We start from the raw sequence: 113,316 nt of genomic DNA on the forward strand, positions 1-113,316 counted from the left end.
GAGCAGTTCGGAGACGAGCGCCTGCAGCGGGTGGCTCTGCAGCGGCAGGTCGATGCCGGCCATCGCGGCGACCACCGAGGTGTGGCCGGCGGCCGACAGCGCCACCCTGCCGGCCGCTATCCGGCCGCGCGTCGTCTGTACCCCGGTGATTTTGCCGTCGGTGATGTCGAGGCCGGTCACCTCGCAGTGCTGGATCAGGTCCACGCCCAGCGCGTCGGCGGCCCGGGCGAAGCCCCAGGCGACGTAGTCGTGCTTGGCGATGCCGGCGCGCGGCTGGTACGTGCCGCCGAGCACCGGGTAGCGCACGTCGGGGGAGGTGTTGACGATCGGGCAGACCTCTTTGACCTGCTGCGGGTCGAGCCACTGGGCGTCGACGCCGTTGAGCCGGTTGGCCTCCACCCGGCGTACGCTGTCGCGCACGTCCTGGAGGCTGTGCGCGAGGTTGAGCACGCCGCGCTGGCTGAACAGGATCGGGTAGTCGAGATCCTCCTCGAGCCCCTCCCACAGCTTGAGCGCGTGCTCGTAGATGCCGGCGCTCTCGTCCCACAGGTAGTTCGACCGGATGATCGTGGTGTTGCGGGCCATGTTGCCGCCGGCCAGCCAGCCGCGTTCGAGCACGGCCACGTTGGTGATGCCGTGGTTCTTCGCGAGGTAGTAGGCGGTCGCCAGGCCGTGGCCGCCGCCGCCGACGATGACGACGTCGTAGCTGCGCCTCGGTTCGGGATTACGCCAGAGGTAGTCCGGGTGGTCGGGCAGATCGCTACCGGGTCCGGCCATCGGCGTCCTTCCGTCTCCGTTGTTTCTGTTGCGTATTCAGAGACACGGTTCGAAACTTCTACGTCTCGAGACTTCTATGTCTCTGAATACGCAACAGCTATCGCTATTCGCAACTAGCCTGCGCTGGCGGTTGCCCCGTGTCAAGGTCCGATTTCGCCGCGTCGTAGGCGCCATCCCACCCATCGGGCGAGGTGGGCGCGGAGCGCCGTCACGCGGTCCGCGGCGCCCGGCGCGCTGACCGGAAAGCACGGGTGCCGGGCAGGTCCGGCCGACTACGAAGCCCTCGCGCGGGTAGTCCACCCCCTTCGGCACGCCGTTCGCGGTGATCGGGAGGGGCTCATGGCGATCGCGAGCCTGGACGACCTGTTCGTCTACGAGCTGGCCGGCATGCGCGACGAGGAGACGGGGAGCGCCCTGTTGCTGGCGGACATGGCCGATCAGATCCGGGATGTCAACCTGCAGCAGGTCCTGAGGGTCGAGCACCGGGAGTGCCAGCGGCGGATCGAGAATCTGGAGCTGTGCTTCCACGCGCTGGGCACCCGGCCGAGGGGCGGCCCCAGCGTGGTGGTCGACGGGTTGCACGCGGATTACCAGCGGTTCCTGAGCCAGGACCCGTCACCGGTGACGGTGGACATGTACACGTTCGGCTGTGCGCTGAAGCTGTCCCACTTCGGCATCGGCAGTTACAGGGCACTGCTCGACACGTCGGTACTGAGGGGCCCGGCCGCGTGTACCCAGGCTCTCCGGACCAACCTGGTCATGAACGCGGAGAGCGCCGGCCGGATGGAGCGCCTCAGCCACGGGATAAGCCGGCGGATCATGGCCACCGCCTAGGTGGCCATGATCCGCGAGGGGCGCGCGGACCGTGCGCGCGCCCTCGCGGCTACCGTCAGCCCTTGGGCAGCCAGGCCTTGACCTTGTCCTTGTTGGCCTCCACCCACTTCTTCGCGGCGGCGTCCGGGGACATCTTGTCCTGGGCGATGTACTTGGCCACCGTGTTCTGGTCGGCGTTGGTCCAGGCGAAGTTCTTGACCAGCTGGTACGCCGGGCTGCCCGAGTCGGCGAACTTCTTGCTCACGAGCTTGTTCAGGTCGTACTTCGGGTAGTCGCAGGCGATCTTCTCCGCGTCCGCGTCGCAGCCCGCGGTGTACTCGGGCAGGTTCACCTTGACCAGCTTGACCTCGCTCATGAACCACTGCGGGTCGTAGAAGTACCCGATCAGCGGCGTCTTCTTCGCCTCCGCCTGGCGGAACGCCTGGATCAGTGCGGGCTCGCTGCCGGCGTAGACCACCTTGTAGTTCAGGTTGAGGTTCTTGACCAGCGCCTCGTCGTTGGTGACGAAGGACGGGTCGCCGTCGAGGATCTGGCCCTTGCCGCCGGACTCCGACGTCTTGAACAGGTCGGCGTACTTGTTGAGGTTCTTCCAGTCGGTGATGTCCGGGTACTGCTTGGCCATCCACGGCGGCACGTACCAGCCGATGACGCCGTTGACCCCGGTCGAGCCGGCGTCGACCGCGGTCTTCTGGTCGTCGATGTACTTCTTCTTGAGGTCGTCGTGGCCCCAGTTCTCCACGATGGCGTCGACCTCACCGGTACCGAAGCCCTGCCAGGCGACCTCCTCCTTGAGGTCCTTCTTGGTCACCTTGCACTTGAGCTCGGTCTCGGCGACGTACGCGATGACGGCCGCGTTCGCCTCGTACCCGACCCAGGGGTTGATGGCGATGTTGAAGTTGCCGCACTTGCCGCCGGAACCCGACCCGGCGCCGGCCGTGTCGCCGACCTTGGCGCCACCGCAGCCGGTGACGGCGAGGGCCACCGCGGTGGCGAACGCGACGCCGGCGAGTTTCCCGGCCTTACTGATGGTAGGTCTCATACTCTGGTCCTCCGGGGGAGACGGGTCCTCTGTGGGGATGGTCGGGCTGAAGCAATGTCGAGCCGAAACAGGTCACCTGGGCCCACCCGACCGCTCCGCCGCGGCGCGAGCGATCCGGTCGAGCATGATGCCGAGCAGCACGATCGCCAAGCCGGCCGCCAGCCCCTTGCCGTACAGCTGGGACTGGGAGAAGCCGGCGACCACGTCGTAGCCGAGCGCGCCGCCGCCGACGAGGCCGCCGACGACCACCATGGACAGTACGTAGATGAGCCCCTGGTTGGCCGCGAGGGTCAGCGACCGCCGCGACATCGGCAGCTGGACCTTGGTGATCAGTTGCCAGGTGTTGGAGCCGGCCGCCGTCGCGGCCTCCACGGTCGTCGCGGAGACGCCCCGTACGCCGTCGGCGACGATCTTGGTTGAGACCGGCGCCGCGAACACCACCGCCGCCAGGATCGCCGTGAACCGGCCGCTGGAGAACAGGGCCAGGAACGGCAGCAGGTAGACGAAGGCCGGCATCGTCTGGGCGCCGTCCAGGACCGGGCGGATCACCCGGTCCGCCCGGTCGCTGCGCCCCATCCAGACCCCGAGCACAATTCCGAGCGCCATCACCAGCAGCGTCGCGACGATCGTCATGGCGAGGGTGATCATGCTGTCCTGCCAGAGCCCGGTGCCGACGAGCAGGCCCAGGCAGACTGCGGTGGTGACGGCGGCGCGGACGCTGCCGAGCAGCACGGCCAGCGCCACGGCCACCGTCGCCACCAGCCACCACGGCGACTCGGTCATGAACGTCTGCAACGGGTTGAGCAGCCCGACCGTGACGCCGTCCTTGATCGCTCCGGTGACGCCAGCGACGTCGCCCTGCGCCCAGTCGGTGAACGCGGAGGCGGCCCGGGCCACGTAGCTGCCGACGTCGCCCCTGAGCGAGAACTCGGCCGCCCACACGTACGTGTACGACAGGTACGCGCAGGCCAGCGCGAGTACACCGAAGCCGGCCAGCAGCGGGCGGCGCAACCGCTCGGCGCGGCCGCCGGAGTGCCGGCGGCCCTCCTCGGCCCGGGCGCTCGCCGCCGTGGTGACCCGGTCCAGCACGATGGCCATGACCACGATCGCGAGCCCCGCGTTGAAGGCGGTGCCGACGTCGAGGGTCTGCAGCGCCTTGACGACCGTCTTGCCCAGGCCCGGCGCGTCGATGAGGGCCGCGATCGTCACCATCGACAGCGCGGCCATGATGGTCTGGTTGACGCCCAGGACGATCGTGCGCTTCGACAGCGGCAACAGGACCTTCGTCAGCGTCTGCCAGCGGGTCGCGCCGAGCGATTCGGTGGCCTCGAGCGGGGTCTCGGGCACCGACCGGATGCCGTGCGCGGTGAGGCGGATCGTCGGCGGCGCCGCGTAGATCAGGGTCGCGATCGTGGCCGAGGCCGGCCCGATCGAGAACAGCAGGGCGAGCGGGGCGAGGTAGACGAAGGTCGGCATCGTCTGCATGAAGTCCAGCACCGGCGTGACCAGCCGGTGGAACCGGTCGGACAGGCCGGCCAGGATCCCCAGCGGGATGCCGAACAGCAGCGACACGAGGACCGCCGACAGGGTCAGGGCGAGAGTGTCCATGCTCTCCTGCCACAGCCCCTGCAGTCCGAAGAAGACGAGCCCGCCCGCGGCGAGCAGCGCGACCCGCCAGTTGCCGACGGCCCAGGCGGCGTACGCGACGAGCGCGACCACGCCGAGCCAGCCCAGGACCGGCAACGGCCGGTCGAACGAGGGCTGCGCGATCAGACCCTGGATGAAGTGGACCAGGGTGTCGATGGCGAGCCGGATCTCATTGAAGAAGTACAGGAAGAGCGGGCTGGAGTTGCGGCTCGCACCCACGCTGTCGTTGACCTGGTTGATCCAGCGGTGCAGCGGCGTCAGCGAGGCGCCGGACAGGTGCAGGGTGTCCCGCCCGCGCAGCACCAGCCAGGCGAGGACCCAGGCCGCGAGGACGCCGGCCACGGCCAGGGGCCGGTTGAGCGGCCGGCGTGGGCGGCTCGGCGTGACCGCGCCCGCGGACGCGGACGCGGCGGGGGTGGTTGTCGTGACGGTCATCAGGCGCCGGCCTCGCTACCGGCGGGCTCCGTGCCGGCCACGATGGCGAGGATCTCCTCGTCCCCGACGATCCCCAGCAGCTTCCCGTCGGCGACGACCTTCACCGGCTTCTCGGCGGCGAGCACCACCCGGGTGGCGTCGCGGACCACCACGTCCGGGCCCAGCTCCGGGCCGTCGAGCACGTCGTCCGGGCGCGGGGCGCGCATGATCCAGCGCAGCGTGAGGACGTGCGAGCGGGGTACGTCGCGGACGAAGTCGCGCACGTAGTCGTCGGCGGGCGCGCCGACCAGCTCGTCACCGGTACCGCACTGCACCATCCGGCCGTCCCGCATGATGAGGATCCGGTCGCCCAGCTTGAGCGCCTCGGACAGGTCGTGGGTGATGAACACCATCGTCTTGCCGACCTCGTGGTGCAGCCGGATGACCTCGTTCTGCATGTCGCGGCGGATCAGCGGGTCGAGGGCGGAGAACGGCTCGTCGAAGAAGAGCACGTCCGGGTCGCCGGCGAGCGCCCGGGCCAGCCCGACCCGCTGCTGCATGCCACCGGAGAGCTGGTCGGGGTACGAGTTCTCGTACCCGCCGAGGCCCACCAGCTCGATGACCTCCATGGCGCGGCGGATGCGCTCGGCGCGGCCGGTACCACGGATCTCCAGCCCGTACGAGACGTTGTCGACGACCCGCCGGTACGGCAGCAGCCCGAAGTGCTGGAAGACCATGGAGAACTTGTGCCGGCGCAGTTCCCGCAGCCGCTTCTTGTCGGCGTGCAGGATGTCCTCGCCCTCGAAGACCACCTCACCGGCGGTCGGCTCGACGAGCCGGGTCAGGCACCGTACCAGCGTGGACTTGCCCGAGCCGGACAGCCCCATCACGACGAACACCTCGCCGGGCGCCACGTCGAACGACACCTCGCGTACCGCGGCGGTGCACCGGGCCCGCTCCATCAGCTCGCGCCGGGACAGCGCGGCCAGCTCCGGCGAGCGGGGCACCTGGTCGGCCTTGGGGCCGAACACCTTCCACAGCTCCCGGACCGAGATGACGGGGGAGCGGCCGTCGGTCGGCTGCTGGCGCGGTGGCGCCGCCGTCTCAGTACTCATGAGGCCTCTTTTCTGCGGGCGGCTTCTGTCCGGCTCGACGGTCGCGTCCGGCACCGCTCAGCCGCGGAACCAGTGCTGGGGGCGGGGGTCGATGTTCTGCCAGATGTGCTTGGTCTCGCGGTACTCGTCCAGCCCGGTCGGGCCGAGTTCGCGGCCGATACCGGACTGCTTGAAACCGCCCCACTCCGCCTGGGGTACGTACGGGTGGTAGTCGTTGATCCAGACCGTGCCGTGGCGCAGCCGCCCCGCGACCCGCTGCGCCTTGCCGGCGTCGCTGGTCCAGACCGCCCCGGCCAGGCCGTAGTCGGTGTCGTTGCCGATGCGCACCGCGTCATCTTCGTCGATGAACGTCTCCACGGTGAGGACCGGACCGAAGGACTCGTCGCGGACCACGGTCATGCCGGCGTGACAGTTGTCGAGCACAGTCGGACGGTAATAGAAGCCGCCGGCGAGCGGGGGGTCGTCGGGGCGGCGGCCGCCGCAGCGCAGCACCGCGCCCTCGGCGACGCCGGCCGCGACGTACGCCTCCACCTTGGACCGGTGCGCCTCCGAGATCAGCGGGCCGGTCTCGGCCTCGCCGTCGAACGGGCCGCCGAGGCGGATCCGCTCGGCGCGGGCCACCACGGCATCGACGAACGCGTCGTGGATGGACTCCTCCACCACGAGCCGGGCGCCGGCCGAGCAGACCTGGCCGGAGTGCAGGAAAATCGCGGTGAGCGCGAAATCGACGGCGGTGTCGAAGTCGGCGTCGGCGAAGACGATGTTGGGGTTCTTTCCGCCGAGTTCGAGGGCGACCCGCTTCACCGTCGCGGCGGCGGCCCCCATGATGCCGCGCCCGGTGGCCAGCCCGCCGGTGAACGACACCAGGTCGACGTCCGGGTGCTCGGCCAGCGGCGCGCCGACCTCGGCGCCCGCGCCGAGGACGAGGTTGGCGGTACCGGCCGGCAGCCCGGCCTCGTCCAGCAGCCGCATCAGCAGAATCGCGGTCGACGGCGTCAGCTCGCTGGGCTTGAGGACGAAGGTGTTGCCGGCGGCGAGCGCCGGCGCGACCTTCCACGAGGTCTGGAGCAGCGGATAGTTCCAGGGTGTGATGAGCCCGCACACGCCGAGCGGCTCGTGGACCACCCGGCTGATGGCGTCGGCGCGGCCGGTGTCGATGACCCGCCCGCTGTCGGTACCGGCGATGCCCGCGTAGTACCTGAAACAGGCGGCCACGTCGGCCATGTCGTATTCGCTCTCGACCAGGCGCTTGCCGGTGTCGAGCGACTCCGCGCGGGCGAGCTCGTCCTTGTCGCGTTCGATCAGCTCGGCGACGCGGTACAGCAGCGCGCCGCGCTCACGCGCCGGGGTCGCCGGCCACGGCCCTTCGTCGAACGCGCGCCGGGCCGCGGCGATCGCGGCCACGGTGTCCTCGCGGGTGGCCTCGGCGACGGTGGCGACGAGGCTGCCGTCGGCGGGGCAGCGGATGTCCCGCTGGCCGCCGTTCACCGGCTCGCGCCACTCTCCTCCGACGAACAGTTGCTTCACAGAAAGGCTCCAAGTTGCGTTATGCGCATCGCCCCGCTCGATGAGAAACATCACCCTCCCCTGTCGGGCGGAGCGGCGTCAAGGGTGGGCCCATATTTCGCCCGGTCAGCGACCCCGTCCGTGGCGATAGAACTGGACGGACGACGGCGCCAGCGGGGTGTTGCCGAGGATCAGGTCGGCGGCCTTCTCTGCCACCATCATCACCGGGGCGTAGATGTTGCCGTTCGTGACGTACGGCATCACCGAGGCGTCGACCACCCGCAGCCCTTCCAGGCCGTGGACCCGCATGCTCGTCGGGTCCACCACGGACAGCTCGTCGGTGCCCATCTTCGCGGTACAGGACGGGTGCAGCGCCGTCTCGCCCTCCCTCGCCACCCAGTCGAGGACCTCCTCGTCGGTCGCGACCGACGGGCCGGGCGAGATCTCGCCGCCGTTGAAGGCGTCCAGCGCGGGCTGGTTGAGGATGGCGCGGGAGACCCGGATCGCCTCCACCCACTCCCGACGGTCCTGCTCGGTGGAGAGGTAGTTGAAGCGCAGTGCCGGGTGTACCCGCGGGTCCCGGCTCTTGATCTTCACCGAGCCGCGGGCGTCGGAGTACATCGGACCCACGTGGACCTGGTACCCGTGCCCGCCGGACGGGGCCGACCCGTCGTAGCGGACCGCGATCGGCAGGAAGTGGAACATCAGGTTCGGGTACGCCACGTCGTCGTTGCTGCGCGCGAAGCCGCCCGCCTCGAAGTGGTTGGTGGCCCCGGGCCCCTTGCGCAGGAACAGCCACTGCGCGCCGATCCACGGGGCGCGCCACTTCGCCAGGTACGGCTGCATCGACACCGGCTGGGTGCAGGCGTACTGGACGTACACCTCCAGGTGGTCCTGCAGGTTCTCGCCGACGCCGGGGAGGTGGTGCACCGGGTCGATGTCCAGCGCGCGCAGCTCGGCGGCGTTGCCCACCCCGGACAGCTGCAGGATCTGCGGCGTGTTGATGGCGCCGCCGCAGAGGATGACCTCGCCCGCGTACACCCGGCGGGGCGTGCGGGAGCCGCCCTTGGTGTACTCGACGCCGGTCGCGCGCCGGCCCTCGAAGAGCACCCGGCTGACGAAGGACCGGGTACGCACCTCCAGGTTGGGCCGCTTCATCGCCGGGTGCAGGTACGCCCGGGCCGCCGACAGCCGCCGCCCGTTGCGGACGTTGCGGTCGAACGGGGCGAAGCCCTCCTGCTGCTCGCCGTTGACGTCCGTGGTCAGCGGGTACCCGGCCTGCTTCGCGGCCTCCATCATGGCGCCGAACAGCGGGTTGGTGGCGGGGCCGCGCTCCAGTACCAGCGGGCCGTCGTGGCCGCGGAACGGATCGTCCGGGTCGGCCGCGAGGCAGTTCTCCATCTTGTTGAAGTACGGCAGGCAGTGGGCGTAGTCCCAGGTCTGCATGCCCGGGTCGGCGCCCCACCGCTCGAAGTCCATCGGGTTGCCCCGCTGGAAGATCATCCCGTTGATGCTGCTCGAACCGCCGAGTACCTTGCCCCGGGCGTGGTAGATGCGCCGGTTGTGCATGTACGGCTCGGGCTCGGACTCGTACTTCCAGTCGTAGAACCGGCTGCCGATGGGGAACGTCAGCGCCGCCGGCATGTGGATGAAGACGTCCCACGGGTAGTCGGCGCGCCCCGCCTCCAGTACCAGGACCCGGTTGGACGGGTCGGCCGACAGCCGGTTGGCCAGCGCGCTACCGGCGGAGCCGCCGCCGACGATGATGAAGTCGTACCGCTGTGACGTCATGTGAACCTCATTTCGCCCCGTCAGTGAGGGCACTGTCGGCGACGGCCGGGCCGGGTGGGAGATTGGGCGCCTCGGTGGACAGGGTCACGTGGACGACCCCGTCGACCACCTCGACCGCGTGCGTGCGTACCGGCCTCTTCGCCGGCGGCGCGTCCACCCGCCCGGTACGAAGGTCGAACTTCGAGGCGTGCAGGGGGCACTCGACCTCGCACCCCTCCAGCCAGCCGTCCGCCAGCGACGCGTCCTGGTGGGTACAGGTGTCGTCGATCGCGAACACCTGGCCGTCCTCCGTGTGGAAGATCGCCACCGGCGGCTCGACCGCCCACCGGTACGCCTCCCCGGGCGGGATGGCGGAGAGCGGGCAGACGGGGTGCGTCATGCGGAAACTCCTGGAGTCATGAGGGCCGGGGCGGCGGCAGGCACGCGCAGTTGACGGCGCCAGCGGGTGAAGAGTTTCGGTTGGTTCATGGCGAGCGCGGCCACGAATTGACCGTCGCGCTCGTACAGGGCGAGGAAGCTGCGGTCGTCGGGATGGCCCTCGATGATCCTTACCGCGTCGCCGTCCGTGCGGTGGCCCGCGAACTGGATGCGCACGCCGTACTGGTCCGACCAGAAGTACGGCGCCGGCGCGTACTCCCGGCGGGGATTGTCAACGGTGCCGCCGAGCAGCGTCGCGACGGCGGCCGCCGGCTGCTCGTGGGCGTGCGTCCAGTGTTCGGTACGGGTGACGCGCCGCGTGTACGGCGAGAACGACACCGCGCAGTCGCCGGTCGCGACGACGCCGGGCAGCTTGGTCGCGCCCGCCGCGTCGGTGACGACGCCACCGGCGAGCTCAAGGCCGGAGCCGGCCAGCCACTCCACATTGGGCTGCGCACCGACGCCCACGACCACGACGTCGGCCGGCAGCAGGGTGCCGTCGGCGAGCTCGACGGCCGTGACCCGCTCCGAGCCGAGCAGCCGGGCGACGCCGGTACCGGTCAGCAGGCGGACGCCGTGGTCGGCGTGCAGGCCGGCGCAGACCGTTCCCATCTCGACCCCGAGCGGGCCGGCGAGCGGGACGGGGAGCGCCTCGACGACCGTGACGTCGAGGCCGAGGCTGCGGGCGCTGGAGGCGACCTCCGCGCCGATGAAGCCGGCGCCGATGACGACGAGGCGCTCGGCGGCGGCCAGGTCGGCGCGCAGCGCCACCGCGTCGTCCAGGGTGCGCAGGGTGTGAACGCCGGCGAGGCCTCCCGTACCGGGCAGTTGCCGGGCGCGGGCGCCGGTCGCGAGGACGACGGCGTCGGCCCGGATCTCGGTACCGTCGGCGAGGGTGATGCCGCGGTCGTGGGCGTCGAGGCGTACGGCGGTGGCGCCCAGGCGCCAGTCGACCGCCAGGTCCTCGTCGGGGTCGCCGAGGGCGAGATCAGCCGCGGCGCACCGGCCGGTGAGGAAGTCTTTGGACAGCGGCGGCCGGTCGTACGGTTCGTGCCGCTCGGCGCCGATCGCCACGATCTCGCCGTCGTAGCCCTGCCCGCGCAGGGCGCGGACAGCGGCCAGGCCGGCCAGCGAGGCGCCGACGACCGCAATGCTGCGTAGCGCGCCGGTACCGGTCACGACACCCGCCCTCCTCCGTTGTGGAATGTGAAACAGCTCGTGAGATACGCAACAGCGTGCATGGCAGTCCGGGGCGAGTCAAGACGCGAAACAGGCTGTTTACCCGTCGGGTGATCTCGCCTTACCCGTCGGGTGATCTCGCCTTGCCCGTCGAGTGATCTCGCCGCAGTGGAGAATGTCGCTTATCGTTGCGCCATGAGCAACCCTGCTGAGGCCCGTACCGAGTCCGGCCCCGTGCTCGTCCAGTCGGTCGACCGAGCGCTGAGCATCCTCGAGATCCTGGCCCGCCGCCGGGACGTCGGCGTCACCGAGATCGGCAGGGAGTTGGGTGTCCACAAGTCGACGGCGTTCCGGCTGCTCGCGGTGCTGGAGAACCGCGGTTTCGTGGAGCAGGCGGAGGAGCGTGGGTCGTACCGGCTGGGCTTCGGGATCGTACGGCTGGCCGGCGCGATCGGGGCGCAGCTCGACCTGACCAGGCAGAGCCGGTCGGCGTGCGAGCAGCTCGCCGCCGACCTGGGGGAGACCGTCAACATCGCGATCTTCGACAACGACCGCGCCGTGAACGTCACCCAGGTCCTCGGCGCCGCCTCGATCGCCAGCCAGAACTGGGTCGGCAAGCAGACCCCGCTGCACGCCACCTCCAGCGGCAAGGTGCTGCTGGCGCACGCCCCGACCAGTGTCCGGGCGCCCATCGTGGCGGGTCCGCACGAGCGGTTCACCGAGGCGACCATCACCGACCCGGCCGAGCTCAAGGCCGAGCTGGACCGGGTACGGGAAGCCGGCTGGGGCAGCACCGCCGAGGAGTACGAGGTGGGCCTCAACGCCCTCGCGGCGCCGGTACGGGGGGCGGACGGCAGCGTCGTCGCCGCGCTCAGCATCTCCGGCCCGGCCTACCGCCTGGCGCCGGAGTCCTTCCCGGAGATCGCGGCCCGGGTCGTCGCCGCGGCCGGCGAGGTCAGCTCGCGGATGGGGTACTTCGGCTAACTCTCTCCAGCGAACTCGTTGTATCACGCGCAACGCGCGGCGTATGGTGCAACCCACGCCGCCGCGAAGGAGTCTGCCCATGGTGCCTGTCGATTCCCGCACGCTGCTCGACCTGCCGCTCGCTGAGCTCGACCCGGAGGTCGCCCAGGCCGTCGGCCAGGAACTGCGCCGCCAGCAGTCGACCCTGGAGATGATCGCCTCGGAGAACTTCGCCCCGCGCGCCGTGATGGAGGCGCAGGGCTCGGTGCTCACGAACAAGTACGCCGAGGGCTATCCGGGCCGCCGCTACTACGGCGGGTGCGAGTACGTCGACGTCACCGAGCAGCTGGCCATCGACCGGGTGAAGGCGCTGTTCGGCGCCGAGTACGCCAACGTGCAGCCGCACTCCGGCGCGCAGGCCAACGCGGCCGCCATGATGGCGCTGCTCACGCCGGGCGACACCATCCTCGGTCTGGACCTCGCCCACGGCGGGCACCTCACCCACGGCATGCGGATCAACTTCTCCGGCAAGCTGTACAACGTCGTCGCGTACCACGTCCGCGAATCCGACTGCCTGGTCGACATGGACGAGGTCGAGCGGCTCGCCCGGGAGCACCGGCCCAAGCTCATCATCGCCGGCTGGTCGGCGTACCCGCGCCAGCTGGACTTCGCGCACTTCCGGCGGATCGCCGACGAGGTCGGCGCGTACCTCATGGTGGACATGGCGCACTTCGCCGGCCTGGTCGCGACCGGCCTGCACCCCAACCCGGTACCGCACGCGCACGTGGTCACCACGACCACGCACAAGACGCTCGGCGGCCCGCGCGGCGGGGTCATCCTGAGCGGCGAGGCCGACCTGGGCAAGAAGCTAGCCTCCGCGGTCTTCCCCGGCCAGCAGGGCGGCCCGCTCGAGCACGTCATCGCGGCGAAGGCGGTCGCCTTCAAGGTGGCCGCGTCGTCCGCCTTTGCCGAACGCCAGCAGCGCACGCTCGACGGCGCCCGCATCCTCGCCGAGCGGCTGACCACCACCGACCCGGCCGCCGGGGTGAAGGTGCTGACCGGTGGCACCGACGTGCACCTGGTCCTGGTCGACCTCCGCGCCTCGGCGCTCGACGGTCAGCAGGCCGAGGACCGGCTGCACCACATCGGCATCACGGTCAACCGCAACGCCGTACCCTTCGACCCGCGACCCCCGATGGTCACCTCCGGCCTGCGCATCGGCACCCCCGCGCTGGCCACCCGGGGCTTCGCCGCCGACGACTTCCGCGAGGTGGCCGACATCATCGCGACCGCGCTGGAGCCGGGGTACGACGACGCGCTCGGAGAGAAGCTGCGCGGGCGCGTCACCGACCTGGCCGGCCGGCACCCCCTGTACCCGGAGCTGTGACCCATGAATGACCACGTACGCGACTACATCCTTACCTTGACCTGCCCGGACCGGCCGGGCATCGTCCACTCGGTCACCGGGTTCCTGGTCGCGAACGACTGCAACATCGTGGAGAACCAGCAGTTCGGCGACCAGGACTCCGGCCTCTTCTTCATGCGGGTGAACTTCCAGCGCCCCGGCGCCGACCTCGACGTCGCCGCGCTGCGGGCGCGGTTCGCCGCGACCACGGCCCGCCCCGACATGGAGTGGGGGCTGTACGCCTCCGACGACCGGCCGCGGCTGCTGCTGATGGTCTCCAAGCTGGGGCACTGCCTCAACGACCTGCTGTTCCGGTGGAGCATCGGCTCGCTGAACGCCGAGGTCGTCGGCATCGTCTCCAACCACCCGGACTTCGCCGAGCTGGCCGCCTCGTACAAGCTGCCGTACCACCACGTGCCGGTGACCCCGCAGACGAAGCCGGAGGCGGAGGCGCGCCTGCTGGAGGTCGTCGAGGAGCACCAGGTCGACCTGGTCGTGCTGGCCCGGTACATGCAGGTCCTGTCGGCGGGGCTGTGTGAGAAGCTCGCCGGCCGGGCCGTGAACATCCATCACTCGTTCCTGCCCAGCTTCGCCGGTGCGAGGCCCTACCATCAGGCGTACGAGCGGGGCGTGAAGCTCATCGGAGCCACGGCCCACTTCGTGACGCCGGACCTCGACGAGGGGCCGATCATCGAGCAGGAGGTGGCGCGGGTCGATCACACCCGTACCCCCGCCCAGCTCACCGCGATCGGCCGTGAGGTGGAATGTCTGGCGCTGGCCCACGCGGTGCAGGCGATCGTCGAGCGCCGGGTCCTGCTCAACGGCAACCGCACGATCGTCTTCCGCTAACGGATCTACAGGAGAGCACATGGCACACGAGGTACGTGGAGTCGTCGCCCGCGGCAAGGGCGCGCCGGTATCGGTGGAGACGATCATCGTTCCGGACCCCGGCCCGGGGGAGGCCCTGGTGAAGGTGCAGGCGTGCGGCGTCTGCCACACCGACCTGCACTACCGCGAGGGCGGCATCAACGACGAGTTCCCGTTCCTGCTCGGCCACGAGGCGGCCGGCGTCGTGGAGGCCGTCGGTGAGGGCGTTACCGAGGTGGCCCCCGGCGACTTCGTCGTCCTCAACTGGCGCGCGGTCTGCGGCCAGTGCCGGGCCTGCCTGCGCGGCCGGCCGTGGTACTGCTTCAACACCCACAACGCCAAGCAGAAGATGACCCTGGCCGACGGTACCGAGCTGTCGCCGGCCCTGGGCATCGGCGCGTTCGTGGAGAAGACCCTGGTCGCCGCCGGCCAGTGCACCAAGGTGGACCCGAGCGCGTCGCCGGCCGCCGTCGGCCTGCTCGGCTGTGGCGTCATGGCCGGTCTCGGCGCCGCCATCAACACCGGCGCGGTGGGTCGCGGTGACAGCGTCGCCGTCATCGGCTGCGGCGGCGTCGGCAACGCGGCGATCGCCGGCGCCCGGCTGGCCGGCGCGGCGAAGATCATCGGTGTCGACCTGGACGCACGTAAGCTCGAGTGGGCGAAGAACCTGGGCGCGACCGACGTCGTCAACGCCAAGGACGGCGACCCGGTCGAGGCGATCCGGGCGCTCACCGGTGGCAACGGCGCCGACGTCGTCATCGACGCGGTCGGCCGCCCGGAGACGTACAAGCAGGCGTTCTACGCCCGCGACCTGGCCGGCACCGTCGTGCTCGTCGGCGTACCGACCCCGGAGATGAAGCTCGAACTGCCGCTGCTGGACGTCTTCGGCCGCGGTGGTTCGCTCAAGTCCTCCTGGTACGGCGACTGCCTGCCGTCGCGCGACTTCCCGATGCTGGTCGACCTGTACCAGCAGGGCCGTCTCGACCTCGACGCGTTCGTCTCCGAGAAGATCGCGCTCGACGACGTGGAGAAGGCGTTCGAGAAGATGCACCACGGCGACGTGCTGCGCTCGGTGGTCATCTTCTGATGACGGCCCGCATCGAACACCTCGTCACCTCCGGCACCTTCAGCCTGGACGGCGGCACCTGGGACGTCGACAACAACGTCTGGCTGGTGGGCGACGACAACGAGGTCATCGTCATCGACGCGCCGCACGACGCGTCCGCGATCGCTTCGGCGGTCGCCGGTCGGCGGGTGGTCGCGATCGCCTGCACGCACGCCCATGACGACCACGTACGGGTGGCGCCCGAACTGGCGGAGGCCACCGGGGCGCCGGTCCTGCTGCACCCGGGCGACCGGGTCGTGTGGGACCTGACCCACCCGGAGCGGGCGCCCGACGGCGAGCTGGCCGACGGGCAGCGGTTCGCGGTGGCCGGCATCGAGCTGGAGGTGCGGCACACGCCCGGGCACGCGCCCGGGGCGGTGTGTTTCTACGCCCCCGACCTGGGCGTGGTCTTCACCGGGGACACCCTGTTCAAGGGCGGGCCCGGTGCGACCGGCCGGTCGTACAGCGACTTCCCGACCATTGTGGACTCGATCCGCAAGCGCCTGCTCGTGCTGCCGCCGGAGACGGTGGTGCACACGGGCCACGGCGACAGCACGACGATCGGGGCCGAGGCCGGGGACGTGGAGGAGTGGCTGGCTCGGGGTCACTGAGCGAGCAGGTCGGGTCGGCCGTCGTCCGCGGTGGTGACTGCGGGCGGCGGCCGAACGGCTACGTCCGCGCGGACTGGTAAGCCGCGGTCGACTCGACGGCCGGTGCCGCTGGCTGAACGGGAACCCCGCGCGCGACGGCCGGCCCGGTGCGATCCCACGTCGTGAGCGCATACCAGCCGAGCAGGCCGAGCGGGTACGCGAAGTAGCCCCACCGGGTCGCGGGCGCGAGGGTGAAGATCACGGCGTAGATCCCTGCGAGGTAGCGCACCGCTGCCGCCAGTCCGGCCGGCGGCCGGAGCACCACCAGGATGCACGTACCCACGATCGCGGCGGCCAGCAGGCCGATGGAGACCCAGTGGCCGGCGCTACCCGTACCGGCGAGGAGGTGGCCCGGCAGTGAGCTTGCCGCCGTCGTCTTCCGCTGGGTGAGCCCGAGCGGGAACAGCACCGTGTTGCGGAAGAGATCGGACGGTGCGGCCAGGGCGGCCGGGGCAGTGGCCACGAACGACCCGGCGGCGGTTACCGCGACCGCCACGGTGAACCGAAGTGCTGGCCGTATGCCGTTGCGCACCAGCAGCATCGCGACCAGTACCGGCACGGCCGGCCAGGCCGTTGCTTTCATCGCGCACGCCACGCCCAGGGCCAGCCCGGCCAGAACCACCCGCGACGGCACGATGAGCAGCGCCAGGGACAGGAACAGCAGCGCCATGACCGGGATGTCGGTCCCGCCGAGGGTCAACGGCTGTGCCAGCAGCGGTGCGGCGAACGCGATGGCGGTGCAGCCCAAGGCGTCGGAGACACCGGCTCGACGGAAAGCCGCCCACAGCAGGAGCACACCACTGGCCCCGAACCACAGTCGGGGGTTTCCCGCCCAGCCGGGCAGCCCCAACGCATGGGGCAACCCGAAGACGGCCAGCGCGGAGCCGTACGGGTTGTAGGACTCCGGATCGTACAGCCGGGTGCCGTCCAGGTAGGGCGTTCCGTGGTGGAGCAGCAGCTCCCCGGCCCGCGACACCACGGTCAGGGCGCCTTCGCCCACCCTGGGCAGGTCGCGGCCACCCGTGGCGCGCCACAGCAGCGGTCCGCCCAGCGCGCCGGTGAGCGCGAGGACGACCGCGGCCTGCCGTCCGTACGAGCGCCAGAGCGTCGCGGACGCCGTTGCCGCCAGGTAGCCGCCCGCGGCCCACGTCCCCCACGACCGCTGCACCGGCTGGTCGGAGAAGCAGGCCACCGCCGCCGCGAAGGCGGCGCACGCCGCGTACCAGCCGATTGTCCTTCCGCGATCCACGCGCGTCGCCGCCCTCAACGGCCTGCGGTCCCCGATCAATCGGACTCGCTTCGAGGTCGTCGCATGAACGTCCTTCCCCCGTGTGTGTTCCCAAGCTCCGAGCAGCCTTGTGGAAGCGAGAGGACATGTCAATCCGTTTAAATCTATCGATGTCAGGCGCCGGGCGGGCCGGATGGAAGGCTCGGTCGGACCAGTTCGACAATGTTCACCGGCGAGGCGGTAGCAACGCTCGCGGGCGCGATCGTCGGACCCGCCATCGCGCAGGCACTTTCGATGACCTGGGCCGCCTGCGCCGCCGGGACGTTGACTCTCCTGAGTGGAGTTGCTGCCGTGCTGCTGCTGCCGAGGAACGCGCCGCGGCTCGACCAGCAGTCGGAGGCCGATTCTCAGGCGGCGAGCTGAACCGCTGCCGGGTCTGGACCCTGTACCGGCCTCCGGAGCTGGAACCGCTCAAGCGGGTCGACGAGGCCCGCTACCGTCTCGGCCTGCCGAACACCTTCGACCTCGGATAAGTCATTGGTCGAGGAACGCGAGGGTGGCCGTGGCGAACAGCGGCGAGCTGACGATGTTGTAGTGGGTCACCCCGGGCAGGATCGCGAGTGCGTGTCCGCCCTTCGGTCGGCCCTCGTTCATCCAGCCGCCGTCGCGCAAGCCCCCGTCGAGCAGGTTGAAGACCTCGACGAAGTGGCTCGGCGGCGCCATGTCGGCATCGGCGGCGACGATGAGTGTCGGCACCTGGAGACCGCGGACCTCCTCGGTGAGGTCGAAGTCCTGCGCCATCGCCTCGCCGATCTTGTCCAGCAGTCGGGGGAAGTCTTCGGGGCGCGGCGCGACCCGCTGGTAGAGCTCGTACATCGGGGTGTCCTTCATGAACTCGGCGGCGGCCGCGTTCACCTGGCCCTGCTGCGCGAGTATCTCCGGATACACGGCGTCGCGCCGGAGGAAAATCGAGGCCGCGACGAGCCGGCCGACCTTGGCCGGGTACCTCGCCGCGATGCGTAGCGCCACCCCGCCGCCGAGCGAGTAGCCCACGACGTCCGGCTTGTCCAACCCGAGGTGGTCGATGAGCGCCGCGATGTCGTCGGCCATGAACCACAGGTCGATCGGGCGGTCGATGTCGGCGGTCCGGCCGTGCCCCTGCAGGTCGACGGTGATGACCTGATGGTGCTCGGCCAGCGCGGGAAGCGCCGGCCCGAACATCTCGCCGGAGCCGAGCCCGCCGTGCAGCAGGATCAGCGGCCGCCCGGCCCCGTGCGTCTGGAAGTACAGGTTGATGCCGTTGACGTCCGCGTACTGGCCGGTGCCCCTGGCGTCGGTGGCCCGATCGGTGTCGGTCACGGTGCTACTCCTTGCGTCGTTGCTGGTGGAGTGCTGCCTACGTCCGGCAACGACTCTAAGGTCGCGCCGACGTGCGTGGGGGACGACCGCCGCAATCAGGTCTGCAACCGTGGCCTGCCACCCCGATCGAACGACAGATGTACCTATTGACTGGCCGATCCCCTTGCCGCATGCTGTTGCGTATTCCACACATCGTTGCGCTTTAAGGAACACCGTGTGAGTGCGCAGCGGGGGTGGAGCACCGGTCGGGCACCGACCAGACGCGTGGAAAGGACCGCTCCCATGACCAAGCCCCCTCGCGTAGTCGTCATCGGCGCCGGCGTCGTCGGCAGCGCGCTGGCCGACGAGTTGACCGAGCGTGGCTGGACCGACGTCACCGTGGTCGACCAGGGTCCGCTCTTCGCCACCGGCGGCTCCAGTTCACACGCGCCCGGCCTGGTGTTCCAGACGAACCCGTCCAAGACGATGACCGAGCTCGCCAGGTACACGGTCCAGAAGCTGAGCGCCCTCACCCTCGACGGCGAGTGGTGCTTCCAGCAACTCGGCGGCATCGAGGTCGCCACCACCGAGGCGCGCTGGGCGGACCTGAAGCGCAAGTACGGTTGGGCCACCTCGTGGGGGGTGGAGGGCAGCCTGCTCAGCCCGGAGGAGTGCGCGAAGCTGCACCCCATGCTCGACCCGAGCAGGATCCTCGGCGGCTTCCACGTCCCGAGCGACGGCCTGGCCAAGCCGACCCGCGCCGTCGAGGCGCAGGCGCGCCGGGCCATCGAGCGCGGCGCCACCTTCCGGGGTGAGACGACGGTGACCGGCATCGGCCAGGAGAACGGGCGGGTCACCGGTGTCGAGACCGACCAGGGCTTCATCGCCGCCGACATCGTGGTCTGCGCGGCCGGCTTCTGGGGACCCAGGATCGGCCGGATGGTCGGCCTCACGATCCCGCTGCTGCCACTGGCGCACCAGTACGCGAAGACCGGCCCGGTGGCTTCCCTGAAAGGAAACGACCCCGTCGCCGAGGCGAGCCTGCCGATCCTGCGCCACCAGGACCAGGACCTGTACTACCGCGAGCACGGTGACCGCATCGGCATCGGCTACTACGGCCACCGCCCGATGCCGGTCGGCGTCGACGAGATCCTGTCACCGAACGAGGCGCCCACCATGCCGAGCGTCCTGGAGTTCACCCCGGAGGACTTCGAGACGGCGTGGCAGGAGACCGTGAAGCTGCTGCCGGAGCTCGCCGAGACCAAGGTGGAGGAGGGCTTCAACGGCATCTTCTCCTTCACCCCGGACGGCGGTCCCCTCATGGGCGAGCACCGGGAACTGTCCGGCTTCTGGGTCGCCGAGGCGGTCTGGGTGACCCACTCGGCCGGCGTGGCCCGCGCCATGGCCGAGTGGCTGGTGGACGGCCAGCCGAGCGTCGACGTGCACGAGTGCGACCTGCACCGCTTCGAGGAGGTCCAGCTCGCGCCGGACTACATCTCCGAGCGCGGCAAGCAGAACTTCATCGAGGTGTACGACATCATCCACCCGCTCCAGCCGATGGAGCGGCCGCGGCCGCTGCGTACCAGCCCGTTCTACGCCCGCCAGCAGGAGCTCGGCGCGTACTTCCTGGAGGGCGCCGGCTGGGAGCGGCCGTACTGGTACGAGTCCAACGCCGGCCTGCTCGACACGGTGAACGTGCCGGAACGCGACGACTGGTCGGCGCGGTACTGGTCGCCCGTCGCCGCCGCCGAGGCGAAGGTGACCCGCGAGCGGGTCGCGATGTATGACATGACCCCGCTCAAGCGCCTCGAGGTCAGCGGTCCCGGCGCCCTGGACTTCCTGCAACGGCTGACCACCAACAACCTCGCCAAGTCGGTCGGCTCGGTCACGTACACGCTCATGCTCGGCCACGACGGCGGCGTCCGCAGCGACCTGACCGTGGCCCGACTGGGCGAGAACGTCTTCCAGGTCGGCGCGAACGGGCCGCTGGACGAGGACTGGATGCGCCAGCACCTGCCGGCCGACGGCTCGGTGCAGGTCCGCGACATCACCGGCGGCACCTGCTGCATCGGCGTCTGGGGGCCGGCCGCCCGCGACCTCGTGCAGCCGCTGACCCGTGAGGACTTCTCCAACGCCAACTTCAAGTACTTCCGGGCCAAGCGGGCCTACATCGGGGAGGTCCCGGTCACCGCGATGCGGCTGTCCTATGTGGGCGAACTCGGCTGGGAGATCTACGCGTCCGCCGACACCGGCCTGAAACTGTGGGACACGCTGTGGGCCGCGGGCCAGGAGTACGGCGTGATCGCCGCCGGCCGCAGCGCCTTCAACAGCCTGCGGCTGGAGAAGGGGTACCGCTCCTGGGGTACCGACATGACGACCGAGCACGACCCGTACTCCGCCGGCCTCGGCTTCGCGGTACGGATGGACTCCGGTGACTTCATCGGCCGCGCCGCGATCGAGGGCCGCTCGGAGGAGACCTCGCCGAGGCGGCTCACCTGCCTGACCCTGGACGAGCCGGCCGCGGTGGTTCTGGGCAAGGAGCCGGTGTACGTGAACGGTGCGCCCGCCGGCTACGTCACCAGCGCCTCCTACGGGTACACGATCGGGCGTACCGTCGCCTACGCCTGGCTACCCGCCGCGGCGACGACCCCCGGCACGGCGGTCGAGATCGAGTACTTCGGTACCCGGCTGCCGGCCACCGTCGCCGCTGAGCCCCTGTTCGACGCGCAGATGGAGCGCATCCGCCGATGACGCTCGCCCACCCAGCCCGCCAACTAACCGCTCCGACCTGGCGATGCGGTTCCGCGTCGCCCGAAGTCCTCCTCGAGGTGTCACCGTGACCGCAACCAGCCTGCCCTCCAGCCTCATCCCGACGCTGCCCGGACACCACTACACCGATCCGGTCATCTTCGGACTGGAGCAGTCACGCATCTTCGAGAACATGTGGTTCTGCGCCGTGCGCTCGGCCGACCTGCCCAACCCGGGCAGCTTCCAGTCGGTGCAGATCGGCCGGGAGAGCGTCCTCGTGGTACGCGGACGCGACGGCCAGCTGCGCGCCTTCCTCAACATCTGCCGCCACCGGGGCGCGAAGCTGTGCACCGAGGACACCGGCGAGGTCAAGCGCGCCTTCCAGTGCCCGTACCACGCCTGGACGTACGGGCTGGACGGCAAGCTCGTCGCGGCGCCCAACCTGACGAAGATGCCCGACATCGACCGTACCGAGTACGGACTGGTCAACGTGCACCTGCGGGAGTGGCTCGGGTACGCCTGGGTGTGCCTGGCAGACGAGCCACCATCCTTTGAGGACGATGTGCTCGGCGCGGTGACGGAGCGGCTCGGCACGCTGGAGGCGATCGACTCGTACGAGATCGAGGACCTCGCGGTCGGCAAGCGGATCCGGTACGACGTGAAGGCCAACTGGAAGCTCATCGTCGAGAACTTCATGGAGTGCTACCACTGCGCGACGATCCACCCGGAGCTGACCGAGGTGCTGCCGGAGTTCGCCGACGGCTACGCCGCGCAGTACTACGTGGGCCACGGCGCCGAGTTCGGCGACGAGATCAAGGGCTTCACGGTCGACGGCAGCGAGGGCTTCGACAAGCTGCCCGGCGTGAGTGACGACCAGGACCGGCGCTACTACGCCATCACCATCAAGCCGCAGGTTTTCATCAACCTGGTGCCCGACCACATCATCTTCCACCGGATGTACCCGCTCGCTTCAGACCGCACGATCGTGGAGTGCGACTGGCTGTACTCCAAGGAGGTCGTCGCGTCGGGTAAGGACGTGTCCCGTTCGGTCGAGCTGTTCCACCGGGTCAACGTCCAGGACTTCGACGCGTGTGAGCGCTGCCAGCCGGCGATGAACTCCCGGGCGTACACCAGGGGCGGAGTCCTGGTGCCGTCGGAGCACCACATCGGGGCGTTCCACGACTGGGTCACCGCCAAGATCGGCAACTGATGAGCCGGGGCACCTCATGAGTCTCAGCGTCTTCGACCTGTTCTCGATCGGGATCGGACCGTCCAGTTCGCACACGGTCGGCCCGATGCGGGCGGCGGCCACCTTCGCGCAGGCGCTTCTAGACGGTGGCGTCCTCGCTGCCACCGCGACCGTCGAGGCCGAGTTGTTCGGCTCCCTCGGCGCCACCGGGCACGGCCACGGCACGCCGAAGGCCGTCCTGCTCGGGCTGGAGGGGCACCGGCCGGAGTCGGTCGACCCGGACGCCGCCGAGCACCGGCTGGCCGAGATCCGCGAGGCCGGGCAGCTTCGGCTGCTGGGCCGGCACCCGATCGCGTTCACCGAAGACGCGCACCTGACGCTGCACCGGCGGAGGTCGCTGCCGTACCACTCCAACGGCATGCGGTTCTGCGCCCTTGACGCGGGCGGCGCGGTCCTGTCGCAGCGCACGTACTACTCGGTCGGCGGCGGCTTCGTCGTCGACGAGTCGGCGGCCGGTGCGGACCGCATCAAGCCGGACACCACGCCGCTGCGGTACCCGTTCACCACCGGCGCCCAGTTGCTGCGGCACTGCGCCGAGTCCGGCCTGTCCATCAGCGACGTCATGCTGGCCAACGAGAAGGCCTGGCGTACCGAAGCGGAGATCCGGGCCGGGCTGCTCGGCATCTGGAAGGTCATGGGGGAGTGCGTCGAGGCCGGCTGCGGCCGGGAGGGCGTACTCCCGGGCGGCCTGAAGGTCCGCCGCCGGGCGGCCGCCCTGCGCCGGTCCCTGGAGGAGGGCGCCGGTGACGACGGCGGGCTGCGCGCGATGGACTGGGTCGCCCTGTACGCCCTGGCGGTGAACGAGGAGAACGCCGCCGGGGGCAGGATCGTGACCGCCCCGACCAACGGCGCGGCCGGGATCATCCCGGCCGTCCTGCACTACTACACGCGGTTCGTACCCGGAGCCGACGACGACGGCGTGGTCCGGTTCCTGCTCGCCGCCGGCGCGGTGGGCGTGCTGTTCAAGGAGAACGCGTCGATCTCCGGCGCAGAGGTCGGCTGCCAGGGCGAGGTCGGCTCCGCCTGCTCGATGGCCGCGGCAGGCCTGGCCGAGGTGCTCGGCGGTACGCCGGCGCAGGTGGAGAACGCCGCCGAGATCGGCATGGAGCACAACCTGGGCCTGACCTGCGACCCGGTCGGCGGCCTGGTCCAGATCCCGTGCATCGAGCGGAACGCCGTCGCGGCGATCAAGGCGATCACCGGGGCGCGGATCGCGCTGCGCGGGGACGGCCAGCACCACGTCTCCCTCGACAAGGTCATCAAGACCATGCGGGAGACCGGCGCCGACATGAAGACCAAGTACAAGGAGACCGCGCGCGGCGGCCTCGCCGTCAATGTGATCGAGTGTTGAGCCCCGCGTCTGTCGAGCCCTGAGTTCAGGCGTCCTCGCGGTGGGGGTTCTCCAGTCGGAAGAAGTTGCTCTGCCGGCCGTCGGCCAGCTGCTGCTGGAAGATGAAGTTCAGTTCGCGGCGATCGAAAGTGTCGAACCAGTCGTCCCAGCTCACGTGCCTGAGCCGCTCATTGTCGCCGATCGGCGGGAAGTCGAAGGTCAACACGCCGAGGGTCCCGGTCTCCGGGTGCTCGGTGCCGGCCACGGTGGCGGGCACCGCGCCGCGCTCCTCCGCCCACCGTCTGATGACGTCGTGGTTGGTGGTGACGTACACCTTCCCCGGCTCGGCCCGCAGCTCGTCCGGCGAGTTGACCACCTCGGCGTACATCAGCGACCTCGACGTGGCCTTGCCGGTGCGCACGCCCGGAGTTCGGCCGGCCCTCCGCTGGGTCATGGCGACCCTCCTCGTGTCGCGGCTACGTGTGTGGCCTCTACCCGCCACCAGCCACCGAAACCTGCCCGCCGTCCGCCAGCAGCTGGAACGGCGACGGTGGACCTTCCGGAACCTGCCCCGGACAACGCGCTGCTCGGCCTGGTGCGCCTGCACGTCGACCGTCGTGACCTGGTGGCCAACCGGGCCAAGCCGGTCACACGCGCCATCACCGACGAGCACGAGGCGTGGGCGGCCACGGCCGACGACCGCCGCAAGAAGTGACCCCGGGCCTCGCTGTTGAACGAGGAACCTCACTTCCTGCTCGACGGCTCGCGGACCTGCTCGCTGCGCAAGCACCCCGTCCCGCCGCGCGGGGCCGGCTGACCGCGGATCAGTCGATTCGCTGGGCCAAGTTCACGAGGACCCCCTCGGGTCCGCGCACGGACGCCATGCGCCAGATGCCCTCGTACTGACCGACGCCGCCGACCAGGTGGTAGCCGTCCGCGGCGAGCCGGTCGACGATCGCCTGAAGGTCGTCCACTTCGAACGTCACGTTGCGCAGCCCCAGTTCGTTCGGCATGGGGTCGGGCGAACCCGGTTCGTGGTCAGGGCGGATGAAGCTCGACAGTTCCAGCCCGGTTCCTCCGCCGGGCGGCCGCAGCATGACGATCTCGGTACGGGAGTCAGGGATGCCGATGACGGTGTCCAGGAACTCGCCCTCCAGAACCGTCCGGCCCTCGGCCTCGAAGCCCAGCCCGACGAAGAAGTCCGTCACCGTGTCGAGATCTCTGACGGTGATGCCGACGTGATCGAAGCGCCGGATAGGCGACATGGGGTACGTCCTCCTGCGTTCGTCCGTCAGGTCAGGTTCTCACTGGTGCGCTCGTCCGCGCGCCGCAGGTCCGGCGCGTGCGTGGGTCCGGCGCCTGCCTGGAGCGTCGCCCACTTCGCCGCCCGGCTGTCGTTCGAGACCGACGTCAGCGACGTGCGGCGGTCAGCTGCGACTGCTGACGGGGGTACGCAGCCCGGCGAACACGATGCCAAGCGTGCGCTCGCGCAGGTCTTCGTCCCAGCCGCGCTGCAGCGCGCCCTGACACAGGCTCTCCAACAGCGCCATCACCTCGTCGAGCCGGACGTCGGCGCGGATCGCGCCGGCCCGCTGTCCGCGCGCCAGTAGTTCCCGGACGGCGTCGGTGAGCGAGGTGACCGGTCCGGCGATGGGCACGTCGAGCCCTTCGGCGCCGAGCAGGCTCACCACGGTCCGGTTCGCGGCGGTCCGCCGTACCAGCTGAGCGAAGAACTCGAACAGCGCCGTCGCCGTATCTCCGTGGGCGAGAAGGGCCGCCGCGTCGGCGGTGACCTGCTCAAGCAGTTGCTTCATCAGCGCGCGCAGCAGGTCGGTCTTGGTCGGGAAGTGCCGGAACACGGTGCCGATGGCGACGCCGGCCCGCCGTGCGACCTCCTCTGTGGACGCGCGCGGGCCGCCGTCGGCGAACACCTCCTCCGCCGCGGCCAGGATCCGGGCGCGGTTGCGCTGCGCGTCCGCGCGCACCGGCCGGCTCTGCGCGTCCGCGCGCACGGGTAGGACCGCTCCACTGGACAAGATGAGTCTCCACTCATTATCGTCAGTTTCCTGAGTCGACACTCATCTTAGGAGGGTGGTCCCATGGGTGCCGCGGCGCGTGAGGTGTTCGATCGGATGCGACAACAGTGGTTCGGCCGTCCCGGTCCTCTCACCGGTGACGACCTCGCTGACGATGTGATCATCGAAGCGCCGTTCGCCGCACCGGGTCGGCCGACCAGAATCGAGGGCAGACAGCGATTTCTCGAATTCGCCAACCCGCAGCGGGCCACGCTGCCGGTCCACCTCGACGACTGCCGCACCGTCGCGATCCACGACACGACGGACCCGGACACGATCATCGTCGAGTACGAGTTGACCGGCACGTCCACCAGGACGAACGAGCAGTCCACGGTCGCCTTCATCGCCGTACTGACGGTCCGCAACGGCAAGGTCGCGCTCTGGCGGGAGTATCAGAACACCCTGGCCATGCTGCAGGCACTGGGTTAGGCCGCCCGCTCGGTCGGGCGGGCGGCCCGGTGCGGAGTCGGCTCCGTATGAATCGGCTCCATATGAAATCGGCTCGGCGTGGAGATGCGGGCCATCTCGGCCGGTGCCGTCTCAGTCGGCGCCGGCCCGGTTGGTGCGGTCTCAGTCGGCGCCGACGAGGGCGGCGTCGTCGCTGGGGGCTGCCGGCAGCCCGAGCATGACGTCGACACCGAGGACGCGGAGGATGCGCGCGGCGAACGCGCTGACGGCGGTCAGCCGTAGCCGTACGCCTATCTGTTGGCTGATGCGCTGGGCAACGACGAGGGTGCCGATGCCCGTCGAATCGATGAATCCAAGGCCACGGAGATCGAGACCGATGGCGGTGATGTCACCGCGATTGAGGAGTGCGGTGATCGCGGACCGAAGTTGGTCGGCGGTCGCGCAGTCGAGCTCGCCGCGTACCACCACGACGACCTCGCCACGACCGACAGACTCGACTCCGATCCGCAGCTTCGACTGCTCTGGGGGGACTGCGGTGTCCATAGTTTGGTCATCCTAGTCACACAGTGGGCGGTAGCGTGAGAGTCGGCGGCGTGCCAATACGGCATCGATCGGAGTCGGTGCTCACCCTATTGGTGGCCGCCGATATCCGATCATCCGAAGTGCCGCTTGCCCGTGGCCCGATGCCCGCGTGCGGGGCCGGGTCGACCGCTGCGAGAACCTTCCCGAGCCGGCCGGGCTGGTGTCCGACCGCTAGGGCGCGACGTCGGACCGCAGGTGCACGTGGTGGCGCCGGGCGTTGGCGAGCACGGTCTGAACCTGGCTGGTCAGTTCCTCGGGCGAGACCGGTTTGCGCAGCAGGCGCGCGATCCTGGGTAGCTCGGTCGCGTCGATCTCGGTCCAGCCGCCGGTCACCGCGATGATGGGAAGGTCCGCGACGGCGGGATCGGCCCTGATCGCGGCGGCCAGTTCCAGACCGGTCATGCCCGGGGTCATGGTGACGTCGGTGAGCAGGAGATCCGGACGTTGCTGGTGTACCTCGGCCAGGGCGGAGTCGGCGTCCTTGCAGGGCACGACGGAGTGCCCGGCGCGCGTGAGGATGTGCGTGTACGACTCGAGGAGGTCGCTGTCGCCTTCCGCGATCACCACGCTCGCCATGAACTCTCCCTCGGTCGTTCGGGGGATGGTATCGAAGAAATGACCAGGGCGCCCGCCCGGTAATCCGTTACCGAAAGTTTTCGACCGTGTCAGTCGGCCGGCGACCTTTGCGGGTCAGGATCGATCCTCCATAGGAGACCGCACGCTTGACCTTCGGTGAAGGCATTGACTACCTTCGTTCCAAAGGTTTTCGGAAAGTTTCGGATCGAGCAACCCCGTGGAGATTCCGAAATGAGAAGGTCCGTCTCCGTCCTCGCCGACGCCCCGGCCCCCGCGTACCCGGGCCGGCCCACGACGACGCTCCGGCGGCTGCTGCTTCCGTTGGTGGCCGTGGCCGCCGCCGCACCCGCCGTCGCCGTGATCCCGGCGCAGGCGGCAGCGCCGGCCCAGCCGGCCGTGTCCTCCGGCGACCTCGGGCACGACCCGGGGGCGTACATCTCCACGGTCGCCGCGCCCCTGAGCTTCCCGCTCGTGGCGGCCGGGCGGGCCACGCCGCTCGTGGTCAGCGGGCGCGACCACCCGGGCGTGGTACGGGTCGTGGGCGACCTGCGCGCCGACCTCAAGCGGGTCACGGGCGTCGAACCCGCCGTCTCCGCGGACCGGATCCCGGCGGGCAGTAGCGACGTCGTGCTCGTCGGCACCATCGGCGCCAGCCCGCTCGTCGACGACCTCGTGAAGGCCGGGAGACTCGACGTGACCGGCATCGCGGGGAAGTGGGAGACGACGCTGGAGCAGGTCGTGCACAACCCGTGGCCGGGCGTACGCCGCGCGTTCGTGATCGCCGGCAGCGACCAGCGTGGCACGATCTACGGCGCCTACGACGTCTCCAGGCAGATCGGGGTCTCGCCGTGGTACTGGTGGGACGACGTACCGGCGCGCCACCAGGACGCGCTCTACGTGCTGCCCGGCCGCCACAGCCAGGGCACGCCGGCGGTCAAGTACCGGGGCTTCTTCATCAACGACGAGAACCCTGCACTGGGCACCTGGGCGCCCGGCTACTTCGGTCCCGGCAAGGCGCCCGGCTACCCGGGTGGGTTCAACAAGGACTTCTTCGCCAAGGTCTTCGAGACGATGCTGCGGCTCAAGGCCAACTACCTGTGGCCGGCGGTGTGGGGCCGGGCGTTCGCCGAGGACGACCCCGAGAACCACGCGACCGCCAAGGCGTACGGCGTGGTGATGGGTACCTCGCACGAGGCGCCGATGATGCGGGGCATCGAGGAGTGGAACCGGCACGCCGTACCCGCGGTCCGCGACGGCGACGGGAACATCACCAAGCCGGGCAGCGACCCGTACGGCGGAACCGGCGAGTGGAGCTTCCGCCGTAACGGTGAGGCCATCAAGCAGTACTGGACCGACGGCGCCGAACGCATGAGGGAACAGGACTTCGAGGGCGTGATAACCCTCGGCATGCGCGGCAACGGCGACGTCGGCCTGCCCGACGGTGACGGCATCGATCTGATGCACAACATCATCAGCAGCGAGCGCCAGATCCTTGCCGAGACCGGGCTGATCGGGGCCCCGCAGGTGCAGACCTTGTACAAGGAGGTCCAGCGGTACTGGGACTCCGGCTACCGGCCACCGGACGACGTCACGGTCGTGTTCTGCGACGACAACTGGGGCAACATGCGCAAGCTGCCGGATGCCAGCCTTCCCGAGCGCAGCGGCGGCTACGGCATGTACTACCACTTCGACTACGTCGGTGGCGGCCGCAACTACAAGTGGGTCGACACCGTCAACCTGGCCAACACCTGGGAGCAGTTGAACACGACGTACCGCCACGGCGTCGACCGGCTCTGGGTGGTCAACGTGGGCGACATGAAGAACGAGGAGCTTCCGCTCCAGTTCTTCCTCGACTACGCCTGGGACCCGAGCCGCTGGCCGATCGAGCGGCTGGGGGAGTGGGAGCGGCGGTACGCGGCGCAGAACTTCGGGCCGCGGTACGCCACCGAGATCGCCGACGTGCTCCACGCGTACGGCAGGTTGCAGGCGCGCCGCAAGCCGGAGCTGCTCAACCGGCACATCAGCGTGGACCCCACCAAGGACCTCGCCACCGACTCCTCGGCGGTGGTCTACGACGACCAGGGCAACCCGTTCAGCCTGACCGACTACCGGGAGATGAGCCGGGTCACCGAGGAGTGGCGGCGGCTGGCAGATCGGGCCGACCGGATCGGGCGGTCGCTGCCGCCGGCGTACCAGGACGCCTACTACCAGCTGGTGCTCTACCAGACGAAGGCCACCGCCAACCTGTACGCGCTGCGCGAGGCGGAGTTCACCAACATCCTGTACGCCAAGCAGGGGCGCGCGGCCACCAATGACTTCGCCGCCGTCACCGAGGCCCGGTTCGCCGACGACCAGGCGATGTCGGACTACTACAACGACACGCTCGCCGGCGGGAAGTGGCGCGGCTTCCAGACCCAGCCGAAGATCGACTACGGCGACGTGGCCCGGTACGGGCCGAACGCGCCCTGGCAGCAGCCCGAGCTGAACAACGTGGCCCTGCCCGACGTCATCTTCCCGGCGGTCCAGCGGATCCAGGTCCCGGCCGGCGCCGAGCTGGGCGTGGCGATCGACGGCTCCGACAAGTGGTGGCCGGCGCAGCCGGCGGCAGCAGCGGAGCCGGCCGCGCAGGAGCCGCCGGTCCTGCCGACGTTCAGCCCGTACCAGAGCCAGCCGGCGCAGTACCTCGAGGTGTTCAACCGGGGCTCGGCCCCGTTCGACTACACCGTCACGCCGGCGGTGCCGTGGCTGACCGCCGACCACGCTCGCGGTCGGGTCGACAAGCAGGTCCGGGTCACCCTCCGGGTGGACTGGAAGCGGGCGCCGAAGGGGACGACGACCGTACCCGTCGTGGTCTCCGGGCCGAACGGGCGCAGCGTCACGGTCCGGGCCGTCGTGGACAACCCGGCCGGCGCGGCGCCGCGCGGATTCGTCGAGGCCAACGGGTACGTCTCGATCGAGGCCGAGCACTACACGCGTGCCGTGAACGGCGGCGGGGTCTCCTGGAAGCGCATCCCGGACATCGGCCGGACCGCGTCCGGCATGCAGTCGTCGCCGGTCACCGCGCCGAGCCGGACGCCGGGCGGCGACAGTCCGCGGCTGGAGTACGCGATGACCCTGACCACGACCGGGCCGGTCACGGTCTGGGCGTACCTGTCGCCCCGTAACAACGTGCATCCGACGGAGGGGCTGCGGTACGCGGTGTCGATCGACGGCGGGGCGCCGCAGATCGTCAACGTCACCACCACCACCGGCGCCGACGACACCCGGATGAACCGGCAGTGGGAGCGGAACACCTCCGACAACGTCAACCGCACGGCCACCACGCACCTGATCGGTACGCCGGGGGTGCACACCCTGAAGTTGTGGATGGTCGACCCGACCGTGGTGGTACAGAAGCTCGTCGTGGACACCGGCGGCCTGAAGCCCAGCTACCTCGGTCCGCCGGAGAGCCTGCGGCGGTGACTCCGTTGACGCCCCTCCCCGTGATCACGGGGAGGGGCGTCAACGCAGCAGCTCCACGCCGGACGGGAGGGTGCCGCGCTGCCGGCTCTCCTCCAGGTACGCGAAGAGCGCGTCGCGCAGCGCCTGGGCGGCGTGCGACAGCGGGGCCTCGCGCCGGTGGGCCAGGGCGATCGTGCGCGGGATGCCCGGCGGCGCGAGGGGCGTGGAGACCAGCGACGGCCGGCCGGCGAGGACGATGCCGGGGACCACGGCGGCGCCGAGTCCGGCCTCGACGAGGCTGAGGACGGCGTCCATCTCGCCGCCCTCGACGGTGAACGACGGGGTGAAGCCGGCCCGGCGGCAGGCTTCGAGGGTGGTGTCGCGCAGGTCGTAGCCGGCGCGGAACATCACCAGCGGCTGGTCGCGCAGGTCGGTGACGCGCAGCGCGCCGTCCGGGGTGGGCAGCGAGGTGGTGGAGGCGACGACGAGGCTCTCCCGTACCAGCGGCTCGGTCAGCAGGGCGGGGTCGGCACCGTCGGTGGGCTGCACGATCAGGGCCAGGTCCAGCCCGCCCTGGCCCAGGTTGCGGACCAGGTCCTGCGAGCCGCCCTCCTCGATGTACAGCTCGATCTCGGGGAACTCGGAGTGGAAGCGGCGCAGCAGCCTCGGTACCAGCGACACGCACAGGCTGGGTGTGGCCCCGAGCCGCACCCGGCCCCGGCGCAGCCCGACGAGGTTTCCGACCTCCCGGCGGGCGGTGTCGACGTCGGCGAGGATCCGGATGGCGAGCGGGAGCAGGGTTTCCCCGGCGGCGGTCAGGACCACGTTTCCCCGCCCGCGCTCGAACAGCGGCGCGCCGAGGTCCGCCTCGAGGCTGTGAATCTGCTTACTCAGAGAAGGCTGCGCGACCCCGACCTTTTCGGCGGCTTGAGTGAAATGTCGGGTTTTTGCCACTGCGACGAAGTATCGGAGCTGCTGTAGCTGCACCCATATAGCCTACGGCTATTGACTCTGTGTGTGTCATGCATTGGACGAATCATGAACCAGCTCCTACCGTCGCGTACATGGCGATCGCGACCGCGCCACGGGTGAAAGCACCACTCCGCACCACCGTCGGACAGAAGGTTCTGATGGCGGTGACCGGTGTTCTGCTGGTGCTGTTCCTCGTCGTGCACATGCTGGGCAACTTGAAGATCTTCGTGGGCGCGGCGGCGTTCGACCACTACGCGCACTGGCTGCGTGACCTCGGCAGCCCGCTGCTGCCGCACACCTGGTACCTGTGGATCCAGCGCGCCGTGCTGACCTTCGCGGTGGTCGGCCACATCTGGGCCGCCACCTCGCTCGCGCTGCGCGCGAAGGCCGCCCGGCCGGTCAAGTACGCCCACCGAGCCAAGGTCCAGGGCAGCTACGCGGCGCGCACGATGCGCTGGGGCGGTGTGATCATCCTGCTCTTCGTGATCTACCACATCCTCGACCTGACCACGGGCAACCTCAACCCGGTCGCGGACAAGGCGCACCCGTACGCGAACGTCGTCGCCGACTTCGCGCCCGGTCGCTGGTACGTCACGCTCTTCTACACGCTGGCGATCCTCTCGATCGGCTTCCACCTGCGCCACGGCATCTTCAGCGCGCTGCGCACGCTGGGCCAGCAGACCGAGAAGGGCCAGCGGCGGAACCGGGCCATCGCGCTCGGCGTCGCGGTGGTGCTCTGCGCCGGCTACCTGTCCGTGCCGTTCGCCGTACTCACGGGATTGGTGAGCTGAATTGAGCCTGTACACCGAGGGTGAGCCGATCCGGGACACCAAGGCCCCGGACGGCCCCATCGAGACCCGCTGGGAGCGGCGCCGCTTCTCCGCGAAGCTCGTCAACCCCGCCAACAAGCGCAAGATGACCGTGATCGTGGTCGGCACCGGCCTGGCCGGTGGCTCGGCCGCCGCCACGCTCGGCGAGCTCGGCTACCACGTCAAGTCGTACTGCTACCAGGACAGCCCCCGCCGGGCGCACTCGATCGCCGCGCAGGGCGGCATCAATGCGGCCAAGAACTACCGCAACGACGGCGACTCGGTCTACCGGCTGTTCTACGACACCGTGAAGGGCGGCGACTTCCGCGCCCGCGAGTCGAACGTCCACCGGCTCGCCGAGGTATCGGTCAACATCATCGACCAGGCCGTGGCCCAGGGGGTGCCGTTCGCCCGCGAGTACGGCGGCCTGCTCGACACCCGGTCGTTCGGCGGTACCCAGGTATCCCGGACCTTCTACGCCCGTGGCCAGACAGGCCAGCAGCTGCTGCTGGGCGCGTACCAGGCCCTGGAGCGCCAGATCGCGGCCGGCAACGTCGAGATGAACGCCCGGCACGAGATGCTGGAGCTGATCATCGTCGACGGCCGGGCCCGCGGCATCGTGGTCCGCGACCTGGTGACCGGTGAGATCACGACCGAGTTCGCGGACGCCGTGGTGCTCGCCTCCGGCGGGTACGGCAACGTGTTCTTCCTGTCGACCAACGCCAAGGGCTGCAACGTCACGGCGACGTGGCGGGCGCACCGCAAGGGCGCGCTCTTCGCCAACCCGTGCTACACGCAGATCCACCCGACCTGCATCCCGCAGTCCGGCGACCACCAGTCGAAGCTCACGCTGATGAGCGAGTCGCTGCGTAACGACGGCCGGGTGTGGGTGCCGAAGCGGGCCGAGGACTGCGGCAAGCCGGCCGCGGACATCCCGGAGGACGACCGCGACTACTACCTGGAGCGCATCTACCCGGCGTTCGGCAACCTGGTCCCGCGCGACATCGCCTCCCGGGCCGCGAAGAACGTCTGCGACGAGGGTCGCGGCGTCGGTCCCGGCGGGCTCGGCGTGTACCTGGACTTCGCGGACGCCATCAAGCGGCTGGGCCGCCCGGCCGTCGAGGCGAAGTACGGCAACCTCTTCGAGATGTACGAGCGGATCACCGGCGAGGACCCGTACCAGGTGCCGATGCGCATCTACCCGGCCGTCCACTACACGATGGGTGGCCTGTGGGTCGACTACGACCTGCAGTCGACCATCCCCGGCCTGTTCGTGATCGGTGAGGCCAACTTCTCCGACCATGGTGCGAACCGCCTCGGCGCCTCGGCCCTGATGCAGGGCCTGGCCGACGGCTACTTCGTGCTCCCGAACACGATCGGCGACTACCTGGCCACCGGCTCGTTCGAGAAGGTCGACGCCGGCCACCCGGCAGCGATCGAGGCGCGCCAGCAGGTCGAGGGCCGGATCGCCAAGCTGCTGTCGATCAAGGGCGACCGGACCGTCGACTCGTTCCACCGCGAACTCGGCCACATCATGTGGGAGTACTGCGGCATGGAGCGCACCGAGGCCGGGCTGACCAAGGCCATCGAGCTGATCCGCAACCTGCGCGACGAGTTCTGGCAGCGGGTGCGGGTGCTCGGCGACGGCGAGGGCCTCAACCAGGCCCTGGAGCGGGCCGGCCGGGTGGCCGACTTCTTCGAGCTCGCCGAGCTGATGTGCATCGACGCGCTGCACCGCGAGGAGTCCTGCGGCGGCCACTTCCGGGCCGAGAGCCAGACCCCCGACGGTGAGGCCCAGCGTGACGACGAGCGCTTCAGCTACGTCGCCGCCTGGGAGTACGCCGGTACCGGCGAACCGCCGGTGCTGCGCAAGGAAGACCTGAATTTCGAGTACGTCCACCCGAGCCAGCGGAGCTACAAGTGAACCTGACCCTGCGCGTTTGGCGCCAGAAGGGCCCGCAGGACAAGGGCCGGATGGTGAGCTACCAGGTGACCGACGTGTCGCCGGACATGTCCTTCCTGGAGATGCTCGACATGCTCAACGAGCGGCTGACCCTCGAGGGCGAGGAGCCGGTCGCGTTCGACCACGACTGCCGCGAGGGCATCTGCGGCGCGTGCAGCATGGTCATCAACGGCACGGCGCACGGCCCGCAGAAGCTGACCACCACGTGCCAGCTGCACATGCGGACCTTCTCCGACGGCGACACGATCGACATCGAGCCGTGGCGGGCGAAGGCGTTCCCGGTCATCAAGGACCTGGTCGTCAACCGCGGCGCGTTCGACAAGATCATCCAGGCGGGTGGCTTCATCTCGGCGCCGACCGGTTCCGCGCCCGAGGCGCACTCGACGCCGGTACCCAAGGCCGACGCCGACGAGGCGTTCGACGCGGCGACCTGCATCGCCTGCGGTGCCTGCGTGGCGGCCTGCCCGAACGGCTCCGGCATGCTGTTCACCGCCGCGAAGATCACCCACCTGGGCCTGCTGCCCCAGGGCCAGCCCGAGCGGGACTCCCGCGTGGTGAACATGCTCGCCGCGCACGACGAGGCCGGCTTCGGCGGCTGCACCAACGCCGGTGAGTGCACGGCGGTGTGCCCGAAGGGCATCCCGCTGACCACGATCGGCCGGCTCAACCGCGACTTCATCAAGGCCAGCGGCAAGCGGTAGCAGCAACCGGTCTTGGCCGGGGCGGCGGGTAGCTGTGATCGGTGGCCGGGCAGGTGCCAAGCTCCTGCCCGGCCACCGACCCTGAGGCGGTTCTGGCGCGACAGCTATTGCGGCGCGAGATGGTCAGGCGATCCTTCGGACCGCTGGCGCCGGCGGGCGAGCCGCTGCCACCACCTGGTCGGTCCGGACGAGGGGTTGTCCGTCGTGGGCGCGGTAGGCGCCACGCCAGCCGTGGCGGCTTCCCGCTCGGCGCGCCATTGCCGCACGATGCTGTCCGCGTTCGCCGGCCGGACGGTCCACGGGCCCGATGGCGCCCGCAGCCAGTCTGCGACCTGCCGGTTGAGTTCGGCCACGACCTCGCGTACGGCCTGCTCTGAGCGCAGGCCGCGGACCGTGTCGGGTAGCTGCTCGATCTGTCTGCGTAGCCGCAGCGGCGTGGGCAACAGCGCGTCGGTGGACACGCCCTCCCGGCGCAGGTAGTTCTTCACCCACCACAACTCGTCATCCGGCGCTCCCTGCTCGGGCAGGGGCTTGCCGGCGCCGGGCAGGTCGTCGAACGCGCCGCGATCCGCCGCCTCACGGATCTGTCTGTCGACCCAGGTCTCGAAGTCGATGCCCGGTGGCTTGCGCTCGGCCATGGTGCGATTATCCCCGACGCTTCGCGGCGGCGGCCGGTCGCGATGCGGTTCGGGTCAGGCGAGAGCCGTCGCCAGGGTGACCACGGAGGCCGCGATCAGCCCGCCGAGGACGATGAGGCGGAACCGGGCGACGCTGACCAGCGCGAAGATCTTGTTGCCCAGGTACCACCCGGCGAGCACGGCCGGCACCCCGACCAGCGCGACGGTGCCCACGCTCCGGTTGACGTGGCCGGTAACGGCGAACCCGAGCACTCCGATCGTCCCGCAGCCGGCGAAGACCGCGGCGAGGGTCGCCCGGAAGGGGCGCGGTGGGAACTCCATGGCCTGGAACGCGGCGACCAGCGGCGGGCCGTTCACCCCGATCGACGTGGTCAGCGCACCGCAGACCAGCCCGACGACCGCCGTCGTGGCGACCCCGCCGGGCACCCGGAACCCACGCCAGGTCATCAGCGTGAAGACGAGTACCACGAGTGCGATGCCCACGGTCAGGACGCGCGCCGGCAGGGCCGTCAGCGCCAGCAGCCCGAGCGGCATGCCGACGACCGCCGCGACGAGAACGCGTGCGACCGTACGCCACCGGACGAAGCCCCGGTCGTGCAGCGCGGTCACGCTGGTGAGCAGGACGGCCACCATCGACGACCCGACGACGGCGGCGCGCGGACCCGAGACCAGGGCCAGCAGCGGGACCGCGACGAGGGAGAACCCGAACCCGCTCACCGCCTGGGCGAACGCGGCGACCAGCAGGATTGCGAACGCGGCGGCGATCTGTGCGAGCTCCACGTGCTTCGGGCAACCAATCGGCGAGATCCACGGCGTCCGACCGGACGCCGTGGATCACCCTACCGACGGGCGGTCCGGTTGCGGACGGTCGCTACGACGGTCGCGGTCGCCATGCCGATGAGGGCGACCAGCCCGATCCACGGTAGGGCCGCCAGCACCGGGTTCGAGCGGGCCTGGACGGCGCCGCCGGTCGTCGACAGCGCCGGCAGGGCCCGGCCCGCGCACGCGGCCGGGGCGGCCGGTGGCTGGCCCGACGGCAGGACCTGGAAGTAGTACCGGCTCTGCTGCGGATCCCCGTCCGCGGCCACGGTGGAGTACGACACGGCGTACGTGCCCGGTTGCCGCAGCTCGGCGACGGACAGGCAGAGCGTGGCTCCGTTCACCAGCAGCGGCCGGCCGACGGCGACCGGCTTGTCTCCCGGGCCGGCGACGCTGACCCGGTGCGGGCCGGCGCCGCGCAGCGGGGCGAACGTCAGGCCGATCACGCGGGCACCGGGGGCGACCTTGTCACCAGGGCCGGGTGACGCGCTGACCAGGGCACTGTGCGCCGACGCCGGCGCCGGGACGGCGAGCGCCCCCGCGACCAGCGCCAGGATGATCAGAAGTCGGCGCATGCCAGCCGGTTGTCCATCGCGTCCATGGGGTGGACCACCAGCGCGCGGGCGCCGTCGCCGACCTTGCGGTCGTTGTGTACGGTCGCCGTCCCCGCACCCGCGGCGTCGGCGGTGAAGCCCAGGTGAACCTCGTTGGGGGGCGTGGCCGGGCCGGCCGGGTCGAACATGAAGTGCGGGCCGCCGTTGCCCTTGGCGCAGGCCTGGGCGTGCAGGTGGGCCATGTACTCCTGGCCGGGTGTGAGCCCGGTCATCCTGACCGTGACCGTCGTACCCGTACCGTCCTGCGCCAGCCAAGCGGTGCCTGCCGCGGCGTCGGTACCGGGCGGCCGGGTGTCCAGCAGCGTGAAGGCGGACTTCTTGGCGCCGTCGATCCGGTCCGCCGGGGTGGCGGACGGGTCGGACATCGGCATCCGGGACGCCGTGGGGCCCGATGACATGGTCGAGTGATCGTTATCCGAGCCGTGCGTCGTCGCGCCGCAGCCACCAGCGAGGGCCGCGGCGGCCAGCAGCCCGGCGGCCACGGCGGCCGCCCGTACCGGTCGGCGGGTGCGCGTTACTGAAGAGAAACTCACGTCAGGTAGTCGTCCGGTGGGCCGGAAAGGTTCCGGTACGTCAGGAGTCGGTCATGAGCTGCCTCGTGACGTCGGCGCAGACGCCGGCACCGTACGACAGCCCGCGTGACCCGTCGTACCGGGTGAGGACGGAAAGGACCCACCGGTCCTGGACGGCCAGGCAGGCGACGTGCCAGCTGCCGTCGGCGTTGATCAGCGTCCAGCCGTTCTTGATCGCGGTGGTCGCGGCGGTGCTGGCGGGCAGGGCGTCGACGACGCCGAACCGGCCCTCGCCGCGTACCTGACGCATCTGGGTGAGGATCCAGGGCGTCCAGGTACGGCCGGCGGCGCGCCCGTCCGCGACGCACAGGCCGAGCCGGGCGGCGTCGTCCGCGGTGACCTGGGTCCTGCTCCACCAGCCGTTGACCGCGGTGGTGCCGGTCAGGCCGCAGGTCGAGATCATGCGGCTGACCACGGCGTTGCCGCCGTCGAGCCGGTAGATGTCCTCGGCGGCCAGGTCGTCGCTGTCACGGATCATGGTGGTCAGCTCGGCCAGGCGTTGCTGGGTGGGGGTCCCGCCGCCGGCGGCCTGCTGTCGCAGGTAGTCCGCCGCGATCCAGACCTTGATCATCGACTCGGTACTGCTGGTGGCGTCGGCGTGGTTGGCCGAGCCGGAGATGGCGCCGGTCCGGCGGTCCAGCAGCGACCAGGACAGGAAGCCGTCGACGCTCACGTCCACGGTCCGGGGCGTCAGCACGGGAGCGCCGGCGGCAGCGGTACTCGCGGCCGATCCGGCCGGTACACCGCCGCGTCCGGCGTGGGCGGCGGCGGACAGCCGGTGGCCGGCGACGACGACCCCGGCGGTGCCGACGCAGGCCAGCAGGACCGCCACCAGAGCCAGCCGGCCGGGCAGGCGCCGCCGGCGCTGGGGCGTACGGGTGCTGGGCGTCGCGGCGGCCGCGGAGCGGTAGACCGTGCCGCGCGGTCGCTGCGGGGAGGTCGGGCGCGGCGGCCCGTCCCACCTCGGGTTGTTCACTAGTTGCGCTCTCTCTTACCGGTACCGGGGCGAGGGACGTCCCCAGGGTCAGCGGCCGCGATGTGGCGGGCGTCAGGACGACGTTCGAGAAGTGTGAAGATCACCCAGGCCCCGCCGCTGCGGCACGCTTACACGACCTTTACGTGGGCTTTGCCGGATGCCAGCAGCCGGTGGGCAATCTGTAGCGGGTATCACCCCGACTCTGAGGAGCACGAACCGATGAGACTGACTCGCAAGGTATTCGTCGTCGGCGCGGTCACGGCCGGCCTGCTGGGCGCGGGCGCCACCGCCGCCGTGGCCGCCACCCCGACGGCGGACAACGGCGCCGGTCGCCGGCCGGTCGCCGACGTCCAGCACCGGATCGACCAGCGCCTGGACAGGGTCACCGCGCGCACGGCCGAGGCCCGCAAGCGCGTCGACGCCAACCAGAAGCTGACCGCCGCGGAGAAGGCCAAGCTCAACGCCGACCTCGACAAGCTGGTCGCCGACGCGGCCACCGCCCGGAAGCAGGTCGACGCAGCCACCGACCGCGCCGGGCTGAAGGCCGCCAAGCCGGCACTGCAGGCGGTGAAGGCCGACGTCCAGCAGTTGCGTACCGATCGGAAGGCCGTCCGGGACGCCCACCGGACGCCCACCCCGGCCAAGTGATCGCGGACGGACCGCCCCGGCGTTCGGGCGCCGGGGTGGCACCGTCAACCGGCCGTGCCGCCGGGGCGGCACCGTCAACCGGCCGTGCCGCCGCGGCGGCACCGTCAACCGGCCGTGCCGCCGGGGCGGCACCGACGGCGCGTTGGGCCGGGGCGTCGAGGCCACCGGGGCAGCCGGCATGATGGGCGGCGTGACCGAGCGAGCGACGGGCAGGGGAGCCGAGCAGACCGCGGGCAAGGGGCTCGTCCTCGTCGTGGAGGACGAGCGGCCCATCGCCGACCTGGTCCGGCTGTACCTGGCCCGCGACGGCTTCGGGGTACACGTCGAGCACGACGGGGCCGCGGGGCTCGCCGCGGCGCGCCGGCTGCGGCCGGTCGCCTGCATCCTCGACATCGCCCTGCCGGGCCTGGACGGTACCGACGTGTGCCGGCGGCTGCGGGAGGCCGGCGACTGGACGCCTGTCATCTTCCTCACCGCCCGTGACGACGAGATCGACCGGATCGTCGGCCTCGAACTGGGCGCCGACGACTACGTCACCAAGCCGTTCAGTCCACGCGAGCTGGTCGCCCGGGTCAAGGCGCTGCTGCGGCGCGCGGCCGGACCGCAGGGGGAGGATCCGGTACGCCGGCTCGGGCCGATCACGGTCGACCCCGGCCGGCGCCTCGTCGACGTCGGCGGCACCCCGGTCACGCTGACGCCGACCGAGTTCGACCTGCTCGGGCACCTCGTCAGCCGGCCGGGCAGGGTCTTCACCCGCGAGGAGCTGCTCGCCTCGGTCTGGGGGTACGCCGCGCACGCCGGTACCCGTACCGTCGACGTCCACGTCGCACAGCTGCGCGGCAAGCTCGGTGACGCCGCCGCCCTGATCCACACGGTGCGCGGGGTCGGTTACACCGCCGACGACCGCCGATGATCCGTACCTTCTCCGCCCGGGCGATCCTGGTCACCTGCCTGACCGCGGTGGTCTCCGTGATGGTGACCACGGCGGTGGCGCTGCCGGTCGCGGTCGCCTCGGCCAATCGCCAGGCCAGGCAGGGGCTCGACGAGAAGGCCACCCTGGTGGGTGACGTACTGGTGAGCGCCCGGCCGGCCGAGCGGGAAAATCTGGTACGCGGCCTGCGCCAGCAGAGGATCCAGGTGTACCTGGTCCGCCGGGGCGTGGTCGACAGGCCCGGCCTGCCGCCGCGGGTCGTGAAGGCGGTCGCGGCCGGGCTGCCGGTGGACCAGCGGGCCACGATCGACGGGCAGCAGATGCTCGTCGCGGGGCGGCCCCTCGCGGCCAAGGGCAACAGCACAGCCGACGGCAATGGCGTCGTGCTGACCCGGCAGGCGGTCACCGGTACCGCCGGTCTGGTCCTGGGCAATCTCTGGCTCGCGCTCGTGGCCGGCCTGGTCGCGGGGTTGGCCGCCGGTGTCCTGCTGGCACGGCTGGTGACGACGCCGATCCGGGAGGCCGCCGCGGCGGCCGGGCGGCTGCGCTCCGGTGACCACACGGTACGGCTGGCGGTCCGGTCGCCGGCCGAGGTGGCCGACCTGGCCGAGTCGTTCAACCAGCTCGCGGCGGCCCTGGCCACCAGCGAGGGACGCCAGCGCGACTTCCTGCTGTCGGTCTCCCACGAACTGCGGACCCCGCTGACGACCATTCGCGGGTACGCGGAGGCCCTCGCCGACGGCGTCGTCGGCCCCGACGGGGCGCCGAAGGCCGGCCACACCATGCTCGACGAGGCCGACCGGCTCGACCGGCTCATCTCCGACCTGCTCGTGCTGGCCCGGCTGGAGGCGGCCGACCTGCCGGTCGAGCCGATCCCGGTCGACCTGGTCGAGCTGATCGGGGCGGCGGCCGAGGCGTGGGGTGGTCGCTGCGCCCCGGTCGGCGTGGTGCTGGGTACCGAACTGCCCGACGCCCCCGTCGTGGTGCGCACCGACCCCGGGCGGATCCGGCAGGTCGTGGACGGCCTCTGCGAGAACGCGCTGCGGGTCGTACCGGCCGGTGCGCCGCTGGTACTCGCGGTACGGCCCGGCCCGGACTCGGGCGTGGTGGAGGTACGCGACGGCGGCCCCGGCTTCACCGACGACGACCTGGCCGTGGCGTTCGAGCGGGGTGCCCTGTACCAGCGGTACCGCGGCGTCCGGAAAGTCGGCAGCGGGCTGGGGCTGGCCCTGGCCGCGCGACTGGTGCGCCGGCTGGGCGGCGCGATCGAGGCCGGTCACGCACCGGAGGGCGGCGCCAGGTTCACCGTGACGCTCCCGTACGCGCGCTAGGCGAGCAGGCCGTCGATCCGGCCGGACCAGCCGCCCAGGACCTTCCCCGGATCGGTGTGCAGGACACCGTCGAGCAGGCTGGCGTACGCGTCGCGGAAGTCGGTGGTGAACTTCAGGTCGCCGTCGTCGAGGTCGGTCAGGCTCGGCTGCCGACCGTAGAACCCGCCGCGTACCGGGGAGCCGAGCACGAACAGGTCGGACGCGGTGCCGTGGTCGGTGCCGTCGGAGGCGTTGGCCCGCACCCGCCGGCCGAACTCCGAGTAGACCGCGACCACCACCTTGCGGCCGGCGTCGGTACGGGCCATCCGGTCGGCGAACGCCGTCACCGCGCTGTCCAGTTCGGACAGTTGCCGGCGCTGGGCGATCTTCTCGTCGGCGTGGGTGTCGAACCCGCCGAGCGAGACCGAGAAGGCCCGGGTGGCGACGTTCGCCTCGACACAGCGGGCGACCAGGTCGAGCTGGGCGGACAGGGCGGTGCGGCCACCGGTACCGGTGGCCTTGGGTTGGTTGTCGTCGGTGGCCGCACCGGACGACGGTGCGGGAGCCGCCGCCAGCTTGCCGACCATCGCGTCCACGGAGACCAGATCGGCGTACGCGCGGGCGGCGCGCGCCTGCAGCGGCGGCTCACCCGGCGCGGCCGTGCCGAAGCCGGCCAGCGTGGCGGGGGCCGGGCCCCGCGCCGGCACGCCGGCGCCGGAGACACCGCCCTCGCGCAGTGCGACGGCCGCGCCGGCGGTCGTCGCACCGGCGAGCACCGGCGGGAGCACCGGCTCGAAGGAGACCGCGTGGCGCGGGTCGCCGCCGGTCGCGTCCAGCCAACGACCCAGCCAGCCGGTGTTGCCGGGGCGGTCGGGCTGGCCGGTCTGCCAGATGTCCATGGATCGGAAGTGGCTGTGGTCCGGCTTGGGGTACCCGATACCCCGTACGATCGCCAGCCGGCCGGCGTCGAAGAGTCGCTTGAAGCCCGTCATGCCGGGGTTGAGGCCCAGGCTCTTGTCGAGGTGCAGCACCTCCTCGGGCCGGTACGCGAGATCGGGCCGGGCATCGTGGTAAGCCGGGTCCGCGTACGGGATGACCGTGTTGAGGCCGTCGTTGCCGCCGTAGAGGGTCACCAGGACCAGGGTCCGCGCGTCCGACGGCCGGTCGCCGGCGGTCTCGAGGATGTGGCTGAGCCGGTACCCGACCGCCCCGGTGGCGAGCGTGGCGGCGCCCACGACACCGCTGGCGACGAGGAACCTGCGGCGGGTCAGCATGTCCATTCGGCGTCTCCTCACATCACCGTGTACTCGGGGCTGGCCAGGCCCAGGGCGATCAGCCGGCGGACGTCGCCGGCGGCCGGGGCCAGGACCGTCCGGGTACGTTCGGTGAACGCGTCGACCACCAGCAGGCGGGCCAGCGCGTCGGATCGTTGCGCGACCGGTACGGCGGTGAGCCTGCCGGCCACACCCGGGTCGGCGTGGCCGGCGAGCAGGTCGGCCACGCGCAGCCGTACCTGTACGGCCGACGTGGACAGCCACGCGGTGCCGGCCGGCCAGCCGCCGACGCTCGGCGGTTTGAACGGGACCTGACCCAGCTGGTCCAGCCCCTGCAACAGCTGGCGTTGCTGCGCAGCGGGGAGCGCGCCGGGGCGGATGCCCAGCTGCCGCATGGCGCCGACGGCCCACTCCACCGGCTGCTTGACCAGCTGCCCTCGCGTAGAACCGAAGGCGGGGTCGGCCAGCACGGCCCGCAGCAGGGCGCCGACGTCACGGCCGGCCCGGTACGCGGTGACGAGACGATTGCCGGCGTCGGCCGGTACGGGGTCGCCGGACGCGTACCGCGACCACAGCCTCGCGGCCAGGAACTCGGCGTTGGCCGCCTGGGCGAGCAGGACGTCGGCGAGCCCGTCGGCGTCGAAGGCGCCGGTGGCGCCCAGGATCGTCTTCTGCCCGCCGTCGTGGCGCTTCGGGTCGAACACCGCCGTGCGCTGCGGCTGGTCGATCCGCCAGCCGGTGAGCGCCCGAGCGGCCTGCCGCACGTCGGCCTCGCCGTACCGGCCGATACCGAGGGTGAACAGCTCCATCAGCTCGCGGGCCAGGTTCTCGTTCGGCGCCCGTACCGTGTTCTTCTGCCCGTCCAGCCAGACGATCAGCGCCGGGTCCCGCAGCATCGCCTTGACCAGCACGCCGAAGTCGCCGGCACCGTACCGGTACAGCGTCTGCTGCTGAGTGAGCATCAGGTGGGCGTCGCGGACCTTCTCCACGGAGGTGGCCCAGTGGCCGTGCCAGTAGAAGGTCAGCTTCTCGCGCAGTTGGTGGTCGGCCTGGACCATCCGGTCCAGCCACCACAGCGTCACCGTCGTGACCTGCTGGCGCTGCTGCTCGCGCGCCTTCTGCCGGGCGGCGGCGTCGGCCTTCGGGCCGGGTACCGCGACCGGTTCGAGCGCGGGCACGGGGGTACGGGCGGCGCCGGCGTCCTCGCCGGCCGGGGTGAACAGCGCGGTGACGGTCGCGTCGAGGCCGGCCCGCTCGGCGGCGTCGACGTCGTCGGCCCGAGGGCCGAAGGTGGCGCGGCGCAGCAGGTGCGCGAGCTCCGTGCGGGTGGCCATGGCCGGACTCTAGGGCGGGGATGTTCGGGTTCGGTAAGGCCCGGGTGCGGGCCGGGTCAGGCGGAGCTGTCGCGCTGGCTGGTGACGAGCCGGTTGCGGCCGGCCTCCTTCGCGGCGTACAGGGCCCGGTCCGCGGTCAGGGTGAGATCGTCTGTCGTCAATACGTGGCCGGGGAGGATCGAGGCGCCGATGGAGACCGTGACCGTGATCAGGGTCTCACCGTCCACGGCGATGGGCGCGGTGGCCATGCCGCGGCGGATCCGCTCGCCGATCGCGACGATATCGGCGTCGCCGGCGTGCGGGAGCAGGACGGCGAACTCCTCCCCGCCGTAGCGGGCGACGACGTCTCCGGGGCGTACCAGGCTGCGCAGCCGGTGGGCGATCTCGCACAGGACGCGGTCGCCACCGTGGTGGCCGTAGGTGTCGTTGACCCGCTTGAAGTGGTCCACGTCGATGAGGAGCAGGCCGACCGAGAAGTCGGCGCGGTGGGTACGGGCGGCCTCGCTACGCAGCGCCTGCTGGAGGAAACGGCGGGTACGCAGGCCGGTGAGCGCGTCGGTGATGGCCATCTGGCGCTGTACCCGCACCATGGCCGCCATGCGGGCGATGACCAGGAGGAACATGGCCATGCAGGAGGCGGTGGCGAGCGGTACGTGCATGGGGGCGTGGCGCAGGTACTGCCCGAGCAGGGTCGCGGGTGCCAGCAGCGCGGCGACCGCGAGGACGGTCAGCCGCCCGGCGGTGGCGTCCGGGCCGGCGGCGGGGGAGTGCTCGGTCAACCGGGGCATGGACGGGTGCAGCGCGGCGGCGCCCAGCAGCGCGCCGACGAACATCCAGCCGGCGTCGAGGTAGTTGCCGTCCTCGTAGACGCCCAGCACCTGCTGCACGCCGTACACGGCGTCCACCACCAGCAGGAGGACCAGACCGCCCGACAGCAGGCGGAACGCCGGCGGACGGACCCCGGCGCCCAGCATCAACCGGGAGGCGACGGCGAGCAGCAGCAGGTCCATCACCGGGTAGGTGACCATGACCGCCCGGGCGAGCGGCGACAGGTCGTCGGCGTGCGCGGACGGGCTGATGAGGAACACCCACGACAGGAGTCCCGCGCTGATGGCGATGATCGCGGCGTCGATCATGCTGGGGGCGTTCCACCCGGGCGTGCGGTACCGCACCAGCAGGAGCAGGCCGGCGGCGTACAGGGGGTACGCGGCCAGGTAGAGCGGGTCGGCGGGGGTGACGTCGGCGGTGGTCTCCAGCAGGAAGTGGTAGACGTCGAACATGAGGTCGGCGCTCGCGGTGACCAACTGACCGGCCGCCAGCAACAGCCACGGGCCCTTCCTGGTCGGTCGGTTGCGGTACACGCCGACCAGCAACGCCCCGACGCTGGACCAGATCACGATCGCGTAGGTGACCGTCTGCGCAGCCGGTCCGACCGATCCGAGCAGGGGTACGAGGTAGTAGAGCCCGGCCACGGCGGCCACGACTGCGAGGTAACCGACCCACAATGGCGGTCGGCGTCGTCGGGACGGCATCGGGACCTGAGCGGTGTTCGCCACGGTACGAGCATGATCTACCGCGGGTGCCGGACGGTTGCAGGCGTGTGGCGGTGCGGTCCCCGTCAGTTCGCCGGCCGGGCCGACGCGGAAGGCGCCGGCGCGGGAGGCGCGGACGCGGGCGCCGGCGTCGGCAGTACGGCGGCCGGTGACAGGGCGCTTCCGGCGAGCCACTCGGCCCAGCTCAGGTTCCAGTCGCCGAGCCCGTCGGTCGGGTCGAGCGCGATACCGGTGTTGCGGACCTCGACGATGTCGCCGGGGCCGACGTTGTTGTAGAACCAGATCGCGTTCTCGGTACTGACGTTCAGGCAGCCGTGCGAGACGTCGCGGACGCCCTGGTCGGCCACGCTCCACGGGGCCGCGTGCACATACTCGCCCGCGTACGACAGGTGGGTGGTCCACTCGATCTGCCGGTCGTAGGCGTCCGGCCCGCTGGTGAGCCCGAAGCTCGCCGACGTCATCCGGGTGAGCGGTTCGTTGCCGAGCACCACGTGCACGCCGCTGCGGGTACGGAAGTCGATGCGCTCGCCCTGCGCGCCGACGGTGGAGTCGTTCCGGCCCATCGAGGTCGGGATGTCGCGGACCGGCCGGCCGTCGACCGACACCAGGATGCGATGGGTCGCGGCGTCGGCGACCGCGACCTTCGCCGGGCCGACGGTGAACGAGGCGGAGGCGTTGTCCTGACCGTAGAGGCCGCGCCCCAGGTGCGCGCCGTACAGGTTGGCGTTGACGGTCACCCTGGTACCGGGCGGATAGTACGTCGGCGGTCGCCAGTGCAGCTCCTGGTCGCTGAACCAGTGCCAGGCGCCGTCCAGGCGGGGCTCGGTGACGACCTGGAGCGCCCGCTCGGCGGCGGCCCGGTCCGGGATCTTCTCGTCGAACCACACGACGACCGGCTGGCCGACCCCGTACGTCCGCCGGTCCTCCAGCGCCCGGAGCGAGCTGGCCCGCAGGTACGCGAGCGTCAGGTTGGCCGGCTTGAGCGTGGTGAACGTGCTGGTCCGGGTCGCGCGCCGGCCGCCCGGATCGTGTACCACCGCGGTCAGCGCGTACCGCTTGTGGTAGCCCAGCCGGCCGATGGCGCGCCATCGGCGCCGGCCGGCGTCCAGCTCACCGGCCACCTTCCGGCCGTCGGGGTCGGTCAACGTGACCCGGTCAAGGGTCGCCGAGGCGGTGGTCACCGTCACCGGGTCCGTGACGGCCACGCCGTTGGTGTCGGGCCCGGGCGCGAACACCAGGTTCCCTGTCCACGCCGGGTCCCCGCCCGGGCCGAGCGACTGGGTGATGAACCGGTACGCCACCGCCACCTGGTCCGAGGCGACCGTGGCCACCAGTACGAGCGCCAGCACGCCCGCGCCGAGGCCGTACCACAGGCGCTGCCGCGGCTGGGGAGCCGGAGACGCTGACACTCCCATACCGTGACACACCAGGGCCGACCGCGCTCGGCGGGCGGAACCGTCCTACTTCAACTGGCCGGCGGTCAGACCGGACTGCACCTGGCGGTGGAAGGCGACGTACGCCAGCAGGACGGGCAGCATCGCGATCGTCATGCCCGCGAACAGTGCGCCGTAGTCGCCCCGGTACCCCTCGGTGATCGCGAGCCCGGTCAGGCCCTGCGCGAGTACCCACCGCTGCTCGGCGCCCTGGCCCTGCATGAGCACGATCGGCAGCACGTACTGGTTCCAGTGGCTGAGGAAGTTGAAGATGGCCACGCTGAGCAGGCCGGCGCGGGCCATCGGCAGCATGACCCGGAAGAACAGTCCGAAGTGGCCACACCCGTCGACGAGCGCGGCCTCGCTGATCGAGTTCGGCAGCGCGCGGAAGACGGCGGTCAGGAAGAAGACAGTGAACGGCAGCGAGTAGGCCGTGTAGACGAGCATGAGGCCGGGCAGCGTGCCGAGCAGGCCGAGGTTCTTCACCACGAAGAACAGCGGTACCAGGGCGAGGAAGACCGGGAACATCATGCCGCCCACGAACAGGAAGTACGCCACGCGGTTGCCGCGGAACCGGTAGCGGGCGAGCACGTACGCGGCCATCGAGCCGAGCAGCATGGTCAGCGTCAACGAGCCGGCCACCACGATGACGCTGTTGACGAAGTAGGTGCCGATGTGCGCGGCGTTCCAGGCGCGTACCCAGTTGCTCCACCGCAGCGCGGACGGCAGCCCCCACGGGTCCGTCAGGATCTGCTCGTCGGTCTTGAACGAGCTGACCACGGCCCACAGCAGCGGGAAAGTGGTGAGCACCGCCCAGGCGACGAGGAACACGTGGGAGAAGGCGTCGACGATGCCCGAGTCGCGGCGCGGCGGCCGGTCTCCGGTACGGTCGGCGGGCGGCCGGCTCGTGCCGACCGCGGTCGGCGGGGGAGCGTCGGTGGTGGTCAACTCCGGCCTCTCTACAACTCGACGCGGTCGCGTTTGGTCAGGCGCAGGGCCAGGACCGCGACGGACAGGGTGAGGAAGAGCATCGCGACGCCGATGGCCGAGGCGTACCCGAACTTCGCCTCGCCGAAGGCGGTGCTGTACAGCCGCAGACCGATGACGTCGGTCCGAAGGCCCGGACCGCCCTCGGTGATGATCTGGACCAGGGCGAAGCCGTCGAGCGCGACGATGGCCAGGTACACCCAGGCCACCTGCACGGTGTCCCACAGCAGCGGCAGCGTGATGCGCGCCAGCGTGGCGGCGCGCCCCGCCCCGTCCAGCAGCGCCGCCTCGTAGATGTCGCGTGGGATCGACTGCATCCCGGCGCCGAACAGCACCACGTAGAACCCGACGTTGCTCCAGACCATGACGGCCAGCACGCACCAGAAGGCGAGGTTCGGGTCACCCAGCCAGGGGTGGGCGAGCGAACCCAGGCCGACCGCGCGCAGCGCACCGTTGATCAGGCCGCTGTTCGGCGCGTACATCTCCTTCCACAGCACGCCGATGATGGCTACCGACAGCACCTGCGGGAAGAAGTACACCAGGCGGTAGACCGCCGAGCCGCGGACGCCGCGCACCCCCGCCCGGCCGCGGCGGCCCCCGACCATCAGCATGGACGCGAAGAACAGCCCGAGCACGATCGTCACCACGGGCATCACCACGAGCAGGATCGCGTTGTTGCGCAACGCGTTCCAGACGTAGTGGTCCGCGAACAACCGGCGGAGGTTGTCCACACCGACGAAGTGGGCCTCCGGCGACAGCCCGCCCCAGTCGGTCGTCGCGAGCTGGAACACCTGCACGTACGGCGACACGACGAACAGGGCGTACAGGACCAGCGGGGGGACCAGGAAGGTGGCGATGAACAGGCGCTTGCCGTGACGCATGGTTAGCTCGCGCTCCGATCAGGTGCGCTTGTACTTCTTGATGGAGCTGTCCCGCGCGATCTCGTCGGCGCCTCGCTGGCACTGCTCCACGAACTGGGCCGGGTTGATCCGCTTGGTCATCAGGTCGCCGCAGGCCGCGTCGACCAGGGTGCGCTCCAGCTTGCGGTAGTAGGAGTTGTACACCCAGTTGAAGGTCTTGTCGCCGGAGGCCTTCATCACCTTCGTCGCCGACTGCAGTCCCGGCGGCAGCGTCAGGCCCTCCTCGGCGCCCTGCACCGCGGTGAGGCTGCTGACCCGCTTGGTGAAGTCGGCGGCGCCCTTGCGCGACAGCATGACGCGCAGGTACTCCAGGCCGCCGGGTACGTTCTTCGCCTTGGACGGCACGATGAACGGCTCACCCGAGGTGCCGCGCATCGCCTCGAACGGCAGCTTGTCGCCCTTGGTCAGGCTCGGCGTCGGCGCCACGGCCATCTGGAAGCCGGCGGGGGCGACCGCCTTCTGCTCGTTCTCCAGCCAGGAGCCGCAGGAGATGAAGACCGCGTTGCCCCGGCACCACTCGGTCTGCGACTGGATGTGGTCCATGCCCTCGGAGCCGGGCAGGATGTACCCGTCGACGGCGAGCTGGTAGTACGCCTCGGCGGCGGTCTTGATCGCGTCGTGCTTCCAGGCGTTGGGCTCGAGGTTGTCGATGGCGACCAGAATGTCGGGGCCGGCCAGCTTGGCCGCCGCGGACAGGATCGGCCAGCTCATGTACCGCGGGTGCTTGCCCTGGTAGGTCCAGGGCGCCAGCCCGGCCGCCTTGATCTGCCTGCACAGCGCGATCATCTCGTCCCAGGTCTTCGGGTACTGCCAGCCGCGGTCGGCGAGTAGCTTGCCCGAGTACCAGATGCCGTACGCGGTGTAGGTGTAGTTGAGGGCCATGGTCTTGCCGTCGTACGTACCGGGCAGCAGCGCGCCGGGCAGCAGCGTCTGGCGGACCGTCTTCTTCGGGTCGTCCAGGCTCGGCGCGTCGAGCAGCGGCGCCAGGTCGCTCAGCGCTCCCTGCGAGACCAGGCCGTTGAAGTCGATCTGGTTGCCGCCCGAGTTGTTGACGACGTCCGGCGGGCTGCCGTCGACGAAGCGCGGCTGGAGCGTCTTGGAGATCTCGATGGTCGCGGAGTGCTTCACCTCCGCCTTCGGGTAGCGCTCCTTGTACATCGCCTCGTGCGCCTTGGCGTACTCCTCGCCGAAGCCGCCGTTGAAGATGACCACCTCCAGCGGTGCGCTCTCCGATACGCCGAGGGGGTTGGCGCTGTTCTTCGCGCCGCCCGCCGCCTTGTCGTTGCCACCTCCGCCGCCCATGGCGCACGCCGACAGAACCCCGCCGCCGGTGGCGGCGAGGACCCCGGCCGCCGTGGCGCGCTGGAGGAGATCGCGGCGGCTGACGGACGAATCACTGGCACTCGGTGCTGACATTCGTGCTCTCCTGGGATCCGCAGTGTGATGGCGGCTATGTCGCCGACGGCGCCCAGCCGTCGGCCTGGAACTTGTTCGTGTCGCCGCTCTCGCCGGCGAACAGTGCCCCGCCCTTGTCCCGGACCGACACCCGGTCGACGTAGACGCCGCGCCCCTGGCCGCTGCCGTCGGTGGTGTACCGCCAGCGCAGGTGCGTCGTGCCGGGGGCGAGCGCGGCCGACGCGCCCCACCAGCGCCGCCCGCCGTACCCGCTGAGCGTGCCGTCGGCGTCCCAGCGCCGGTCCGGCGCCCACAGCCGGAGGGTGACCGGTGCCCAGGTCGCGCCGCCGTCGCTGGAGGCCTCGACGTGGACCGGGTCGTAGCCGGGCTCGGTGTCGTACCACAGCAGGAACGACGCGTCGGCGCCGTCGGTCGCCGCCCGGCGCAGTGGCGCGGTGAGCGTCATGGTCGCGGCGTCGCGGTGCTCGGTCCGCCAGGCGGTACCGCCCCCGATCGGGCGTACCGGCATCGCGTCGGCGAGGTCCCGGGCGACCGCGCGGCGGGAGTTGTTGTTGCTGCCCCAGCCACGGTCGGGGTGTACCCGGTTGGTCAGCAGGATGACGAACGAGTGCGACAGCGGGTCCACCACGATCGAGGTACCGGTGAAGCCGGTGTGGCCGAACGTGACCGGCGAGGACAGCCCGTCCATGTACCAGTGCTTGTTCAGTTCGAAGCCCAGCCCGCGCCGGCTCTCGGGGTCCCGGCTCTCCAGGTGGGCGTTGTCGTTGACCAACATCGAGCGGACCGTGCTCTCGCGCAGGATCCGCCGGCCCCGGTACTCCCCGCCGTTGAGCAGCATCTGGCAGAAGATCGCCAGGTCGTCCACGGTGGAGAAGACGCCCGCGTGCCCGGCGACGCCCTCGAGTGACCAGGCGTTCTCGTCGTGCACCTGGCCCCACACCATCCCGCGGCCGGCGTACGGCTCGTACTCGGTCGCCGCGATCCGGGTGCGCTTGCCCGCGGGCGGGTTGTAGCCGGTGTCCACCATGGACAGCGGGTCGGTGATCCGGGTGCGTACCGCCTCGTCGAGCCGCTGCCCGGTCATCCGGCGCACCAGCTCGCCCAGCGTGATCAGGCCGAGGTCGGAGTACACGTACTGCTGACCCGGCGCCGCGCCCGGCATGAGCGGGGTGGCGAGCGCCGCGGCGAGCCGCGACGGCGGGTCGGGGTAGCTGCTCCACAGTGGCAGGAACGCGGGCAGCCCGCCGGTGTGCGTGAGCAGGTTGCGGACCGTCACCGCCTCCTTGCCGCCGGACGCGAACTCGGGCAGGTAGCGGGCGACCGGCGCGTCGAGGTCCACCCGGCCCCGCTCCACCTCCTGCATCACCACGACACTGGTGAACAGCTTCGACACCGACGCCAGGTCGTAGATCGTGTCCGGCCGCGCGGGGATCTGCTGGTCCGCCGGGAGTTCGACGCCGACCCGCCCGGGCGGCGGGCCGACCTCGCTGTAGCGCACAGCCTTGCCGACGCCCGCGCGCTGCACGACGACGCCGTCCTTGGCGGCCAGTACGGACGCGCCCGCGTAGGTCGGGTGGGCGGCGTGGTCGGGGGTGGGGGACAGGTACCGCTCGAGGTCGGTGCGCATCCGGCCGATCGGCTCGGCGAGCAGGCCCACCTGCGCGGGCGTACCGTTGCGCAGGGTCCGGTGCGCGAACCGGATGTCAGCCGGCGACGCGCTCGGTGGGCCGCTGTTCGATGTCGCGCCGCCGTTGGGTGCCGCATGGCCGGCCGGGGCGGCCATCGTGGTGGTGGCGACAACGGCGGCCACGGTCACCGGCAGTACGGCCCATCGACGGATCATCGCGCACCTCCACGGATGTCGATGTAAGAATGAAGGTTTCCTTCGTGGCTTTCAAGGGGCAGGAAGGTTCTTGCCACGACGGGGGTCGCGGGCTAGCTTGCCGACATGGCAGGACGGTAGGAGGAGCCATGGATCGTCGTCGCCTGTTGGCCATCACCGGGGCCGCCACCGTCGCCACCGCCGGCGGTCTGGCGGGAGACCAGTGCTGCCCGGCGAGCGCTTCGGCCAAACCCGTTGCGCTGCCCCGATTCCCCGTTCGCACGGGCCTCGACAGGCTGGTCGAGACCGGTTGGGCGGCGGTGTCGGGACAGCGGATCGGGGTGATCTCCAACCCGACGGGGGTGGACCGCGGATATCGGCACCTGGTCGATCTCATGCACGCCGACGGGCGGGTACGGGTGTCCGCGGTCTTCGGGCCGGAGCACGGCTTCCGGGGCTCCGCGCAGGCCGGTGGCAGTGAGGGCAGCGGCGTCGACCCCCGTACCGGCCTGGCCGTGTACGACGCCTACGGCGCCGGCCAGGACAAGTGGGCCGAGCTGTACGCCAGGTCCGGTGTGGAGACCGTCGTCTTCGACATCCAGGACGTCGGGGCCCGCTTCTACACGTACATCTGGACCCTGTACGACTCGATGGTCGCCGCGGCCCGTGCCGGGCTGCGCTACGTCGTGCTCGACCGTCCGAACCCGATCGGCGGCCGGGCGTACGGCCCGATGATGACCGCCGGCTTCACCTCCGGAGTCGGCAAGAAGGAGATCGTGCAGCAGCACGGCATGACCGTCGGCGAGCTGGCCCGCTTCTACAACGGCGAGTTCCTGCCGGCCGAGGCCGGCCGCGCGGTGGCGCTCGAGGTGGTGGCCTGCCGTGGCTGGTCGCCGGAGCTCATGGCCGGCGACACCGACGCGCCGTGGGTGCTGCCCAGCCCGAACATGCCCACGCCCGACACCGCGCTGGTCTACCCGGGCACCGGGATGTTCGAGGGCGTCGCGTCGATCACCGAGGGTCGCGGCACGACGCGGCCGTTCGAGCTCGTCGGCGGCCCCGACCTGGACTACCACTGGTCCGACCGGCTCAACGCGGCGGGCCTGCCCGGCGTCCGCTTCCGCGAGGCGTACTTCACGCCCACCTTCGGCAAGTTCACGGGGGCGCTGTGCGCGGGGGTGGAGGTGAAGGTGACCGACCAGCGGGCGTTCGACCCGGTCCGCACCGGGGTGGCGATGCTCGTCGAGGCCCGCAGGTACCCCTCCTTCGCCTGGCGGGCGGACTCCTGGGACCGGGTGCGACCGTACTGGATCGACAAGCTGACCGGCTCGGGCCGGCTGCGGACGATGATCGACGCCGGCGCGTCGACAGCCGACGTGGTGGGCGTGTGGAGCGCGGAGCTGGCCGCCTTCGAGGCGCGGCGACGGCAGTACCTTCTCTATCGACGTTAATCAATCACATGCGTCGCGAAGATTGACGGATCGCCCGAACCGAAGGAAACTTTTTCACATGACCTCCCACGGTGCCGATGCCACCGGCGCCGCGACCGGCGCGAGCGGGAGCACGCCGACCACGGTGAAAGCCCGCGGCCTGCTACCCTCCCTGTCCCCGGCCGAACAGCGCGTCGCGCAGGTGGTGATCGCCGAGTCGGCCGGCGTCGCCCAGTTGACGATCACCGAACTCGCCCGGCGGGCGCAGACGTCGGAGACGACGGTGATCCGCTTCTGCCGGACGATGGGGTTCGACGGCTATCCGCAGTTGCGCCTGACGCTCGCGACCGAGGCGGGACGGGCCCAGGACGGCGGCGTGTCGGGCAAGGGGATAGGCAGCGACATCAGCCCGAGCGACGACCTCACCGAGGTGGTCAAGAAGATCACGTTCGCCGACGCCCGGGCCATCGAGGAGACCGCGGCGCAGCTCGACGTCGCCGTGCTGGAGCGGGTGGTCGACGCCGTCGCGTCGGCCCGGCGGGTCGACATCTACGGCGTCGGGGCCAGCGCCTACGTCGCACAGGACTTCCAGCAGAAACTGCACCGCATCGGTCGGGTCGCGTACGCCTGGTCGGACCTGCACGTCGCGCTGACCAGCGCCGCACTGCTGGACGAGCGCGACGTCGCGTTCGGCATCTCGCACACCGGGGCCACGATGGACACCATCGAGGCGTTCGCGGAGGCCGGCCGGCGCGGCGCGCTGACCGTCGCGCTCACCAACTTCCCCAAGTCGCCGATCACCCGGGTGGCCGACCTCGTCCTCACGACGGCCGCCAGGGAGACCACCTTCCGCTCCGGCGCGATGGCCAGTCGCCTCGCCCAGTTGACCGTCGTCGACTGCGTCTTCGTGGGCGTGGCGCAGCGGACGTACCCGCAGACCCGCGCCGCACTCGAGGCCACCTACGAGGCGGTACGGTCCCGGCGGGCCCGCCCGCAGCGGGAGCGCTGGTGACCGGGGTCAGCGACGGACTGGAGTGTCCGCCGACCGAAGAGCGGAATCCGCGGACGGTCAGCATTGACCGGTTGCCCGCGCTTGACGTCCTCCGGCTGCTCAACGCCGAGGACGCCACCGTGCCCGCCGCGGTCGCGGCGACGCTCCCGTACCTGGCAGAGGCGGTCGACCTGGCGGTCGCCGCGCTCGCTTCCGGGCACCGGCTGCACTACTTCGGCGCCGGTACCTCGGGGCGCCTCGCCGTGCTGGACTGCGCCGAGCTGCGCCCGACGTTCGGGCTGGAGCCGGGCCGCGTCGTCGCCCACCTGGCCGGTGGGCCCGCCGCGCTGACCAACCCGTCCGAGGCGGCCGAGGACGACGAGGACGACGGCGCGGCGGCCGCCGGCTCCGAGGTGGAGGCGGGCGACGTCGCCGTGGGCGTGACCGCCAGCGGGCGGACCCCGTACGTGGCCGGCGCGCTGCGCGAGGCCCGGGCCCGCGGCGCCGGTACCGTGCTCGTCTCGGCCAACCCCAGGTCACCGCTCGCGCCGCTGGCCGACATCCACGTCGCCTTCGACACCGGGCCGGAGGCGATCACCGGCTCGACCCGGCTCAAGGCCGGCACCGCCCAGAAGCTGGTGCTCAACTCGCTGTCGACCGCCGTCATGATCCGGCTCGGCCGGACGTACTCGAACCTGATGACCGACATGGTCGCCAGCAACCGGAAGCTGCGGGCCCGGCAGGTCCGGATGCTGGCCCAGGCGACCGGCGCGGACTCCGACCTCTGCGCCGCCGCGCTGGCGGCCGCCGAGGGCGATCCGAAGGTCGCGCTGGTGACGCTGCTGTCATCGGCCACTGTGGATCAGGCCAGGCGAGCCCTCGCCGAGACCGGTGGCCTGGTCCACCGCGCGCTGCGCTCGGTGACGCCGCCGCCTCTCCCATGATCGCGGAAACCCTTCCGGGCGGGGGCCGGAAGGGTTTCCGCGATCATGGGAGAGTTTGGCTCAGACCGCCGGGGCCGGTGCGGCGGTACCGCTGACCGACGCCTGGCTCGGCTCGTCCGTGCGTCGCGGCATGAGGACCAGCGCGATCATGGCGACGACCGCGCAGCCCACGATGTACCAGCTGATCGCGGTGCTCGACCCGGTGCGCTGGTACAGGGCGGCCGCGATCAGCGGGGCGGGTCCACCTGCGATCACCGACGCCAGCGCGTACCCCATGCCGGCGCCGCTATAGCGGACGTTGGTGCCGAAGCTCTCCGCGATCAGCGCCGCCTGCGGTCCGTACTGGATGTCGTGCACGACCAGGGATATCACGATGGCCAGCAGCACCATCCCGGACGAGCGGGTGTTCAGCAGGTGGAAGTACGGGAAGGCGTACAGGCCGGTGCACACGATCCCGATGCCGTAGATCAGCTTGCGACCGAAGCGGTCGGACAGGTGGCCGAAGAGCGGGACGCTGATCAGGCCCAGCGCCGCGGCGACGAGGGTGTCGTTGAGCAGTACGCCGCGCGGGAGCTTGAGTTCCTGGGTGCCGTAGGTCAGCACGTACGTGATGAACAGGTAGAACGGCGCCTGCTCGGACAGCCGCACGAAGGCGGAGCTGAGGATCTCCCTCGGGTGCTCGCGGAACGCCGCCCACACCGGCTGCCGCACGACCGCCCGCTGCTGCTTGACCTCGACGAAGTCGGGGCTCTCCAGCACCCGTAGCCGCACGTACAGCCCGATCCCGATCAGGACCACGCTGAACAGGAACGGGATCCGCCACCCCCAGGTGGCGAACGCGTCGCCACTGAGGTTGCTGAACAGTCGGACCATCCCGGTGGACAACAGCAGGCCGAGCGGGACGCCGAGCTGCGGCATGCTGGCCATCAGTCCGCGGCGGGCTTTCGTGCCCCACTCCATGGAGAGCAGGACCGAGCCGCCCCACTCGCCACCGACGCCGATGCCCTGCAGCAGGCGCAGCAGGGTCAGCAGGATCGGGGCGGCCACGCCGAGCGTGGCGTACCCGGGCAGCACTCCCATCAGCGCGGTGGCGATCCCCATCAGCAGCAGGGTGGTGACCAGAGTGGCCTTGCGGCCGATCCGGTCACCGAAGTGGCCGAAGATGGCGGCGCCGACCGGCCGGGCGGCGAAGCCGACGAACAGGGTGGTGAACGACGCCAGGACGCCGGCGGTGGGTGAGCTGTGCGGGAAGAACAGCTTCGGGAACACGAGCGCGGCGACCGTTCCGTACAGGAAGAAGTCGTACCACTCGATGGTCGTGCCGACGGTGCTCGCGATGACGGCACGCCGGCGGTGGACGTGGTGCGGTTGGCTATCGGTCGACATGGCCGCCTCCCACTGGGTCGGCCAGGTGGCCGCTCCACCAGTAGATCTGGATGTTGCGGTTCCGTGTCGGGCTTGTCAAGAGATCGCGTACCGTCGATGCACCCGGACGGGTCACCCGTCCGGGTGCATCGACACAGGTCGCCGCGTTTCTACTGCACCGAAAGGTGTACGTGGTTGGTGTGGTCGCCGGACGGGGTGCCGTCACCGTTGCGGTAGGCCCGCCAGCCGGTGGACGGCAGCCAGATCTGGCGGAACCAGATGACGTACAGCACCCCGAGGCGTTGGGCGTTGGCCACGTACCAGGCAGCGAGCCGGTTGCCGTAGTCGCGGTCGGCGCCGGTGGCCACGCCGCCGAAGCCGCCAGCCGAGGCGGCCCAGTCGCAGGCCCGGCCCCGGGGGTGCTCGCCGCCGTCCTCCTGTGGCCGGTAGCAGGATACGAAGTGGTTGAAGCCGGCGGCCTTGGTCTGCTGGTACGCGTGCAGCGTGCGTGGGGTGAGGCAGCCGGAGGTCGTCGGGTCGTCGGCCGAGCAGGACTCGGGGGCCAGGGTGCCGTCCGCCCGGCGCGGTACCCCCGTCGGGACGAAGCCGCCGCCGGAGCCCGGCCCGACCACCTTCTGCCCGCCGCCGACCGGGGCGAGGGCCTTCTCGGCGGCCTGCTTGCGCTTGGCCATCTCCGCGACCTGTGCCTGCTGGACCTTGATCTCGTTGTCCAGCGCGGCCTGCTGGCGACGCTGGGTGGCCGCTGTCTCGTTCAGGCGGCGTAGCTGCGCGTCGTCGAGCCGGACCCGGGTCTCCAGGGCGGTGGCGCGCTGGAGCAGTCCGGTGGGGGATTCGCTGTCGACGAGGACGGCCAGTCCGCTGACCCGGCCGCTCTTGTAGGCGCGCGCGGCGACCTCGCCGATCTGGGCGGTGACGTCGGCCATCGCCGCGTCGGTGGCGCGCATCTGCTCGGTGAGCTGCGCCTGGCGCGCCTTGGACGTCTCCAGCCGGGCCGTGGCGTCGTTGAACCCCTTCGCGGCGGCATCGAGCTGGTCACGCAGGGACACGCCGCCGCCCTCCGGTCCGGGAGTGGCGGGCTCGGCGCGTACGGGCCCCGCCGGCAGGATTCCGACCAGGACGGCCACGGCGAGCAGGACCGCCAGGGACAGCGTCGAACGGAAACGGACGTTGGGCAGGGTCACGTACGGATTCCTTCGTCCTCACCGCCTGCTGGCGGGGCCGGAGGGCTTGAGCCGGCGGCGACCAGCCGTGGCCGATCTTCACGGCCTGGTGACGGTGGTCGGCCCTGACACTAGCCAGCCGTCGGGCAGGCCCCTAACCATCTAATTCATTGCTAAGGAAGTCAGAGGAAAGTCACTACGTAGCAGGTAAATTACGCACGCTCCGTGCTGCTCTGACTTCGCGGTGTGTCGGATGGACCGCGCTCAGCCGAGCGCGGCGACGATGCGGTCGCGGGCGTCGTCCAGCTTCGCCGCCGGTACGTTGCTGTCGGCCCGGGCGAAGTCGAAATCCTCCAGTCCCCAGGCGGGGAAGACGTGGACGTGGGCGTGCGGTACCTCGAAGCCGGCGATCACCAGACCGGCACGGGGTGCGTCGAAGGCGCGGCGGACCGCGGCGCCGATCCGGCCGCTGACGACCATGAGGTGGCCCTGCAGGTCGGGTTCGATCGTCGTCCAGTCGTCGACCTCCTGCCGCGGTACGACGAGGGTGTGCCCGGGGGTGATCGGGGCGATGGTCAGGAAGGCGACCACCCTGTCGTCGGTCCAGACGAACCGGCCCGGCAGCTCGCCGTTGATGATCTTCGTGAAGAGCGTCGGCATGGCGTGATTGTGCCGGGTGCGCGCACGCGACGCGGTCCCGGCCGACCCCGGTTGCGGCCGGGACGGCCGGCAGGCGGAAGCTGATAGGGATGCTGCGCTACTACTTCGACGTCGTGTGCCCGTACAGCTACCTCCTGATGCCCGAGGTGGAGGCCGCCGAGGACGCCGGTATCCCCGTGGAGTGGGTACCGTTCGAGCTGCGCCCCGCACCCGCCGAGTTGCCCGAGCCGCGGGGCAAGTACATCCGCGATCACTGGCGTGACCACGTGTACCCGCTCGCCCTCGCCTACGGCATCGAGATCCACGTCCCGGTGTACCAGCCGCGTTCGACGCTGTCGCTGGCCGCGTGCCTGTGGGCGCAGGACGAGGGTGCCGGCCGGGCCTGGCGGGAGGGGGTGCAGCGCGCCTTCTTCATCGAAGGTCGCGACGTCAACGACGAACGCACGCTGCGCCGCGTCGCCGTCGAGAGCGGGCTGAGCCCCGACGGCGCGATCGCCGCGGCGTGGGAGCCGGAGAGGCAGGCCCGCCTGCGGAGCCTCCGTGAGGAGGCCTCGGCGATCGGGGTGCAGGGCGTACCCTCGCTCGCCGTCGACGACAAGCTCGTGTTCTTCGGGGCTCCGCCGCCCGGGCGGGTCGCCACCGCGCTCGACGGATGGGACGGCGACGCGGCGGACCTGGCCGCCAGGCTACGGGCGGTCTGACACGCCTGCCGCCCGGCTACGGGCGGTGAGTGGGATCAGGCGGTGGCCGAGGTCGCGCCGCTGAGCCGGATCAGCTCCGGGAGGGCCACGCCGAGCGGCGCGTCCACGGTGACCGCGGCGTAGCGGTCGCCGCGGGTCGGGCCCTGGTTGACGATCGCAATCGGGATGCCGAGCTTCGCGGCCCGCAGTACGAACCGGTGCCCGGACATCACCGTCAACGACGACCCGAGTACGAGCAGCACGCGCGCGCTCTGTACCAGATCGAAGCAGGTCTGTACCCGGTCGGCCGGTACGGTCTCGCCGAAGAAGACGACGTCCGGCTTCAACATGCCGCCGCACAGTTCGCAGTCGACCGTCCGGAACCCCTCGACGTCGGAGTCCCGCAGGTCCACGTCGCCGTCCGGGTTGACGGCGGTGACCCGCGCGTCGAACTCCGGGTTCGCCTCGTGCAGCCGGCGCTCCAACTCCTCCCGGGAGAGCCTGTCGCCGCAGATGAGGCAGGTGACCCGGGCCAGGTTGCCGTGCAGTTCGACGACGTCCCGGGCGCCACCGGCCTGATGGAGGCCGTCCACGTTCTGGGTCACCACGCCGGCCAGCAGGCCGCGCCGTTGCATGTCCGCCACCGCGCGGTGTCCCGCGTTCGGGTCGGCCCGGGCGATGGTCCGCCAGCCGAGGTGGCTGCGGGCCCAGTACCGCTGCCGTGCGGCAGCGTCGCCGGTGAAGGTCTGGTACGTCATCGGGGTGTTCCGGCGCATCGACCCGCTGGGTCCCCGGTAGTCCGGGATCCCGGACTCGGTCGACAGTCCCGCCCCGCTGAGCACCATGACGCCACCGCGCGCCACGTACTCCGCCAGCTTCTCGATCACGCATCCATGCTGCCTCACCGCGGTGGGCAGCCCACGAATCCTCCAGCATGATCCTGGAAACTTTTCCGGGTTCCAACGCGGAACGTCTCCGTGATCACGGCGGCCGTTTCTAGGCGGCGTTCCGGTAGGCCGGGGGTGGAGAGGACCACGGGCCGGCGATCGGTCGCGTGGCCTGGGCCTCCTCGTCGTCACCGTGGCCGCTGATCTCCACGACGACCTCCTCGCCGGCCCACGTCACGCGTACCGCGCACGGCCAGAGCATCTCGGTCGGGTCCATCCGGAACGTGTTGCCGCCTTCTGAAGCCATGTGCCACCCATCGGCCCCCGGTGGTGGTGGCTGAGGCTTCCCGGCGATCGGGCCCGATCGGCGGATGACCGGTGGCCGGTCGGCGGACGGGTCTGCAGCCCCGCCCACCATGATCCGTTACAGGTTGCGCTCGGCGTACACCCGCATGGCGTCACGCACGAACTCCGCCGTGCCGGCACCGTGCCGGTCGTAGTTCGCCGTGAACCGCGGGTCGGCGACGTACATCTCGCCCAGCCCGATCACGTACTCCTTCGTCGGGTTCATCGTGATCGACAGCCAGTCGACGTGACGCCGGACGATCTCCTGCACCTCGTCGCCGTCAACGGCCGTACCCGCCAGGTACGCCGTGCCGTAGTCCTTCGCGATGTCGAGATGCCGCTGCTGGTACGCCTTCTTCTCGGCGTCGCTGAGCGAGCGCCACCAGCGGTCGGCCTTCTCGTACGCCTTGCGGCCCCAGCGCTCGGTCACCTCCTGCTCGTACCGGCTGTGGTCGAACCCGTCGAACACCTCCTCCGCCATCAGTTGCTCACCTCCTTCCGTCTTCCGCAGGGTCGTCTTCACCGACTCGATCTGCCGCCCGATCCGCTCGCGCTCCTGCTCCAGCAGCGCCAGATGGGTGCGCAGCGCGGCGACGGTGTCCCGCTGCCCGTCGAGCACCTCGGCGATGGCCGGCAGTCCGAGACCGAGGTCCCGCAGCAGCAGGATCCGCTGCAGCCGGACCAGGCGGTCCTGGTCGTAGTACCGATACCCGTTGCCGCCGATCCGGCTCGGTTCGAGCAGCCCGACCTGGCCGTAGTGGCGTAGCGTGCGACTGGTGGTACCGGCCAGGCGCGCGATCTCCTGGATCGACCACTCCATCGCTCACTCCCTCTCGACCGTTGGCGCCCTCGTCGGTGCTTCCAGGCTAGAAGTTGACGTGACGTCAACGTCAAGCCGCGACGGCGGGAGCCCTAGGATCGGCCTCGACCGGGAGGTGAGGACGTGTCGGTCGGCTCGGAGGCGTGGCACGCCGCCCGCGCAGCGGCGGCCGCGGCGCGGGTGGAGATCGCCGAGTTCTCCGGCCCCTCCGTGCCGATCGTCCAGGACATCGTCGACCAGGTCTGGGGGCCCGGGCAGGCACCGCACCCCAGCCTGCTGCTGGCGCTCGCCCACGCCGGTAATCCGCTGCTGGTGGCGACCCGCGACGGGCGCCCGGCCGGTCTCGCGCTCGGCTTCCTGGGCTGGAGCGGTGGCTTCCACGTCCACTCCCACATGACGGCCGTGACCGGCGGCGAGCGCTCCGGCGGCGTGGGTTACGCGCTCAAGCTGTGGCAGCGGGCCGTCTGCCTGCGGGCGGGCATCGACGAGGTGCGCTGGACCTACGACCCGCTCATCGCCCGCAACGCGCACTTCAACCTCGTGAAGCTCGGCGCCGAGGTGGTGGCGTTCCGGCCGGACTTCTACGGGGCGATGGACGACACCGTCAACGCCGGCGACCGCAGCGACCGGTTCGAGGTGTCGTGGCGGCTGCGCTCGGAGCGGGTACTGGAGGCGGTCGCCGGGCGGCGGCGGCCGTTGGACCACGCCGCCGGGTCACTCGACATTCCCGTCGACTACGAGCAGCTGCGGCGTACCGCGCCGGACGAGGCCGCCGCGACCCGGCTGCGGGTACGCGAGGCCCTGGAGCGGGCCTGGTCGGCGGGGCTGGGCGTGGACTGGTCGCAGGGCCGGTACGTCTTCGTCGACCGCGAGGCCGCGCGGTGAGTCCCGGCGCCGTCGGCGGCATCGCAATAGCAGGATGTCCCCGATCCGGGGATAGGCGCCGACGCTCCCGGCGCGGAATCATTGCCCTCGCTGCGGCTACGAAAGGTGATCGTACGGCGACTGACCGGCGCATTGTTTTGCCTGAATGGGTAATCGGGCGAGGCGGCGGGCGTTGACCGGCTGTGCCGCGTATGTACGGTACCGGCTGGTTGTCGGTTCTTGCATGTCGCCATTTGTAGCTAATCGATCAACGCATTGTCATAATCTTGATCGTCGTAGCGTTCGCGGTGACGACGGCAACACTCCGCCATCGGGCGTGCTCCGCTGCCGGAACCCGGCCCTGACCTGTTGATTTCGCCCCTGCGGCGGCTTATCCGACATGACGCTTTCGTCGCTTGTGGACCTGTTATTTGCGCCGATTCGGCCGTTATGGGTGGTCAAGTGCATTGTCGGTGATATATGTCACGCCTGATTCCACAAAGGTCCCCTGTCCTCAATGCAGGCCGTCTCCCTAAGCTCCTGGTGCCCGCTGATCGGTCGTATTCTCAGCGGGCACTTTTGCTGTGCGAAAGGGGATGGCAACCGCGCGTAATCGGTATGCCGAGGCGACCTGATGATGACCGAATCGTCTATTGCGACGATTCCGATGCGGTGTCAATGTCGCAGTCTGCGGTGATCGACCGCTCGGGGTCGGGGGTTTTGACGTGCCCCCATGGGGCGACAACTGGAGGACTCGCTGATGAATCGTGCTTTCGACCCGGGTGTTCAGCCTGCCCGGGAGGGCCGATCCCCGACCGTCAGCGTCATCGTCCCCACCCTCAACGAGGAGCAGAATCTCCCGTACGTGTTCGAGCGGTTACCGGAAGGCATATCCGAGGTGATCCTGGTCGACGGCGGCTCGGTCGACCGGACCGTCGAGGTGGCCCGCGAACTGCATCCGCCGATCAAGGTCGTGCACCAGACGCGCACCGGCAAGGGCAATGCCCTGGCGTGCGGCTTCGCGGCGAGCGCCGGGGACATCCTCGTCATGATCGACGCGGACGGGTCGACGGACCCGTCCGAGATCCCTCGCTTCATCGACGCCCTGCTGGCGGGCGCGGACTACGCCAAAGGCTCCCGGTTTCGGCCGGGCGGCGGCAGCCACGACATCACCCGGCTGCGGCGGCTGGGCAACCGCGGCCTCAACGGCATCGTGAACGTGCTGTTCGGCACCAGATTCACCGACCTGTGTTACGGCTACAACGCCTTCTGGCGCAGTGCCCTGCCGTACCTCGACCTCCCCGACGTCGACCTGCCGCGGTCGGCCGACGGGCAGAAGCTGTGGGGTGACGGGTTTGAGATCGAAACCCTGATCACGGTACGGGCGGCGCGGCACAAGCTGCGCATCCAGGAAGTCGCGAGCGTCGAGTTCCCCCGGCTGCACGGGGTCAGCAACCTCAACGCGGTCAGCGACGGCATCCGGGTGCTGCGCACGATCTTCCGCGAGTACCGGCGGGAGAAGCCGCAGCCGTCCGTTCCCGGGCCGGTCGGCGCCGCGTCGGGCGCGGCGCCGGCGACGGAGTCTGCGGTGCCGGCGACGGAGTCCGCGGCGCCGGCGACGGAGTCGGTCGCCCGGCCGACGAACGGCCACCGCGCGGGTACCGAGCGCCACGGCGTCCCCTTGTCGCCGCTGAAGATACCGGCCCAGCGGCGGTCCGCCCCGCCGCGTCGCGAGGTCGATGTCGTGACCGCCGAGGAGTAACGAGCACCATGAACCACTCGGCGGTCAGCGTCGTGATCCCGTGCCACACCGAACGCCGCTGGCCTCAGCTGGTCCGTGCGGTCGGATCGGTCTTCGCCCAGCAGCCACGGCCGATCGAGGTCGTGGTCGCCGTCGACCACAACGAGACGCTGTACGAGCGGGCCGTCCGCGAGCTTCCCGGCGTGACCGTGCTCGCCAACCGCTTCCAGCGCGGGGTGTCGGGCAACCGCAACACCGGCGTCCGGCACACCACCACCGAGGTCGTCGCGCTGCTCGACGACGACGCGTACGCCCATCCGGGCTGGCTCGCCGGCCTGGTGGCGCCGTTCGCCGACCCGGCGGTGGTGGGTACCGGGGGAGCGATCCGGCCGGACTGGGAACGCCCCCGCCCGGCGTGGTTCCCGGACGAGTTCCTGTGGGTGGTCGGCGGTTCGTACACCGGCATGCCCGCCGAGACCGCGCCCATCCGGAACGTATGGTCGGCCAGCATGGCTGTGCGCCGCGACGTGTTCGACCTGGTGGACGGTTTCCGCGTCGGCTTCGGCAAGGTCGGCGACCGCAGCCGGCCCGAGGACACCGACCTGTGCATCCGGATGAGCAACGCCACCGGCGGCCGCTGGATGTACGTCCCGGGCGCGCTCATCGACCACCCGGTCGAGGCGGCGCGCACCCGGCTCCGCTTCTTTCTGCACCGCTGCTACCAGGAGGGCCGCGGCAAGGTCGAGATGGCGCGGCTCAACGACGGAGGCGAGAGCCTCGGCTCGGAGCGCAGCTATCTCACCCGTACCCTGCCGCGCGCCGTCGGTCGCGGACTGGCCGACGCCGTACGGGGACGCGGCGCCGCCAACGCGGCGAAGGCCGGCGCGGTGCTGGCCGGCGTCGCGGCGGCGGCCGTCGGCGGCGTGGCCGAACTCGTACACGGGCAGCGGCCGGAGCGGGTCAGGCCCGCCGTGGCAGTGAACGCCGGCGCGGAGGCTCGCCAATGACTCAGGCCGGGACGACCGGGGACCGCCGACTGCCCGCGCTCGTGTCCGAGGTGGACATCGTGCGACCGGTACCGGCGTTCCCCGCCGTCGACCGGGACGGCCGTCGGGTGGAGCGGGTCTGGTTACTGGTACGGGTCTTCGACGAGCCGGTCGGCTCGGTGACCGTCGACGTCCCCGATGGGGGCTTGTCCGCCACCGACGTCGCCTCCGCGGTCGACGCCGCCCACGGCCCGGCCGTACGGTCCCGGCTGGCCGCGGCCGGCGCGGTGGTCGGACCGGAGCTACCGGTCGAGGGCGTGCCGGTCGCCGGCGCCCCGGCCTTCCTCGCCCGCCGCGAGGAGGTGCTGCGCACGGCACCACCGATCACCGTCGTGGTGTGTACCCGTGAGCGCCCCGGGCCGCTGGCGCGCTGCCTGGACAGCCTGCTCGCCCAGGCCTACCCGCGGTTCCGGGTCCTGGTCGTGGACAACGCCCCGGTCACCGACGCGACCGAGCGGGTCGTCAAGGAGGCCTCCAACCGCGGCCCGGTGGAGTACCTGCGCGCGCCGCTGCCCGGCCTGTCGTACGCCCGGAACGCGGCCGTGACGGCGGCCGGCGGCGAGATCCTCGCCTGGCTCGACGACGACGAGGTGGCCGACCGGCACTGGCTGGCCGAGGTGGCCCGCGCGCTCGCCGACCATCCGGGCGCGGACGTGGTGTCGGGCGTGATCGTGCCGGCCGAGCTGGAGACCCGGGCCCAGATCTGGTTCGAGCAGTTCGGCGGGCACAGCAAGGGTCGCGGCTTCACCCCGGCGGTGTTCTCCCCGGCCACCGCTCACCTGCAGAGCCCGCTGTACCCGCTGCCGCCGTTCGGTACCGGGGCGAACATGACGTTCCGGCCCGGGGTCATCGAGGGCATCGGCGGGTTCGACGCGGCGCTCGGTGCCGGTACGCCGGCCATGGGGTCGGAGGACACCCTCGCGTTCACGCGCGTCCTGCTGGGCGGCGGCACGATCGTCTACCAGCCGACCGCGCTGACCTGGCACTACCACCGGCGTGACCTGGACGGGCTGCGCCGGCAGATGATCGGGTACGGCGCCGGCCTCACCGCCGCGTACACCAGCCTCATCCTGAGCGATCCGCGGGTCCTGGTCGGGCTGGCCCGGCTCGTCCCGACCGCGCTGCGTGACCTCACCTCCGATGACAGCCTGCGCTCGGCAGGTCTGGAAGCGGACTTCCCGCGCGAGCTGATGGGCGCCAACCGGCGCGGCATGCTCACCGGCCCGTTCCGCTACCTCGCCGGTCGGCGGCGCAACCGGCGGCTGCGGGCGGGGTCGGGTGGGACGTGACCGGCCGACAGCCCGACCGGCGCGACCCGTACGCGCCCGCGGATCCGGCCGACGCGGCCGTGTTCCGGGCGATGGGTCCGCCGCGGCAGCCCGGTGTGCCGCATCAGCCCGGTGTGCCGTATCAGCCCGGTGTGCCGCGGCAGCCGGGTCCGGTACAGCAGCCGGGACCGTCGCCGCGACAAGCTCAGCAGTCCAGACGGGACGGTGAGCCGGACCGCGGGCCGGCGCCGCACCCGCGCGATCCGCGAGCACAGCGGGACCCGCGAGCGCAGCGGGATCCGCGGGGGCAGGGCGACCCGCGGGGGCAGGGCGACCCGCGGGGGCAGGGCGACCCACGAGCCCGACGCGACGCCCCGGCCGCTCCGCCGGACGACGCGACCGCCTTGCTGCCCAGGGTGCCGAGCCCCAGGGTTCCGCCGCCGCAGCGTCCAAGGGTTCCGCCGCCGAGCGACAGTACGGTCGTCATCCCGAAGGTGCCGGCTGCGCCGCCCGTACCACGGCCGATCCCCACGCAGCGCCGACCGCAGCCGCCCGGCGGGCCGGGCCACACGCGGGGCAGAAGGCCCGGCAGCGCGCCGCGCCGCCCACGTGCGGTCCGGCTCCCGGTCCTCGGCCTCGCCCCCCAGCTGCTGGCGCTGTCGGCGGCCGGGGTGCTGCTCGTGGCCTTCGCGTACGCCGGTGGCCGAACCGGCGCCGCCTGGGCCAGCACGGCGTACTGGGTCGGCCAGGTGGTCGTCTACACCCCGATCGTGTTCCGGCTGCTGTCGCGCCGGCTGACCGGGGTGACCGAGTCGTTCCTGCTCGCCATGGGGCTGGCGGTCAACCAGTACATGCTCAAGTGGATGTTCAGTCCGGATCAGTTCCGGTTCCCCGACGAGCTTCAGCACTGGCTGTCGACCACGATCGTGCTCGAGACCGGCCGGCTGTTCCAGCCCAACAGCGCGCTGCCGGTCGCGGCGCACTTCCCGGGGCTGGAGGAGATGGGCTCGGCGCTGGTCTCACTGACCGGCCTGTCGGTGACCGACGCGGGCCTGCTCACGGCCGGCGTACTGCGGCTGGTCTTCGTCGGCGCGCTGTTCATGATGGTCCGCCGCGCCGGGGGCTCCCCGTCGTTGGCCGGCGCCACCTGCGCCATCTACGCGACGGCCCTGCACTACCTGTTCTTCAACGCCATGTACATCTACCAGACGGCGGCCCTGCCGTTCCTGATGCTGGCGATCTGGGCGACCCGGTCCTGGCGGTCCAGAGAGCCCGGGTACGTGCCGTACGCGGTGGTCGGCGTCGCGTCGGTGGCGGTGGTCGCCGTCTCCCACCACATCACGGCGATGGCGATGGTCGGCACGCTCGGCCTGCTGGCCCTCTGTGACCTGGTCTTCCCGGCGACCCACAAGCGGCGCAGCGCGCTCGCCCTCGCCGTCACGGCGGTCGTGGTCGTCGTGGCGTGGGTTCTGCTCGTCGCCAACGAGATCATCGACTATCTCGGCGCGCCGCTGCAGTCGATGCTGGCGTCGCTGACGCAGATCTTCGCGGGCGGCGGATCGAAGGTGTCCGTCGCGCCGGGCAACCCGCTGTGGCAGCTCGGTATCCAGGCGGCGGCCCTGCTCAGCCTGCTTGTCCTGCTCGCGCGCGCCAGCTGGGTCGCGCTCCGCAAGCGTGAGCGCGACGCCTGGCAGTGGGCCGTCCTGGTCGGCTCGGTCGCGTTCTTCGCCACCAGCGGACTGCGGTTCGTGGGCGCGCAGGGCCCGGAGCTGGCCGGACGCGCGTCCACCTTCACCTACGTACCCATGTCGATGCTGGCCGCCGCGACCATCGTGGACTGGCGACGGGGGCTGCGCCCGCACACCTGGCCCGGTCCGCTGGGCCGGCTGACGGTGAACGCGCGATGGGCCCGGCCGGCGCCGCTGGGCGCGGCGATGGCCACGCTGCTGATGCTGGCCGCGCGGGCCGGCGGCTGGCCCCCGTACTGGGAGCACCTGCCGGGCAAGTACCTGGTGTCCGGGTTCGAGCGCTCGGTCGTCGGGGAGAACGTGACCGCCGCCTGGTGGACGGGGGAGGCGCTGGGGTGGCGCAACCGGTTCGCGGCCGACCTGAGCGGGGCGACGCTGGTCTCCACCTACGGCCGTCAGGACCCGGTCGGTGAGGCGGCGGACCTGTACTACGATCCCGTCTGGGGCCTGCGGGACCAGCAGATCCTCCAGTCGCTGCAGATCGACTACCTGTGGGTCGACGTGCGGATGTCGCAGCAGCTTCCCGCGTCCGGGGTCTACTTCGTCGTCGACCCGAAGGCTCAGCGGCACGTGACCCCGGTGCCACTGGAGAACCTGGTCAAGTTCGACCACATCCCGGGGGTCAACCTCGTCTACGACAGCGGGAACATCCGGATCTACGACGTGAGGGGCGCATGAGACCGGCCGCTCTCCACCGCGACGCCGTGCCCGTCCTGGCCGCCGTCCTCGCGGTGGTCGCGGCGGCGGCGCAGTGGGTGCCCCTGCCGGCCGTGCGGGTACCCACCGGGCTGCTGCTCGTCTTCGTGCTCCCCGGGCTGGCCCTGGCCGCGGCGCTGTTCCCGGGCCGGGTGCTGTCGATCGTGGAACGCCTGGTGCTTCCGCCCGCCCTCAGCCTCGCCGTGCTCGTCCTCGGCGGGCTGGGCATGTTCGCGGCCGGCATCCCGCTGGGCCGCGCGTCCTGGACCGCGCTCACCACGTCGGTCACGGTCGCGGCCGCCGTCGTGGCCCGGCTGCGCCGGGACACGGCCGGCACCGGATCGGCCGCCGAGACCGCGATGTTCGGCCGGGTGCTGGCCGTCGACCGGGAGAAGATGACCGTCGGCGCGGCGGTCTGGCGGTTGGCGCCGCTGGCGCTGGCGGTACTGCTCATCGCCGGCGCCGGGGTGCTCGCGATGCGCAGCGCCGGGACCGGCGGCGAGCCGTTCACCGGATTGTCGCTGGTACCGTCCCCGGCCCCGGACGGACAGCAGCAGGCGCCCCCGCAGACCCCGCGGACGGTGCAGGTGGCGATCCGGTGCGAGGAGGGCGAGGCCACCCGGTACTCCCTGCGGATCGCCGACCCCAACGGGTTCGAGCGCACCTTCGACGTCGCGCTGGAGCCCGGCGGCAGATGGTCGCAGACGCTGGAGGTACCGGCGAGCGGCACGGTGACCGCCGACCTGTTCAAGAACGGCGGGCAGGCGCCGTACCGCAGTGCGCACCTGGCCGGTGTCCGATGACGTTCTACCAGAGCGGCAGCGCCACCGGCGGCGAGGATCCGCTGCTCCAGGCGCTGCGCTGGCGCACCGTGTACGAGAGCCAGAACGCCGCCACCCCGCGCAACCGGCTCAAGCGGGCGGTGCGCCGCAACGGTGACCTGCTCAGCAACTCCGGCTCGCTGATGGCGACCAGCGTGCTCACCTCGGCGGTAGGCTTCGCGTACTGGTGGGTGGCGGCGCGCGAGTTCCCGGCGAGCGCGGTCGGCTCGGTCTCGGCCGCCGTCTCGGCGATGACGCTGGTCGGGGTCCTGGGCATGTTCGGGATGGGCACCCTGCTGCTGGCCGAACTGCCCCGGATGGCAGAGCGGCGGTGGAACCTCATCACGACCTGCCTGCTGGTCTCCGGTACGGTCGCCGCGGTCGGCGGCGTGGTCTACGAGGGACTGGCCTACTTCCTCAACTCGGGGCTGCGCGAGTCCCTGGGCTCACCCCTGACGGCGGTCCTGCTGCTCATCGGCATGTCGGTCAACGCCGCGACGCTGGTCCTCGACGAGGGCCTCGTCGGCCTGCTCAGGGGGCGGTTGCAGCTCATCCGCAACGCGTACTTCGCGGTCGGCAAACTGGTCCTGCTCGGTGTCCTCGCGCTGCTCCCGATCACGGTGACCGGCACCGACATCCTGTTCACCTGGGTCGCCGGCATTTTCCTGTCGGTGGGGCTACTCGCGCTGCACCGGCGGAGCCGCATCGGGGCCGTGGCGGTGCGGCCGGACCTGTCGATGCTGCGCGGCCTGGGGCGCCATGCCCTCGACCACAACCTGCTCAACCTGGCGCTGTTCCTGCCGCGCACCATGCTGCCCCTGGTGGTCACCGCGGTGCTGTCCACCAGGGCCACCGCCGCCTTCTACACCGCCTGGATGGTGATCTCGGTACTGGCGATGATCCCCGGCAACGTCGCCACCACGCTGCTGGCGGTCGCCAGCGGGGACGGCGCGGCGCTGCGCTCGAAGGTGCGGATGGCGCTGCTGGTCTCGATGGGCATCGGCCTGCCGGTCTCCACGCTGGTCGCCGTGCTGGCGCACCCCATCATGGCGACGTTCGGCGACAGCTACGCCGCGGCGGCGGCCGGCGCGCTCTCCATCCTCGCGCTGACGTTCGGGGCGACCGTCATCCGGCAGCTCTTCGTCGCGCTGTCGCGGTTGCAGGGGCGTACCCGCCGGGCCAGCATGTACGCGCTGCTCGCCGGGGTCGGGGAGATCCTCGCCGCCTGGTACGGCGCCGCGCACGGCGGGCTGACCAGCCTCGCGATGTGGCTCGCCGGAGTGTTCGTGCTCCAAGGGGTGTTCATGGCGCCGGCGGTGCTGCGGGTGGCGCTCGGCAAGCCGGTGCGGACCCCGGCGGCGGAGCCGTCCCAGCCCGAAGCCACCCGGCCCGAAGCTGCTCAGCCCGCACCGGCTCAGCCCGCACCGGCCCAGCCCGCACCGTCGGCTTCGACCCCGCGGCCCGCCCACGCAGACGCGCCGACCGTGCAGTTCCGGCTCGACGACGGGTACACCTGGTCGGGGGAGGCGAGGTGAGCCCGCCACTGCCGTCGGTGTCGGTCGTCATCCCGACCTACCGCCGGGTGGCCGGCCTGGCGGGCGTCGTGGCGGCGATCGGCGCCGACCGGCACGTGTCCGAGATCGTCGTCGTGGACGGCTGCCGTGACGGCTCGTACGAGCTGCTGAAGGAGCTGGCCGAGACCGACCCGCGGGTGCGCCCGGTGTGGCAGGAGAACTGCGGTGACGCGGCGGCCCGGCAGACCGGCGTCGAGTACGCCTCCGAAGAGGTCGTGCTGTTCCTCGACGACGACGTCCTGGCCGGACCGGGGCTGGCCGAGGCGCACGCGCGGGTACACGCCGGCCGCGACGGCCTCGTGCTCGTCGGGTACATGCCGGTGGACCGGCCGGCGGTGCGCCGGGCCGGCGACTTCAGCACCCTGCTGTACGCCGACGAGTACGAGCGGATGTGCGCCCGGTACGAGCGGGACCCGTCGTCGATCCTGTCCCAGCTGTGGATGGGCAACCTGTCGCTGCGCCGGAGCGACGCGCTGCGGATCGGGTTCGTCGGCCCGCGCCTGCTGCGCTACCACGGCGACCAGGAGTTCGGCCTGCGCTGCCGGCGGGCCGGTCTGGTGGGGCGGTTCGACCGGGCCCTGCTGGCGATCCACGCGCACCGCCGGGACCTGGAGACCTTCGCCGGCCAGGCGTGGCTGCGCGGGGCGGATCGGCGCGACCTGCTCGAGGCCTTCCCGGACCTGCTCTCGCCCGCGGAGCTGTTCGACCCGCTGCCGCCAGTGGCGAGGGCAGCCGTCGGGCTCGCGTCGGCGCCGCTGCTGCACCGGCTGGCGGTACCGGTGCTGCGCGGGGCCGTCGCCGGGGCCGGCCGGGTACGCGCGTGGTCCGCGGAGACCGCGCTGGCGCGGCTGCTGCGCCAGGTCGAGCTGCGCCGCGGGTACCACGGCCGACGGTAGAGCGGTTCAGGCCGGGGTGTTGATCAACCCGACCGGGTCCTCACAGATCAGGTCGATGGCGCGCCGCACCGGGGCCGGGTCGAAGACGGCACGGTCGAAGCTGACGTTCATGTAGAGCGCGCCACCCAGCTCCGAGAAGGACATGGTGAGCGCCTCCGGGCCGCCCGTCGTCGGTACGCTCATGTTCCGCCACTCCTCGGGCGGGCCGGCCCAGGGCAGGTCGACGTACTCGCTGATCCGGCCGATGTGGGTCAGGGTGAGCTCCGGGCGCGGGTCCGCGGCTACCGGCCGCAGCGCCGGGGGCTCGTGGCGGGTCCGGGACAGCGCGAGGCGGGCGGTGCGCAGCGCGAGCATCGCCAGCGGCCGGCCGCTGGCGAACTCCTCGGCGAGGGACTCGTGGACGGCGCGCGGATCGGTGAGGTCGGCCGGCAACAGGTACTGGCCCCACGCGAAATTGCCGTCCACTGTAGAGCCAGCCGGAAGGTAGCGGCGCGCGTCGAAGAGGACGACCAGGCCCGGCCACTTCGGGGTCAGGCCGCAGTGGATCAGCGCGGCCGAGGCGCCGGCGAACAGCACGGCCGCCGCGGAGACTCCCGGTGCGTGGCGGTCGCGCCAGGTCCGTGCCCGCGCCGGTGCGGTGGCGGACCGGGCGGTGCCGTACGCGATGTCGGGCCGCCACGGCGCCGGGGCCTCGGTGCCGGCGTCCGCGTCGGCGGGCGACGCCGGCGGGCGAAGGATCTTCGCGGCGCTCAGCAGCCGTGAGGGGTTGCGGCCGAAGTGGTGCAGCGCCGCGCGTACCACCGGCAGCCGGACCGGCGTCGGGAACGGTAGGCGGGGGGCCCGGCCCCGTGCCGCGGCGCGCATCAGCTCCGGGAAGAGGGTGTTGACGATCCGCCCGTCGCCGAGGGCGTGCGACATCTTCGCGCCGACGTAGCCGCCGCCGACGGCGAGCAGCAGCGGGCGGTCGCCCAACGGCTCGTCGACGAGCCAGCGGGTCACCGCGTCGGCCGGGTGGACGGTACCCGTACCGTCGACCCGTACCGCCAGGCTCCGGCTGAACGCGGCGAAGCCGGAGCGCGACAGCGGTATCCAGCGGGCCGCCTCGCGGTCCATCCGGCACACTGCCTGGTGGGTCGGGTGCGCCTCGTGCAGGCGTACCAGTGCCGCCCGGAGCCCCTCGGCGGTGACGCCGTGCAGGGGCCCGATCGTGCGCAGGTTGTCGACCGACAGCCAGCCGCGGTCCCGCGCGGACATCCGCCGGGCCGCCGCGGGTGGCGCGGTGCCGGCGGCGCGACCGGGCCGGACGGAGGTCATCCGGCGAACCTGGGGTCGTGGGCCAGCTTCCGGTACGCCGCCAGCGACGCGGGCGTGCTGTCGATGCGCCAGTCCTTGCCGTTGCCGTGGTCGTTGTCGGTGTCGAACCAGACCAGCGCGCCGATCGCCGGGCGCGCGACGATGTAGGCGGCGAGTTGGTCGATCCAGTCGGCCTTCACCGTGCCGCCCTTCTCCAGCGCGCCGGTCTCCGCGATCATGATCGGCTTGCGCCCGGCGTAGTTGCGCACGACCGGACCGAACAGGTAATCGGGCGTCTCCCGGCTGGCGAAGTACCCGGAGACGGCCACCCAGTCGACGTACGCGTCGCCGGGGTAGTACCGGGTCATGTCGTTCCAGGACTGATCGGGTACGGAGTAGCAGTTGGGGCCCCACACCCAGGCGACGTTGGTGGCGCGGCGGGCGGTGAAGATGTCGTGGATGCGCCGCCACGCCGTGACGAAACCGCTGGCGTCGTTGCCGTTCCTGGCCCCACCCCAGGTGTACCAGTTGCCGTTCATCTCCCACGCCCAGCGCAGGAAGACCGGGTGGCCGTAGGCGGCCAGCGCGTCGGCGGCGCTGGCGATCAGCGCGTCCTGCGACCCGTTGTTGATCGTGTTGTACGGCACGCCGTCCCACGAGACCAGGAGGATGGCGTTCTCGGGCAGGTCCGGCATCGTCCGGGGCAGCGGGTCCTTCCAGGCGTAGTACCGGTGCACGATGCGCGGGTCGCGGCCGAGCTGCTCGCGCCGCAGCGCCGTGCTCTGCTTCTGGTCCATGCCGGCGATGTCCAGATAGGACCCCACCATCACCTTGCCCGGTACCGGTTGCGGCGCCCGCACATTCGCCGTGCCGCGACCCGGCGTGGGCGTCGCCACCCGTGCCGGCTGCGACGACCCTGGCGGCTCGGTCCAGGCCGCGCCGGGCCCGGCCGGCCGGGCACAACCGGCGAGCGCCACGACGGCGAGGCCGACCGCGACCAGGGAACGCAGCGGCGAGCGGCGGGGCGCCGTCCGCTTGCGCAGTGCCGTCCGCTTGTGCAGTGCCGTCCGCTTGCCCAGTGCCGCCCGCCGGCGCGGCCGGCCGGATCGCGGGCCTGTCGGATCTGCGGTCACGGGTACCCTGCCTTCACGGGTCATGTCAGCTTCACCCCGAACAGGCGCCCGGCCAGCAGGCGAGCCACCCGCCAGGCCGGCTGGGCGGTCCGCTTGATCCGGGGTACGAGCTGGGGGCCGCCGTCCGCGACCAGCCGCACCAGGTCGGCGCCCGAGTGGTCGGGGGTCGGCTGGAGCCGGGGGATCGCCAGCGGATGGTCGCTCGCCGTGTACAGCCTGCGCCCGACCTCGCACGCGTTGTCGTGGCCGGCGCGCGCCACCGCCGCGCGCACCGCCCGGCCGTTGTAGCCGTGCGGGTAGGCGAACGATCGGATCGGTCGCTGCACCTCGTCGGCGAGCCGGTCGCGGCTGTCGATGACCTCGCGCTGCAGGGCGGCCGGCGGCAGCACGTCGAGGGGGTGGTGCAGGAGGCTGTGGCTGCCGATCTCGATCCCCGCCGCCGCCACCTCCCGCAGTTGGCCCAAGGTCAGCAGCGGGCCGAAGGCCGGTGCGTGCGGGCCGAGCCAGGACGCGGGTTCGCCGGCGTGACCGACCGACATGTACAGCGTGGCGGAGGCGCCCAGGTCGGTCAGGACGGGCAGGCCGGCATCGAGGAAGTCGAGATACCCGTCGTCGAAGGTCAGCGCGACGACCTTCTCGACGCTCCCGGCCGCGCGCAGGTCGACGGCCTCGGACAGGCCGGTGAGGCGGTACCCGGCCGCCGTGAGCGCGGTGAGCTGTGCGCGGAGCAGTTCGGGCGGTACCGCGAGGGAGCGCAGCGGCGGCTCCGGTACTGATGACACGGAGTGATACATCAGCACGGCGAGTGGTGCCGGGGCCGGCGATGTCGGTACTGCCACGGTGCGCGATCCTCCAGGTCGTCCCAATGATCGTCACAACTTCCGAGTGTCGTGGTGTCGGCGGGTGCGAGGCCACGACGTCCCGGGAATCGTGACGATCATGGTTCGTGGCCCGCCTCGACCACGGTCGCGACGGCAAAAGTATCGCGTGCGCCCGCAACCACGGAACTGTCGTCCGTTTGGAGTCGACCCATGACCGCTCGGTCACATTCTTTGGCCGGGGCCTATGTCCTAAATGGTCCCGCTGTTGCCGATTCACAACGAAGTACGTCGATGGGTGGTTTCACCATATCGGACCCTACAATGTCCGTTTCGATCCATCAGCATCATTGCTCAAACCCGCATTGCCAGGCTTTGTCGCGGCTCCGTTCCTGTATGGTGATCCCGCTCCGACCCGAGGTCAGAGGTGAGGGGCCGCACCGCGCACGCGAAATCCGGGGCCGCCGGAGCCGACGCGCGTCGACTCGCGACACGCCCCGAAGTACCGGCGTACGCACCGTTGATACATAGAGGTGGGTGAGGATGCTCGCGGTTACCAAGGTCGCTACGCCGCGCATCGTCGGAGTCGGCACGGCCAACCCCAAGTCGGGTTACTCGCAGGACGACATCCTCGAGCGGTACGGCATCTCCGACGAGCGGATCAGATCTCTGTTCCGCAACAGCCACATCGACCAGCGCTACCTGCACCTGCCGGCGATCGAGCCCGGCGGGGGCCCCACCGACGAGACCCAGGGCCAGCTGCTGGAGAAGCACCGGTCCGAGGGGATCGAGATGGCCACCAGGGCGCTGCGGTCCTGCCTGGAGCGCGCCGGCGCCGACCCGTCCGAGATCCGCTACCTGTGCTGCGTCTCCTCGACCGGCTTCCTGACCCCCGGCTTCAGCGCGCTGCTCATCAGCGAGCTGGGCCTGCGGCGCGACTGCGGTCGTAGCGACATCGTCGGCATGGGCTGCAACGCCGGCCTGAACGGGCTCAACCCGGTCGCCGCGTGGGCGGCGGCCAACCCCGGCCAGCTCGCTGTGATGATCTGCATCGAGGTCTGCTCGGCCGCGTACGTGTACGACGGGACCATGCGGACCGCCGTCGTCAACAGCCTGTTCGGCGACGGGGCTGCCGCGGTCGCGGTGCGCGCCGGTGCCGAACCCGAGCCGGGCGCCGGCGACGGTGGTGCGACGATCCTGAAGTTCGCCAGCCGGCTCATCCCCGAGGCGATCAGCGCCATGCGGTTCGACTGGGACGACGAGCAGCACAAGAACAGCTTCTTCCTGGACCGGGACATCCCGTACGTGGTCGGCGCCAACGCCGAGGCGGTCCTGGAGTCCCTGCTGGCCGATACCGGCGTGCGGCGCGACGAGATCGTTCACTGGATCGCGCACTCCGGCGGCAAGAAGGTCATCGACTCCGTGAAGATCAATCTTGGCCTGACCACGTACGACCTCCGCCACACCGTCTCGGTGCTGCGCAACTACGGCAACCTCTCCAGCGGGTCGTTCCTGTTCTCCTACGAACGCCTGATGGAGGAGGGGCGGGTGGCGCGCGGCGACCACGGCGTGCTGATGACGATGGGGCCGGGTTCGACGATCGAGATGGCGCTGATCCGGTGGTAGGCACGCAACCTGACAGCGGGGGTACTGAGGTGACGGAACTGTCACGGCTGACCGACTTCTACCTCGAGCTGAACGGTGCGGCCGTGCTCTCGGCCGAGCTGGTGGAGTCCGTCGACGCGGTCTGCCGACAGGTCGGCGACGGCAAGAAGGACGCCAGTCTGCTGGTACGGATCGTCGGCGCGGCCGACGGCGGCGGTTCCGTCGGCGCGGCCGACGGCGGCGGTTCCGTCGGCGCGGCCGACGGCGGCGGCCACGTCGGCGCGGCCGACGGCGCCGGCCACCTCGGTGGCACCAGCGACCAACCGTGGCCGTACGACGTCAGCGTGCACACCGTCAACCAGTGGGAGCGCGCGTTGCGCCGGTTGGAGCGCCTTCCCGCGCTCACCGTGACCGTGGTCGACGGCGCCTGCCGGGGCCCGGCGCTGGACGTCCTGCTCACCACCGACTACCGCATCGCGAGCCGGTACGCCCGGCTCGGGGTCTCCTCGGTCGGGCGCAACACGTGGCCCGGCATGGCGCTGCACCGGCTGGCCAACCAGGTCGGCGTGGCGCGGGCGCGGTCCGCGGCGCTGTTCGGTACCGAGATCGACGCGGCGCGTGCCCGCGAGTGGGGCCTGCTCGACGAGGTCGTCGACGACGCCGCGTCGAGGTGCCGGGAGGTGCTCAACACGTTCGCCGGCCTCAGCGGCAAGGAGCTGTCCATCCGCCGCCAGCTGCTGTTCGAGGCGTCCTCGACGTCCTTCGAGGACGCGCTCGGCGCGCACCTGGCCGCCTGTGACCGCGCGCTGCGGCTGGCCAGTACCGGCCCGGACGCGGCGTCTGGCATGCCGGGCGCCGCCGGATAGCGGCTTACCTGCTCAGCAGGTGGTCCCGGACGGCGGCGCCGTACGGCGTCGCCGTGCCGTCGTAGTTGGTGATCAGCGCCGGCCCACTGCGGCAGTCCCAGGTGTTCCAGGTCCAGGCCAGGTAGCCGGCCGTGTGCGCGTCCAGCCACGGCATAAGGTTCGACACGTAGGCGCCCGTACAGTCGTGCTCGCCGATCTCGGTGGCGACCACCGGTACCTGCGCGGCCACCGGCGCGATCTGGCGGTCCCAGCACTCGGCCTGGTTGCACGAGTTGCGGTCGTACGAGTGCCAGGACGCCCCGAGGTTGCCGGTCGGGTCCGTGGGCCGGTGCGCCAGCCACCCGGTCAGGTCGCCGGCCCAGCTGTTGCCGCCGGCGAGGACCACGTTGGACGAGCCGGTGCGGCGGACCGCGTCGACCAGGTCCTGCATCCCGGCGGCCCGGTAGCTCAGCCCCGGGCAGGCCGAGTTGCCGTGCAGCCAGCACTGCCAGGACTGCTGGCGCGACATGATGCCGAGGTCGGCCGGGTACGGCTCGTTGAAGAGGTCGAAGATCGGCGTGGCGTCCGCGCGGAACGTGTCGGCCACCGACGCCCAGAAGGCGGGCGAGTGCTCCGCGTCGGGCACCGGCTTCTGGCAGGTGGCCCTGGTGTCGGTGCACTGGCTCTCCCGGCCGGTCCATGTGCCGGCGGTCCAGTGCAGGTCCAGGATCGGCACGATGCCCCGCGCCTCCAGCGTGGTGACCAGGGACGTGACCGCCTGCCGGTAGCTCGCGCCGGAGTACGGCGCCGGCGACTGGTTGGTCGCGAGCCAGCAGTCCGCGTTGAGCGGGATGCGGACGGCCCGTACGTGCCAGGTGGCGATGCTGGCGATGGCGCCGTCGTCGACCGGGCCGTCCCAGAAGCCGCCGCCGTGTACGCACATGAACTCGCCGCCGGAGCGATTCACGCCGACGAGCGGGACCGGGTTCCCGTCCGCGTCGACGAGCCTGTTGCCGGCGACGCGCAACGTCGGCGCCGTAGCCGGTCCCGGCCTCGACGCCGCCTCCGTCTGCCGGTCGGCGCTGCTGGTGCAGCCGACGCCGTTCAGGGTGAACCCGGTGGGCACCGCGCCCGGATCCCCGGTGGCGTTGAAGCCGGCGGTCACCGACGCGCCCTCACCCAGCGGGGCGTGGCCGGTGGCGGTGACGCGCGTGCCGGCCTGCGACCAGGTGGCGTTCCAACCCTGGGAGACCCGCTGGTCGGCGGCGGGGAAGTCGTACGCCACGGCCCAGCTCTTCAGCCCGGTACCGGTGTTGGTGACGGTGACGTCGGCGGTGAAGCCGGTGGGCTGGGGGCGGACGACGTACCTGATCTGGCAGTCACCCGGGCTGGGAGACGACGCCGGGTTCCCGGCCGACCTGGCGGTGCACCCCGCCGGCGCGGCTGTGACCATGACGACCGCGACCAGCATGACGCCCCGTACGGCTCCGCGTTGTCGCACCCGAGGTCCTTCCGTGTCCGCGAAGCCGTTGCTGCGCTGGGTGTCGGTGAAAGCTGCGTGTCGGTGAAAGTGCGTGCCTGCGGTTCGCTGTACCCGCGGGCGCGCTGTGCCCGAGGTTACCTGCGCCCGGCACAGCGCCCCCCGCTAGGCGTCCTATGTCACCCGCTGACCCGCCAACCGAGTGCCCGCGCGGTTGCGGCGAGTTTCTTCCAGTCCTCGTAGTCGACGTACTGTCCGGCCGGGCAGGGCAGGCCGACGGCGGCGGGCACGCTCCAGCGTGGCGCGGTGAGGTCCGGTGCCTTGCTGAAGTCGAGCGCCTCGGCCAGGTTGCGGGCGGCGGCGTCGCGCGCGGTCAGCGCGGGCAGGCGCCACCGCCACTCGATCATCTTGAGGACCGAGGTGTGGTCGTACACGTTGTGCGTCCAGGAACGACACCGCCGGCAGCGTCCCGGCCTGCGCGTCGGCGAGGAACTGCGGGTACGTGCGCGCGATCGACAGGTACTTCGTGCCGTACAGGGCCAGGAACGGCACGTCGTAGTAGTAGTACGCGCGGGACACACCCGCGTCGGCGAGCCGGTCCCAGATCGTCGGCATGGTGGCCTGGTCCGTCGAGTTGTGGATCCGGTCGGTCTGCGCCGAGTGCTGGTAGAACCGGTTCGGGTAGGTCTCAGCCATGGTGGCGGAGAAGTACCGGTCGAACGCCGTCCAGTACCGCGCGGCCTTGCCGTAGAACGCGAGGTCCGCGTCGGTGTAGTAGCCGATCGCGAACTCGTCGTTCTGTCCGGAACGCAGCCAGCCGTCGCAGCGCCCGCCGTTGTACTGCACCCGACCACCCTCGTACGAGTGGTCCGGGTCGGGGTGGTCGCAGCCCTGGTAGTCGGTGAGGTGGTGGGTCGCGTGGCGTACGTCGGCCCGGTCAAGATAGGACAGTCCGCCCTGCCTGCCGTCGGCGCCGGGCAGCCAGCCCAGGTAGTGGTCGAACGACCGGTTCTCCATCATGACGACCACGATGTGGTCGATGCCGGAGGCGGCTGGCGTGGGCAGCGCCGCAGTGGCCGACTCGGCCCGGGGCGGCGGCAGCGCCGCGGTACCGGCGAGGCCGGCGGCGGCGCCGATGAGGGTACGGCGGGTGAGCTTGCTCAACGGGCACTCCAGACGTCGGAACCGAAGCCGCTGACGGTGCTCGCGTAGCCCAGCGGTGCCAGGCCGAACGCGTTCTCGATGGTGCGCAGCAGCCCGTAGTGGTTGTACGGCGTGTTGTTCCACGATCCCGGCGTCACGAAGGGGGAGACCACGACGGCGCCGATCCGCCCGCCGCCCATGCCGTAGCCGCCGGGCGCCGGGGTGTTCGGTCCCGGTCCCTCGCCGCAGCAGGCGGCCGCCGAGTCCGGGGACTGGTTGTCCGCCTCGTCGAACGTCACGATCAGCAGTCCGTCCTGTTTGAACGCCGGTGAGTTCAGGATGCGTGGTACCCAGGTGCCCAGCCAGGCATCGGCCGACACCAATCCGCCCGGCTCGCCGTTCGCGCAGGGCGCGTCGTGGCCGTCGTCGCAGAGGTTCGGCGTGAGGTACGACAGGTTCGGCGTCGTGGCGATCGATGCCAGGTCGGTCGTCAGCCGGTCCAGCGGCACGTCGTTGGCGGCACAGGCCGGGGAGTCGATGATCGAGTGGAAGTACACGAACGGGTTGTGGCGCGTCGCGTACTGGTCGTTCGGCTTCGCCTTCTGGGTGTCGTCCGGGGCGCCGACCGCCGGGTGCCGGCACGGCGTACCCATGTCCTCCATGTACCCCTTCCAGGTCAAACCCTTGGCCTGGAGCTGGTCGGCCACGGTCTTGACCGAGGACGGGTAGACGCAGCCGGTGCCGACGGCCTGATCGGGCGCGACCGTGCCGGCGGCGACGAAGTCGGAGTAGACCTGGCAGTCGCCCTGGGTCTGCGGGTTCGGCCCCTGTCCGCTGACCTGGGCGAGATAGTTGGGCAGGCTGTTGTGCGCGGTCCCGTGGTACTGCGTCATCAGCTGGCCCCGGGCGCGCAGGTCGCGGCTGAGGTACGCGGCGGGTGACGCGACATCGGCGGTACCTCCTGGCGGGAACAACGCCAGCGAGGCTGCCTCGGTCACGTGAACATATGGTGACCGGTACCTATGGAACAGGCGAAAAGGGTTACGCTACGGCGTCGGGACCATCCCCTCGGCGCCCGACAACAGCCAGGAGACCGCGTGGTTCACGACGTGCCCGGGTACCTCGTGGCCGCCGTCGAACTCGTCGTACACGACCGGGTACGCCATGGCCTCCAACCGCGGGACGAGCCGCCGGCTGCACGCGTCGACGGGCAGGACCGTGTCGGCGACGCCGTGCGAGATGAACACCCGCGGCTGCCCGTGCAGGACCAGTGGGGCGGCGAACCCGGGGGAGAACGCGAGTACGGCGCTGAACAGGTCACCGTTGGTGAGCCCCAGCGAGAGCGCGTACGACGCCCCGTCGGAGAAGCCGCCCACGACGACGTCCTGGACCGGGTACGCGTCGAAGGTCTCCTCGAGCATCCGGTCGATCCGGCGCACGTCCTTGCCGAAGCCGTCGACGATGACGTCCCAGGTGGCCAGCGTGGACTTGGGCGCCAGGAGCAGGAACCGGTGCTCGTCGGCGACGGGCAGCAGCAGGTCCAGGCCGTGTCGCGGCGAGCCGCCGGCCCCGTGCAGGAGCAGCGCCAGACGGTACCCGGCACCGTCGCACGGCGCGGGCACATATGCGAGACCCAGCAGGTCGCCGGCCGGGCCCTCGAACGACAGCAGGCCGGTCCTGGCGGAGGCGGACACCGGCCGGGCGGGGCGGGCGGTGAGGCGTCCGTGCTGGGCGTTCTCCTCGATCTGCGGGTGGGGTGGCGCCGGTTCGGTGATGGAGGACATGCGCCCCCACCTACCCATGATCGCGCCAACTCTTCCGGGTTCCCCGCCGGAAACTCTCCGCGACGATCGGTACGCTGGGCCGCTGTGACGGCGACTGACTTCCTGGACGGTTACGTTCCGCGCACCGCCACCGAGGCCGCCGACCTCGAACGGGTCCACGCGCTGCTGGCGGCCGGTGACCCCTGGTCGCGCTCGATCTCTCTGCACGTCACCGCGTCGGCGCTGATCGTCCACCCGCCCACCCGACGGGTGCTGCTGCGCTGGCACGCCCGGCAGCAAACGTGGCTCCAGACCGGTGGGCACGCCGATCCGGGGGAGACCGACCCGCTCGCCATCGCGCTGCGTGAGGGGCGCGAGGAGACCGGGCTCGACGACCTCGTGCCCTGGCCCGACGGCGCCGTCGTGCACGTCGTCGTCGTACCGGTCTCCGCCGGCGGCGGTGAGCCGGCGCACGAGCACGCGGACGTGCGGTTCGTACTGGCCACGGACCGCCCCGAGGCGGTCCGTCCGGAGAACCCGGCGGCGGAGCTGCGGTGGCTGTCCGTACCCGAGGCGCAGGCCCTGACCACCTCGGCGAGCCTGCGGGAGGCCCTGGCCCGGGTGGGCCGGATGTTCGGTGATGCTTAGCGCCTCCGGCGAGGTGATGCTTGGCGCCTCCGGCGAGGTGATGCTTGGCGCCTCCGGCATTTCGTACCTGGCGGATCGTCCGTGGATTACGGCGAAGAGCCGGGACGCCGTGGACAAGATCACCGGTTCGGTATGGTCCGGCCGCGACGCGACAACCGGCTAATTCTTAGCAGTTGATCAGCCATCATCGACAAACTAATTGTCGCTGCGGGCATATTCCATCCGGTCGACAAGTATTAGGCTGCTCGGGTCAATTCCCGCGAGGGAGGTTGAGAATGTCCGAGACATATCCGCCCGCGCCGGGCTCCGGATGGACACCTCCAGCGGCAGGCCGACCGGGTCACGGTCGGCCCGGCGGCTACCCCGGTTACGGTGGTCAGCCCGGTTATGGCCCCCCGCCCGGTTACGGTGGTCAGCCCGCTTATCGCCCCCCGCCCGGTTACCGTGGGCAGCCCGACGCGCACCCGGGTCACGGTGCCCGCCGCGGGCATCCGGGGCGGCCGCCCCACCCGTCGGGCTCCGGGCCGGCGCCGCCGCCACCGACCGGGAAGAAGCGCACCGTCGGAAAGGTCGTACTGGGCGTTCTCGGTGCTCTGGTGCTGGTCTGCGCGATCGGCGGCCTGGCCCTGGTGCAGCCGATCATCAAGGAGTACCCCTCGACCCTCGACAACCCCGACCAGGTCGCCGGCCTGTCGAAGCTCGAGGACCCGCAGTTGCGGCGGCTCATCGACCAGCTGAGCGCGCAGCTCAGGTCGAGCGTCGGCACGACCGACACCGTCGCCGCGGTGTACGCCCCGACCGGCGACCCGACACGGATGGTGATGCTGTTCGCCGGTACGAAGCTCGTGCTCGACCCCGGCAAGGTGCTCGACTCCGCGTTCCAGGGGTTCGCCAAGGGTGCCGGACCCTCACTGTCCGATGTGCACGACGTACCGCCCGGCCCGCTCGGCGGTCTGACCAGGTGCGGTTCCAGCACGCTGGTCGCCGGCGGTACGACCCTGCCGCTCGCCGGGTGTGCCTGGGCCGATCACGGCAGTTTCGGGATGGTGCTCTTCTTCAACCGCCCGGCCGCCGAGAGCGAGAAGTTGTTCGGCCAGGTCCGTGCCGCGGTGCTGCGCCGCGGATGATCCGCTCCTCCGCGCCGGGGCAGAACGGCCATGACCCCCGCTTGGATTGCCGTAAACCACGTACAACGGCACCCTTGCCTACTGCGGAGTAATGAGCTAGCGGCGCGGACGTCATCCCGGGAATCGTGTCGGGGAATTGTCTATTTCGAGCCAGTGCATGCTTATGCGCGGCTATTTTGTTTCGCCATTGGGCTCATGTAATCCGCGTCCTCCGATGGCATGTTTCGAGTCGATGTCAGATATTGGAGAGAGACCAAACAACCGCGGTAATGCGTCGCCCGACTTGGCCAGTCGCTGTTGTTGGGCTGTGCCTCGACGGGGAAGTTCGGGCACACACGGAGACCAGACAGGGGGACGTTTGATCCAAATCCTGCTCGGACGGGAAGGAAGGGTGTGGCGGGAAGCGCTCGCCACCGTGCTGTCTCAGGAAGAAGACCTGGAGGTGGTCGCCGAAGTTGATCAGACCGACGAGGTGTCGGTCGTCGCGGCGCGCAAGCAGCCCGAGGCGGTCGTGCTCGACCATGGGCTACCCGGTTCACTCACCGTGCCGGACCTGTGCGAGAAACTGGGCGCTGCCGTACCGAGGTGCGCGGTTCTGGTCCTGATGGACCGGGGCCAGGGCGCCCTGAGTACCGCCCTGGCCCGGCTGGCCCCGCGGGTCGGCGTCCTCACCGCCGACGCGGCACCCTGGCAGCTCGTCGAGAGCCTGCGCCAGCTCGTTCGCGGCGAGCCCGTACTCGACGCGAAGGTCGCCGTGGCGGCGCTGACCGCGAGAGAGAATCCCCTGACCGACCGGGAGCGCGAGGTGCTACGCCTCGCTGCGGACGGCGCGCCGGCGAAGGAGATCGCGACCGAGCTCTATCTGAGCCCCGGCACCGTCCGCAACTACCTCTCGCGGGTCATCGCGAAGACGGGGGCGCGTACCAGGATCGAGGCGATCCGCATCGCGGAGGAGGCGGGGTGGATCTGACCTGCCGACCGCTGACGGAACCCGGCCCTCGTCGGCCGCGCCCCGCCAGTGGCCGAGCAGTTCCCGGTACAGCGGTGAGTGAGCCATCAGGGCGTCGTGGTCACCGACCGCGGCGCCCACGCCGTCCAGGACCAGGACGCGGCGGGCGCGCAGGGCCGAACTCATCCGGTGTGCGATGACGATCAGGGTTCCGCCGCGCCCGGCGAACGCCTCCTCGGCCCGCCGCTCGGCGGCCGGGTCCAGGTGGCAGGTCGCCTCGTCGAGCACGGCCACCGGTGCCGGCGACAGGTACGCGCGGACCAGCCCGATGAGCTGCCGTTCACCGGCGGACAGCTCGGCCGGCGACAGCTCCGCCCGCCAGCCACCCAACCGGGTCACCAGGAGGTGGGCGCCCACCGCATAGACCGCGAGGTGGACCTCGGCCGGCGTCGCGGTCGGCCGCAGGTACGTGAGGTTGTCCCAGACCGTACCGGCGAAGACGTACGCCTCCTGCGGGATGAGCACCCGGGTGGCGACGAGCCGGTCCGCCGACAGCCGCCGTACCGGTACGCCGCCCAGCAGGACCGTTCCGGCGTCCGGGCGGGCCAGCCCGCACAGCAGGTTGGCCAGGGTCGACTTCCCGATGCCGCTGGGCCCGACCACGGCCAGGTGGTCCCGCTCCGGCACCGTCAGGTCGAGCCGGCGGAGCACCGGCGCGGCGTGCGGCCCGTACGCGAACGTCAGCGACAGCGCACGGAGCTCGTACCCGGTGGCGAGCCACCCCCCGGCGCGCCCGTTCGGTGACCGGCCGTTCGAGGCGAGTCCGGCGTGCCCGGTGGGCACGGTGACGCTGTCGGGCACGGTGACGCTGTCGGGCGCGGAGCCGCTCGCGTCCAGGATGCGGCCCAGGGTGACCACGAACCGCAGCCCGCTGCCGCCCATGCCCTGTACCACCGCGCTCAGCGCCGGTTGGAGTCCACTGAGGACGTAGGTCAGGCCGCCCACGATGGCGCCCGCGGTGAGTCCCCGGCGCAGCAGCCAGGGCCCGGCGGCCAGTACCAGGACCATCGGCAGCCAGCCACCGACGGCGAAGCAGAGGGTACGCACGGCGCCGACGCCGGCCAGCCGCCGCTCGGCGGCCGCGGACTGCCGGATCGGCCCGGTCACCATGCCGGTCGCGTGCTCCTCGCCGCCGCAGGCGACCACGTCCCGGGTACCGGCCAGCACGGTGCCCGCCGCCGTGGCGAGCCGTTCGTCGGAGCGGATGTACGCCCGCTGCGCGGCGGTGGCCAGGCCGAGGCTGGCCACGTACAGCGCGCAGCCCAGCGCGAACGGCGGCAGCACGAGCAGCAGGATGACCGGTGCCAGTGACGACAGCCCGACCACCGCGCCGACGAGCAACATCAGGAAGTTGCGCAGGACCAGGATCATGCCGCCGTACGAGTCGCGGACGATCTCCACCTGGTGGGTCAGCCGGGCGACGGCGCCGTCGTCGGGCTCGCGGGCGACCGCGCGCCGCAGTGCGCCGCCCACCACCCGGCGTACCAGGTCGTCGCGGAACGGCTCCACCAGATCGCCCAGGTGGAGATAGACCCGGCGGGCGCCGACAGCGCTGATCGCGGCGGCGGCCAGCAGCAGGGCCAGCCAGCCCAGGCCGACCAGCGGCCGGCCGGCCAGGAACCCGCGGTCGAGGGCGCGGGCGATGGCCAGCCCCGACACCATGGTCGGGAGCGTCTCCGGTACCGACCAGGCGGCGAGCGACGCGAGCGGCCGTCGCCACAGCGCCGCCACGCCGACTCCGAGTTCGCGCCTCACTGGAACACCGCCCGGTACGCCGGGTCGTCCCACAGCCGCCGGTGCGGACCGACCGCCCGGACCCGACCCTCCACCAGCCACACCACCAGATCGGCGCGGGCCGCCACGGCGGCCCGATGGGTCACCACCAGGCGGGTACGGTCGCCGTGGTGCTCCGACAGCGCCCGGCTGATCTGCATCTCGGTCACCATGTCCAAACTGGACGTCGCGTCGTCGAGTACCAGTAGCCGGCGGGCGGGCCAGGCGCGGGCCAGGCCGAGCCGCTGCGCCTCGCCACCGGACATGGGTGCGTCGACCAGCGTGGTGCGGTACCCGTCGGGCAGCCTGCTGACGAAGTCGTGCGCGCGGGTGGCGGTGGCGACGCCCAGTACCGCGACCGTGTCCACCCCGATCGCGTCGCGGCCGGCGCTGATCGCCTCGCCCACGGTGTCGCCGAGCAGTACCGGCCGTTCGAAGGCGACGCCGACGGCGGCCCGCAACGCGTCGTGGTGCAGCTCCGGCAGCGGTACGCCGTCGAGCGTGACCACGCCGGCGTCCGGGTCCATCAGCCGGGCGATGACCGCCGCGAGGACGGACTTGCCCGCGCCGGTCGGTCCGACCAGCGCGACCTCGGTACCGCCCGGCAGGGTCAGGTGGACGTCGTCCAGGACCCGCGTGTCGCCCAGGCACACCGTGACCCCGCGCAGCTCGACGGTGCCGGGGCCGTCCGGTACGGCGGACCGGCCGTAGTCCATCCCGGGCTCGGCCAGCACCTCCCCGATCCGTCGCACCCCGGCCCTGGCGCGGGCCAGCCGATTCAGCACACCGGTCAGCCCGCCGAGGCCGGCGCCGATCGCCGCGTACTGGCCGGCGGCGAAGAGCTCACCGGCGCTGATCCGCCCGGCCACCAGCGCCAGCCCCCCGGTACCGAGGACGACGACCTGGACGAGCGGCCCGACCAGCGCCGCCTGGCCGCCGGAGCGCGACAGCACCCGCCAGGTCATCGAGCCGTGCTCGTGCAGTTCCGGCAGCGGCGCCAGGATGCGCCGCTCCTCCAGGTCGGTGGTGCCGGCGGCGGCGATGGTACGGGCGCCGGCCAGGGACTCGGTCAGCCGCGTGGCGAGCCGGCCCTGGACCTGCTGATAGCGGCCGATCACGTCGGAGGTGCGCCGGGTGAACGCGGTGAGCACCAGCGCGACCAGCGCCAGTCCGGCCAGGAACGCCACGGCGATCCAGAGGTCGATGAGGGCCAGCAGGACCAGGCTGCCGACCGGTGGTACCAGGGCGGTGCCGACCGTGACGAGGCTCGGGCCGGCCTGTGCGGCGTCGGCGGCGTTTCCGGTGACCCGGCTGACCAGGTCGCCGGTGTCGAACCGGGTGGCGCCCCGGTGCCCGACCGCCAGGATCTTTCGGACCAGGCGTTCGCGCAGCCAGGCGGTGACGTCGGCGACGCAGATCGCGCCGGTGTACACGTCGACGAGGTTCACCGCGACGCTCAGCGCGATCAGCCCGGCGGTCCAGGCCAGCCAGCGTTCGCTGCCGGTACCGGCCACGATCGCGTCCACCGCGTGACCGAGGACCGTGGGGAGCGCCAGCGTGGTGGCGGTGCCGACCAGTGCCGTCACGCCGATCACCGGCAGCCAGCCGCCACCGCGGCGCGCGATGGTACCGAACGCGGCCACCTCGCTCCTTCCTGTCCGTGCTCTTTCCACATGAGTCGCCGGCCCGGTATCGTGAGTGGTCCCGGACGGGGCGAACCGTCCGGGACCACACCGCAGTGCTACTGAGCACTGTTCTGCTACTGAGCCACTGTTTTGCTACTGAGCCACTGTTTTACTGATGCCTTTGCCGGGACGATCAGTGGCAGTGGGCCGTGCTCAGCGAGCTGGCCGAGCAGATCAGCAGGCTGGCGGAGCTGTCGACGCCGCAGCCGGTGCTGCTGGCGCTGCCGCCACCGCCGCCGCCACCCGTCTGGGGGGCGACCGGCTCCATGGCCTGCAGGTCGAGAAGTGCCATTTGGTACCTCCTACAAGGTGTTGGACACCAACCCGCGCCGGGGTGACGCGGGGGACTGTGGCTGCCGCGTGCGCGCCGAGGGCGCCAGCAGCGGCAGGTGGGCGGGTTCGTCGTGGCTGGCCGTGTCGTGACAGGCAGCGGCGACCGCGAGCAGGACGCCCGCGGTGCCGGTCGCCAGGTCCATCGACAGGCGCAGCAGCGCGTCGCCGGGGAAGGCGATGCCGCCTGCGAGCGGAAGCGTGTGCCACGACAGGCGCCGCAGTTGCGCGACGACGTCCGGGTCGTCCAGCGGTCGCTCGGTACGGCCCGCGAGGTAGAGCAGCATCCCGGCGCGGCCGGCGTACACGCCCGGCTGGACGTACATTCTCGACAGCGCCGCGCCGTGGATCGCCCGGCTGGCGTCGGCGAACTGGTCGTCGTCGCGGCGGGCCAGGTACTCGTCGAGTGCGAAGCCGATGCCGACGCTGCCGACGCCGAGGTACGGCATGGTGCGCCAGCCCTCGTTGACCTCCATCACGCCGTTGTCGCGCAACAGGCAGCGGCGCAGGTCCTGGCGCAGCGCCACCGCCGCGCGGTCGAGGAACTGCTCGTCGCCGGTCGCGTCGTACATCCGCAGGAACAGCAGCGCCGGGCCGGACGAGCCGCGGAACAGGCCCGCGTACGGGTGGTCCAGGCCGCTGGTCTCGGCGACGGACTCGACGTCGCCGAGGCGTTCGGCGACGAGCTCGACGGCCCGGTTCAACGCCTGGCGCAGCCCGGGCTCACCGGTCCGTTCGGCGAAGTGGGCGAGGCTGAGGCCGATGCCGGACAGGCCGCCGATGAGGTCCAGGCCGAGCTGCGACCAGTCGTCGTTCAGCGCCAGGTCCAGCGCGTCCAGGGCCTCCTGCCGGTACCCGAGGTGGTCGAGGGTGAAGGCCACTCCGTGCATGCCGTCGTACAGGCCGAGCAGCGTGCCGGGCGGCGGCTGCTTCGCCTGGCGCAGTAGCCACTCCTCGAGCTGCGGGTGGCGTCCGGCGCCGGCGACGTCCAGGGCGTACAGCACGCCGGCGGCGCCGTAGGCCAGGCCCAGGCCGCCGAGGCGGAACTGCTCGATGTCGCCGGGGAACAGCCGGTCGTCGCGCTCGGGGGTGGCGGTGGCGAGGATCGCCTTCGCCATCTGCTCGCGCAGGTACGGCCAGTCGTCGGTGTCCCAGCGCACCAGCTCCTGCGGCCCGGTCGTGGCGCCGAGGGCGGTGATCGTGTCGACGGCCTCGTCGAGGAACCCGTCCGGCACCGGAAAGTGCTCACGGATCACGTCAGCCAGCTGGCGGGCCTTGGGCCGCGACAGCCACACGATCGCCGTCATCGGCAGGAACAGGGCCAGGCGCAGACAGGCGAGGCCGTATCGGTCGACGTCGACGCCGGTGACGGTACGCGGGGCGGCGAAGCCCTGGTTGCCCAGCGGTGGGCGGGTGTTCTCCTCGACCGTCGACGCGACTTCGAAGTCCAGCAGCGCGACCGTGTCGTCGGAGCGGACCACCACGTTGAACATATGAAGGTCGCCGTAGACGACGCCACGCTCGTGCATGGCCAGAATGGCCGTCTCGACCTGGCGGTAGATGTCGAGCGCCCACTCGGTGTGGGCGGCGAAGTCGTCGGGCGTCGCAGCCTGGTCGATCAGCGGGTACCGGCGCACCAGCGCCTTGTTCAGCGGTACGCCGTCGACGTACTCCATGGACAGGAAGCGGTGCTCGCCGACCCAGAAGAGGTCGCCGACCTTCGGGATGCCGGGGATGCCGGCGAGGCGCTGGAGCATCTCGTACTCGCGCTCGACCCGGCTGACCGCGTCCTTGAAGGTACCGTCGAGGCCGGCGTGCGGGCGGCCCTCCTTGAGCACGACCTCGGCGCCGGACCGGGTGTCCTTGCCGCGGTAGATCCCGCCGCCGTTCGAGAAGTGCAGGACGCTCTCGATCGTGTACGGCAGGTCGGCGACGGTGACCGCGTTGCGGGCGGCCAGGTGCGGGACGAGGAAGTCGGGCAGGGTCAGCCACGGCGGCACGTGGAAGACCGGGGTGCGACGGTCGGGTACCAGCTTGCCGGTGTCGTCGGCGATCGCCAGTACGACCTGGCCGGCCTCGTCGACGCAGTGCAGGGGTGCGAACCCGCCGTACCGTACGTGCAGTGGTCCGGTGCCCCAGCGCAGGTCGCTCAGGATGTACGGGCCGGGCTCGCCGTCGAGGACCGCGCCGAGCTCGCGCAGCATCGTCTCGCAGGCGGCGTCGTCGCGCGGGTAGATCGTGACGAGCTTGCCGCTGTACCCGCGCGGGGCGTACTTGGAGCTGCGCAGCCACAGCGCGGCCTCGGAGCGCAGGAATTTGAACTCGATGCCGCGGGGTACGCAGTAGTCCCACACCGCGTCGAGCACCCGCTCGGCGTTGTCCAGGCAGGCCGAGACGTGGATCTTCCAGCCCTGCATGGGCAGGTCGAGCTCCGGCGGCGCGAACACCAGCCAGTCGTCCTGCTCCACACGGCGCCAGCCGCCCGGGAGCGGGCGGTCGGCGGTCGGGAACCAGCCGTCGGCGGTCTTCTGCGCGTGCAGGGTGTCGTAGAACAGCGGGCTGGCCATACAGAACGCCTCGTACCGCTCGTTCATCTGCCCTGCCTCTCCGATCACCGGGCCATTGACAGCAATCATGGTGGCGGTCGGGATCAGGGCATTAACAGTGTGTGACATCACCGCTTCGGAATGAGGAAGCAGGGGGCTGCCTGTGCGTTCGTCACCGCAAACTCACGCGATAAATAGGTTTGAATCGCGTCGCCGCAGCGTGCTCGCGTGGTGTGCGAGGAGTCGGGGCGACGGAATCCGTCACAGCCCAACCGGCGTCTCCCGGCACGCGGTTGACGTGCGATAACACCTGAAGTAGCGGCGTAACGGATATCGCTGCGGTAACGACCGAAGCCGTGGCGAGCCGCCCGGGCGGGGGCCCCTACGGCGCTTGTCCGCATGGCCGCCGCGAGGTCCGCGGCCTGCATGAGGCGCCGCTCGTCTCACCCGACCGACCGTCCGGCGCTCCAGCCGTGCATCGGCGGCGATGAGTGCTCCGTCCGCCCGTTAGCTTCGGCAAGGAGTACGTGCAAAGAGGGCATCACCTCGACGCCGGGCGATGCCCGTGACGAGCGTGAGCGCGCCTGGGAAAGTGGAAGGAAAGAGGTGCGGCCGTGCCGTTGCTGTCAGCGCTCGACCATAAGCACACCATCGCGCCGCCGGGGTACAGCCGCTGGCTGATCCCGCCGGCGGCGTTGTCGGTGCATCTGTGCATCGGCCAGGCCTATGCGACCAGCGTCTACAAGAACTCGCTCCTGGCGCACTTCTCCGCCAGCCAGACGGCGATCGGCGTCATCTTCAGCATCGCCATCGTGATGCTCGGCCTGTCGGCGGCGTTCGGCGGGACCTGGGTCGAAAACAACGGCCCCCGCAAGGCGATGTTCGTCTCCGCGTGCTTCTGGGCCTCGGGCTTCCTGGTCGGCGCGGTCGGCATCGCCACGAAGCAGTTGTGGCTGGTCTATGTCGGGTACGGCTTCCTCGGCGGGATCGGGCTCGGCATCGGCTACATCTCGCCGGTGTCGACGCTGATCAAGTGGTTCCCGGACCGGCCCGGCCTCGCCACCGGCCTGGCCATCATGGGCTTCGGCGGCGGTGCGCTCGTCGCCAGCCCGCTGTCGCGCCAACTGCTGTCGTTCTACGACCCCGCGTACAACCCCGCCGACGCCAAGTCGGTGGCGTCCGGTAGCGCGTTGGTCTGGCTGTTCGTGACGCTGGGCATCGGCTACTTCCTGATCATGATGTTCGGCGTCTTCAACGTCCGGGTCCCAGCGGCCGGCTGGCGCCCCGCCGGCTTCGAACCGGCGGCGGTCGCGGCCAAGCCGCTGGTGACCACGGCCAACGTGTCGGCGTCGAACGCCCTGCGGACCCGTTCCTTCTGGATGCTGTGGATCGTGCTCTTCTGCAACGTCACCGCCGGCATCGGCATCCTGGAGCAGGCGAGCCCGATGATCCAGGACTTCTTCCGCGACGGCCGGGTGTCCAGCGTGACGGTGGCGGCCGCCGGCGGCTTCGTCGGCCTGCTGTCACTGTTCAACATGACCGGGCGGTTCGTGTGGTCGTCCACGTCGGACTTCACCGGGCGCAAGCCCATCTACGTGCTCTACCTCGGTGGCGGCATGGTGCTGTACACGCTGCTGGCCTCGGTCGGCCACCTCGCGACTGCGCTGTTCGTGCTGCTGGCCGGCGTGATCCTGTCGTTCTACGGCGGCGGCTTCGCGACCGTACCGGCGTACCTGCGCGACCTGTTCGGCACCTACCAGGTCGGCGCGATCCACGGGCGGCTGCTGACCGCGTGGTCGGCGGCGGGCGTGGCGGGCCCGCTGATCATCAACGGCTTCCTGGACGCGCAGGGCAAGCCGGGCACACTCACCTGGACCGCGTACCAGCCGGCGCTGTACACCATGGTCGGTGTCCTGGCCGTCGGCTTCGTGGCCAACCTGCTGATCCGGCCCGTGCCGGAACGTTTCCACGAACCCGCCGGGACCGGTGAGCCGGTGGAGCCGGTCGGAGTCGCCGCTGAGGAGGGATCCACGCGATGAGCGAGCAATCGGGTAACCAGACCATCCGGCTCCTGGTGTCCTGGCTACTGGTCACGGTGCTGCTCGGCTACGGCGTGACGCAGACCGCCATCACCGCGGCAAAGCTGTTCTCATGATCACGGAGACCCGGTGCTGTCATGACAGCACCGGGTCTCCGCGATCATGAGAAGTCCCGGCGGGTCGCCGGCATCCCGGCCTCCCCGCCGGGGGCCGGCACGACGCTCAGGATCTGGTGGACGGAGATGCCGCCGTCGGCGAAGCCCAGGGCCGAGCCGGCCAGGTACAGCCGCCAGACGCGGGCCCTGGCCTCGCCGACCAGCGCCACCGCCCGGCGCCAGCCGTCCTCCAGGTTGGACAGCCAGGCGCGCACTGTCCGCTCGTAGTGCTCCCGCAGGGACTCGACGTCACGCACCTCGAACCCGGCCCGCTCCTCGGCGCGGACCGTGTCGGCCACGTCGAGCAACTCTCCGTCGGGGAAGACGTACCGGTAGATGAAGGTACGGCTGCCGAGGCGGGACCCGCCCGGCGAGGAGATGGCGTGGTTGAGCAGCCTGCCCCGCGGGCGCAGGAGGCCATGGAGCGTCTCGAAGTACCGGGCCGCGTTCTCCGCGCCGACGTGCTCGAACATGCCGATCGAGCTGATCGCGTCGAACGTCTCGCCGGCCAGGTCCCGGTAATCCTGGCGGCGGATCTCGACGCTGGCGGCCAGCCCCGCCTCGGCCACCCGCTTGCGCGCCAGCGCCGCCTGCGCCTCGCTGAGGGTCACGCCGACCACGGAGGCGCCGTGGGTGGCGGCCGCGTGCAGGGCCATGCCGCCCCAGCCGCAGCCGACGTCGAGCAGCCTCGAGCCGGGGTGCTGGTGCAGGCCGAGCTTGCGGCAGATCAGCTCGTACTTGGCCGTCTGCGCGTCCTCCAGCGTGGTGGACGCACGCGTGAACCGGGCACACGAGTACGTCAGGCTCGGCCCCAGGAGCAGACGGTAGAACTCGTTGCCCACGTCGTAGTGGTGGCTGATCGCCTGGGCGTCGCGCCGTCGAGAGTGGCGCCAGCCGCGCGGCCGTGCCTCCTCGGGTGGCGGCGCCGGCGGGCGACCCAGGACACCCAGCTGCCGGGCCGCGCGCAGCGCCGACCATGCTCCGGCCCAGCCGAGCCGGCCGTCGCTGCGCGGCGCCTGTTGCAGCGCCCGCAGCACCCCGGGGAGGTCGCCGGTCACGTCGAGGTCGCCGGCCACGTACGCCCGACCGAGCCCGACCTCGTCCGGCGACCACATGATGCGGCGCGCGGCGTCCGGCGACCGTACCCGTACCGTCCCGGGCCCGTCATCCGGACCGCTGCCGTCGCCCGAAATGCCGCCGCCCGAGATGCCGCCGCCCGAGATGCCGCCGCCCGAGATGCCGCCGCCCGAAATGCCGCCGCCCGAGATGCCGCCGCGCCAGACGCTGCCATCCCAGAACTCGAACCGCACCGGCGACCGCTCACCCACAGCCAGGCGCAGCAGGGGATCGAACGCATCAGCGGCCGTGGCGGCCATCGCTGCTCCTCGACTCGGATCAGGTACAGCGCTCAGCACCAATCTACGTCGAGCCCGCCGTCAGCGCCCGGGTTCCCTGCCGCCCAGTGCCTCGAGGATCTGCCGTTCGGCGTCCAGCAGGTAACTGTCAAGTTCGACGCAGGCCTCGTCGACGGCACGAGCGCCGATCAGGGTGGTCATGTGCCGGTTTCGCGCGACGTACGGCTCGTGCAGGGCGCGGGCCGAGTCGATGACCGCGAACGCCAGCCGCAGCTCGGCGAAGAGCTGGTCGAACAGCCGGTCCACCCGGACGCTGTCGCAGGCGCCGACCAGCGACCGGTGGAAGGCGATGTCGGCGGTGCCGACCGACGCCCAGTCGCCGGCGGCGGCCGCCGCCTCGGCCCGGGTCACGATGTCGTCGAGGGTCCGGACGGCCGCCGGCCGGTCGGCCGCGGCGCGCAGCCCGAGCGGCTCGAGCAGTCGACGGGTGCGGTAGATGTCCGCCACGTCGTGGGCCGACACCTCGCGGACGAACACCCCGCGGTGCAGCGCGTGCTCCACCAGGCCCTCGCGGGACAGTGCGCGGAACGCCTCCCGTACCGTGTTGCGCGAGACGCCGAGCGCCGCCGCGACAGCCTCCTCGCGCAGTTGCGCGCCTGGGCGGATGGCGCCCTCGGTGATGTGGCGCCGGATCGCATCGGCCGCCTGCTCCGAGGTGCTTGACCGGGTCGGCAGGGTCGCGAGCCCGGCCAGGGCGTCGGCAGGGGAGTGTGGGGGTACGGCTCTCACCGATGCCTCCCTCCCACGGCCGCCGATGCTGTGCAGCGTACCGGATGAGAGGATCGGGCCCTTGCTGGATTGTTGAACAATCCCTACCCTCGTCAGTAGGTGAGCGCGGTCACAACCCCCATAGCGGAAGGACGGACGCCATGACCGGCATCTCGCACCGCCCCAGTTCGCTGCGGAAGGTCATCGTCGCGAGCCTCGTGGGCACCTCGCTGGAGTGGTACGACTTCTTCCTCTACGGGTCGGCCGCCGCCCTGGTCTTCAACAAGCTCTTCTTCCCGACGTTCGAGCCCCTCGTGGGTACCCTGCTCGCCTTCACCACGTACGCCGTCGGGTTCATCGCGCGCCCCATCGGCGGGGCGATCGCAGGCCACTACGGCGACCGGGTCGGCCGCAAGAACGTCCTCGTCGTGACGCTGGTGCTGATGGGTGTGGCGACGTTCCTGGTCGGCCTGCTCCCCACGTACGGTTCGATCGGGGTGGCCGCCCCGGTCGCGCTCGTCGCGCTGCGCTTCCTGCAGGGGCTCGGACTCGGCGGCGAGTGGGGTGGCGCGGTCCTGATGTCGCTGGAGCACGGCGCCGAAGGTCGCCGTGGGCTCGCCGCCAGTTGGCCGCAGGTCGGGGTGCCGATGGGCAACCTGCTCGCCGCGGCCGTGCTCTGGCTGATGAGCGCCCTGGTACCGGGCGACGCCTTCCTGTCCTGGGGCTGGCGGGTGCCGTTCCTGCTGTCGGGCGCCCTGATCGCCGTCGGCCTGTGGATCCGGCTGCAGATCACCGAGTCGCCGCTGTTCGCCGAGGTCGAGCAGGCCGGGGCGAAGGCCCGGCTGCCGATCGTCGACGTGTTCCGCCAGCACCCGCGCGAGCTGCTGGTGGCCATCGGCGCGCGGATCGGCACCGACGTCGCCTTCTACACGTTCTCGCTGTTCATCCTGGCCTACGTCACCGGCACGCTCGGGCTCCCGCGGACCACGGCGCTGACCGCGGTGCTCGTCGGCTCGGCCTGCCAGCTCGTCCTGATCCCGCTGTTCGGCGCGCTCTCCGACCGGGTCGGCCGGCGGCCGGTCTACCTCGCCGGCGCGGTCGGCGCGGCGGTGTGGGTCTTCGCGTTCTTCGCGCTGCTGGACACGAAGTCGTTCCCGGCGATCGTGCTGGCCGCCGTGGTGGCGCTGGCCTGCCACGCCGCCATGTACGGCCCGCAGGCGGCGTTCGTGGCCGAGCTGTTCAGCACCCGGTTGCGCTACAGCGGGGCCTCGCTGGGGTATCAGATCGCCGGCGTGCTCGGCGGGGCGCTCGCCCCGATCATCTCCGTCGCGCTGGTCGGCCGGTACCACTCGGCGCTGGCCGTCTGCCTGTACGTGGTGGCGGCCCTGCTGATCACCCTGGTGGCACTGCTGGCGGCGCCGGAGACGCGCGGCGTCGACCTGCACGCCGACCCCGACCCACGGGAGGAGGCGGTGACCCCGTGACCGCGCCCGTCATCGACCTCAACAGCGACCTGGGCGAGGGCTTCGGCGCGTGGACGCTCGGCGACGACGACGCCCTGCTCGACATCGTCAGCAGCGCGAACGTGGCCTGCGGCTTCCACGCCGGTGACCCCTCGATCATGCGCCGGGTCTGCGGCCGGGCCGTCGAGCGGTGCGTGGCCATCGGTGCGCAGGTCGGCTACCGCGACCTCGCCGGCTTCGGCCGGCGCGCCATCGCCGTCGACCCGGCCGAGCTCACCGACGAGGTGCTCTACCAGCTCGGTGCCCTCGACGCGCTGGCGGGCGTCGAGGGCGGACGGGTGTCGTACCTCAAGCCGCACGGCGCGCTGTACAACACGATCGTCACCGACGAGGCTCAGGCGGCGGCGGTCGTCGACGCGGTGCGCCGTTACGACGCCGCGATGCCGGTACTCGGCCTGCCCGGCTCGGCGTTCCTGCGGCTCGCCGCCGAGGCCGGCCTCACCACGGTGGCCGAGGCCTTCGCCGACCGGGCGTACACGGTGGACGGTCATCTGGTACCCAGGCGGATCCCCGGGTCGGTGCTGCACGACGCCGACCTCATCGCCGACCGGTGCGTGCGGATGGTGACCACCGGGACCGTGGCCTCGATCGAGGGTACGCCGGTGCCGGTACCGGCCCGGTCGATCTGCGTACACGGCGACACCCCCGGCGCCGTGGCCATCGCCCGGCGGGTCCGGGAGCGCCTGGTCAAGGCGGGCGTCACGGTCCGGCGTTTCACCGGGCCGGACTGAGTCACCGGGCCGACCGAGCCTGCCGGCTGGGTCGTTTCGCCCCGATGCGGCGGGGAATGTGATTAGTTGAGGGCAGCCGAGCGGTGAGGGGTGTTATCAGGTGGAGTCGACGGGTCCAATCGCGATCGTCGGGGGTCGGGTGGTGCCGATCGAGGGCGACCCGATCGAGCGCGGAGTCGTCCTGATCGACGGCGGCCGGATCACGGCCGTCGGCGGCCCCGACCTCGCCGTCCCGCAGGGTGCGCGGACCGTGTCGGCCGAGGGCGCCTGGGTGCTGCCCGGCTTCATCGACGCGCACGCCCACGTCGGCGTGTGGGAGGAGGGCGAGGGCTGGGCCGGTGACGACGTCAACGAGATGACCGACCCGAACACGGCCCACGTACGCGCTTTGGACGCCATCAACCCGGCCGACCAGGGATTCCGCGACGCGATCAGCGGCGGTGTCCTGGCGGTCAACGTCAACCCGGGCTCGGGCAACCCGATCGGCGGCCAGACCGTTGCGGTGAAGTGCTGGGGGCGCACCGTCGACGAGATGGTGCTGCGCCAGCCCAGCGGGCTGAAGTCCGCGCTCGGGGAGAACCCCAAGCGGGTGTACGGCGAACGCAAGAAGACCCCGTCGACGCGGCTCGGTACCGCGGCGGTGATCCGGGACGCGTTCACCCAGACACGCAACTACCGGACCCGCTGGTCCAACGCGGAGCCGGGCAAGGAGCCCGACCGCGACCTCAAGCTGGAGGCGCTGGCCCGGGTACTGCGCCGGGAGATCCCGTGGCGGCAGCACTGCCACCGGGCCGACGACATCGCCACCGCCATGCGGCTGGCCGCGGAGTTCGACTACGAACTGGTGATCGACCACGGTACCGAGGCCCACCTGATCGCCGACATCATCGCCGCCAAGGGCATCCCGGTGGTCATCGGCCCGCTGTTCACCGCCCGGGTCAAGGTCGAGCTGCGCAACCGTACGATCGCCGCGCCCGGCCGGCTCGCCGCCGCGGGCGTGACCATCGCGATCACGACCGACCATCCGGTCGTGCCGATCAATTTCCTGATCCACCAGGTGACCCTGGCCGTCAAGGAGGGTCTGGACCCCGCGACCGCGCTGCGGACCGTGACCATCAATCCGGCCCGGATCGCCGGCGTCGCGGACCGGCTCGGCTCGATCGAGCCCGGCAAGGACGCCGACCTGTGTATCTGGTCGGGCGATCCACTGGACGTGATGAGCCGGGTGGAGCGGGCGTACATCGCCGGAGCCGAGATCTACCGGTACGACACCGGACGCCAGGAGGGCGTGTTCGCCGAGCGCGGCTAACGCCGGCGGCTCACCGGTCGGCGGCTGGTGCCGTCAGGCGCCGGAGCCGGTGCCGGTGCCCACCGGCTCCAGGGCCGGGGCGCCTGCCCGGGCCGCCGCGCGCCGCCGGGCCACCCAGCGCTCGAAGATCAGGCTGGCGAAGGGCGGCACGGCCGCGCCGGCGCCGACGACGAGCCTGGCCCGGCTCCACCGCTCCCGCTGCGCCACCACCAGCAGGGTGGCGAGGTAGGCGAGGAACAACATGCCGTGGATCGGGCCGAACACCTTCACGCCGACCGGGTTGTGGGTCAGCGAGTACTTGAAGAGCATGCCGATCAACAGCCCCAGCCAGGAGCACGCTTCCGCGGCGGCGATCAGGCGGAAGGCGCGGGCGGGGTCACGGAACATGGGCTCCTCCGAGGCGATGGGTGGCCCGACGAGCGTACCCGCGCCGTTTCGGAGGAGCCCTGCGCGCCGCTCGGGTGGACCCCTGGCGGCGGTGCCATAGCCTCGCCAGGGGTCCAAGACCGCCGCCTCCGGCCCGTGGAGATCGGTGATGAAGGGGATGTGGCGGTGCGCGATCTTGGCGAGCGTGGAGTGCTCCGCGGGGGCACGACGCTAGGGTGCCGGCGACGCGGGCCGTGCGGGTGACGCGGGCCGTGCGGGTGACGCGGGCCGTGCGGGTGACGCGGGCCGTGCGGGTGACGCGGGCCCTGTGGGTGACGCGGGCCCTGTGGGTGACGCGGGTCGTGCGGGCGACGCGGGCCGTGCGGGTGACGTAGGTGGCGCGGTGCGCCCGGCGTTGGCCTCCTCCGGTTCCGTGATGATCTTCCCGAGCTCGATGGCGAAGGCGTCGGCGATCGCCCGCATCTGTGCGCTGGCGCCGTCCATCTGGGTGGTCGCGCCGGACAGGGCGGCGAGGATGCTGCGGCCCAGCGTGGCCATCCGCTCCGCCTGCTCGCGGTCGGCGTTGTAGTCGGCGCCGGCTCGCACCCGGTAGGCGTGGGCGGCCCGGTCGGCCTCCTGCCGGGCCCGGCCGACGATCGCCTCGGCCTGGGCGCGGGCGTCGTACTGCATGGCACGGGCGTGCGCCTGGGCGTCGGCGATGAGCCGGTCGGCCTGGGCCTGGGCGCGGCTCATCAGGGCCACCGCGTCCGCCGTCACGTCCCAGGCCCGCGGTGCGTCCGGATCCACGCCCTCGTTACGGAAGTAGTACTTCAACCGCTGGACCTCGTTCTGGGCGTCGGCGTACGCGGCGGTCCACCGCTCCACCTCGCCGGCGACGCGGCCCATGAACAGTTCGACCTCGTCGGGCCGGTAGCCCCGCCGGCCCAGCGGCGTCTCCCGGAACGAGCGCCGACGGATCTGCTCCGCGGACAGCGGTACCCAGGAGCGTGCCCCGCTGTGCGCGCTGTCGCCGTAGTCGTCGGTGTTCGCGGTCATCGGGTCGGCACCTCCTCACGCTCGCTGACCCCGGTGGCAAACCCGGGGCGGTACGGTTCGTCGTTGTAGTCCTCGCACCGGATCAGCTCGGCCGCCAGTCCGGCGCCCAGCAGTCGGTCGCGGGTCGCCGCGGTCATGTCCGCGGAGCCGCACACGTACACGTCGCAGTCGTCCCACCGGCCCAGCCGCAGCGCGACGTCCACGGCCAGCCCCCGCTCGCCGGCGTACCAGGGCTCGTGCGACAGCGTCGGCACGATGGTCAGCCACGGCGAGTTGGCCGCCATGGCCTCCAGCGCGGGAAGGTCGTAGAGGTCGAGCAGGGTACGGGCGCCGACGAACAGCGCCACCCGCCGCCGGCCGCCCCCGGCGGCGACCTGTTCGACGAGCGCCTTCAGCGGCGCCAGCCCGGTGCCGCCGGCGATGAGCAACAGGTCACGGGTCGAACCGGGCTGGAGGGTGAGCCGCTGACCCACCGGGGTCGCCAGCTTCACCTTGTCGCCGGTCTGGAGCCCGTGCACGATCGCGGTGGAGACCTGCCCACCTGGTACGGCCTTGACGTGCAGTTCGATCAGACGGTCCGGGCGGGCAAGGTTGGCGGGGGAGTAGTAGCGCCACAACCGCGGCCGGTCCGGGATCTCGACCGGGCACGACTGTCCGGCCAGGTACGGGTACGGCAGGTCGGTGCGCAGGTGCAGGACTGCGACGTCCAGCCCCCGCCGCTCGTGCTCGACCACGGTCGCGGCCCAGTACGCCGGACCCGACTCCGCCGCCTGCTCGGCCGCGTCCACCATCGCCCGGGCGACGAGCCCGAACGCGGCGGTCCACTCCGCCGCCAGCTCGGGTGTCCACGCCTCGCCGAGGAAGTGCGCGAGGGTCGCCAGCAGCGCCTCCCCGACCGGCGGGTAGTGCTCGGGCCGTGCGTCGAACCGCCGGTGGTCGCGCCCCAGCGCTTCCACGTACGGCACCACGACCTCGATGTTGTCCACGTTGGACACGATCGTGCCCAGCGCCGACACCAGGCGGTCCCGCTGTCCCGCCATCGACATCGGGAACATCGCTCTGAGTTCCGGATTCGTGATGAACAGCGTCGCGTAGAAGAAGCTCGGCACCGCGTCACCATGCGCCGCGACCCGCTCCCAACTGCCTTTCAATGCGGCCGGGTCCATTACCCCGCCCGGGCGGTCAGCTCACCCGCGTTCATGTCTCTCCCGTTCCTCCGATCCGGTCCTGCGCGGCACCGGGCGGGCGTTCGGAGTCCCCCCGGTCGGAAAGGCCAGCCGTCGACGGCTGCGATCAGTCGACGGCCGTGATCAGTTGCCGTGGCACCCCGTCGGGCCAGGCGGAGCGTGTACGGGAGGCCTGCTACCGGCGCATACGCGTCGCCCCCCGGGTCGCACCGTAGCCGCCCATCGATGCCTCACGGGACCCCCTCCCGACCGGGAACCGGGAAATCGGCCGGCCAGCGGGGTGAATTCGTCCGACATGAACCGTCAGGTCGGGCCTGCGGGCTGCACATCAGGGCAATGCATCAGGAGTGGTCGCCGGCGCGGGCCAGGGTGCCGGTAAGCATCCCGACCCGCGCCGTCCTGACCCCGGCCGCACCGCCTACGACAGGGACAGCGCGGCGAGGGCCGCGTTCACGATGCTGCCGGGCAGCAGGTCGTGCAGGTCGTACAGATCCTGCACACTGCCCGACTGACCGAACTGGTCGACGCCGAGCGGTACGCACGGCACCCCGAGCGCGGAGCCGAGCCACGCCATCGCGTGCGACGCGGCGTCGTGCACGGTGACGATCGGCGCCCGGTCGGCGAACGCGGTACGCAGCGCGCCGGGAACGCTCGGCGCGGTGGCGGTACGGATGCCCTGGCGGAGCGTGCGCTGCCAGGCACTGTAGAGCCGGTCGAGCGAGGTGATGTCGACGACGTGGGCGGCGATGCCCTCCTCGGCGAGCTCGGCGGCGGCCTGGATCGCCTCGGGCAGTACCGCGCCGGACGCGGCGAGGTGGACCAGCGGCGCACCGGCAGCCCGCAGGTCCTGGGCGTCGACCAGGCGGTACGCGCCGGCCAGCACCTGCCGGCGCAGGACCGCGTCGCCGATGCGGGCCCGGGCCGCCTCGAACGGGGCCTGGTCGAGGGGGCGGGTGGTCAGCCGGAAGTAGTACGCGCCGTCCTCGGCCGGTACCGCGGTCGTGGTGGCGCTCGGGCCGGCCGCGATCCGCGACAGCGCGTCGCAGAGCAGCCAGTCCAGCGCGACGGCGTACGCCGGCTCGACGAACGTGACGCCGGGCAGTTCCAGGCCGACCGAGGCGGTGATGGTCGACTGGTGCGCGCCGCCCTCGGGCGCGAGGGTGATACCGGACGGGGTGCCGGCGACGACGAACCGTGACCCGGAGTAGGTGCCGTAGAGGAACGCGTCGAGGCCGCGCAGCACGAACGGGTCGTACACGGTGCCGACCGGCAGCAGCGGCTGCCCCGACAGGTCCCAGGACAGGCCGAGCTGGCCCAGCAGCAGGAACAGGTTCATCTCGGAGATGCCCAGCTCGATGTGCTGGCCGGCCGGACCCTCGGCCCAGCGCAGCATCCGGTCCTCGTGCCAGGACCGGCGCTGTGCCGGTGCGAACACCCCGGTCTTGTTGATGAATCCGGCGAGATTGGTCGAGGTCGCGACGTCGGGGGCGGTGGTCACCAGGTACGGCGCGACCTGCGCGTCGCGGGCCAGGTCGACCAGGACGCGGCCGAAGGCCTCCTGGGTGGAGATCGGCTTGCCGACGCGGACGTTCGTGGTCTCGGGTACCGCGATCGGCAGCGACTTCTCCCGCGGCGGCCGGGCGAGCGCCTCCCGGCGCGAGTTGGTCCGGATGCCGGCCGGCGACGCCGGGTCGAACCGGTCCCACTCGGTGTCGGCGTCCAGGCCCACCTCCGCGCGCAGCGCGTCGATCTGGTCGCCGGCCAGCAGCGCGGAGTGGTTGCGCGGGTTGCCGGCGATCGGCAGACCCCACCCCTTGACCGTGTACGCGAACACCACGCTGGGCCGGTCGGTCACCGCGTCGCACTGCGCGTACGCGTCGAGCATCGCGGCCAGGTCGTGGCCGCCGAGGTCGGTCACGAGCGGCCCCAGCTCATCGTCGGAGATGTCGGAGACGAACGCCTCCACCTCGGCCGGCGCGCCGTCCAGGAACTGCTTGCGCAGCGCCGCCCCGGCCAGGCCGAACAGCGACTGGTACTGCTCGTTGGGCATCGCGTCGATCCAGTCGCGCAGCCGCGTACCGCCCGGCTGGCCGTACGCGGCCTGCAGGCGCCGGCCGTACTTGACCTCGACGACGTGCCAACCGGCCGCCTCGAACTGCCCGCGCCACTGGGCGATGCGCACGCCGGGAACGACCCGGTCCAGAGACTGGCGGTTGAAGTCCACCAGCCACATGACGTTACCCAGCCCGGTCGTCGCCGGGTCGGCCACCGCCTCCCAGATGTTGCCCTCGTCGAGTTCGGCGTCGCCGAGGATCGCGATGAACCGCGACGCCGGCCGCTCACCGAAGTGCGCGTCGACGTAGCGGCGGGTCACCGCTGCGAACAGCGGCGCCGCCGCGCCCAGCCCGACGGACCCGGTCGAGAAGTCCACCTCGTCGGGGTCCTTGGTACGCGACGGGTACGACTGCAGGCCGCCCCGGGCCCGCAACCGCGGCAGGTAGGAGCGGTCCAGGTTGCCCAGCAGGTACTGGACCGCGTGGAACACCGGCGACGCATGAGGCTTCACGGCCACCCGGTCGTCGGCGTTGAGGTGCTCGAACCACAGCGCGGTCATGGCCGTGACCAGCGAGGCGCTGGAGGCCTGGTGGCCGCCGACCTTCACCCCGTCGCCGGTGTCCCGTTCGCGGTTCGCGGCGTCCACGATCCGGGTCGAAAGCCACAGTACGCGGCGCTGAATCTCGTCGAGTACATCGAAGTCGGGGGCGTGAGCGTCATCGGTCACGGTGGTTCTCCAGGGGGTCAGAGCGACTCGCAGGGCACTCTAGCCCCCGCGCGGTCGGTCGCCCCCCGCCGGTCACCGTCGCCGTGGGTCGACGCCGTGAGTCATGAACCACGAGGAGCGGGCGCGGTGCTGATCTCGGCGGCGACTTGAGGCTTCGGGTGGCCGCCTAGCGGACCTGGCCGACGTTGTTCACCCTGTCCTCGGCGACCAGGGAGTTCAGACGGTCGGCGCGGGCGCTGATCTCCGCGGCCGTCCGCTGGAGGCTGCCCGCCGCCTCTGTGGACGACTGCACGGACGCGGCCACCGACCGGATACCGTTCGACATCTCCGCCGTCGTCGCGGTCTGTTCCTCCACCGCGCTGGCGATGAGCGTCTGCTGCTCGGCGATCGAATCGATCAGTTCGACGATGCCCACGATCGCTGTCGCGGCCTGTGCGCTCTCGATCTGGATAGCCTCGATCATGGAGGTGATCTGGTCGGTCGCCTCCGACGTACGCGCCGCGAGGTCCTTGACCTCGCCGGCCACGACGGCGAAGCCCTTGCCGGCCTCGCCGGCCCGGGCCGCCTCGATGGTGGCGTTGAGGGCGAGCAGCTTGGTCTGCTCGGCGATACCGGTGATCAGTTTGGTGATCGCGCCGATGTTCTCGCCGGACTCCCGCAGCCTGTTCATGCTCCGCGTCGTCGCCTCGGCCGAGCTGACCGCGCTCGTGGTGCCCGCCGACGCGTCGCTCACCCGGCTGGAGATCTCGTGGATGCTCGCGGTCATCTCCGCGGACCCCTGCGCCACCATGTCGGCCTGGTCGGATGCCCCGGTCGAGGTCTTCATGAGCTGGTCACCGAGGGCGGCAAGCGTGGCGGCCTCGGCCGCCACCTCCCCGGCCAACTGCCGGGTCACGTCGGCCCTGGTGCGCTCCTGGAGGATGTCCCGCCAGGTCACCACGTACCCGTCGGGTATGGCACTGACGGTCAGCTCCGCCGTGACCCGCCCCGGGCCGGTGCCGGTCTCGAACAGCCCGGACACCGGGAACGAGGTCGCCTTCCGGATGATCTTCTTGAGGGTGTCCCGCAGAAGTTGCAGCGCTTCCAGCCCCTGTGACTGGCCGACCTCGCGCGCCATGACGTTGGCGGCGTCATTGCGGTACACGATCTCGCCGCTACGGTCGGTCACCAATATCACCGAAGGTGCGACGGTCAGCACCGCCAGGAGTGAGCCGGCGGAGTCCACCAGGGAGTGTCGCTGGGCCGATGTGCGCCGACCTGATCTCCAGAAGCCGCCCATGTGACTCTCCCCGTAGCCGTTTGCCGCCTCTTTCGGCGGAGTACCTGGAGTCCGGAGGGTTTGTGATCACGGTCTCAGGGCGTCGTGTCCTCAGGGCGTCGTGTCCTCAGAGGCGGCCGGCCTCCACGATGCGTTGCAGGAACTGACGCGTACGCGGCTGGCTCGGCTCACTCAGTACCCGCGACGGCGGGCCCTGCTCGACGATGCGGCCGCCGTCGAGGAAGCAGACCCGGTCGGCCACCTGCCGGGCGAAGCCCATCTCGTGGGTGGCGATGAGCATGGTCGTACCCTCGCGCTTGAGCTCGGCGATCAGGGCCAGCACCTCACCGACCAGCTCCGGGTCGAGCGCGGACGTGACCTCGTCGAGCAGGATCAGCCGCGGCGAGGACGCGAGCGCCCGTACGATCGCCACCCGCTGCTGCTGGCCGCCGGAGAGCCGGTCGGGGTACTCGCCGGCCCGGTCTGCCAGCCCCACCCGGTCCAGCAGCTCCAGGGCCCGGCGCCGGGCCTCCGCCTTGTGGACCCGGTGGACCCGTACCGGCGCGAGCGTCACGTTGTCGAGCACGGTCAGGTGCGGGAACAGGTTGTACGACTGGAAGACCATGCCGATGCGCGCCCGTACCCGGTCCGCGTCGTGGCGCGGGTCGGTGATCTCCTCGCCGTCGAGCAGGATCGCGCCGTCGTCCACGGTTTCGAGCAGGTTCACGCAGCGCAGCAGGGTCGACTTGCCCGAGCCCGAGGCGCCGATCAGCACCACCACCTCGTGCTCGGCGACGTCGAGGTCGAGCCCGTGCAGCACCGGCCGGCCGTGGAACGTCTTCCGTACCGCCTGACAGCTCAGTACCGGATCGGCCGTCATGTGGTCCCCTCGGCGTTCTGCCGGCGGGCGGCTCGCAGGGTGACCCAGTCGGTCACGGCGATCAGCGGCGCGGCCATCAGGATGAACAGCACCCCGGCCACGAGGTACGGGGTGTAGTTGAAGCTGTCGATGCTCGATATCTGGGCGGCCCTGATCGCGTCGATCGGACCGGCGAGCGAGATCAGGCCGACGTCCTTCTGCAGCGCGACGAGGTCGTTGAGCAGGGCCGGAGCCACCCGCCGTACAGCCTGGGGGAGTACCACGTGCCGCATCGTCTGACGGTGGGTCAGCCCCAGCGACCGCGCCGCCGCGCGCTGGCTCGGGTGGACCGACTCGATCCCGGCGCGGAACACCTCGGCGAGGTAGGCGCCGTACGTGATCACCAGGGCGATGCCGCCCAGCACCAGGACCGACGGGGTACCCGTCAGGCGCAGTCCGGGCACGCCGAAGACCAGTACGTAGAGCACGATGATCAGCGGCGCGCCCCGGAACGCGTACGTGTACGACGCGGCGAGGGCCCGCAGCGGGAACGCGACCGGCCCGCGCAGCGAGCGCAGCACGGCGGTCGCCAGGCCGAGTAGCAGCGCCCCGGCCGCGCAGGCGCCGAGCAGCCGGGCGTTGAGCCAGAGTCCTTCGAGGATGGCCGGCAGCGAGCTCCGGGCGACCGACAGGGACAGGAACGACCCGCGTACCGTCTCCCAGCCCGGCGAGCCGGTGACCGCGACGGCCAGGACGGTGCCGAGCACCGCGGTGGACAGCGCCGCGAGCAGCACCGACCGTACGGTCTGGCGGCGCCGGTAGCCGCGCCGGGCGACGGCGAGAGCGCTGGGACGGTACTCGTCCTCGTGAGCCGGTGTTTCGGTGGTACTCACCGGAGCTCGGGGCTCACTGCGGTTCGGGGGCTCATTGCAGTTCCGGAGCCCCGCCCTCCTGGGACAGCCAGTGGCGCTGGAGGCTGGCCAGGGTGCCGTTGGCGCGCAGCGCGTCGACCGCGCCGCTCACGCAGGCGGTCAGCGGCGAGCCCTTGTCCAGGACCAGGCCGAACTGCTCCGACTGGCCGGGCGGCTGGGGCAGTTGCCCTATGATCGCCGCGTCGGTGACCTCGGCGCCGGTGATGTAGAACCCGGTCGGCAGGTCGACGACCAGGCCGTCGATCTGTCCGTTGCGCAGCGCCTGCTTGGCGTCGTCGTTGGAGTTGAACACCTGCGGCTGGGTGGTCGGCTTGACCACCTCGGTGATCGCCTTGTAGCTGGTGGTACCGACCTGGGCCCCGAGCTTCGCGCCCTTCAGGTCCGCCAGCGACTTGGCGCCGGCGATCTTGGACGACTTCAGCGCGACGACCGTCTGGCGCACGTCGTAGTACGGGCTGGAGAAGTCGACGGCCTTCCGGCGCTCGTCGGTGATCGAGAACTGGTTGATGTCGATGTCGTAGCTCTTGGGGCCCGGCTGGATGGCGTTGTTGAACGTCACCTGGGCCCACACCACGTCGGTGGGGCGGAAGTCGAGCTTTCCGGCCACGGCGTAGGCGACCGCCGACTCGTACCCCTTGCCGTTGTCCGGCTTGCTGTCGACGAACCACGGCGGGTACGCCGGATTGTCGGTGCCGACCGTCAGCTTGCCCGGGCGCAGGGTCTTGAGCTGGTCCTTGTCGCAGCCCCGGGCGCTGGGCGAGGGCGACGCGCCGTTGTTCGGCCGGGGGGCGCAGGCGGCCAGCGAGGTGACGAGCGCGGCGATCGCGAGAACCGAGACGGTACGGGGGAGGAGCCCCGCTGCTCTGAGATCCGCTGCTCTGAGATCCACTGCCATGCCGGACAGAGTAGCGGTGCGTCCGGCCGGAGCAGCGACGCCTTGAAGATCAGCTGCCGGCACGGTGAGGCTGCCGGCACGGTGAGGCTGCCGGCGCGATCAGTCCGGTCCGCCTCGCGGTGGCCGGGACAACCACCAGCCGAGGGTGGCCAGCCACGCGGAGATCAGCAGTACGTGGAGCCGCTCGATGGCCCCGAGCCGGTGCTGGCTGCTCATCAGCGACACCTCGGCCAGGCCGAGGACGACCACGGCCAGCCCGCAGGCCAGGCTGGCTCTGGCCAGTGCCGGCCACCGGCGTCGTACCCGCGGGGAGACGCTGAGCAGCAGCATGGCCACCTGTGCGGCGAAGACCCCGAGGACGCTCGACAACGTGTGCCCCTGGTGGAGCTGGGCGATGATCGCGACGTCGTCGACCTCGCGGCGGCACGCTTCGCTGGTCGAGGGCGTACACGACATCGGAACGAGCGCGTCGGCCGCGGCAGCCAGTCCCAGGCCGGCCAGGCACAGGCAGCCGACCGTAGCCCGCATCTCCGCTGGGCGTTCCCGAGCCAGTCGCCCCATCAGTGCCATCGCCAGCACGACGACGAGCAGCGCCGCGACCAGGTCGGTCAACCGGAAGAAGGTGCTGGCCGGCTGCCCCGCGACCTCCAGCTCGCTGACGTACGACTCGGTCAGGCTCAGCCGCGAACCCAGCGGCCGCGCCAGCACGAACGAGCTGTAACAGACGCCCGCCAACAACCCGGCCACCGCGTACCCGACAGCCCGCGCCGGACCGCGGGCGGACGGCCGGCGCACCTGCCGGGTGGTGGACCCGGTGGTGAGGTCCATGAGGCGTCCCCGTCTGCTGCTCGCTGTCGAGCTACCCCACCACGGCGGGGTCAAGCACTCCGGGGGGCCGAGCACTCCGGGGGGCCGAGCACTCCGGGGCCGAGCATTGAACCGGTAAGGGTTGCGCCCTATGGGAACGTACCGGTGGTGAACACTCGAGGCGTGGGTGAGGAGAAGGGCCGCCGTTCCGGGGTAGCCGTCGTACTCAACTACAGCGAGTTCTTCCTCAACGCGGCGGTGGCGGTGGCGCTCGGCGTCGGCGGGTTCATCCTGCTCGGCGTTGTCGCGTACGACTTCGTGCAGGGGCTCGGTCACGGACCGTTCGTCCGCCAGGTGCTCCAGCTGCTCAGCGGGCTGCTGCTGGTGTTCATCTTCACCGAGCTCATCGGTACCCTCCGGGTCGTCATCGCCACCCGGGAGGTCAAGGCCGAGCCGTTCCTCGTCGTCGGGATCGTGGCCTCGATCCGGCGCGTGATCGTGGTCGGCGCCGAGGCCGAGAACGCCATCGGCACCGCGCGCTTCAAGGACGTGATGCTTGAGATCGGTGTCCTGAGCGGGACGGTCCTGGTCCTGGGCGTCACCTTCTTCGTGCTGCGGATGGCCCGGGCGGAGGAGCCCCCGACCAGCAAGGGTCCGACGGAACGGCTCTAGCGCCGCGGCTTGGCGGCACGTCTCCAGCGGCGCGCCGTCCGGGGCCCCGGCGGGCCGGTCGGGTACGCCTGTGGTGTGCGGCCGAAGGTGGTCTAATGCGGTGAAGACGGCCTCTGGGGCTGAGTGCGGGACGGCCTGATTTCGCTGAGACGGGGAATAGGAGACAGCGTGAGTCAGCAGGTACGGGGAGTCGTCTCGAAAGCGAAGGGCGCGCCGGTCGAGGTCACCACGATCGTCGTACCCGACCCGGGGCCGGGTGAGGCGGTGGTCCGGGTCCAGGCGTGCGGGGTGTGCCACACCGACCTGCACTACCGCGAGGGTGGCATCACCGACGAGTACCCGTTCCTGCTCGGCCACGAGGCCGCCGGCATCGTCGAGCAGGTCGGTGAGGGCGTCACCGAGGTCGCGCCCGGCGACTTCGTCGTGCTGAACTGGCGTGCCGTCTGCGGGCAGTGCCGCGCCTGCCGCCGTGGTAAGCCCTGGTACTGCTTCAACACGCACAACGCGAAGCAGAAGATGACGCTGCCCGACGGTACGCCGTTGACGCCGGCCCTGGGCATCGGCGCGTTCGCCGAGAAGACGCTGGTCCACGCCGGCCAGTGCACCAAGGTCAACCCAGCCGCGCGGCCGGCCGCCGTCGGCCTGCTGGGCTGCGGTGTGATGGCCGGGCTCGGGGCAGCGGTCAACACCGGCCAGGTGGAACGCGGCGAGTCGGTCGCGGTCATCGGCTGCGGCGGGGTCGGCGACGCCGCGATCGCCGGTGCGGCCCTCGCCGGCGCGACGACGATCATCGCGGTGGACGTGGACCCGCGCAAGCTCGAGTGGGCCAGGGGCTTCGGCGCCACCCATACCGTCAACTCCCGCGAGACCGATCCGGTCGAGGCGATCCGGGAGATCACCGACGGCCACGGCGCCGACGTGGTGATCGAGGCGGTGGGGCGCCCGGACACGTACAAACAGGCGTTCTACGCCCGCGACCTGGCCGGCCGGGTCGTCCTGGTCGGTGTGCCGACCCCCGACATGACGATCGAGCTGCCGCTGCTGGACGTCTTCGGTCGCGGTGGCGCACTCAAGTCCAGCTGGTACGGCGACTGCCTGCCCAGCCGCGACTTCCCTGCGCTGACCGACCTGTACCTGCAGGGCCGGCTCGACCTGGACTCCTTCGTCACCGAGGAGATCTCACTCGACCAGGTCGAGGAGGCGTTCGCCAAGATGCACCACGGTGACGTGCTGCGTTCGGTCGTGGTCTTCTGATGGCGGTGTTTTTCTGATGGCGGCTCGCATCGACCACACCGTCACCTCGGGCACCTTCTCGCTCGACGGGCAGACGTTCGACGTCGACAACAACGTGTGGGTGGTCGGCGACGACGCCGAGTGTGTCGTCATCGACGCCCCGCACGACGTCGAGGCGATCCTGCGTACCGTCGGCGGACGGCGGGTGCTGGCCATCCTGGCCACCCACGCGCACGACGACCACGTACGGGTGGCGCCGGAGCTGGCGGCGGAGACCGACGCGCCGGTGCTGCTGCACCCGGCGGACCGGGTGCTGTGGAACATGGTCCACCCCCACGTCCGCCCCGACGGCGACCTGGACGACGGGCAGACCATCGCGGTGGCCGGAGCGGCGCTGCACGTCCTGCACACCCCCGGACACAGCCCCGGCGCCTGCTGTTTCCACGCGCCGGAGCTGGGCGCGCTCTTCAGCGGGGACACCCTCTTCAAGGGCGGCCCCGGCGCGACCGGCCGGTCCTACAGCGACTTCGGCACCATCATCGAGTCGATCCGTACCAAACTGCTGACGCTGCCGCCCGAGACGGTGGTGCACCCCGGCCACGGCGACAGCACGACCATCGGCGAGGAGGCCCCGCACCTCGACGAGTGGATCGCGCGCGGGCACTGATCACGCCGGGCTCAGGCTTCCAGGAGGCGCGCACTTAGCCTTCCAGGCTGCGCACATTTGGCCTTCCCGGAGGCGCGTACTTAGCCTTCCAAGCTGCGCCCCAGGTCTTCGAGCTCGCGCATGAGGTGCTCGGTGCGTTCGGCGCCGTAGGCGGCCTCGATCGCGGCCTGATGCTCGGTCGCCCGACGGTCCAGCCGGGCAACCAGGTCGCGGCCGAGGTCGGACAGGTACACCGCGACCCGCCGCCGGTCGGTGACGTCCTGGCGCCGGTAGACCAGCGCGCTGTCGACCAGCCGGTCGACCGCCTTGGTCACGGTGGGGTGCGGCATCAGTACCGCCTCGGCCAGGTCGCTCATCGAGTGCCCGTGCCCGTCGGTGAGCGCCCGCAGGATCCGCGCCTGTTCCACGGTCACCCTCTCGGCGGCAAGGCTCTCGGCCAGACCCCGGTTGACCACGCGCTCGGCCTCACTGAGCAGGTATGCGAGGTGAGCGCGGAGTTTTGTGTCGGCCAACGCTGCGCCCCCTTCACTCTCCTCCGGGCACTTTCGCTTCGAACCTGGTAGCGAAGATACTCGGCGCCGTGGCCGACGACGTCACGCTCATCACCGACCTGCTGGAGGCCCGGCTGCTGGCACCGGAGCCGCACCGGGCCACCCGGATCGGCCTCGTCGTGCCCACCTCCGGCACCCTCGGGATGCTCGCACCCGCCGCGCTGAGCTGCGCGTCGCTGGCCAGGTCGAGGTTACGGAAGGGCGGGCGAGGGAGGCCAACTGCCGGCCGTGTTCCTCGCGGAAAATCGCCTCCACTGCTGCCCGCTCGTCCATCGCCTGTGGACCTCCGCCGTCAGACGTCGAACTCAGCGACCGGCCGCACCGCGACCGACCCACCACCGCGCGAACCCCGGTAGCGGGCGGCCCAGACGAGGGCGCCGGTCGATAGGGAAACCTGCTCAGCATCTGCAATCTGATAGTACTGGTGTTCGAAAACTGTCGTACCTTGCCTCTACTTTGGACGCGTGGACGATCGGGTGGCGGTGCTGGCCCGGGCACTGGAGGAGTGCCGGGCGGTGTCGGTGTGGGCCCTGTGCGGCCAGGCCGCCGTCGACGCCCTGGATCTGCTCGAGGCGCACGCCGGCTGGGTGGGGGCGATGCGGTTTGAGTTGATCCGCGGCGTCGACGCGTCGGGTATCCC

At 71.4% G+C, this 113,316-nt stretch carries 102 protein-coding genes and 1 pseudogene (1 of these 103 only partly in view); 45 read left to right on the forward strand and 58 right to left on the reverse strand.

Annotated features, from left to right (window positions below):
- On the reverse strand, positions 1-777 hold the 5' portion of the coding sequence (locus Pme01_RS17280) for a sarcosine oxidase subunit beta family protein (RefSeq protein WP_168116049.1). Its footprint begins 450 nt before the window's first position; 777 of the gene's 1,227 nt are visible here — the first part of the coding sequence; its start codon is at positions 775-777; its stop codon lies off the left edge, out of view.
- A 339-nt stretch (positions 778-1,116) separates the two neighbouring features.
- Here Pme01_RS17280 and Pme01_RS17285 point away from each other — a divergent pair, with 339 nt between their 5' ends.
- On the forward strand, positions 1,117-1,611 hold the full coding sequence (locus Pme01_RS17285; RefSeq protein ID WP_168116050.1) for a YciE/YciF ferroxidase family protein: 495 nt from the start codon (positions 1,117-1,119) through the stop codon (positions 1,609-1,611).
- Positions 1,612-1,666: 55 nt separating this feature from the next.
- Here Pme01_RS17285 and Pme01_RS17290 read toward each other — a convergent pair whose 3' ends face one another.
- The 7 genes from Pme01_RS17290 to Pme01_RS17320 form a co-directional block, all read right to left on the reverse strand.
- The gene (locus Pme01_RS17290) at positions 1,667-2,650 is read right to left on the reverse strand and encodes an ABC transporter substrate-binding protein (RefSeq protein WP_168116051.1); all 984 of its coding nucleotides are present in this window, start codon (positions 2,648-2,650) and stop codon (positions 1,667-1,669) included.
- A gap of 72 nt (positions 2,651-2,722) precedes the next feature.
- On the reverse strand, positions 2,723-4,732 hold the full coding sequence (locus tag Pme01_RS17295; RefSeq protein WP_168116052.1) for an ABC transporter permease: 2,010 nt from the start codon (positions 4,730-4,732) through the stop codon (positions 2,723-2,725).
- Positions 4,732-5,826, reverse strand: coding sequence for a quaternary amine ABC transporter ATP-binding protein (locus Pme01_RS17300; RefSeq protein ID WP_168116053.1), 1,095 nt, complete (start codon positions 5,824-5,826; stop codon positions 4,732-4,734). The genes Pme01_RS17295 and Pme01_RS17300 overlap by 1 nt, the downstream gene beginning before the upstream one ends.
- A 57-nt stretch (positions 5,827-5,883) precedes the next feature.
- Positions 5,884-7,353 carry an aldehyde dehydrogenase family protein gene (locus tag Pme01_RS17305; protein ID WP_168116054.1) on the reverse strand — a complete coding sequence of 490 codons (1,470 nt, stop codon included), beginning with the start codon at positions 7,351-7,353 and terminating at the stop codon, positions 5,884-5,886.
- Between the two features lie 105 nt (positions 7,354-7,458).
- Positions 7,459-9,123 (reverse strand): choline dehydrogenase, encoded by a 1,665-nt coding sequence (betA, locus tag Pme01_RS17310; RefSeq protein WP_168116055.1) that lies wholly within the window; start codon positions 9,121-9,123, stop codon positions 7,459-7,461.
- Positions 9,124-9,130: 7 nt separating this feature from the next.
- Positions 9,131-9,502, reverse strand: a complete 372-nt coding sequence (locus tag Pme01_RS17315; protein ID WP_168116056.1) for a bifunctional 3-phenylpropionate/cinnamic acid dioxygenase ferredoxin subunit — start codon at positions 9,500-9,502, stop codon at positions 9,131-9,133.
- A complete protein-coding gene (locus Pme01_RS17320; RefSeq protein ID WP_168116057.1) occupies positions 9,499-10,719 on the reverse strand; it encodes an NAD(P)/FAD-dependent oxidoreductase in 1,221 nt (406 codons plus the stop codon). The genes Pme01_RS17315 and Pme01_RS17320 overlap by 4 nt, the downstream gene beginning before the upstream one ends.
- Positions 10,720-10,914: 195 nt before the next feature.
- Between Pme01_RS17320 and Pme01_RS17325 the strand changes: the two genes are divergently transcribed.
- From Pme01_RS17325 to Pme01_RS17345, 5 genes are all read left to right on the forward strand, one after another.
- Complete coding sequence (locus tag Pme01_RS17325) at positions 10,915-11,703, forward strand: IclR family transcriptional regulator (protein ID WP_168116058.1); 789 nt, start codon at positions 10,915-10,917, stop codon at positions 11,701-11,703.
- Positions 11,704-11,782: 79 nt separating this feature from the next.
- Entirely contained in the window at positions 11,783-13,069 is a 1,287-nt protein-coding gene (gene glyA, locus Pme01_RS17330; RefSeq protein ID WP_168116059.1) for a serine hydroxymethyltransferase, read from the forward strand.
- Positions 13,070-13,072: 3 nt separating this feature from the next.
- Entirely contained in the window at positions 13,073-13,936 is an 864-nt protein-coding gene (gene purU / locus Pme01_RS17335; protein WP_168116060.1) for a formyltetrahydrofolate deformylase, read from the forward strand.
- Between the two features lie 19 nt (positions 13,937-13,955).
- Entirely contained in the window at positions 13,956-15,041 is a 1,086-nt protein-coding gene (locus tag Pme01_RS17340; RefSeq protein ID WP_168116061.1) for an S-(hydroxymethyl)mycothiol dehydrogenase, read from the forward strand.
- Positions 15,041-15,670: an MBL fold metallo-hydrolase gene (locus Pme01_RS17345; RefSeq protein ID WP_168116062.1), complete on the forward strand. Its 630-nt coding sequence runs from the start codon at positions 15,041-15,043 to the stop codon at positions 15,668-15,670. Before Pme01_RS17340 ends, Pme01_RS17345 begins: the two co-directional genes overlap by 1 nt.
- 58 nt (positions 15,671-15,728) lie before the next feature.
- On the opposite strand, the gene Pme01_RS17350 is transcribed toward Pme01_RS17345, so the two are convergent.
- Complete coding sequence (locus Pme01_RS17350) at positions 15,729-16,958, reverse strand: hypothetical protein (RefSeq protein WP_168116063.1); 1,230 nt, start codon at positions 16,956-16,958, stop codon at positions 15,729-15,731.
- Between the two features lie 201 nt (positions 16,959-17,159).
- Between Pme01_RS17350 and Pme01_RS17355 the strand changes: the two genes are divergently transcribed.
- On the forward strand, positions 17,160-17,360 hold the full coding sequence (locus tag Pme01_RS17355; protein ID WP_168116064.1) for a hypothetical protein: 201 nt from the start codon (positions 17,160-17,162) through the stop codon (positions 17,358-17,360).
- 111 nt (positions 17,361-17,471) lie between these two features.
- Here Pme01_RS17355 and Pme01_RS17360 read toward each other — a convergent pair whose 3' ends face one another.
- Positions 17,472-18,227 (reverse strand): alpha/beta fold hydrolase, encoded by a 756-nt coding sequence (locus Pme01_RS17360; RefSeq protein ID WP_203935707.1) that lies wholly within the window; start codon positions 18,225-18,227, stop codon positions 17,472-17,474.
- A 351-nt stretch (positions 18,228-18,578) separates the two neighbouring features.
- Here Pme01_RS17360 and Pme01_RS17365 point away from each other — a divergent pair, with 351 nt between their 5' ends.
- The 3 genes from Pme01_RS17365 (at position 18,579) to Pme01_RS17375 (ending at position 23,623) form a co-directional block, all read left to right on the forward strand.
- On the forward strand, positions 18,579-21,026 hold the full coding sequence (locus Pme01_RS17365) for a GcvT family protein (protein WP_168116066.1): 2,448 nt from the start codon (positions 18,579-18,581) through the stop codon (positions 21,024-21,026).
- A gap of 85 nt (positions 21,027-21,111) precedes the next feature.
- The gene (locus tag Pme01_RS17370; protein WP_168116067.1) at positions 21,112-22,233 is read left to right on the forward strand and encodes an aromatic ring-hydroxylating oxygenase subunit alpha; all 1,122 of its coding nucleotides are present in this window, start codon (positions 21,112-21,114) and stop codon (positions 22,231-22,233) included.
- A 16-nt stretch (positions 22,234-22,249) separates the two neighbouring features.
- The gene (locus Pme01_RS17375; RefSeq protein WP_168116068.1) at positions 22,250-23,623 is read left to right on the forward strand and encodes an L-serine ammonia-lyase; all 1,374 of its coding nucleotides are present in this window, start codon (positions 22,250-22,252) and stop codon (positions 23,621-23,623) included.
- Between the two features lie 25 nt (positions 23,624-23,648).
- On the opposite strand, the gene Pme01_RS17380 is transcribed toward Pme01_RS17375, so the two are convergent.
- Positions 23,649-24,056 carry a hypothetical protein gene (locus Pme01_RS17380; RefSeq protein ID WP_168116069.1) on the reverse strand — a complete coding sequence of 136 codons (408 nt, stop codon included), beginning with the start codon at positions 24,054-24,056 and terminating at the stop codon, positions 23,649-23,651.
- 96 nt (positions 24,057-24,152) lie between these two features.
- Here Pme01_RS17380 and Pme01_RS17385 point away from each other — a divergent pair, with 96 nt between their 5' ends.
- Positions 24,153-24,317 (forward strand): hypothetical protein, encoded by a 165-nt coding sequence (locus Pme01_RS17385; protein ID WP_168116070.1) that lies wholly within the window; start codon positions 24,153-24,155, stop codon positions 24,315-24,317.
- A gap of 109 nt (positions 24,318-24,426) precedes the next feature.
- Here the strand turns inward: Pme01_RS17385 and Pme01_RS17390 are convergent, their stop codons facing one another.
- Together Pme01_RS17390 and Pme01_RS17395 are read right to left on the reverse strand one after the other, a co-directional pair.
- On the reverse strand, positions 24,427-24,867 hold the full coding sequence (locus Pme01_RS17390) for a VOC family protein (RefSeq protein WP_168116071.1): 441 nt from the start codon (positions 24,865-24,867) through the stop codon (positions 24,427-24,429).
- 162 nt (positions 24,868-25,029) lie between these two features.
- Positions 25,030-25,638 carry a TetR/AcrR family transcriptional regulator gene (locus tag Pme01_RS17395; protein WP_205864147.1) on the reverse strand — a complete coding sequence of 203 codons (609 nt, stop codon included), beginning with the start codon at positions 25,636-25,638 and terminating at the stop codon, positions 25,030-25,032.
- Positions 25,639-25,734: 96 nt separating this feature from the next.
- On the opposite strand from Pme01_RS17395, the gene Pme01_RS17400 reads away from it, so the two are divergent.
- Positions 25,735-26,106, forward strand: a complete 372-nt coding sequence (locus tag Pme01_RS17400) for a nuclear transport factor 2 family protein (RefSeq protein ID WP_239088289.1) — start codon at positions 25,735-25,737, stop codon at positions 26,104-26,106.
- A gap of 141 nt (positions 26,107-26,247) precedes the next feature.
- Here the strand turns inward: Pme01_RS17400 and Pme01_RS17405 are convergent, their stop codons facing one another.
- Both Pme01_RS17405 and Pme01_RS17410 read right to left on the reverse strand, forming a co-directional pair.
- On the reverse strand, positions 26,248-26,628 hold the full coding sequence (locus Pme01_RS17405; protein ID WP_168116073.1) for an STAS domain-containing protein: 381 nt from the start codon (positions 26,626-26,628) through the stop codon (positions 26,248-26,250).
- Between the two features lie 210 nt (positions 26,629-26,838).
- Positions 26,839-27,243 carry a response regulator gene (locus Pme01_RS17410; RefSeq protein WP_168116074.1) on the reverse strand — a complete coding sequence of 135 codons (405 nt, stop codon included), beginning with the start codon at positions 27,241-27,243 and terminating at the stop codon, positions 26,839-26,841.
- A gap of 231 nt (positions 27,244-27,474) precedes the next feature.
- Between Pme01_RS17410 and Pme01_RS17415 the strand changes: the two genes are divergently transcribed.
- Positions 27,475-30,705 carry a glycosyl hydrolase 115 family protein gene (locus Pme01_RS17415; protein ID WP_168116075.1) on the forward strand — a complete coding sequence of 1,077 codons (3,231 nt, stop codon included), beginning with the start codon at positions 27,475-27,477 and terminating at the stop codon, positions 30,703-30,705.
- A gap of 39 nt (positions 30,706-30,744) precedes the next feature.
- On the opposite strand, the gene Pme01_RS17420 is transcribed toward Pme01_RS17415, so the two are convergent.
- Entirely contained in the window at positions 30,745-31,677 is a 933-nt protein-coding gene (locus tag Pme01_RS17420) for a LysR family transcriptional regulator (RefSeq protein ID WP_203935708.1), read from the reverse strand.
- 71 nt (positions 31,678-31,748) lie between these two features.
- Between Pme01_RS17420 and Pme01_RS17425 the strand changes: the two genes are divergently transcribed.
- The 3 genes from Pme01_RS17425 to Pme01_RS17435 are packed head-to-tail and all read left to right on the forward strand — an operon-like array spanning position 31,749 to position 35,129.
- Positions 31,749-32,447, forward strand: a complete 699-nt coding sequence (locus Pme01_RS17425) for a succinate dehydrogenase cytochrome b subunit (protein WP_168116077.1) — start codon at positions 31,749-31,751, stop codon at positions 32,445-32,447.
- 1 nt (position 32,448) lies between these two features.
- Positions 32,449-34,389 carry a fumarate reductase/succinate dehydrogenase flavoprotein subunit gene (locus Pme01_RS17430; RefSeq protein WP_168116078.1) on the forward strand — a complete coding sequence of 647 codons (1,941 nt, stop codon included), beginning with the start codon at positions 32,449-32,451 and terminating at the stop codon, positions 34,387-34,389.
- Positions 34,386-35,129: a succinate dehydrogenase/fumarate reductase iron-sulfur subunit gene (locus Pme01_RS17435; protein WP_168116079.1), complete on the forward strand. Its 744-nt coding sequence runs from the start codon at positions 34,386-34,388 to the stop codon at positions 35,127-35,129. The genes Pme01_RS17430 and Pme01_RS17435 overlap by 4 nt, the downstream gene beginning before the upstream one ends.
- A gap of 104 nt (positions 35,130-35,233) precedes the next feature.
- Here the strand turns inward: Pme01_RS17435 and Pme01_RS17440 are convergent, their stop codons facing one another.
- From Pme01_RS17440 to Pme01_RS17460, 5 genes are read right to left on the reverse strand one after another with little or no spacing between them, the layout of a single operon-like run.
- Positions 35,234-35,767 (reverse strand): DnaJ family domain-containing protein, encoded by a 534-nt coding sequence (locus Pme01_RS17440; RefSeq protein WP_168116080.1) that lies wholly within the window; start codon positions 35,765-35,767, stop codon positions 35,234-35,236.
- A 54-nt stretch (positions 35,768-35,821) separates the two neighbouring features.
- On the reverse strand, positions 35,822-36,547 hold the full coding sequence (locus tag Pme01_RS17445) for a sulfite exporter TauE/SafE family protein (RefSeq protein WP_168116081.1): 726 nt from the start codon (positions 36,545-36,547) through the stop codon (positions 35,822-35,824).
- A 59-nt stretch (positions 36,548-36,606) separates the two neighbouring features.
- Positions 36,607-37,161, reverse strand: coding sequence for a copper resistance CopC family protein (locus tag Pme01_RS17450; RefSeq protein ID WP_203935692.1), 555 nt, complete (start codon positions 37,159-37,161; stop codon positions 36,607-36,609).
- The gene (locus Pme01_RS17455) at positions 37,146-37,733 is read right to left on the reverse strand and encodes a superoxide dismutase family protein (protein WP_203935693.1); all 588 of its coding nucleotides are present in this window, start codon (positions 37,731-37,733) and stop codon (positions 37,146-37,148) included. The genes Pme01_RS17450 and Pme01_RS17455 overlap by 16 nt, the downstream gene beginning before the upstream one ends.
- Positions 37,734-37,773: 40 nt before the next feature.
- On the reverse strand, positions 37,774-38,748 hold the full coding sequence (locus Pme01_RS17460; protein WP_239088290.1) for a class A beta-lactamase-related serine hydrolase: 975 nt from the start codon (positions 38,746-38,748) through the stop codon (positions 37,774-37,776).
- A gap of 219 nt (positions 38,749-38,967) precedes the next feature.
- On the opposite strand from Pme01_RS17460, the gene Pme01_RS17465 reads away from it, so the two are divergent.
- From Pme01_RS17465 to Pme01_RS17475, 3 genes are all read left to right on the forward strand, one after another.
- Complete coding sequence (locus Pme01_RS17465; RefSeq protein ID WP_168116082.1) at positions 38,968-39,396, forward strand: hypothetical protein; 429 nt, start codon at positions 38,968-38,970, stop codon at positions 39,394-39,396.
- A gap of 190 nt (positions 39,397-39,586) precedes the next feature.
- Complete coding sequence (locus tag Pme01_RS17470; protein ID WP_239088291.1) at positions 39,587-40,309, forward strand: response regulator transcription factor; 723 nt, start codon at positions 39,587-39,589, stop codon at positions 40,307-40,309.
- On the forward strand, positions 40,306-41,658 hold the full coding sequence (locus Pme01_RS17475) for a sensor histidine kinase (protein ID WP_168116083.1): 1,353 nt from the start codon (positions 40,306-40,308) through the stop codon (positions 41,656-41,658). Before Pme01_RS17470 ends, Pme01_RS17475 begins: the two co-directional genes overlap by 4 nt.
- Here the strand turns inward: Pme01_RS17475 and Pme01_RS17480 are convergent.
- From Pme01_RS17480 to Pme01_RS17515, 8 genes are all read right to left on the reverse strand, one after another.
- Complete coding sequence (locus tag Pme01_RS17480) at positions 41,655-42,917, reverse strand: DUF1501 domain-containing protein (protein WP_168116084.1); 1,263 nt, start codon at positions 42,915-42,917, stop codon at positions 41,655-41,657. The two genes, Pme01_RS17475 and Pme01_RS17480, sit on opposite strands and share 4 nt — an antisense overlap.
- Positions 42,918-42,928: 11 nt before the next feature.
- A complete protein-coding gene (locus Pme01_RS17485) occupies positions 42,929-44,245 on the reverse strand; it encodes a DUF1800 domain-containing protein (RefSeq protein WP_168116085.1) in 1,317 nt (438 codons plus the stop codon).
- A 56-nt stretch (positions 44,246-44,301) separates the two neighbouring features.
- The gene (locus Pme01_RS17490; RefSeq protein WP_168116086.1) at positions 44,302-45,726 is read right to left on the reverse strand and encodes a GGDEF domain-containing protein; all 1,425 of its coding nucleotides are present in this window, start codon (positions 45,724-45,726) and stop codon (positions 44,302-44,304) included.
- Positions 45,727-45,863: 137 nt separating this feature from the next.
- Complete coding sequence (locus tag Pme01_RS17495) at positions 45,864-47,207, reverse strand: L,D-transpeptidase (protein WP_168116087.1); 1,344 nt, start codon at positions 47,205-47,207, stop codon at positions 45,864-45,866.
- 51 nt (positions 47,208-47,258) lie between these two features.
- Entirely contained in the window at positions 47,259-48,179 is a 921-nt protein-coding gene (locus Pme01_RS17500) for a carbohydrate ABC transporter permease (RefSeq protein WP_168116088.1), read from the reverse strand.
- Positions 48,180-48,190: 11 nt separating this feature from the next.
- Complete coding sequence (locus Pme01_RS17505) at positions 48,191-49,099, reverse strand: carbohydrate ABC transporter permease (RefSeq protein ID WP_168116089.1); 909 nt, start codon at positions 49,097-49,099, stop codon at positions 48,191-48,193.
- Between the two features lie 18 nt (positions 49,100-49,117).
- The gene (gene ngcE / locus Pme01_RS17510) at positions 49,118-50,554 is read right to left on the reverse strand and encodes an N-acetylglucosamine/diacetylchitobiose ABC transporter substrate-binding protein (protein ID WP_168116090.1); all 1,437 of its coding nucleotides are present in this window, start codon (positions 50,552-50,554) and stop codon (positions 49,118-49,120) included.
- A 34-nt stretch (positions 50,555-50,588) separates the two neighbouring features.
- A complete protein-coding gene (locus Pme01_RS17515) occupies positions 50,589-52,397 on the reverse strand; it encodes a serine hydrolase domain-containing protein (RefSeq protein WP_203935694.1) in 1,809 nt (602 codons plus the stop codon).
- 128 nt (positions 52,398-52,525) lie between these two features.
- Here Pme01_RS17515 and Pme01_RS17520 point away from each other — a divergent pair, with 128 nt between their 5' ends.
- From Pme01_RS17520 to murQ, 3 genes are read left to right on the forward strand one after another with little or no spacing between them, the layout of a single operon-like run.
- The gene (locus Pme01_RS17520) at positions 52,526-53,827 is read left to right on the forward strand and encodes an exo-beta-N-acetylmuramidase NamZ family protein (RefSeq protein WP_168116091.1); all 1,302 of its coding nucleotides are present in this window, start codon (positions 52,526-52,528) and stop codon (positions 53,825-53,827) included.
- A 58-nt stretch (positions 53,828-53,885) separates the two neighbouring features.
- The gene (locus Pme01_RS17525) at positions 53,886-54,818 is read left to right on the forward strand and encodes a MurR/RpiR family transcriptional regulator (RefSeq protein ID WP_168116092.1); all 933 of its coding nucleotides are present in this window, start codon (positions 53,886-53,888) and stop codon (positions 54,816-54,818) included.
- Positions 54,815-55,741 carry an N-acetylmuramic acid 6-phosphate etherase gene (gene murQ / locus Pme01_RS17530; protein WP_168116093.1) on the forward strand — a complete coding sequence of 309 codons (927 nt, stop codon included), beginning with the start codon at positions 54,815-54,817 and terminating at the stop codon, positions 55,739-55,741. Before Pme01_RS17525 ends, murQ begins: the two co-directional genes overlap by 4 nt.
- A gap of 60 nt (positions 55,742-55,801) precedes the next feature.
- On the opposite strand, the gene Pme01_RS17535 is transcribed toward murQ, so the two are convergent.
- From Pme01_RS17535 to Pme01_RS17545, 3 genes are all read right to left on the reverse strand, one after another.
- The gene (locus Pme01_RS17535) at positions 55,802-57,127 is read right to left on the reverse strand and encodes an MFS transporter (RefSeq protein WP_168116094.1); all 1,326 of its coding nucleotides are present in this window, start codon (positions 57,125-57,127) and stop codon (positions 55,802-55,804) included.
- A 149-nt stretch (positions 57,128-57,276) separates the two neighbouring features.
- Positions 57,277-58,308, reverse strand: coding sequence for a coiled-coil domain-containing protein (locus tag Pme01_RS17540; RefSeq protein ID WP_168116095.1), 1,032 nt, complete (start codon positions 58,306-58,308; stop codon positions 57,277-57,279).
- Between the two features lie 243 nt (positions 58,309-58,551).
- Positions 58,552-58,947 (reverse strand): HIT family protein, encoded by a 396-nt coding sequence (locus tag Pme01_RS17545; protein WP_168116096.1) that lies wholly within the window; start codon positions 58,945-58,947, stop codon positions 58,552-58,554.
- Positions 58,948-59,036: 89 nt separating this feature from the next.
- On the opposite strand from Pme01_RS17545, the gene Pme01_RS17550 reads away from it, so the two are divergent.
- Complete coding sequence (locus Pme01_RS17550; RefSeq protein WP_168116097.1) at positions 59,037-59,648, forward strand: DsbA family oxidoreductase; 612 nt, start codon at positions 59,037-59,039, stop codon at positions 59,646-59,648.
- 35 nt (positions 59,649-59,683) lie between these two features.
- Here Pme01_RS17550 and Pme01_RS17555 read toward each other — a convergent pair whose 3' ends face one another.
- The 3 genes from Pme01_RS17555 to Pme01_RS17565 form a co-directional block, all read right to left on the reverse strand.
- The gene (locus Pme01_RS17555) at positions 59,684-60,514 is read right to left on the reverse strand and encodes an NAD-dependent protein deacetylase (RefSeq protein ID WP_275408539.1); all 831 of its coding nucleotides are present in this window, start codon (positions 60,512-60,514) and stop codon (positions 59,684-59,686) included.
- A gap of 109 nt (positions 60,515-60,623) precedes the next feature.
- A complete protein-coding gene (locus Pme01_RS17560; RefSeq protein ID WP_168116098.1) occupies positions 60,624-60,821 on the reverse strand; it encodes a hypothetical protein in 198 nt (65 codons plus the stop codon).
- A 117-nt stretch (positions 60,822-60,938) separates the two neighbouring features.
- The gene (locus tag Pme01_RS17565) at positions 60,939-61,679 is read right to left on the reverse strand and encodes a MerR family transcriptional regulator (RefSeq protein WP_168116099.1); all 741 of its coding nucleotides are present in this window, start codon (positions 61,677-61,679) and stop codon (positions 60,939-60,941) included.
- Positions 61,680-61,802: 123 nt separating this feature from the next.
- On the opposite strand from Pme01_RS17565, the gene Pme01_RS17570 reads away from it, so the two are divergent.
- From Pme01_RS17570 to Pme01_RS17605, 8 genes are all read left to right on the forward strand, one after another.
- The gene (locus Pme01_RS17570) at positions 61,803-62,564 is read left to right on the forward strand and encodes a GNAT family N-acetyltransferase (protein ID WP_168116100.1); all 762 of its coding nucleotides are present in this window, start codon (positions 61,803-61,805) and stop codon (positions 62,562-62,564) included.
- A gap of 739 nt (positions 62,565-63,303) precedes the next feature.
- Positions 63,304-64,305, forward strand: coding sequence for a glycosyltransferase family 2 protein (locus tag Pme01_RS17575; protein WP_168116101.1), 1,002 nt, complete (start codon positions 63,304-63,306; stop codon positions 64,303-64,305).
- 8 nt (positions 64,306-64,313) lie between these two features.
- Positions 64,314-65,291: a glycosyltransferase family 2 protein gene (locus Pme01_RS17580; RefSeq protein ID WP_168116102.1), complete on the forward strand. Its 978-nt coding sequence runs from the start codon at positions 64,314-64,316 to the stop codon at positions 65,289-65,291.
- Positions 65,288-66,619 (forward strand): glycosyltransferase family 2 protein, encoded by a 1,332-nt coding sequence (locus tag Pme01_RS17585; RefSeq protein WP_168116103.1) that lies wholly within the window; start codon positions 65,288-65,290, stop codon positions 66,617-66,619. The genes Pme01_RS17580 and Pme01_RS17585 overlap by 4 nt, the downstream gene beginning before the upstream one ends.
- Positions 66,620-67,092: 473 nt before the next feature.
- The gene (locus Pme01_RS17590) at positions 67,093-69,024 is read left to right on the forward strand and encodes a hypothetical protein (protein ID WP_168116104.1); all 1,932 of its coding nucleotides are present in this window, start codon (positions 67,093-67,095) and stop codon (positions 69,022-69,024) included.
- A complete protein-coding gene (locus tag Pme01_RS17595) occupies positions 69,021-69,845 on the forward strand; it encodes a DUF8471 domain-containing protein (RefSeq protein WP_168116105.1) in 825 nt (274 codons plus the stop codon). Before Pme01_RS17590 ends, Pme01_RS17595 begins: the two co-directional genes overlap by 4 nt.
- Positions 69,842-71,398 (forward strand): lipopolysaccharide biosynthesis protein, encoded by a 1,557-nt coding sequence (locus Pme01_RS17600; protein ID WP_168116106.1) that lies wholly within the window; start codon positions 69,842-69,844, stop codon positions 71,396-71,398. Before Pme01_RS17595 ends, Pme01_RS17600 begins: the two co-directional genes overlap by 4 nt.
- Positions 71,395-72,333 (forward strand): glycosyltransferase family 2 protein, encoded by a 939-nt coding sequence (locus Pme01_RS17605; RefSeq protein WP_168116107.1) that lies wholly within the window; start codon positions 71,395-71,397, stop codon positions 72,331-72,333. The genes Pme01_RS17600 and Pme01_RS17605 overlap by 4 nt, the downstream gene beginning before the upstream one ends.
- 6 nt (positions 72,334-72,339) lie before the next feature.
- Here Pme01_RS17605 and Pme01_RS17610 read toward each other — a convergent pair whose 3' ends face one another.
- Genes Pme01_RS17610 through Pme01_RS17620 form a run of 3 tightly spaced genes read right to left on the reverse strand, consistent with a single transcriptional unit; the run spans position 72,340 to position 75,541 of the window.
- Entirely contained in the window at positions 72,340-73,647 is a 1,308-nt protein-coding gene (locus Pme01_RS17610) for a hypothetical protein (protein ID WP_168116108.1), read from the reverse strand.
- Positions 73,644-74,759, reverse strand: coding sequence for a glycoside hydrolase family 26 protein (locus tag Pme01_RS17615; RefSeq protein WP_168116109.1), 1,116 nt, complete (start codon positions 74,757-74,759; stop codon positions 73,644-73,646). The genes Pme01_RS17610 and Pme01_RS17615 overlap by 4 nt, the downstream gene beginning before the upstream one ends.
- A 20-nt stretch (positions 74,760-74,779) precedes the next feature.
- A complete protein-coding gene (locus Pme01_RS17620) occupies positions 74,780-75,541 on the reverse strand; it encodes a polysaccharide deacetylase family protein (RefSeq protein ID WP_168116110.1) in 762 nt (253 codons plus the stop codon).
- A 579-nt stretch (positions 75,542-76,120) separates the two neighbouring features.
- On the opposite strand from Pme01_RS17620, the gene dpgA reads away from it, so the two are divergent.
- Together dpgA and dpgB are read left to right on the forward strand one after the other, a co-directional pair.
- Entirely contained in the window at positions 76,121-77,203 is a 1,083-nt protein-coding gene (gene dpgA / locus Pme01_RS17625; protein ID WP_168116111.1) for a 3,5-dihydroxyphenylacetyl-CoA synthase DpgA, read from the forward strand.
- 29 nt (positions 77,204-77,232) lie between these two features.
- Positions 77,233-78,048, forward strand: a complete 816-nt coding sequence (gene dpgB / locus Pme01_RS17630) for an enoyl-CoA-hydratase DpgB (RefSeq protein WP_203935696.1) — start codon at positions 77,233-77,235, stop codon at positions 78,046-78,048.
- Positions 78,049-78,052: 4 nt separating this feature from the next.
- Here the strand turns inward: dpgB and Pme01_RS17635 are convergent, their stop codons facing one another.
- From Pme01_RS17635 to Pme01_RS17650, 4 genes are all read right to left on the reverse strand, one after another.
- Entirely contained in the window at positions 78,053-79,528 is a 1,476-nt protein-coding gene (locus Pme01_RS17635) for a cellulase family glycosylhydrolase (protein ID WP_203935697.1), read from the reverse strand.
- Between the two features lie 153 nt (positions 79,529-79,681).
- Positions 79,682-80,671, reverse strand: coding sequence for an alkaline phosphatase family protein (locus Pme01_RS17640; RefSeq protein WP_203935698.1), 990 nt, complete (start codon positions 80,669-80,671; stop codon positions 79,682-79,684).
- A complete protein-coding gene (locus Pme01_RS17645; protein ID WP_203935699.1) occupies positions 80,668-81,648 on the reverse strand; it encodes an alkaline phosphatase family protein in 981 nt (326 codons plus the stop codon). Before Pme01_RS17645 ends, Pme01_RS17640 begins: the two co-directional genes overlap by 4 nt.
- Before the next feature lie 48 nt (positions 81,649-81,696).
- Positions 81,697-82,434: an alpha/beta hydrolase gene (locus Pme01_RS17650; protein WP_168116112.1), complete on the reverse strand. Its 738-nt coding sequence runs from the start codon at positions 82,432-82,434 to the stop codon at positions 81,697-81,699.
- A gap of 84 nt (positions 82,435-82,518) precedes the next feature.
- On the opposite strand from Pme01_RS17650, the gene Pme01_RS17655 reads away from it, so the two are divergent.
- From Pme01_RS17655 to Pme01_RS31090, 3 genes and pseudogenes are all read left to right on the forward strand, one after another.
- A complete protein-coding gene (locus Pme01_RS17655) occupies positions 82,519-83,061 on the forward strand; it encodes an NUDIX hydrolase (protein ID WP_203935700.1) in 543 nt (180 codons plus the stop codon).
- 596 nt (positions 83,062-83,657) lie between these two features.
- Complete coding sequence (locus tag Pme01_RS17660; RefSeq protein WP_168116114.1) at positions 83,658-84,188, forward strand: hypothetical protein; 531 nt, start codon at positions 83,658-83,660, stop codon at positions 84,186-84,188.
- 604 nt (positions 84,189-84,792) lie between these two features.
- A pseudogene (locus Pme01_RS31090) lies at positions 84,793-85,077 on the forward strand (response regulator transcription factor); the annotation flags it as partial.
- On the opposite strand, the gene Pme01_RS17670 reads toward Pme01_RS31090, so the two are convergent.
- From Pme01_RS17670 to lanKC, 4 genes are all read right to left on the reverse strand, one after another.
- On the reverse strand, positions 84,997-86,952 hold the full coding sequence (locus tag Pme01_RS17670) for an ATP-binding cassette domain-containing protein (protein ID WP_239088293.1): 1,956 nt from the start codon (positions 86,950-86,952) through the stop codon (positions 84,997-84,999). The pseudogene Pme01_RS31090 and the gene Pme01_RS17670 overlap by 81 nt on opposite strands.
- Positions 86,949-88,613 (reverse strand): ABC transporter ATP-binding protein, encoded by a 1,665-nt coding sequence (locus tag Pme01_RS17675; RefSeq protein WP_168116115.1) that lies wholly within the window; start codon positions 88,611-88,613, stop codon positions 86,949-86,951. The genes Pme01_RS17670 and Pme01_RS17675 overlap by 4 nt, the downstream gene beginning before the upstream one ends.
- A 175-nt stretch (positions 88,614-88,788) precedes the next feature.
- Positions 88,789-88,947 (reverse strand): SapB/AmfS family lanthipeptide, encoded by a 159-nt coding sequence (locus tag Pme01_RS17680; RefSeq protein WP_168116116.1) that lies wholly within the window; start codon positions 88,945-88,947, stop codon positions 88,789-88,791.
- Positions 88,948-88,957: 10 nt separating this feature from the next.
- Complete coding sequence (lanKC, locus tag Pme01_RS17685) at positions 88,958-91,579, reverse strand: class III lanthionine synthetase LanKC (protein WP_168116117.1); 2,622 nt, start codon at positions 91,577-91,579, stop codon at positions 88,958-88,960.
- A gap of 572 nt (positions 91,580-92,151) precedes the next feature.
- Between lanKC and Pme01_RS17690 the strand changes: the two genes are divergently transcribed.
- The gene (locus Pme01_RS17690) at positions 92,152-93,570 is read left to right on the forward strand and encodes an OFA family MFS transporter (protein WP_168116161.1); all 1,419 of its coding nucleotides are present in this window, start codon (positions 92,152-92,154) and stop codon (positions 93,568-93,570) included.
- Positions 93,567-93,686 (forward strand): MFS transporter small subunit, encoded by a 120-nt coding sequence (locus tag Pme01_RS31945; protein ID WP_420850514.1) that lies wholly within the window; start codon positions 93,567-93,569, stop codon positions 93,684-93,686. The genes Pme01_RS17690 and Pme01_RS31945 overlap by 4 nt, the downstream gene beginning before the upstream one ends.
- Positions 93,687-93,730: 44 nt before the next feature.
- Here Pme01_RS31945 and Pme01_RS17695 read toward each other — a convergent pair whose 3' ends face one another.
- Both Pme01_RS17695 and Pme01_RS17700 read right to left on the reverse strand, forming a co-directional pair.
- Entirely contained in the window at positions 93,731-95,101 is a 1,371-nt protein-coding gene (locus Pme01_RS17695) for an SAM-dependent methyltransferase (RefSeq protein WP_203935701.1), read from the reverse strand.
- A gap of 60 nt (positions 95,102-95,161) precedes the next feature.
- On the reverse strand, positions 95,162-95,869 hold the full coding sequence (locus tag Pme01_RS17700; protein ID WP_168116118.1) for a GntR family transcriptional regulator: 708 nt from the start codon (positions 95,867-95,869) through the stop codon (positions 95,162-95,164).
- A gap of 140 nt (positions 95,870-96,009) precedes the next feature.
- Here Pme01_RS17700 and Pme01_RS17705 point away from each other — a divergent pair, with 140 nt between their 5' ends.
- From Pme01_RS17705 to Pme01_RS17715, 3 genes are all read left to right on the forward strand, one after another.
- Positions 96,010-97,332: an MFS transporter gene (locus Pme01_RS17705; RefSeq protein WP_168116119.1), complete on the forward strand. Its 1,323-nt coding sequence runs from the start codon at positions 96,010-96,012 to the stop codon at positions 97,330-97,332.
- Between the two features lie 11 nt (positions 97,333-97,343).
- Positions 97,344-98,102 (forward strand): LamB/YcsF family protein, encoded by a 759-nt coding sequence (locus tag Pme01_RS17710; RefSeq protein WP_168116163.1) that lies wholly within the window; start codon positions 97,344-97,346, stop codon positions 98,100-98,102.
- A gap of 100 nt (positions 98,103-98,202) precedes the next feature.
- Positions 98,203-99,411: an amidohydrolase gene (locus Pme01_RS17715; RefSeq protein WP_239088295.1), complete on the forward strand. Its 1,209-nt coding sequence runs from the start codon at positions 98,203-98,205 to the stop codon at positions 99,409-99,411.
- Positions 99,412-99,444: 33 nt separating this feature from the next.
- On the opposite strand, the gene Pme01_RS17720 is transcribed toward Pme01_RS17715, so the two are convergent.
- The 9 genes from Pme01_RS17720 to Pme01_RS17760 all read right to left on the reverse strand — a co-directional run bounded on the left by Pme01_RS17720 (position 99,445) and on the right by Pme01_RS17760 (position 109,574).
- The gene (locus Pme01_RS17720; RefSeq protein ID WP_168116120.1) at positions 99,445-99,798 is read right to left on the reverse strand and encodes a DUF3817 domain-containing protein; all 354 of its coding nucleotides are present in this window, start codon (positions 99,796-99,798) and stop codon (positions 99,445-99,447) included.
- A 210-nt stretch (positions 99,799-100,008) separates the two neighbouring features.
- On the reverse strand, positions 100,009-100,833 hold the full coding sequence (locus Pme01_RS17725; RefSeq protein ID WP_203935702.1) for a DivIVA domain-containing protein: 825 nt from the start codon (positions 100,831-100,833) through the stop codon (positions 100,009-100,011).
- A complete protein-coding gene (locus Pme01_RS17730) occupies positions 100,830-101,999 on the reverse strand; it encodes a globin domain-containing protein (protein WP_168116121.1) in 1,170 nt (389 codons plus the stop codon). Before Pme01_RS17730 ends, Pme01_RS17725 begins: the two co-directional genes overlap by 4 nt.
- A gap of 439 nt (positions 102,000-102,438) precedes the next feature.
- Positions 102,439-104,802 (reverse strand): thiamine pyrophosphate-binding protein, encoded by a 2,364-nt coding sequence (locus Pme01_RS17735; protein WP_168116122.1) that lies wholly within the window; start codon positions 104,800-104,802, stop codon positions 102,439-102,441.
- Between the two features lie 166 nt (positions 104,803-104,968).
- On the reverse strand, positions 104,969-105,970 hold the full coding sequence (locus Pme01_RS17740; protein WP_203935703.1) for a methyl-accepting chemotaxis protein: 1,002 nt from the start codon (positions 105,968-105,970) through the stop codon (positions 104,969-104,971).
- A 217-nt stretch (positions 105,971-106,187) separates the two neighbouring features.
- Positions 106,188-106,940 (reverse strand): amino acid ABC transporter ATP-binding protein, encoded by a 753-nt coding sequence (locus tag Pme01_RS17745; RefSeq protein WP_168116124.1) that lies wholly within the window; start codon positions 106,938-106,940, stop codon positions 106,188-106,190.
- A complete protein-coding gene (locus Pme01_RS17750; RefSeq protein ID WP_168116125.1) occupies positions 106,937-107,812 on the reverse strand; it encodes an amino acid ABC transporter permease in 876 nt (291 codons plus the stop codon). Before Pme01_RS17750 ends, Pme01_RS17745 begins: the two co-directional genes overlap by 4 nt.
- A 31-nt stretch (positions 107,813-107,843) precedes the next feature.
- Positions 107,844-108,746 carry an ABC transporter substrate-binding protein gene (locus Pme01_RS17755; protein WP_168116126.1) on the reverse strand — a complete coding sequence of 301 codons (903 nt, stop codon included), beginning with the start codon at positions 108,744-108,746 and terminating at the stop codon, positions 107,844-107,846.
- A gap of 99 nt (positions 108,747-108,845) precedes the next feature.
- Positions 108,846-109,574: a DUF998 domain-containing protein gene (locus Pme01_RS17760; protein ID WP_168116127.1), complete on the reverse strand. Its 729-nt coding sequence runs from the start codon at positions 109,572-109,574 to the stop codon at positions 108,846-108,848.
- Positions 109,575-109,736: 162 nt separating this feature from the next.
- On the opposite strand from Pme01_RS17760, the gene Pme01_RS17765 reads away from it, so the two are divergent.
- The 3 genes from Pme01_RS17765 (at position 109,737) to Pme01_RS17775 (ending at position 112,125) form a co-directional block, all read left to right on the forward strand.
- Positions 109,737-110,225: a phosphate-starvation-inducible PsiE family protein gene (locus Pme01_RS17765; RefSeq protein ID WP_168116128.1), complete on the forward strand. Its 489-nt coding sequence runs from the start codon at positions 109,737-109,739 to the stop codon at positions 110,223-110,225.
- 168 nt (positions 110,226-110,393) lie between these two features.
- The gene (locus Pme01_RS17770) at positions 110,394-111,479 is read left to right on the forward strand and encodes an S-(hydroxymethyl)mycothiol dehydrogenase (RefSeq protein ID WP_168116129.1); all 1,086 of its coding nucleotides are present in this window, start codon (positions 110,394-110,396) and stop codon (positions 111,477-111,479) included.
- Between the two features lie 16 nt (positions 111,480-111,495).
- Positions 111,496-112,125: an MBL fold metallo-hydrolase gene (locus tag Pme01_RS17775; RefSeq protein WP_168116130.1), complete on the forward strand. Its 630-nt coding sequence runs from the start codon at positions 111,496-111,498 to the stop codon at positions 112,123-112,125.
- Positions 112,126-112,205: 80 nt separating this feature from the next.
- Here the strand turns inward: Pme01_RS17775 and Pme01_RS17780 are convergent, their stop codons facing one another.
- A complete protein-coding gene (locus Pme01_RS17780) occupies positions 112,206-112,637 on the reverse strand; it encodes a MarR family winged helix-turn-helix transcriptional regulator (RefSeq protein ID WP_168116131.1) in 432 nt (143 codons plus the stop codon).
- Positions 112,638-112,705: 68 nt separating this feature from the next.
- On the opposite strand from Pme01_RS17780, the gene Pme01_RS17785 reads away from it, so the two are divergent.
- Positions 112,706-113,032 carry a hypothetical protein gene (locus Pme01_RS17785; protein WP_203935704.1) on the forward strand — a complete coding sequence of 109 codons (327 nt, stop codon included), beginning with the start codon at positions 112,706-112,708 and terminating at the stop codon, positions 113,030-113,032.
- Positions 113,033-113,316 lie beyond the last annotated feature (284 nt).

Source organism: Planosporangium mesophilum, assembly GCF_016863255.1.
In the GTDB taxonomy this organism is placed as follows: domain Bacteria; phylum Actinomycetota; class Actinomycetes; order Mycobacteriales; family Micromonosporaceae; genus Planosporangium; species Planosporangium mesophilum.

Coding starts and splice junctions, on each gene's coding strand:
- Pme01_RS17580 (WP_168116102.1), top strand. CDS start 64,314: ATGAACCACTCGGCGGTCAGCGTCGTGATCCCGTGCCACACCGAACGC.
- Pme01_RS17285 (WP_168116050.1), top strand. CDS start 1,117: ATGGCGATCGCGAGCCTGGACGACCTGTTCGTCTACGAGCTGGCCGGC.
- Pme01_RS17565 (WP_168116099.1), bottom strand. CDS start 61,679: ATGGAGTGGTCGATCCAGGAGATCGCGCGCCTGGCCGGTACCACCAGT.
- Pme01_RS17575 (WP_168116101.1), top strand. CDS start 63,304: ATGAATCGTGCTTTCGACCCGGGTGTTCAGCCTGCCCGGGAGGGCCGA.
- Pme01_RS17585 (WP_168116103.1), top strand. CDS start 65,288: ATGACTCAGGCCGGGACGACCGGGGACCGCCGACTGCCCGCGCTCGTG.
- Pme01_RS17560 (WP_168116098.1), bottom strand. CDS start 60,821: ATGGCTTCAGAAGGCGGCAACACGTTCCGGATGGACCCGACCGAGATG.
- Pme01_RS17520 (WP_168116091.1), top strand. CDS start 52,526: ATGGATCGTCGTCGCCTGTTGGCCATCACCGGGGCCGCCACCGTCGCC.
- Pme01_RS17600 (WP_168116106.1), top strand. CDS start 69,842: ATGACGTTCTACCAGAGCGGCAGCGCCACCGGCGGCGAGGATCCGCTG.
- Pme01_RS17760 (WP_168116127.1), bottom strand. CDS start 109,574: ATGGACCTCACCACCGGGTCCACCACCCGGCAGGTGCGCCGGCCGTCC.
- lanKC (WP_168116117.1), bottom strand. CDS start 91,579: ATGAACGAGCGGTACGAGGCGTTCTGTATGGCCAGCCCGCTGTTCTAC.
- Pme01_RS17730 (WP_168116121.1), bottom strand. CDS start 101,999: ATGGACCCGGCCGCATTGAAAGGCAGTTGGGAGCGGGTCGCGGCGCAT.
- Pme01_RS17680 (WP_168116116.1), bottom strand. CDS start 88,947: ATGGCACTTCTCGACCTGCAGGCCATGGAGCCGGTCGCCCCCCAGACG.
- Pme01_RS17480 (WP_168116084.1), bottom strand. CDS start 42,917: ATGGACATGCTGACCCGCCGCAGGTTCCTCGTCGCCAGCGGTGTCGTG.
- Pme01_RS17485 (WP_168116085.1), bottom strand. CDS start 44,245: ATGGCCACCCGCACGGAGCTCGCGCACCTGCTGCGCCGCGCCACCTTC.
- Pme01_RS17355 (WP_168116064.1), top strand. CDS start 17,160: ATGTTCACCGGCGAGGCGGTAGCAACGCTCGCGGGCGCGATCGTCGGA.
- Pme01_RS17440 (WP_168116080.1), bottom strand. CDS start 35,767: ATGGCCGAGCGCAAGCCACCGGGCATCGACTTCGAGACCTGGGTCGAC.
- Pme01_RS17745 (WP_168116124.1), bottom strand. CDS start 106,940: ATGACGGCCGATCCGGTACTGAGCTGTCAGGCGGTACGGAAGACGTTC.
- Pme01_RS17595 (WP_168116105.1), top strand. CDS start 69,021: ATGAGACCGGCCGCTCTCCACCGCGACGCCGTGCCCGTCCTGGCCGCC.
- Pme01_RS17720 (WP_168116120.1), bottom strand. CDS start 99,798: ATGTTCCGTGACCCCGCCCGCGCCTTCCGCCTGATCGCCGCCGCGGAA.
- Pme01_RS17515 (WP_203935694.1), bottom strand. CDS start 52,397: ATGATCCGTCGATGGGCCGTACTGCCGGTGACCGTGGCCGCCGTTGTC.
- Pme01_RS17535 (WP_168116094.1), bottom strand. CDS start 57,127: ATGTCGACCGATAGCCAACCGCACCACGTCCACCGCCGGCGTGCCGTC.
- Pme01_RS17345 (WP_168116062.1), top strand. CDS start 15,041: ATGACGGCCCGCATCGAACACCTCGTCACCTCCGGCACCTTCAGCCTG.
- purU (WP_168116060.1), top strand. CDS start 13,073: ATGAATGACCACGTACGCGACTACATCCTTACCTTGACCTGCCCGGAC.
- Pme01_RS17315 (WP_168116056.1), bottom strand. CDS start 9,502: ATGACGCACCCCGTCTGCCCGCTCTCCGCCATCCCGCCCGGGGAGGCG.
- Pme01_RS17465 (WP_168116082.1), top strand. CDS start 38,968: ATGAGACTGACTCGCAAGGTATTCGTCGTCGGCGCGGTCACGGCCGGC.
- Pme01_RS17650 (WP_168116112.1), bottom strand. CDS start 82,434: ATGTCCTCCATCACCGAACCGGCGCCACCCCACCCGCAGATCGAGGAG.
- Pme01_RS17295 (WP_168116052.1), bottom strand. CDS start 4,732: ATGACCGTCACGACAACCACCCCCGCCGCGTCCGCGTCCGCGGGCGCG.
- Pme01_RS17390 (WP_168116071.1), bottom strand. CDS start 24,867: ATGTCGCCTATCCGGCGCTTCGATCACGTCGGCATCACCGTCAGAGAT.
- Pme01_RS17505 (WP_168116089.1), bottom strand. CDS start 49,099: ATGCGTCACGGCAAGCGCCTGTTCATCGCCACCTTCCTGGTCCCCCCG.
- Pme01_RS17545 (WP_168116096.1), bottom strand. CDS start 58,947: ATGCCGACGCTCTTCACGAAGATCATCAACGGCGAGCTGCCGGGCCGG.
- Pme01_RS17300 (WP_168116053.1), bottom strand. CDS start 5,826: ATGAGTACTGAGACGGCGGCGCCACCGCGCCAGCAGCCGACCGACGGC.
- Pme01_RS17340 (WP_168116061.1), top strand. CDS start 13,956: ATGGCACACGAGGTACGTGGAGTCGTCGCCCGCGGCAAGGGCGCGCCG.
- Pme01_RS17290 (WP_168116051.1), bottom strand. CDS start 2,650: ATGAGACCTACCATCAGTAAGGCCGGGAAACTCGCCGGCGTCGCGTTC.
- Pme01_RS17380 (WP_168116069.1), bottom strand. CDS start 24,056: ATGACCCAGCGGAGGGCCGGCCGAACTCCGGGCGTGCGCACCGGCAAG.
- Pme01_RS17475 (WP_168116083.1), top strand. CDS start 40,306: ATGATCCGTACCTTCTCCGCCCGGGCGATCCTGGTCACCTGCCTGACC.
- Pme01_RS17400 (WP_239088289.1), top strand. CDS start 25,735: ATGCGACAACAGTGGTTCGGCCGTCCCGGTCCTCTCACCGGTGACGAC.
- Pme01_RS17405 (WP_168116073.1), bottom strand. CDS start 26,628: ATGGACACCGCAGTCCCCCCAGAGCAGTCGAAGCTGCGGATCGGAGTC.
- Pme01_RS17415 (WP_168116075.1), top strand. CDS start 27,475: ATGAGAAGGTCCGTCTCCGTCCTCGCCGACGCCCCGGCCCCCGCGTAC.
- Pme01_RS31945 (WP_420850514.1), top strand. CDS start 93,567: ATGAGCGAGCAATCGGGTAACCAGACCATCCGGCTCCTGGTGTCCTGG.
- Pme01_RS17410 (WP_168116074.1), bottom strand. CDS start 27,243: ATGGCGAGCGTGGTGATCGCGGAAGGCGACAGCGACCTCCTCGAGTCG.
- dpgA (WP_168116111.1), top strand. CDS start 76,121: ATGCTCGCGGTTACCAAGGTCGCTACGCCGCGCATCGTCGGAGTCGGC.
- Pme01_RS17725 (WP_203935702.1), bottom strand. CDS start 100,833: ATGACCGCGAACACCGACGACTACGGCGACAGCGCGCACAGCGGGGCA.
- Pme01_RS17705 (WP_168116119.1), top strand. CDS start 96,010: ATGACCGGCATCTCGCACCGCCCCAGTTCGCTGCGGAAGGTCATCGTC.
- Pme01_RS17325 (WP_168116058.1), top strand. CDS start 10,915: ATGAGCAACCCTGCTGAGGCCCGTACCGAGTCCGGCCCCGTGCTCGTC.
- Pme01_RS17375 (WP_168116068.1), top strand. CDS start 22,250: ATGAGTCTCAGCGTCTTCGACCTGTTCTCGATCGGGATCGGACCGTCC.
- Pme01_RS17365 (WP_168116066.1), top strand. CDS start 18,579: ATGACCAAGCCCCCTCGCGTAGTCGTCATCGGCGCCGGCGTCGTCGGC.
- Pme01_RS17755 (WP_168116126.1), bottom strand. CDS start 108,746: ATGGCAGTGGATCTCAGAGCAGCGGATCTCAGAGCAGCGGGGCTCCTC.
- Pme01_RS17550 (WP_168116097.1), top strand. CDS start 59,037: ATGCTGCGCTACTACTTCGACGTCGTGTGCCCGTACAGCTACCTCCTG.
- Pme01_RS17425 (WP_168116077.1), top strand. CDS start 31,749: ATGGCGATCGCGACCGCGCCACGGGTGAAAGCACCACTCCGCACCACC.
- Pme01_RS17525 (WP_168116092.1), top strand. CDS start 53,886: ATGACCTCCCACGGTGCCGATGCCACCGGCGCCGCGACCGGCGCGAGC.
- Pme01_RS17775 (WP_168116130.1), top strand. CDS start 111,496: ATGGCGGCTCGCATCGACCACACCGTCACCTCGGGCACCTTCTCGCTC.
- Pme01_RS17610 (WP_168116108.1), bottom strand. CDS start 73,647: ATGACCTCCGTCCGGCCCGGTCGCGCCGCCGGCACCGCGCCACCCGCG.
- betA (WP_168116055.1), bottom strand. CDS start 9,123: ATGACGTCACAGCGGTACGACTTCATCATCGTCGGCGGCGGCTCCGCC.
- ngcE (WP_168116090.1), bottom strand. CDS start 50,554: ATGTCAGCACCGAGTGCCAGTGATTCGTCCGTCAGCCGCCGCGATCTC.
- Pme01_RS17450 (WP_203935692.1), bottom strand. CDS start 37,161: ATGCGCCGACTTCTGATCATCCTGGCGCTGGTCGCGGGGGCGCTCGCC.
- Pme01_RS17695 (WP_203935701.1), bottom strand. CDS start 95,101: ATGGCCGCCACGGCCGCTGATGCGTTCGATCCCCTGCTGCGCCTGGCT.
- glyA (WP_168116059.1), top strand. CDS start 11,783: ATGGTGCCTGTCGATTCCCGCACGCTGCTCGACCTGCCGCTCGCTGAG.